Annotated in this window: 110 protein-coding genes, 1 other RNA gene and 3 riboswitches; of the genes, 89 read left to right on the top strand and 22 right to left on the bottom strand. The window is 58.4% G+C overall.

All coding sequences use genetic code 11. From position 1 onward, the window contains the following. The first annotated feature begins 330 nt into the window (after positions 1 to 330). The 9 genes from dnaA (at position 331) to ETHHA_RS15360 (ending at position 10,151) form a co-directional block, all read left to right on the top strand. Positions 331 to 1,674, top strand: coding sequence for a chromosomal replication initiator protein DnaA (gene dnaA, locus ETHHA_RS00015; RefSeq protein WP_013483973.1), 1,344 nt, complete (start codon positions 331 to 333; stop codon positions 1,672 to 1,674). A 306-nt stretch (positions 1,675 to 1,980) separates the two neighbouring features. Further along, positions 1,981 to 3,090: a DNA polymerase III subunit beta gene (gene dnaN / locus ETHHA_RS00020; RefSeq protein WP_013483974.1), complete on the top strand. Its 1,110-nt coding sequence runs from the start codon at positions 1,981 to 1,983 to the stop codon at positions 3,088 to 3,090. Next, complete coding sequence (locus ETHHA_RS00025; RefSeq protein WP_013483975.1) at positions 3,083 to 3,298, top strand: RNA-binding S4 domain-containing protein; 216 nt, start codon at positions 3,083 to 3,085, stop codon at positions 3,296 to 3,298. Before dnaN ends, ETHHA_RS00025 begins: the two co-directional genes overlap by 8 nt. Then, complete coding sequence (gene recF / locus ETHHA_RS00030; protein WP_013483976.1) at positions 3,295 to 4,422, top strand: DNA replication/repair protein RecF; 1,128 nt, start codon at positions 3,295 to 3,297, stop codon at positions 4,420 to 4,422. Before ETHHA_RS00025 ends, recF begins: the two co-directional genes overlap by 4 nt. Before the next feature lie 56 nt (positions 4,423 to 4,478). Beyond that, positions 4,479 to 4,763: an extracellular matrix regulator RemB gene (remB, locus tag ETHHA_RS00035; RefSeq protein ID WP_013483977.1), complete on the top strand. Its 285-nt coding sequence runs from the start codon at positions 4,479 to 4,481 to the stop codon at positions 4,761 to 4,763. Positions 4,764 to 4,876: 113 nt separating this feature from the next. After that, the gene (gyrB, locus tag ETHHA_RS00040) at positions 4,877 to 6,805 is read left to right on the top strand and encodes a DNA topoisomerase (ATP-hydrolyzing) subunit B (RefSeq protein ID WP_013483978.1); all 1,929 of its coding nucleotides are present in this window, start codon (positions 4,877 to 4,879) and stop codon (positions 6,803 to 6,805) included. A 254-nt stretch (positions 6,806 to 7,059) separates the two neighbouring features. Beyond that, positions 7,060 to 9,600 carry a DNA gyrase subunit A gene (gene gyrA / locus ETHHA_RS00045; RefSeq protein WP_013483979.1) on the top strand — a complete coding sequence of 847 codons (2,541 nt, stop codon included), beginning with the start codon at positions 7,060 to 7,062 and terminating at the stop codon, positions 9,598 to 9,600. A 105-nt stretch (positions 9,601 to 9,705) separates the two neighbouring features. Beyond that, positions 9,706 to 9,882, top strand: coding sequence for a lmo0937 family membrane protein (locus ETHHA_RS15355; RefSeq protein ID WP_013483980.1), 177 nt, complete (start codon positions 9,706 to 9,708; stop codon positions 9,880 to 9,882). Positions 9,883 to 10,001: 119 nt separating this feature from the next. Then, positions 10,002 to 10,151, top strand: a complete 150-nt coding sequence (locus ETHHA_RS15360; RefSeq protein WP_013483981.1) for a lmo0937 family membrane protein — start codon at positions 10,002 to 10,004, stop codon at positions 10,149 to 10,151. A gap of 66 nt (positions 10,152 to 10,217) precedes the next feature. Here the strand turns inward: ETHHA_RS15360 and ETHHA_RS00050 are convergent, their stop codons facing one another. Further along, the gene (locus ETHHA_RS00050; RefSeq protein ID WP_013483982.1) at positions 10,218 to 10,955 is read right to left on the bottom strand and encodes a GH25 family lysozyme; all 738 of its coding nucleotides are present in this window, start codon (positions 10,953 to 10,955) and stop codon (positions 10,218 to 10,220) included. Between the two features lie 245 nt (positions 10,956 to 11,200). Here ETHHA_RS00050 and ETHHA_RS00060 point away from each other — a divergent pair, with 245 nt between their 5' ends. The 14 genes from ETHHA_RS00060 (at position 11,201) to ETHHA_RS00130 (ending at position 27,445) form a co-directional block, all read left to right on the top strand. After that, positions 11,201 to 11,656 (top strand): MarR family winged helix-turn-helix transcriptional regulator, encoded by a 456-nt coding sequence (locus tag ETHHA_RS00060; RefSeq protein ID WP_013483983.1) that lies wholly within the window; start codon positions 11,201 to 11,203, stop codon positions 11,654 to 11,656. Positions 11,657 to 11,697: 41 nt separating this feature from the next. Continuing rightward, complete coding sequence (locus tag ETHHA_RS00065; protein WP_013483984.1) at positions 11,698 to 13,104, top strand: MFS transporter; 1,407 nt, start codon at positions 11,698 to 11,700, stop codon at positions 13,102 to 13,104. A gap of 295 nt (positions 13,105 to 13,399) precedes the next feature. Further along, a complete protein-coding gene (pyrR, locus tag ETHHA_RS00070; RefSeq protein WP_013483985.1) occupies positions 13,400 to 13,954 on the top strand; it encodes a bifunctional pyr operon transcriptional regulator/uracil phosphoribosyltransferase PyrR in 555 nt (184 codons plus the stop codon). Continuing rightward, positions 13,951 to 15,237 (top strand): dihydroorotase, encoded by a 1,287-nt coding sequence (locus tag ETHHA_RS00075; protein WP_013483986.1) that lies wholly within the window; start codon positions 13,951 to 13,953, stop codon positions 15,235 to 15,237. The genes pyrR and ETHHA_RS00075 overlap by 4 nt, the downstream gene beginning before the upstream one ends. A 174-nt stretch (positions 15,238 to 15,411) precedes the next feature. Next, complete coding sequence (gene pyrF, locus ETHHA_RS00080; protein WP_013483987.1) at positions 15,412 to 16,344, top strand: orotidine-5'-phosphate decarboxylase; 933 nt, start codon at positions 15,412 to 15,414, stop codon at positions 16,342 to 16,344. Between the two features lie 54 nt (positions 16,345 to 16,398). Then, complete coding sequence (locus tag ETHHA_RS00085; RefSeq protein ID WP_013483988.1) at positions 16,399 to 17,487, top strand: carbamoyl phosphate synthase small subunit; 1,089 nt, start codon at positions 16,399 to 16,401, stop codon at positions 17,485 to 17,487. Then, on the top strand, positions 17,480 to 20,683 hold the full coding sequence (gene carB / locus ETHHA_RS00090; RefSeq protein ID WP_013483989.1) for a carbamoyl-phosphate synthase large subunit: 3,204 nt from the start codon (positions 17,480 to 17,482) through the stop codon (positions 20,681 to 20,683). Before ETHHA_RS00085 ends, carB begins: the two co-directional genes overlap by 8 nt. Positions 20,684 to 20,723: 40 nt before the next feature. Next, a complete protein-coding gene (locus ETHHA_RS00095) occupies positions 20,724 to 21,491 on the top strand; it encodes a dihydroorotate dehydrogenase electron transfer subunit (RefSeq protein WP_013483990.1) in 768 nt (255 codons plus the stop codon). 5 nt (positions 21,492 to 21,496) lie between these two features. After that, the gene (locus tag ETHHA_RS00100) at positions 21,497 to 22,432 is read left to right on the top strand and encodes a dihydroorotate dehydrogenase (RefSeq protein WP_242822079.1); all 936 of its coding nucleotides are present in this window, start codon (positions 21,497 to 21,499) and stop codon (positions 22,430 to 22,432) included. A gap of 354 nt (positions 22,433 to 22,786) precedes the next feature. Then, positions 22,787 to 23,452: a histidine phosphatase family protein gene (locus ETHHA_RS00110; protein WP_013483992.1), complete on the top strand. Its 666-nt coding sequence runs from the start codon at positions 22,787 to 22,789 to the stop codon at positions 23,450 to 23,452. Beyond that, positions 23,449 to 23,880 (top strand): Holliday junction resolvase RuvX, encoded by a 432-nt coding sequence (gene ruvX, locus ETHHA_RS00115; protein ID WP_013483993.1) that lies wholly within the window; start codon positions 23,449 to 23,451, stop codon positions 23,878 to 23,880. Before ETHHA_RS00110 ends, ruvX begins: the two co-directional genes overlap by 4 nt. Beyond that, the gene (locus tag ETHHA_RS00120) at positions 23,867 to 25,282 is read left to right on the top strand and encodes an RsmB/NOP family class I SAM-dependent RNA methyltransferase (protein WP_013483994.1); all 1,416 of its coding nucleotides are present in this window, start codon (positions 23,867 to 23,869) and stop codon (positions 25,280 to 25,282) included. Before ruvX ends, ETHHA_RS00120 begins: the two co-directional genes overlap by 14 nt. Before the next feature lie 92 nt (positions 25,283 to 25,374). After that, positions 25,375 to 26,592, top strand: a complete 1,218-nt coding sequence (locus ETHHA_RS00125; RefSeq protein ID WP_013483995.1) for an EAL and HDOD domain-containing protein — start codon at positions 25,375 to 25,377, stop codon at positions 26,590 to 26,592. Positions 26,593 to 26,716: 124 nt separating this feature from the next. After that, the gene (locus tag ETHHA_RS00130) at positions 26,717 to 27,445 is read left to right on the top strand and encodes a YebC/PmpR family DNA-binding transcriptional regulator (RefSeq protein WP_013483996.1); all 729 of its coding nucleotides are present in this window, start codon (positions 26,717 to 26,719) and stop codon (positions 27,443 to 27,445) included. Positions 27,446 to 27,541: 96 nt separating this feature from the next. On the opposite strand, the gene ETHHA_RS00135 is transcribed toward ETHHA_RS00130, so the two are convergent. From ETHHA_RS00135 to thiD, 4 genes are all read right to left on the bottom strand, one after another. Then, a complete protein-coding gene (locus ETHHA_RS00135) occupies positions 27,542 to 28,165 on the bottom strand; it encodes a DUF47 domain-containing protein (RefSeq protein ID WP_013483997.1) in 624 nt (207 codons plus the stop codon). Between the two features lie 20 nt (positions 28,166 to 28,185). Further along, positions 28,186 to 29,226: an inorganic phosphate transporter gene (locus tag ETHHA_RS00140; RefSeq protein ID WP_013483998.1), complete on the bottom strand. Its 1,041-nt coding sequence runs from the start codon at positions 29,224 to 29,226 to the stop codon at positions 28,186 to 28,188. A 397-nt stretch (positions 29,227 to 29,623) separates the two neighbouring features. Next, complete coding sequence (locus tag ETHHA_RS00145) at positions 29,624 to 30,268, bottom strand: epoxyqueuosine reductase QueH (protein WP_013483999.1); 645 nt, start codon at positions 30,266 to 30,268, stop codon at positions 29,624 to 29,626. 12 nt (positions 30,269 to 30,280) lie between these two features. Further along, a complete protein-coding gene (thiD, locus tag ETHHA_RS00150) occupies positions 30,281 to 31,084 on the bottom strand; it encodes a bifunctional hydroxymethylpyrimidine kinase/phosphomethylpyrimidine kinase (protein ID WP_013484000.1) in 804 nt (267 codons plus the stop codon). Between the two features lie 226 nt (positions 31,085 to 31,310). Here thiD and ETHHA_RS14160 point away from each other — a divergent pair, with 226 nt between their 5' ends. Beyond that, positions 31,311 to 31,940 (top strand): TetR/AcrR family transcriptional regulator, encoded by a 630-nt coding sequence (locus ETHHA_RS14160; protein WP_013484001.1) that lies wholly within the window; start codon positions 31,311 to 31,313, stop codon positions 31,938 to 31,940. Between the two features lie 28 nt (positions 31,941 to 31,968). Here ETHHA_RS14160 and ETHHA_RS14165 read toward each other — a convergent pair whose 3' ends face one another. Beyond that, positions 31,969 to 32,649: a M48 family metallopeptidase gene (locus ETHHA_RS14165; RefSeq protein ID WP_013484002.1), complete on the bottom strand. Its 681-nt coding sequence runs from the start codon at positions 32,647 to 32,649 to the stop codon at positions 31,969 to 31,971. Positions 32,650 to 32,824: 175 nt separating this feature from the next. Between ETHHA_RS14165 and ETHHA_RS00165 the strand changes: the two genes are divergently transcribed. The 3 genes from ETHHA_RS00165 to ETHHA_RS00175 all read left to right on the top strand — a co-directional run bounded on the left by ETHHA_RS00165 (position 32,825) and on the right by ETHHA_RS00175 (position 36,933). After that, positions 32,825 to 34,078: a [Fe-Fe] hydrogenase large subunit C-terminal domain-containing protein gene (locus ETHHA_RS00165; RefSeq protein ID WP_013484003.1), complete on the top strand. Its 1,254-nt coding sequence runs from the start codon at positions 32,825 to 32,827 to the stop codon at positions 34,076 to 34,078. Between the two features lie 576 nt (positions 34,079 to 34,654). Next, entirely contained in the window at positions 34,655 to 35,740 is a 1,086-nt protein-coding gene (gene serC / locus ETHHA_RS00170) for a 3-phosphoserine/phosphohydroxythreonine transaminase (protein WP_013484004.1), read from the top strand. A gap of 29 nt (positions 35,741 to 35,769) precedes the next feature. Then, complete coding sequence (locus tag ETHHA_RS00175; protein WP_013484005.1) at positions 35,770 to 36,933, top strand: phosphoglycerate dehydrogenase; 1,164 nt, start codon at positions 35,770 to 35,772, stop codon at positions 36,931 to 36,933. Positions 36,934 to 37,036: 103 nt separating this feature from the next. Here the strand turns inward: ETHHA_RS00175 and ETHHA_RS00180 are convergent, their stop codons facing one another. Both ETHHA_RS00180 and ETHHA_RS00185 read right to left on the bottom strand, forming a co-directional pair. Next, entirely contained in the window at positions 37,037 to 37,225 is a 189-nt protein-coding gene (locus ETHHA_RS00180; RefSeq protein WP_013484006.1) for a hypothetical protein, read from the bottom strand. Positions 37,226 to 37,450: 225 nt separating this feature from the next. After that, entirely contained in the window at positions 37,451 to 38,680 is a 1,230-nt protein-coding gene (locus ETHHA_RS00185) for a putative glycoside hydrolase (protein ID WP_159033339.1), read from the bottom strand. 424 nt (positions 38,681 to 39,104) lie between these two features. Between ETHHA_RS00185 and ETHHA_RS00190 the strand changes: the two genes are divergently transcribed. After that, positions 39,105 to 39,713: an adaptor protein MecA gene (locus tag ETHHA_RS00190; protein WP_013484008.1), complete on the top strand. Its 609-nt coding sequence runs from the start codon at positions 39,105 to 39,107 to the stop codon at positions 39,711 to 39,713. Positions 39,714 to 39,770: 57 nt separating this feature from the next. Here ETHHA_RS00190 and rpe read toward each other — a convergent pair whose 3' ends face one another. Both rpe and ETHHA_RS00200 read right to left on the bottom strand, forming a co-directional pair. Beyond that, positions 39,771 to 40,415 (bottom strand): ribulose-phosphate 3-epimerase, encoded by a 645-nt coding sequence (rpe, locus tag ETHHA_RS00195; protein ID WP_013484009.1) that lies wholly within the window; start codon positions 40,413 to 40,415, stop codon positions 39,771 to 39,773. A gap of 384 nt (positions 40,416 to 40,799) precedes the next feature. After that, positions 40,800 to 41,912, bottom strand: coding sequence for an aldo/keto reductase (locus ETHHA_RS00200; protein ID WP_013484010.1), 1,113 nt, complete (start codon positions 41,910 to 41,912; stop codon positions 40,800 to 40,802). Between the two features lie 242 nt (positions 41,913 to 42,154). Between ETHHA_RS00200 and ETHHA_RS00205 the strand changes: the two genes are divergently transcribed. From ETHHA_RS00205 to ETHHA_RS14170, 3 genes are all read left to right on the top strand, one after another. After that, positions 42,155 to 43,606 (top strand): L-aspartate oxidase, encoded by a 1,452-nt coding sequence (locus tag ETHHA_RS00205; RefSeq protein ID WP_013484011.1) that lies wholly within the window; start codon positions 42,155 to 42,157, stop codon positions 43,604 to 43,606. After that, complete coding sequence (gene nadC / locus ETHHA_RS00210) at positions 43,603 to 44,439, top strand: carboxylating nicotinate-nucleotide diphosphorylase (RefSeq protein WP_013484012.1); 837 nt, start codon at positions 43,603 to 43,605, stop codon at positions 44,437 to 44,439. Before ETHHA_RS00205 ends, nadC begins: the two co-directional genes overlap by 4 nt. Before the next feature lie 130 nt (positions 44,440 to 44,569). Continuing rightward, positions 44,570 to 44,660, top strand: a riboswitch (cyclic di-GMP riboswitch). Between the two features lie 156 nt (positions 44,661 to 44,816). Next, on the top strand, positions 44,817 to 47,363 hold the full coding sequence (locus ETHHA_RS14170) for a lectin like domain-containing protein (RefSeq protein ID WP_013484013.1): 2,547 nt from the start codon (positions 44,817 to 44,819) through the stop codon (positions 47,361 to 47,363). A gap of 81 nt (positions 47,364 to 47,444) precedes the next feature. On the opposite strand, the gene ETHHA_RS14175 is transcribed toward ETHHA_RS14170, so the two are convergent. Next, positions 47,445 to 48,044: a DUF4364 family protein gene (locus ETHHA_RS14175; RefSeq protein ID WP_013484014.1), complete on the bottom strand. Its 600-nt coding sequence runs from the start codon at positions 48,042 to 48,044 to the stop codon at positions 47,445 to 47,447. A 344-nt stretch (positions 48,045 to 48,388) separates the two neighbouring features. Here ETHHA_RS14175 and ETHHA_RS00225 point away from each other — a divergent pair, with 344 nt between their 5' ends. From ETHHA_RS00225 to ETHHA_RS00235, 3 genes are all read left to right on the top strand, one after another. Further along, positions 48,389 to 49,996: a GGDEF domain-containing protein gene (locus tag ETHHA_RS00225; RefSeq protein WP_013484015.1), complete on the top strand. Its 1,608-nt coding sequence runs from the start codon at positions 48,389 to 48,391 to the stop codon at positions 49,994 to 49,996. Between the two features lie 184 nt (positions 49,997 to 50,180). After that, positions 50,181 to 50,314, top strand: a riboswitch (FMN riboswitch). A gap of 86 nt (positions 50,315 to 50,400) precedes the next feature. Continuing rightward, complete coding sequence (locus ETHHA_RS14180) at positions 50,401 to 50,979, top strand: ECF transporter S component (protein ID WP_013484016.1); 579 nt, start codon at positions 50,401 to 50,403, stop codon at positions 50,977 to 50,979. Positions 50,980 to 51,181: 202 nt separating this feature from the next. Continuing rightward, positions 51,182 to 51,961: a nucleotidyltransferase domain-containing protein gene (locus ETHHA_RS00235; protein ID WP_159033340.1), complete on the top strand. Its 780-nt coding sequence runs from the start codon at positions 51,182 to 51,184 to the stop codon at positions 51,959 to 51,961. 65 nt (positions 51,962 to 52,026) lie between these two features. Here ETHHA_RS00235 and hydF read toward each other — a convergent pair whose 3' ends face one another. From hydF to hydE, 4 genes are read right to left on the bottom strand one after another with little or no spacing between them, the layout of a single operon-like run. Continuing rightward, a complete protein-coding gene (hydF, locus tag ETHHA_RS00240) occupies positions 52,027 to 53,271 on the bottom strand; it encodes a [FeFe] hydrogenase H-cluster maturation GTPase HydF (protein WP_013484018.1) in 1,245 nt (414 codons plus the stop codon). Between the two features lie 34 nt (positions 53,272 to 53,305). Continuing rightward, a complete protein-coding gene (locus tag ETHHA_RS00245; protein WP_013484019.1) occupies positions 53,306 to 53,782 on the bottom strand; it encodes a cupin domain-containing protein in 477 nt (158 codons plus the stop codon). Positions 53,783 to 53,812: 30 nt separating this feature from the next. Beyond that, positions 53,813 to 55,195, bottom strand: coding sequence for an aspartate ammonia-lyase (locus ETHHA_RS00250; protein ID WP_013484020.1), 1,383 nt, complete (start codon positions 55,193 to 55,195; stop codon positions 53,813 to 53,815). Beyond that, positions 55,192 to 56,262: a [FeFe] hydrogenase H-cluster radical SAM maturase HydE gene (gene hydE, locus ETHHA_RS00255; RefSeq protein ID WP_013484021.1), complete on the bottom strand. Its 1,071-nt coding sequence runs from the start codon at positions 56,260 to 56,262 to the stop codon at positions 55,192 to 55,194. Before hydE ends, ETHHA_RS00250 begins: the two co-directional genes overlap by 4 nt. Before the next feature lie 246 nt (positions 56,263 to 56,508). Here hydE and ETHHA_RS00260 point away from each other — a divergent pair, with 246 nt between their 5' ends. From ETHHA_RS00260 to ETHHA_RS14850, 6 genes are all read left to right on the top strand, one after another. Beyond that, positions 56,509 to 57,843 (top strand): putative manganese-dependent inorganic diphosphatase, encoded by a 1,335-nt coding sequence (locus tag ETHHA_RS00260; RefSeq protein WP_013484022.1) that lies wholly within the window; start codon positions 56,509 to 56,511, stop codon positions 57,841 to 57,843. Positions 57,844 to 58,089: 246 nt separating this feature from the next. Next, positions 58,090 to 58,174, bottom strand: a riboswitch (cyclic di-GMP riboswitch). Positions 58,175 to 58,570: 396 nt separating this feature from the next. Then, a complete protein-coding gene (locus ETHHA_RS00270) occupies positions 58,571 to 59,740 on the top strand; it encodes an iron-containing alcohol dehydrogenase (RefSeq protein WP_013484023.1) in 1,170 nt (389 codons plus the stop codon). A gap of 404 nt (positions 59,741 to 60,144) precedes the next feature. Continuing rightward, positions 60,145 to 61,866: a [Fe-Fe] hydrogenase large subunit C-terminal domain-containing protein gene (locus ETHHA_RS00275; RefSeq protein ID WP_013484024.1), complete on the top strand. Its 1,722-nt coding sequence runs from the start codon at positions 60,145 to 60,147 to the stop codon at positions 61,864 to 61,866. Then, positions 61,850 to 62,515, top strand: coding sequence for a hypothetical protein (locus ETHHA_RS00280; RefSeq protein ID WP_013484025.1), 666 nt, complete (start codon positions 61,850 to 61,852; stop codon positions 62,513 to 62,515). The genes ETHHA_RS00275 and ETHHA_RS00280 overlap by 17 nt, the downstream gene beginning before the upstream one ends. A gap of 2 nt (positions 62,516 to 62,517) precedes the next feature. After that, on the top strand, positions 62,518 to 64,056 hold the full coding sequence (locus ETHHA_RS00285) for a transposase (RefSeq protein ID WP_013484026.1): 1,539 nt from the start codon (positions 62,518 to 62,520) through the stop codon (positions 64,054 to 64,056). A gap of 552 nt (positions 64,057 to 64,608) precedes the next feature. Beyond that, positions 64,609 to 64,827: a helix-turn-helix domain-containing protein gene (locus ETHHA_RS14850; RefSeq protein ID WP_013484027.1), complete on the top strand. Its 219-nt coding sequence runs from the start codon at positions 64,609 to 64,611 to the stop codon at positions 64,825 to 64,827. A 377-nt stretch (positions 64,828 to 65,204) separates the two neighbouring features. On the opposite strand, the gene ETHHA_RS00295 is transcribed toward ETHHA_RS14850, so the two are convergent. From ETHHA_RS00295 to ETHHA_RS00305, 3 genes are read right to left on the bottom strand one after another with little or no spacing between them, the layout of a single operon-like run. Further along, positions 65,205 to 66,371: an ABC transporter permease gene (locus ETHHA_RS00295; protein WP_013484028.1), complete on the bottom strand. Its 1,167-nt coding sequence runs from the start codon at positions 66,369 to 66,371 to the stop codon at positions 65,205 to 65,207. Further along, positions 66,368 to 67,054 carry an ABC transporter ATP-binding protein gene (locus ETHHA_RS00300; protein ID WP_013484029.1) on the bottom strand — a complete coding sequence of 229 codons (687 nt, stop codon included), beginning with the start codon at positions 67,052 to 67,054 and terminating at the stop codon, positions 66,368 to 66,370. The genes ETHHA_RS00295 and ETHHA_RS00300 overlap by 4 nt, the downstream gene beginning before the upstream one ends. Then, positions 67,051 to 68,019 carry an efflux RND transporter periplasmic adaptor subunit gene (locus ETHHA_RS00305; protein WP_013484030.1) on the bottom strand — a complete coding sequence of 323 codons (969 nt, stop codon included), beginning with the start codon at positions 68,017 to 68,019 and terminating at the stop codon, positions 67,051 to 67,053. Before ETHHA_RS00305 ends, ETHHA_RS00300 begins: the two co-directional genes overlap by 4 nt. A 356-nt stretch (positions 68,020 to 68,375) precedes the next feature. Here ETHHA_RS00305 and ETHHA_RS00310 point away from each other — a divergent pair, with 356 nt between their 5' ends. Then, a complete protein-coding gene (locus ETHHA_RS00310) occupies positions 68,376 to 68,870 on the top strand; it encodes a substrate-binding domain-containing protein (protein WP_013484031.1) in 495 nt (164 codons plus the stop codon). Here the strand turns inward: ETHHA_RS00310 and ETHHA_RS00315 are convergent. Beyond that, positions 68,860 to 69,834: a diacylglycerol/lipid kinase family protein gene (locus ETHHA_RS00315; RefSeq protein ID WP_013484032.1), complete on the bottom strand. Its 975-nt coding sequence runs from the start codon at positions 69,832 to 69,834 to the stop codon at positions 68,860 to 68,862. The genes ETHHA_RS00310 and ETHHA_RS00315 overlap by 11 nt on opposite strands. A 366-nt stretch (positions 69,835 to 70,200) precedes the next feature. Between ETHHA_RS00315 and ETHHA_RS00320 the strand changes: the two genes are divergently transcribed. After that, complete coding sequence (locus tag ETHHA_RS00320; protein ID WP_013484033.1) at positions 70,201 to 71,709, top strand: B12-binding domain-containing radical SAM protein; 1,509 nt, start codon at positions 70,201 to 70,203, stop codon at positions 71,707 to 71,709. 59 nt (positions 71,710 to 71,768) lie between these two features. Here ETHHA_RS00320 and ETHHA_RS14855 read toward each other — a convergent pair whose 3' ends face one another. Beyond that, complete coding sequence (locus ETHHA_RS14855; RefSeq protein ID WP_083803541.1) at positions 71,769 to 71,954, bottom strand: ATP-dependent Clp protease proteolytic subunit; 186 nt, start codon at positions 71,952 to 71,954, stop codon at positions 71,769 to 71,771. A gap of 136 nt (positions 71,955 to 72,090) precedes the next feature. On the opposite strand from ETHHA_RS14855, the gene ETHHA_RS00325 reads away from it, so the two are divergent. The 7 genes from ETHHA_RS00325 (at position 72,091) to ETHHA_RS00355 (ending at position 82,689) form a co-directional block, all read left to right on the top strand. Beyond that, the gene (locus ETHHA_RS00325; RefSeq protein WP_013484034.1) at positions 72,091 to 72,858 is read left to right on the top strand and encodes an NYN domain-containing protein; all 768 of its coding nucleotides are present in this window, start codon (positions 72,091 to 72,093) and stop codon (positions 72,856 to 72,858) included. Positions 72,859 to 73,222: 364 nt separating this feature from the next. After that, on the top strand, positions 73,223 to 76,324 hold the full coding sequence (locus tag ETHHA_RS00330) for a sensor domain-containing phosphodiesterase (RefSeq protein WP_013484035.1): 3,102 nt from the start codon (positions 73,223 to 73,225) through the stop codon (positions 76,322 to 76,324). Further along, on the top strand, positions 76,321 to 79,395 hold the full coding sequence (locus ETHHA_RS00335; RefSeq protein WP_013484036.1) for a putative bifunctional diguanylate cyclase/phosphodiesterase: 3,075 nt from the start codon (positions 76,321 to 76,323) through the stop codon (positions 79,393 to 79,395). The genes ETHHA_RS00330 and ETHHA_RS00335 overlap by 4 nt, the downstream gene beginning before the upstream one ends. Positions 79,396 to 79,689: 294 nt before the next feature. Next, a complete protein-coding gene (gene panB, locus ETHHA_RS00340) occupies positions 79,690 to 80,523 on the top strand; it encodes a 3-methyl-2-oxobutanoate hydroxymethyltransferase (RefSeq protein ID WP_013484037.1) in 834 nt (277 codons plus the stop codon). Between the two features lie 24 nt (positions 80,524 to 80,547). Further along, complete coding sequence (gene panC, locus ETHHA_RS00345; protein WP_013484038.1) at positions 80,548 to 81,423, top strand: pantoate--beta-alanine ligase; 876 nt, start codon at positions 80,548 to 80,550, stop codon at positions 81,421 to 81,423. Between the two features lie 15 nt (positions 81,424 to 81,438). Further along, complete coding sequence (locus ETHHA_RS00350) at positions 81,439 to 82,014, top strand: hypothetical protein (protein WP_013484039.1); 576 nt, start codon at positions 81,439 to 81,441, stop codon at positions 82,012 to 82,014. Between the two features lie 231 nt (positions 82,015 to 82,245). After that, positions 82,246 to 82,689: a DUF6143 family protein gene (locus ETHHA_RS00355; protein ID WP_083803543.1), complete on the top strand. Its 444-nt coding sequence runs from the start codon at positions 82,246 to 82,248 to the stop codon at positions 82,687 to 82,689. 415 nt (positions 82,690 to 83,104) lie between these two features. Here the strand turns inward: ETHHA_RS00355 and ETHHA_RS14185 are convergent, their stop codons facing one another. Both ETHHA_RS14185 and ETHHA_RS14860 read right to left on the bottom strand, forming a co-directional pair. Further along, positions 83,105 to 83,521 carry an ImmA/IrrE family metallo-endopeptidase gene (locus ETHHA_RS14185; RefSeq protein WP_013484041.1) on the bottom strand — a complete coding sequence of 139 codons (417 nt, stop codon included), beginning with the start codon at positions 83,519 to 83,521 and terminating at the stop codon, positions 83,105 to 83,107. Further along, positions 83,508 to 83,930 (bottom strand): helix-turn-helix domain-containing protein, encoded by a 423-nt coding sequence (locus ETHHA_RS14860; RefSeq protein WP_013484042.1) that lies wholly within the window; start codon positions 83,928 to 83,930, stop codon positions 83,508 to 83,510. Before ETHHA_RS14860 ends, ETHHA_RS14185 begins: the two co-directional genes overlap by 14 nt. Before the next feature lie 153 nt (positions 83,931 to 84,083). Here ETHHA_RS14860 and ETHHA_RS00370 point away from each other — a divergent pair, with 153 nt between their 5' ends. From ETHHA_RS00370 to ETHHA_RS00560, 40 genes are all read left to right on the top strand, one after another. Beyond that, positions 84,084 to 84,263: a hypothetical protein gene (locus ETHHA_RS00370; protein WP_013484043.1), complete on the top strand. Its 180-nt coding sequence runs from the start codon at positions 84,084 to 84,086 to the stop codon at positions 84,261 to 84,263. Positions 84,264 to 84,279: 16 nt separating this feature from the next. Beyond that, entirely contained in the window at positions 84,280 to 84,624 is a 345-nt protein-coding gene (locus ETHHA_RS00375) for a conserved phage C-terminal domain-containing protein (protein WP_013484044.1), read from the top strand. Between the two features lies 1 nt (position 84,625). Further along, on the top strand, positions 84,626 to 85,459 hold the full coding sequence (locus ETHHA_RS00380) for an ATP-binding protein (protein ID WP_013484045.1): 834 nt from the start codon (positions 84,626 to 84,628) through the stop codon (positions 85,457 to 85,459). Between the two features lie 2 nt (positions 85,460 to 85,461). Beyond that, positions 85,462 to 85,528: hammerhead ribozyme type II (locus ETHHA_RS14865), an RNA gene on the top strand. 25 nt (positions 85,529 to 85,553) lie between these two features. Next, positions 85,554 to 87,506: a Mu transposase C-terminal domain-containing protein gene (locus ETHHA_RS00385; RefSeq protein ID WP_013484046.1), complete on the top strand. Its 1,953-nt coding sequence runs from the start codon at positions 85,554 to 85,556 to the stop codon at positions 87,504 to 87,506. A 15-nt stretch (positions 87,507 to 87,521) separates the two neighbouring features. Continuing rightward, positions 87,522 to 88,472: an AAA family ATPase gene (locus ETHHA_RS00390; RefSeq protein WP_013484047.1), complete on the top strand. Its 951-nt coding sequence runs from the start codon at positions 87,522 to 87,524 to the stop codon at positions 88,470 to 88,472. Between the two features lie 10 nt (positions 88,473 to 88,482). After that, entirely contained in the window at positions 88,483 to 88,674 is a 192-nt protein-coding gene (locus tag ETHHA_RS00395) for a hypothetical protein (RefSeq protein WP_013484048.1), read from the top strand. Positions 88,675 to 88,680: 6 nt separating this feature from the next. Further along, positions 88,681 to 89,157, top strand: coding sequence for a hypothetical protein (locus tag ETHHA_RS00400; protein ID WP_013484049.1), 477 nt, complete (start codon positions 88,681 to 88,683; stop codon positions 89,155 to 89,157). Next, positions 89,150 to 89,458, top strand: a complete 309-nt coding sequence (locus tag ETHHA_RS00405) for a hypothetical protein (RefSeq protein ID WP_013484050.1) — start codon at positions 89,150 to 89,152, stop codon at positions 89,456 to 89,458. Before ETHHA_RS00400 ends, ETHHA_RS00405 begins: the two co-directional genes overlap by 8 nt. A gap of 101 nt (positions 89,459 to 89,559) precedes the next feature. Next, positions 89,560 to 90,000, top strand: a complete 441-nt coding sequence (locus ETHHA_RS00410; protein ID WP_013484051.1) for a hypothetical protein — start codon at positions 89,560 to 89,562, stop codon at positions 89,998 to 90,000. Between the two features lies 1 nt (position 90,001). Next, complete coding sequence (locus ETHHA_RS00415; protein WP_013484052.1) at positions 90,002 to 90,274, top strand: AbrB/MazE/SpoVT family DNA-binding domain-containing protein; 273 nt, start codon at positions 90,002 to 90,004, stop codon at positions 90,272 to 90,274. Further along, positions 90,261 to 90,926, top strand: coding sequence for a hypothetical protein (locus ETHHA_RS00420; protein ID WP_013484053.1), 666 nt, complete (start codon positions 90,261 to 90,263; stop codon positions 90,924 to 90,926). The genes ETHHA_RS00415 and ETHHA_RS00420 overlap by 14 nt, the downstream gene beginning before the upstream one ends. 30 nt (positions 90,927 to 90,956) lie before the next feature. Next, a complete protein-coding gene (locus tag ETHHA_RS00425) occupies positions 90,957 to 91,457 on the top strand; it encodes a regulatory protein GemA (RefSeq protein WP_013484054.1) in 501 nt (166 codons plus the stop codon). Beyond that, entirely contained in the window at positions 91,454 to 91,777 is a 324-nt protein-coding gene (locus ETHHA_RS00430) for a Mor transcription activator family protein (protein WP_013484055.1), read from the top strand. Before ETHHA_RS00425 ends, ETHHA_RS00430 begins: the two co-directional genes overlap by 4 nt. 170 nt (positions 91,778 to 91,947) lie before the next feature. After that, positions 91,948 to 92,286, top strand: coding sequence for a hypothetical protein (locus ETHHA_RS00435; protein ID WP_013484056.1), 339 nt, complete (start codon positions 91,948 to 91,950; stop codon positions 92,284 to 92,286). After that, on the top strand, positions 92,279 to 92,605 hold the full coding sequence (locus tag ETHHA_RS00440; protein WP_013484057.1) for a hypothetical protein: 327 nt from the start codon (positions 92,279 to 92,281) through the stop codon (positions 92,603 to 92,605). Before ETHHA_RS00435 ends, ETHHA_RS00440 begins: the two co-directional genes overlap by 8 nt. A 21-nt stretch (positions 92,606 to 92,626) precedes the next feature. Further along, positions 92,627 to 93,199, top strand: a complete 573-nt coding sequence (locus tag ETHHA_RS00445) for a phage protein Gp27 family protein (protein WP_013484058.1) — start codon at positions 92,627 to 92,629, stop codon at positions 93,197 to 93,199. Continuing rightward, positions 93,196 to 93,690, top strand: a complete 495-nt coding sequence (locus ETHHA_RS14190) for a transcription termination/antitermination NusG family protein (protein ID WP_013484059.1) — start codon at positions 93,196 to 93,198, stop codon at positions 93,688 to 93,690. The genes ETHHA_RS00445 and ETHHA_RS14190 overlap by 4 nt, the downstream gene beginning before the upstream one ends. A 231-nt stretch (positions 93,691 to 93,921) precedes the next feature. After that, positions 93,922 to 95,373, top strand: coding sequence for a phage terminase large subunit (gene terL, locus ETHHA_RS00455; protein ID WP_013484060.1), 1,452 nt, complete (start codon positions 93,922 to 93,924; stop codon positions 95,371 to 95,373). A gap of 17 nt (positions 95,374 to 95,390) precedes the next feature. After that, positions 95,391 to 96,818: a phage portal protein gene (locus ETHHA_RS00460; RefSeq protein ID WP_013484061.1), complete on the top strand. Its 1,428-nt coding sequence runs from the start codon at positions 95,391 to 95,393 to the stop codon at positions 96,816 to 96,818. Next, positions 96,805 to 98,472, top strand: coding sequence for a phage minor capsid protein (locus ETHHA_RS00465; protein ID WP_013484062.1), 1,668 nt, complete (start codon positions 96,805 to 96,807; stop codon positions 98,470 to 98,472). Before ETHHA_RS00460 ends, ETHHA_RS00465 begins: the two co-directional genes overlap by 14 nt. Before the next feature lie 12 nt (positions 98,473 to 98,484). Then, entirely contained in the window at positions 98,485 to 98,706 is a 222-nt protein-coding gene (locus tag ETHHA_RS00470; RefSeq protein WP_013484063.1) for a hypothetical protein, read from the top strand. 164 nt (positions 98,707 to 98,870) lie between these two features. Then, on the top strand, positions 98,871 to 99,410 hold the full coding sequence (locus ETHHA_RS00475) for a phage scaffolding protein (protein ID WP_013484064.1): 540 nt from the start codon (positions 98,871 to 98,873) through the stop codon (positions 99,408 to 99,410). Positions 99,411 to 99,422: 12 nt separating this feature from the next. Next, complete coding sequence (locus tag ETHHA_RS00480; RefSeq protein ID WP_013484065.1) at positions 99,423 to 100,598, top strand: phage major capsid protein; 1,176 nt, start codon at positions 99,423 to 99,425, stop codon at positions 100,596 to 100,598. 13 nt (positions 100,599 to 100,611) lie between these two features. Beyond that, positions 100,612 to 100,983 (top strand): head-tail connector protein, encoded by a 372-nt coding sequence (locus ETHHA_RS14195; protein WP_013484066.1) that lies wholly within the window; start codon positions 100,612 to 100,614, stop codon positions 100,981 to 100,983. After that, positions 100,980 to 101,402 (top strand): DUF6751 family protein, encoded by a 423-nt coding sequence (locus ETHHA_RS00490; RefSeq protein ID WP_013484067.1) that lies wholly within the window; start codon positions 100,980 to 100,982, stop codon positions 101,400 to 101,402. Before ETHHA_RS14195 ends, ETHHA_RS00490 begins: the two co-directional genes overlap by 4 nt. 4 nt (positions 101,403 to 101,406) lie before the next feature. Beyond that, complete coding sequence (locus ETHHA_RS00495) at positions 101,407 to 101,820, top strand: minor capsid protein (protein WP_013484068.1); 414 nt, start codon at positions 101,407 to 101,409, stop codon at positions 101,818 to 101,820. Continuing rightward, the gene (locus ETHHA_RS00500; RefSeq protein ID WP_013484069.1) at positions 101,820 to 102,245 is read left to right on the top strand and encodes a hypothetical protein; all 426 of its coding nucleotides are present in this window, start codon (positions 101,820 to 101,822) and stop codon (positions 102,243 to 102,245) included. Before ETHHA_RS00495 ends, ETHHA_RS00500 begins: the two co-directional genes overlap by 1 nt. Then, positions 102,242 to 102,745, top strand: coding sequence for a phage tail tube protein (locus ETHHA_RS00505; RefSeq protein ID WP_013484070.1), 504 nt, complete (start codon positions 102,242 to 102,244; stop codon positions 102,743 to 102,745). Before ETHHA_RS00500 ends, ETHHA_RS00505 begins: the two co-directional genes overlap by 4 nt. A gap of 12 nt (positions 102,746 to 102,757) precedes the next feature. Continuing rightward, a complete protein-coding gene (locus tag ETHHA_RS00510) occupies positions 102,758 to 103,114 on the top strand; it encodes a DUF6673 family protein (protein WP_013484071.1) in 357 nt (118 codons plus the stop codon). Next, positions 103,111 to 103,710: a Gp15 family bacteriophage protein gene (locus ETHHA_RS00515; RefSeq protein ID WP_013484072.1), complete on the top strand. Its 600-nt coding sequence runs from the start codon at positions 103,111 to 103,113 to the stop codon at positions 103,708 to 103,710. Before ETHHA_RS00510 ends, ETHHA_RS00515 begins: the two co-directional genes overlap by 4 nt. Before the next feature lie 298 nt (positions 103,711 to 104,008). Next, positions 104,009 to 106,339 (top strand): tape measure protein, encoded by a 2,331-nt coding sequence (locus tag ETHHA_RS00520; RefSeq protein ID WP_013484073.1) that lies wholly within the window; start codon positions 104,009 to 104,011, stop codon positions 106,337 to 106,339. Between the two features lie 12 nt (positions 106,340 to 106,351). Continuing rightward, positions 106,352 to 106,897 (top strand): hypothetical protein, encoded by a 546-nt coding sequence (locus ETHHA_RS00525; RefSeq protein WP_013484074.1) that lies wholly within the window; start codon positions 106,352 to 106,354, stop codon positions 106,895 to 106,897. Next, positions 106,897 to 107,802: a hypothetical protein gene (locus ETHHA_RS00530; protein WP_013484075.1), complete on the top strand. Its 906-nt coding sequence runs from the start codon at positions 106,897 to 106,899 to the stop codon at positions 107,800 to 107,802. The genes ETHHA_RS00525 and ETHHA_RS00530 overlap by 1 nt, the downstream gene beginning before the upstream one ends. Next, on the top strand, positions 107,802 to 109,079 hold the full coding sequence (locus ETHHA_RS00535) for a phage distal tail protein (protein WP_013484076.1): 1,278 nt from the start codon (positions 107,802 to 107,804) through the stop codon (positions 109,077 to 109,079). Before ETHHA_RS00530 ends, ETHHA_RS00535 begins: the two co-directional genes overlap by 1 nt. Continuing rightward, a complete protein-coding gene (locus ETHHA_RS00540) occupies positions 109,079 to 110,134 on the top strand; it encodes a hypothetical protein (protein ID WP_013484077.1) in 1,056 nt (351 codons plus the stop codon). The genes ETHHA_RS00535 and ETHHA_RS00540 overlap by 1 nt, the downstream gene beginning before the upstream one ends. A 13-nt stretch (positions 110,135 to 110,147) precedes the next feature. Next, positions 110,148 to 110,876, top strand: a complete 729-nt coding sequence (locus tag ETHHA_RS00545; protein WP_013484078.1) for a gp53-like domain-containing protein — start codon at positions 110,148 to 110,150, stop codon at positions 110,874 to 110,876. Between the two features lie 72 nt (positions 110,877 to 110,948). Next, a complete protein-coding gene (locus ETHHA_RS00550) occupies positions 110,949 to 111,866 on the top strand; it encodes a glycoside hydrolase family 25 protein (protein WP_013484079.1) in 918 nt (305 codons plus the stop codon). A 17-nt stretch (positions 111,867 to 111,883) separates the two neighbouring features. Further along, positions 111,884 to 112,231 (top strand): hypothetical protein, encoded by a 348-nt coding sequence (locus tag ETHHA_RS15960; RefSeq protein ID WP_013484080.1) that lies wholly within the window; start codon positions 111,884 to 111,886, stop codon positions 112,229 to 112,231. Then, entirely contained in the window at positions 112,231 to 113,013 is a 783-nt protein-coding gene (locus tag ETHHA_RS00560; RefSeq protein ID WP_013484081.1) for a C1 family peptidase, read from the top strand. The genes ETHHA_RS15960 and ETHHA_RS00560 overlap by 1 nt, the downstream gene beginning before the upstream one ends. The last annotated feature ends 216 nt before the right edge of the window (positions 113,014 to 113,229 follow it).

Genomic DNA, 113,229 nt, shown 5'->3' on the forward strand with positions numbered 1-113,229 from the left:
ATCAAATGCATCACTATATGCGCATCTTTCTCTGCAGATGCAGATTTTTTCAAACATATAGATCCATGGTGAAAACCAGCCTGTTTGCCGCCGTGACGTCACGGCGGCAAACAGCGTCCCCGCATGGTCTGTTTGGGTTATCCCCTGTCCGCCGGTGTCGTGCCAGCGGGCTTTTTCTGCTAATTTCTGCAAAAGAAAGCGGGCAAACCGTTTTTGACGCTGTTTTCACCGCTTTCCCTGCGTTTTCAGGTATCGATTCACATCTTTTCAACTTTTTCAACAGAGTTTTCCACAGCTTTGTGGATATTCGGAGCGGAGGTATGGACACACATGCAGTCCTTTAAAGAAGTCTGGGAAGGGGTTTGCCTCTTCTGCAAAGAAAAAATCAGCGATGTGGCATTTAAAACATGGATTTACTGCATGGAACCCGTGGAACTCCACTCCAATGAAGCGGTCTTTTTTGTCCGTTCCGATTTTCAGCGCAACATCATCTACGACCGCTACAAGCAGCTGTTGAAAGACGGGTTCGAGCATATTCTGGGCTTTCCTGTCGATATCCGCATCGTGACGGAAGACGACAAACCAAACGGCTACCGTTCCCAATACGACTTCGTCGTCACCCAGAACCCGGAAGACATCGAGCAGACCTACGCCAGCGCCGATTATGAATACACGTTCGACACGTTCATCGTCGGTTCTTCCAATAAATTCGCGCATGCGGCCTCGATGGCCGTGGCATCCACGCCAGCCATGGCCTACAATCCCCTGTTCATCTACGGCGGGTCCGGGCTGGGCAAGACCCACCTGCTGCACGCCATCCGCCATGAGATTCTGAAAAACAACCCAAACAGCAAGATTTTATACATCAAAGGCGAAGATTTTACCAATGAACTGGTGGAATCCATCCGACAGAACAGCCAGATCCAATTCCGCAACAAATACCGCCAGACCGACGTGCTGCTGGTGGACGATATCCAATTCGTGGCGGGCAAAGAATCCACCCAGGAGGAATTCTTCCATACGTTCAACTCGCTCTACGAATCCAAAAAACAGATTGTACTCACGTCCGACCGGCCGCCCAAAGAGATCCAGACACTGGAAGACCGCCTGCGCACACGCTTTGAGTGGGGCCTGCTGGCAGACATCCAGCCCCCGGATTTTGAAACGCGTCTCGCCATTATCCGGCGCAAGGCCGAGCTGCTCGGCATCAACATCCCGGATGAAGTGGACGAATACATTGCAAACCGGCTGAAGAACAACATCCGCCAGCTGGAAGGCGCCGTCAAAAAAATCAAAGCCTACAACCTTCTCACGGGTGACCCGCCTTCCATCGCCATCGCACAGAACGCCATCCGCGACATTCTCAACGACAACCAGCCGGTCCCGGTCACCATCGACCGCATCATCGGCGAGGTCTCGCGCACATTCGGCGTGTCCGCGGATGATATCAAGGGCAAGATGCGATCGGGGAACGTATCGACCGCCAGACAGGTCTCCATGTACATCATCCGGGAAATCACACAAATGTCCACATCCGCCATTGGAGAAAAATTTAACGGACGTGACCATTCCACCGTCGTCTATGCGATCCAGAAGGTAGAGGACGACATGAAAAACAAACCGCATCTGAAAGCAACCGTGGAAGACATCATTAAAAACATCCGCGCCAACTGACTTTTCCACCACGGCGGGTTTCCCCTTTTTCCCCCGCTCTCTTTCCAACACAGCGCCCCACACCATTCTTTCCACCAATCCTTCCACTTTTCGCGTCATTTCACTCCACAGCATTCACCCACCGGTGGAAAAAACCAAAAGCTTCCCCAAAAGTTCGACACCCTTCCGCAGCCCACTTCACAACGGTCCTGTGCCGCCAGCCCCGATTCCGACAGGCTTCGCGCCTTTTTTCCACAAATCCACGGCCCCTACTACGTCTTCTCTTAAAATAAGCTATTCTATTCTGTAAAGAAAGGAACACGGATCATGCAATTTCGATGCAATACCAAAAAGCTTGCGGAAGCGCTCGCCGTAGCCGGCCGCGCCGTTTCCTCCAAGACCTCCATGCCTGCTTTGGAAGGCATCCTTATCCGCACAGGCGACCACCAGATCATTCTGCAGGCCTATGACCTCGAGCTCGGCATTTCCACCACCATCGAAGCGGAATGCCGATCGGATGGCGAAATCGTGCTCAACGCGAAAATTTTTGCCGATATGGTCCGCAAACTGCCGGGAGACACCGTCGAAGTCAAAAGCGACGACAAACTGCTGACCATCGTGACAAGCGGCGCCGCCGAATTTACCATCCTGGGTACGCCAGCAGTGGAATTTCCGGAATTGCCCTCCCTTTCGGACGGCGCTTCCATCGAACTGCCTGAAAACCTGCTGAGCAGTATGATCCGGCAGACGATTTTTGCCATCTCCACCGACGAAAGCAACCCCATTCACACCGGCATCCTGTTTGAACTGCAGGAAAAAACCCTGCGCCTGGTGGCGGTGGACGGATTCCGCCTGGCCATTCGCACCGAGCCTGTTACACAGGACGGCAGTTTCGCATTTGTTGTTCCCGGTAAAACACTGGCGGAGATATCCAAGCTGCTGCACTCTGAAAGCGATGAGAAGATCACCGTTACCGTCGGTGAAAAGCACATCCTGTTCGACATCGCCGGGTACACGGTCATCTCCCGCCTGTTGGAAGGGCAGTTTCTGGACTACAAAAGCGTACTCGGCGGCAACACCACCGCGCATGCGCGCGTGAACGCGCGTGCGCTGACGGACAGCATCGACCGTGCCTCCCTGCTCATTACCGACCGCCTGAAATCACCGGTGCGCTGCATCTTCGAATCAGACCGCATCCGCATCAAATGCAGCAGCAGCATTGGCAAGGTTTATGACGAAGTCAGCGCCGCTTTTGAAGGCGAGCCTTGTGAAATGGGTTTTAACAACCGTTACCTGATGGATGCGCTTAAAGCAGCCGACTGCGACGAAGTGCGCATCCAGCTCGGCGGGCCGCTTTCCCCCATGAAGATCTGCCCACCGGACGGCGACGCCTTCATCTTTCTGGTGCTGCCCGTGAGGCTGAACGCCGATGGCTGAACCGATTGAAATTCAGACCCCGTTCATTAAGCTGGAACAGCTTTTAAAACTTGCAGGCGCTTTTCCAACCGGAGGCGGCTGCAAGGAAGCCATCCAAAGCGGACAAGTGCAGGTTAACGGGGCCGTCTGCTTACTGCGGGGTAAAAAGCTCCATCCCGGCGATCAAGTAACATGCGGCGGCCACATTTGGCAGGTCATAACCCCATGATCGTTCACCGCCTGTCTTTACAGGGATTCCGAAACCTGGAACAAACCGTGCTGGAACCCGACCCGTCGGTCAATATCTTCTATGGGCAAAACGCGCAGGGCAAAACCAACCTGTTGGAAGCTATCTGGTTGTTCACCGGCGCGCGCAGCTTCCGCGGCGCGAAAGACAGCGAACTGGTCGGTTTTCAGGCTGAAAAAGCCGATCTCAGCCTTTCGTTCACCGCCGGCGGCCGATTGCAGGAAGCGGTTCTCTCCATCCGGGAGGGACGCCGGTACGCGCGACTCAACGACGTGCCGCTGCAAAGTCCGGCCGGCCTGTCCGGGGAATTTTGCGCCGTTATTTTTTCGCCCGAACACCTTTCACTGGTCAAGGATGGGCCTTCGGTCCGCCGCGCGTTCCTCGATGAGGCCATTTGCCCCCTGCGCCCGCGCCACGCGGCCATCCTTGCCGCTTATCACAAAGCGCTCATTCAACGCAATGCTCTGCTCAAAGACATCCCGCATCATATGGACCTGCTGGATACGCTGGACGTCTGGGATGAACGCGTCGGCAAACTGGGCGCGGCCATTCTTCACGCAAGGCTGCGCTACCTAGCCCGGCTGCTCCCCAAGGCGGAACGCCTGCACCAGTCTATCTCGAACAGCCATGAGCAGGCCGCTTTCCGGTATGAGAGCGCAAAAGGACTGCAAAATGTGCTGGATGATCCCGGCCGCCACGCGTCGGAAATCGAACAGGCATTGCGTGCGGCGATGCGAGAGCGCCGCCGCGCCGATCTGGAAACCGGCGTCACCGGCGTTGGTCCACATCGGGACGATCTGACGATTTCAGTCGCGGAGCGGCCCGCCCGCTCCTTTGCTTCGCAGGGGCAGCAGCGCACGGCGGCGCTGGCGCTGAAACTGGCCGAAGCGGAAGTGCTGACCGACGTGATGGGGGAACCGCCGGTGCTTCTGCTCGACGATGTGTTCAGCGAACTGGACGGTTCCAGGCGGGATTATCTCATGCACCACATCGATGGTGCGCAGGTCTTCATTACCTGTTGCGACCCACAGGAACTCGCGTCCTCCGCGGGCGCGGTCTTTTCCCTCTCAAACGGGCAAATTCGTCGCGGTTTTCATGCGTCTTGACATAAATGGCAGCCTCATTTCCGTATAGTTGCTTTTCCTGATAAAAGGAGGAGACCATGTATCTGCATATCGGACAGGATACCGTTGTGCGCCTGCAGGACATCGTCGGCATCTTTGATATCGATACCACCAGTATTTCGGCCATCACCCGCGAATACCTCAAGCATGCCCAACAGGCGGGGCTGGTCGTCAATGTCACCGAGGAGCTTCCAAAATCCTTTGTGGTCTGTCATGAAAAAAGCAAAAGCGAGGACGGGCCGCATATCAAAGTATATATTTCGCAAATCTCGTCAACAACTCTTTTAAAGAGGAGCGCGGCGCCCGGATTCACCGACGCATGACGATATGGTTTACCGTTTGAGCGGTTAGAATATCACCGGTCATTTCCCGTTCCGCGCGGCGGGAAACCACAGAGGCCGGATTTATCCCGGCGCGCGGAGAAATGGCGGAAAAGATGAACGAGAATCAGTTGGAACCGGAAAATAAAGATTATGGCGCCGACCAGATCCAGGTGCTGGAAGGGCTGGAAGCCGTGCGCAAACGCCCGGGTATGTACATCGGTTCCACCGGCTCGCCCGGTCTGCACCATCTGGTTTATGAGATCGTGGACAACGCGATCGACGAAGCGCTCGCCGGGTACTGCCACAATATCCATGTGGAAATTTTGCCCGAAAACGTTATCCGCGTCACGGACGACGGGCGCGGCATTCCGGTCGGTATCCATCCCAAAATGGGTATCCCGGCGGTCACGGTGGTGTTCACCATGCTGCACGCCGGCGGTAAATTCGGCGGCGGGGGCTACAAGGTATCCGGCGGCCTGCACGGCGTGGGCGCCTCAGTAGTCAATGCCCTTTCGGAATGGCTGGAAGTTGAAGTGGCGCATGAGGGAAAGCTCTACCAACAGCGGTACGAGCGCGGCACGCCCGTTACCAAACTCGAAATCGTCGGGGACACCGACCGCGTGGGCTCCATCATTACGTTCAAGCCCGACTGCGAGATCTTTGAAACCTGTGTCTACGATTATGACATCATCCTTGCCCGTCTGCGCGAACAGGCGTTTCTGAACGCGGGCATCCGTATCGTTCTGGAAGACAAACGTGAGCCGGGCGGCCGTAACGACTCGCTCTGCTACGAGGGCGGCATCCGCGAATTTGTGCAATATGTGCACAAGCGCAAAGGACTCACCGCCCTGCACCCGGATGTGATCTATTTCTCCGCGTCGGCCGAAACGAGCATGGCCGAGGTGGCGCTGCAATACAACGACAGCTACAACGAGGTCATCTATTCCTTCGCCAACGACATCCACACGGTGGAGGGCGGCACGCATGAAACCGGGTTCAAATCGGCGCTCACCCGTGTCTTCAACGACTACGGCCGCAAATACAACATCCTCAAGGATTCCGATTCCAAACTCTCGGGCGAAGATGTTCGAGAAGGGCTGACGGCGGTCATCAGCGTCAAGCTGGAAGAAGCGCTGTTTGAAGGCCAGACCAAAGCCAAGCTGGGCAACACCGAAATGCGCCAGTTGGTGGACGGCATGCTCTACGACAAGCTAATGACCTATTTCGAGGAAAATCCCGCGGTGGCGCGCTCTATTTTTGATAAAGCGCTGGCGGCCAACCGCGCGCGTGAGGCCGCCCGTAAGGCGCGCGACCTTTCCCGCCGCAAATCGGCGCTCGATTCCGCTTCCCTGCCCGGTAAACTGGCCGACTGTTCCGATAAGGACAATACCTACACTGAGATCTACATCGTGGAGGGCGACTCGGCCGGCGGCTCCGCCAAAGAAGGGCGCGACCGAAAATTCCAGGCCATCCTGCCGCTGTGGGGCAAGATGCTCAATGTGGAAAAGGCAAGGCTGGACAGAGTCTATGGCAACGAAAAGCTGATGCCGGTGGTCACGGCGCTGGGCACGGGCATCGGCGAGGATTTCGACATTTCCAAGCTGCGCTATGGCAAGATCATCATCATGGCCGATGCCGACGTGGATGGTTCCCACATTCGCACGCTGCTGCTCACGTTCTTTTTCCGCTTCATGCGTCCGCTCATCGAGGAAGGGCATATCTATATCGCCCAGCCGCCGCTTTTCAAAATTTCCAAAGGCAAAAAATCCGTCTACGCGTTTTCGGATAAGGAGCGTGACACCGCCATCGCCGAAATGGGCGGCAAATGCGATATCCAGCGCTACAAAGGCCTGGGTGAAATGGACCCCATCCAGCTTTGGGAGACCACGATGAACCCGGACGGGCGCACCATCCTGCGGGTGGATATGGAGGATGCCGCTGCGGCTGACGAAATATTCACCATCCTGATGGGCGACAAGGTGGAGCCGCGCCGCGAATTCATCGAGGTCAACGCCGGAAAGGTCCGCGAACTCGACGTCTAGTAGGCAGACTGAGCCTGCACGCAGATTCAGGCAAGCGCCGTTTGAACCGGTCATTTTTAGCCTGAACGGGAAGGCGCCGGGAGACCGTCCGGATATAGTCGAAAAACACAAAAAAGATAAAGGCCCCTCCACCGGGCGAAACCCGGACAACAAGCAAAGAAAAAAGGTTTCGGGCATAAACACGCGCCGCGTGTTGTATCCGCACGGCTCTGATTTGTTTTACGATCGACCCTGAGCCAGGAAAAGAGGATTCGATGAATTTTGATGGACAAAAGCTGATACCGGTCGAGATACGGGAGGAAATGGAAAAATCCTTTTTGGAATATTCCATGTCGGTTATCGTGTCGCGTGCGCTGCCGGATGTCCGCGATGGACTCAAGCCGGTGCACCGCCGCATCCTGTACGCGATGTATGAGGACAACCTGCTGCCGACCAATGCCTACCGCAAATCGGCCACCACGGTCGGTAATGTGCTCGGCCGCTATCATCCGCACGGCGACGCGTCGGTCTACGACGCGCTGGTGCGCATGGCGCAGAGCTTTTCGCTGCGCTATCCGCTGGTAGACGGCCACGGCAACTTTGGTTCGATCGACGGCGACGGCCCGGCGGCCTACCGGTATACCGAGGCGCGCATGTCCCGCATCTCGCTGGAGATGCTGCAGGACATCGAAAAGGAAACGGTGGATTTTCAGCCGAACTTCGACGATGTGCGCAAGGAACCGATCGTCATCCCGTCGCGTTTTCCGAATATTCTGGTCAACGGCTCGTCGGGCATCGCCGTGGGCATGGCGACCAACATTCCGCCGCACAATCTGGGCGAGGTCATCGACGGTATGGCCCTGCTCATCGACAATCCGGACGCCACGCTGGAAGAACTGACGGCGCACATCCAGGGGCCGGATTTCCCCACCGGCGGCATCATCATGGGGCGCGCCGGCATCCGGGAAGCCTATGTCAAGGGCCGCAGCCGCATCACGTTGCGCGCCAAAGCCACCATTGAGGAGGACGACAACGGCCGCAGCCGCATCATCGTCACCGAGATCCCCTATATGGTGAGTAAGGCGCGCATCGTCGAGGGCATCGCGGAGCTGCACAAGGAAAAACGCATTGAGGGCATTTCCGACCTGCGCGATGAATCCGACCGCGAGGGCCTGCGCATCGTGGTCGAACTCAAGCGTGACGCCAATCCGCAGGTGGTGCTCAACCGGCTGTATACCTACAGCCAGTTGCAGGAAACGGTGCCGGTCATCATGCTTGCGCTGGTGAATGGGCACCCCAGAGTGCTGCCCCTGCGCGATATCCTCACCGAATACATCCATTTTCAGGAGCAGGTCGTCACAAGACGCACCCAATACGACCTGCGCAAGGCCGAAGAGCGCGCCCACATCCTCGAAGGCTTGAAGATCGCGCTGGATTTCATCGACGAGGTCATTCGCATTCTGCGCGCGTCCAAGTCCATTCCCGAAGGCAAGGCCGCCTTGATGGAGCGCTTTGAGCTGGACGATATTCAGGCGCAGGCCATTGTGCAGATGCGACTTGGCCAGCTCACCAATCTGGAGCGCGAAAAGATCGAGGAAGAACTGGCCGCGCTGGAAACCAAAATTGCGAATTTTAAAGCTATCCTCGCGGACGAGCAGCGCATTCTGCAGATTGTGAAAGAGGAAGCGCTTGAGGTCAAAGCGAAATTCGGCGACGAGCGCCGTACCCGCATTGAAAACGTTAGCGGTGAGGTAGATGTCGAAGACCTTATCCCTGTCGAAGATGTGGTGCTCACACTTACCAATTTCGGCTATATCAAGCGCCTGCCCGCGGCCGCTTACCATTCTCAGCGGCGCGGAGGGCGCGGGGTTAACGGTCTCACCCGCCGCGAAGAAGACGTGGCCCGGGAACTGTTTGTCTGCTCCACGCATGATTTTGTGCTGTTTTTTACCAGCCACGGGCGGTGCTACCGGCTCAAAGGCTATGAAGTGCCGGAAGGTTCCCGCACGTCCAAGGGGATGAATGTGGCCAACATCCTGCCGGTGGCGCAGGATGAAAACATCACCGCCATGATTAAGGTGCCCAAATTTGAGGAAGACTGCTACCTGGTCATGGTCACGAAAAAAGGCATCGTCAAGCGCACGTCGCTTAAGGAATACGACACCGCGCGCAAGGCGGGCGTGATCGGCATTCTGCTGGAGGAGGATGACGAGTTGGTGGGCGTGTTGCTTACCGACGGCAGCGCCCATATTCTTGTAGGTACCCGAAATGGCGTCGCCATCCGTTTTGTGGAGACCGACGCGCGCCCGATGGGCCGCGCCGCGCATGGTGTGAAAGCCATTTCGCTGGAAGGCGGCGATTATGTGGTGGGTGTGACGGTGCCCAACGGCGCCGGCAGCCTGCTGCTCATCACTGAAAACGGCTATGGCAAACGTGTGCCGTTTGAGGATTTCCGCGTGCAGAACCGCGGCGGCAAGGGGCTGACCAGTTACAACATCAATGAGAAGACCGGCCCGGTCGCCGGTCTGCGTGTGGTGGAAGAAAGCGACGATGCGCTTTTCATCTCGTCGGACGGCGTCGTCATCCGCGTTCCGGTCGCTGAGATCCCCGTTTATTCGCGCTATGCGCAGGGTGTGCGTGTGATGCGCGTGGGCGAAGAGACCAAGGTGGTCACCGTTACCAGCGCCGCGCATGAGGAAGAAAGCGAAGAAGAATCGGAGACCTCCCCGGAAGACGCGGAGCAGCCGGAAACGGAAACCGCTGAAAACAGTGAGAAGCCGGACGGCGGCAGCACAGACAACAAACCCCAGAGTTAAGTAAAAACAAAAAAATTTCCTGTCCGGCCATTTTTAGCAGAACAATCCGCGCAGGAATTTCTGTTTTCCCATTGGATACACTATCTGCGAAAGGAGCGGATAGTGATGTTATGGGTAATCGCGGGCGTCCTTCTGGTTTTGTGGCTGGTCGGCATACTGGCCGCCTATACGCTGGGCGGGCTCGTCCATTTGCTTTTGATTGCCGCGCTGGTGCTGATTATTGTCAAAATCGTGCAAAGCATTCGCCATACGACGGACCAGCATCATGAGCCGATGAAATAGAAGGGTTAAAGCCATCGGGCCCCATAGGGGTCCGATGGCTTTTTTGTGTAATTGTATTTCCTTCCGCCTTATGGTATGCTCATATAGTCGAAATATATGCAAGAAAGAGGAGGAAAGCCATGTTTTGGGCGATTATCGCGGTTTTGTTTATCCTCTGGCTGTTGGGTGTCCTTCTGGCGCATGTGTTCGGCGGGCTGATTCATCTGCTGCTCATCCTGCTGATTGTGCTGGTCATCGTGAAGATCATACGGAACATACGCAGACTATGACGTGCAAAAAAGTTATCCACCGTTTTTTGAAAAACGGTGGATAACTTTTTTGCCATTCTTTATGTATCACAGCGACAGAAAATAAAATGCGAAACGAGAACCATGGTATCGGTCAAGATCCACAGAGCCGTCCACGCCCGGCAGCTTGCCCTTTTCAGAATACTGCCAGAACGTCCAGTCTTTGATATTCGGCTTGGTTTTGTAATTGATGATCCAGAACGGATAATCGGAAAACTGGTCGTATAACAGGTCAAACATCCGGGCAGACACATAAAAGACCGGTTTTTGTCCGTAGTGCGCCTGCACCAGTTTAACATAATCGGCGACCTGCTGTTTAAAATCGCTTTCCTGTGTGACGGAGGACTCGATGTCGATGGCGGGGGGCAATTCGCCGCTTTCTTTCGGCACGGTGGCAATGAAATTTTTTGCCTGGTCTTCTCCGCTGCTGGACGTGGAGAAGAAATGATAGGCGCCCACTTTCAGCCCTGCCGCGGCCGCTCCGCTCCAGTTTTGTTTGAAACGGGCGTCCACATAGGCTTTGCCCTCGGTGGCTTTGAGGTAAACGAAACGCACCCCGCTGTTCTGCCGGATTGCCTTCCAACTGATGGCCCCCTGGTAATGTGAGGCGTCCATCCCCAAGATGGTGGTGGGATAGAACCAGTACCACGCGCCGAACGCGACCAGACCCGCCAACACCACACAACCGGCCGTGATGCTGATGATGCGCGCAATCTTCGGAAGCGCGGAAAATTTGTTCCACAGACTGGAGAAAAACCCTTTGATGGTTTCCAAAACGGTTTTCATAGATGCCCCCCTCGGCAATCATCCGACAAGCCAACAGACAAAACCAGCACAAACTTGTCAAAATCCGTCGCATTTTCTTCCTTTTCAGTATAGCACACCCGAAAACCGCAGGCAAGAAAAGTCCGGCGGCTGGTGTTGACAAACAATGCAAAACCGTATATTATAAGCATACTTATTATAAGTGTACTTATAAATAAATGTGGGTCGTGCCGGTTTGCGGCACGGCCGGGCGGAGGTGAAAACAGATGGATATTTCAGATGGGTTGCCGTTATCGGGCGAATCCAGCGGGTATCTGTTTAGCCAAACCTACAACCGATGGCACACGGAGATCAAGAAGCGGCTGCGAAAAATGGAAATCACGCATCCGCAGTTCAGTGTGTTGGCCTCGTTGGATTGTCTGACACAGCAAAAGGCATTTGCCACACAAGCGGAGATTGCCAAGCGGGCCGGCATGGATGTGATGACGGTCTGCGGGATCATCCATACCCTGGAAGGCAAGCGGTTTTTGAAGCGGACGGCCAACCCAAACGACGCGCGCGCCAGCGCGGTCTATCTGTTGGAAAAAGGGCGGATGAAGCTGGAAGAGGCCTTTCCGGCAGTCCGGCAGATCGACGAGGAATTTTTTGGCCGGCTGGGCGATGCGCGCGCAACGTTCAATGCTCTGCTCGCCGTTATCCTTTCTGAACAGCCGGGTGAATAACGGGATCGGGAAGCAAAAGAGAAAACGGGAGGGTGCCCATTTTGGAATTATCGAAAACAAGAAAAAATCTGATTCTGGCGGTGTCCTGCGTGGAAGCGTTCATGGCCACGCTGGACGGCAGCATCGTCAACATCGCGCTGCCGGATATTTCCAAACAGATGCGTGTGGAAATCAGTGCGGTGCAGTGGGTCAGCACCGCTTATCTGTTGGCCATTGTGCTGCTGTTGCTTTTGTGGGGCAAGCTGGCCGACCTGCGCGGAAAAAAAGGCGTCATCATCACGGGTTTTCTGTTTTTTGCCGCGGGTTCCGCGCTGTGCAGTTTCTCCAAATCACTGGAATTTCTCATCATTGCCCGCATTATCCAGGCGGTGGGCGCGGGCGCCATGATGTCGCTCAGCCAGGGGATCGTCACCAGCACATTTGCGCCGGGCGAACGCGGCAGCGCGCTTGGGCAGGTGGGCATGATGGTGGCGCTGGGCAGTCTGGCCGGCCCGTTTCTGGGCGGCATTCTGGTCAGTGCATTCGGCTGGCCGTCTATTTTCATCATCAACGTGCCTATTGCGGTGGCGTCGGCCGTGCTGGCGTTCTGCGTGCTTCCTTCTCATATGGAGAATCCGGAAAAACAGACATTCGACTGGAGGGGCGCCGTTCTTTTTTCTGCGGGTATCCTGGTGCTGTTTTTGACGTTGCTGTTGGCCCAACAGGGCAGCATCTCGTCCATTTGGCTGCTGCCCGCGGTGGCGGTGGCCGCCGCGGCGCTTTTTGGTTTCATCTATACGGAGCGGCGCGTCCCCGACCCGCTGGTGCATCTGGGGCTTTTCCGGAAGCAGCCGTTCAGTCTGGGATTGCTGCAGGGTTATCTGATCTTCATCGCTCTGAGCGCCACGCTGCTGTTTATCCCATTTTATTTGCAGGACCTGTTGCGGTATGACGCTTTCCACGCCGGATTGATCGTTGCCGTCTACCCTATCGTGCTGGCATTTGTATCCCCGCTCAGCGGGCGGTTGGCGGACCGTATGTCCACCCGGCCGCTCACTGCTTCGGGCACCGGCATTTCGGCTGCCGCCCTGTTCGTTCTCGCGTTCGTCCGGCAGGATACGCCGATGTGGGTCATCATAGTGGCCCTGGCTGCGCTCGGCGTGGGTAACGGGCTGTTCCAGTCGCCCAACAATTCGGATATTTTCAATACGGTGCCGCCTGCCCAGCTCGGCATCGCCGGCGGCATCAACGCGTTGTTTCGCAATCTGGGGTTTGTGTCCGGCACGGCCTTCTCGGTTCTCATTTTTTCATTCACCGCCGGTCTGAATGTCAATTCCATCTCCGGGACAATGGATGCGCATGCCTTCATGCGCGGTTTTTCCCCGGTATTTTTATTCTGCGGGGCCTGTGCGGCCGCGGCACTGGCGCTTTGCTTCGTCCGCATTGCGAAACGCACACGGACGGCGTGAGCAGCCGCAAATGGGAATCTGCCGGAAATCCTCTTTTTTTGCCGCTTTCTCTGGACATTTTAGCCCTCAGGGTGTATACTGATAAAAATACAGGTCAACACAGCAAGAGCGGGCGGCTGCCCGCCAAGTTCGCCTTTTAAACCGGTCCCGTGAGGCTGGAAAGGGTTGGATGATCGAGCACAAGATCCATCATCGGTACATTCAACGGCCCGGGACATGCCTGGACCGTATTTTTATACGATATTTGTGCATAAATATACAAAAATTGCGGATGAGTATCCAAAGAGGGCGCGGTATGCAGAAGATCAAGGCCGAAATTATGGATGAAAAAGGGATGTGCCGCGCCACGGCGCGCATTTCCTATGAAATCGTGGAACGCAACCACGGCACGGCGAATGTTTGCATCATCGGCATTCGCCGGCGGGGCGCAGTGATTGCGGCGCGCATCGCGGAAAAACTGGCCGACATCGAAGGCGCGCCCGTATCCACCGGTTTTCTGGACATCACACTCTACCGTGATGATCTGGACGCGAAGGACGGCCCGGCGCGCGCTCCGCTCGGCTCCGATATTCCGTTCGAGGTGACAGGCCGACGGGTGGTTCTGGTGGATGATGTGCTGTTTACCGGCCGAAGCGTACGCGCCGCCATCGACGCCATTATGGACAGAGGGCGGCCGGAGCGCGTGCAACTGGCGGTGCTGATCGACCGCGGTCACCGGGAACTGCCCATCAGTCCGGATTTTGTGGGGAAAAACGTGCCGACGTCGCAAAACGAAACGGTGGCTGTGCGGGTGACGGAGTTTGACGGGGAAAACCGCGTGGTAATCTGTGAGAACGGAGGAAAAGCATGAACGGGCTGTTGCTGATCAAAGGCGCGACGCTGGTAGACCCGGAGGAGGTCTATGCAGGCGTGGGCGATCTGCTGGTGAAAGACGGCAAAATTGCCGCGGTCGCCGAATCGGGCGGTAACCTGGCGGCTCCTGCGGGCACCACGGTGCTGGATGCGCGCGGGCTCTATCTTTCCCCCGGATTGGTAGACATGCATGTCCATCTGCGCGATCCCGGGCAGACGCACAAGGAGACCATCGAAACCGGCTGCGCGGCTGCGGCCGCCGGGGGCGTCACCGCGCTGGCCGCCATGCCAAACACATCCCCCGCGGCCGACACCCCGGCGGTGCTCGTTTATGAGGCCGCGCAGGCGGAACCTACCGGCGTGCGGGTGTTTCCCATCGCGGCGGTGAGCAAGGCGCAGGCGGGCGATGAACTGACCGATTTTGAGATGCTGTCGGAAGCGGGCGCGGTGGCGTTTTCGGACGACGGCCACCCCGTGCGGGACGCGGCGCAGATGCTGGAAGCCATGCGGCGGGCCCACGCGCTGGGCAAGCGGGTGATCTCCCACTGCGAGGATGAAAGCCTTGCGGACGCGGGCATTGTCAGCGATACGGCGGCAAAGCGACTGGATGTGCCCGGTATCCCGGCCGCGACTGAGGCGGTGCACGCCGCAAGAGAGGCGGTGCTGGCGGAAAGCACCGGCACGCCCGTGCATATCGCGCATGTGAGCAGCCGATTCACCGTCGCGCTGCTGCGCGACGCCAAGCGGCGGGGCGCGCCGGTCACCTGTGAGACCTGCCCGCATTATTTCAGCCTGGACGACAGCCTGCTGGACGCGCGAGATGCGGATTACCGCATGAATCCTCCGCTGCGGGAAAAAGCGGATGTGGCCGCCGTGATCAAAGGGCTGCGGGATGGTACCATCGACGCCATCGTGACCGACCACGCGCCGCATACCGCGGGAGAAAAAGCCGACTTTACCGCGGCGCCCAACGGCGTGGTGGGGCTGGAAACGTCGCTTGCGGCAGGTATCACCTATTTGGTGCGGCCGGGGCACCTTTCCCTGCCCCAACTGATCCGGAAAATGACCACCGTGCCGGCGGACCTGCTGGGAATCCGTGCGGGGCGGCTGAAAATCGGCACGCGCGCGGATATGGTGCTCTTCGACCCCGCCGCGCCGTGGACGGTGCGGCCCGAAGCGCTGCACAGCAAATCGCACAACACACCGTATAAAGGTATGACACTCTATGGCGAGGTGCGTTACACCATTTCGGACGGATGCATCATCTTTTCCAAAACATGAGATGCCGCGCCTGCCTCGTGGATGCGGGCCGTACCCGTTTCAGGCTGTGCGCGTGCTTCATTTAAATAGGAAAGCGGGCCGTGCCCGCTTTCGGTTGAGCGGATGTAGCTCTATGTAATCTTGTTTGAACGGGAACGCGGGTCATGCCCGCTGTGCCCGCCGGAGGAATTGCCGATGGATACATTGCGTAAAAAAATAGCCGCCCGCCAGAACCCCACCGTGGCGGGGCTGGACCCCGATTTTGCCAAGCTGCCCGCGTTCCTGCGCGAGCAGGCGGTGGCGCGCCGCGGCAAAACGCTGGAAGCGGCGGCCGACGCGGTGCTGGCGTTCAACCGGGCAATCATCGACGCGCTCTGCGACGTGGTGCCCGCCGTCAAGCCGCAGGCGGCTTATTATGAGCTGCTGGGCTGGCCGGGTGTGCGAGCACTGGCCGAAACCATCGCCTATGCGCGCGAAAAGGGCCTGTTCGTTATCACCGACGCCAAGCGCGGCGACATCGGCTCCACCATGGCGGCCTACGCTAGGGCGCATCTCGGTACGGTGGAGATCGAGGGCGCGGAAATCACCCCGTTCGGTGCGGATGCGCTTACCGTCAACGCCTATCTGGGCAGCGACGGGGTGCTGCCCGCGCTGGAGGTCTGCAAGGCGCACGGCAAATGCATTTTCGTGCTGGGCAAAACGTCCAACCCCTCCTCGGGGGAGATCCAGGACAAACTGGTGGACGGCGAGCCGGTCTATTCGTTGTTGGGACACCTATGCGCACATTGGAGCGGGATGGCGGCGGGCGGTGAACCGTCCGGGCGTTACGGCACGGTGGGGCTGGTGGCGGGTGCCACCTACCCCGCTCAGCTTGCCGAGCTGCGCCAGAACCTGCCGCATACCTTTTTCCTGGTGCCGGGCTATGGCGCGCAGGGCGGCGGCGCCCGGGACGTGGCGCCCGCATTCGATGAAAACGGCGACGGCGCCATCGTCAACAGCTCCCGCGCCATCCTGTACGCCTGGCGGAAAGAGGGCTGTAACGAGCGCGATTTCGCGGGCGCGGCCCGGCGCGAAGCACTGCGCATGAAGGAAGATCTGAACGCCGTTCTGGCGGATCATTCAAAATAAACTGCAACGGCGCCGCGCCGCACGGCGGGCGCTGAAAAAGAAAAGGAGCTTCACATGACCAAGGCATACCTGTTGTTGGCGGACGGGACGGTGTTCGAGGGCGTGTCCATCGGTGCGCGCGGCACCTCCATCGGCGAGACGGTGTTCAACACCGGCATGACGGGCTATCAGGAAACGCTGACCGACGCCTCCTATTACGGGCAGATCGTTACCCAGACCTATCCGCTGGTGGGTAATTACGGCGTGAACGGCGAGGATGTGGAATCCCGCCGGTCTTGGGTGCGGGGCTATATCGTCCGCGAAAACTGCGAGCAGCCGAGCAATTTCCGCTGCGCCGGTTCGCTGGACACCTTTTTGAAAGAACAGGGCGTGGTGGGCCTTTGCGGCATCGACACCCGCCGCCTCACCCGCTTGCTGCGCGAGCACGGCGTGATGAACGGCGCTATCACGGACAGCCTGGCGGAAAAAGACGCGCTGCTGGAAGCGATTAACGCCTATTCCATATCCGGCGCGGTGGAGGCCGTCACGGTGGAAAAACCGTTCACTGAAGGATCGGAAAACGGCCTGCGCGTCGCGCTGCTCGACTACGGCTATAAAGTCAACATTCTGCGCAGCCTGGTGGCGCGCGGCTGCCGGGTCACCGTCTTTCCGGCAAGCGCTTCCCCGGCGGACGTGCTCGCCTCGCGTCCCGACGGTATCATGCTTTCCAACGGCCCGGGCGATCCCTCGGCCTGCGGCAAACAGATCGAAAACCTGCGCGAGATCTTCCGGAGCGGCGCGCCTATCTTCGGTATCTGCCTGGGCCATCAGCTCATGGCGCTGGCGCAGGGTGGCCGCACCGAAAAGCTCAAATACGGCCACCGCGGCGCCAACCACCCGGTGAAAGACCTTGCGCACGGGCGCACCTACATCACCAGCCAGAACCACGGCTATGCGGTGGTGGACGGCAGCATCGGCGCGGAGGTCGGCGCGGTTAGCCACGTCAATCTCAACGACGGCACCGTGGAGGGCGTGCGCTACAAAAACGCGCCGGTCTTCACCGTGCAGTTCCACCCCGAAGCTTCGCCGGGCCCGCACGATTCGGCCTACCTGTTCGATGAATTTGTCGCGTTGATGAAGGAAAGGAATCTGCAACATGCCTAAGAATCCGGATATCCATAAAGTGCTGGTCATCGGTTCCGGCCCCATCGTCATCGGCCAGGCGGCGGAATTCGATTATGCGGGCACGCAGGCCTGCCGGGCGCTGCGAGAAGAAGGCATCGAGGTGGTGCTGGTCAATTCCAACCCCGCCACCATCATGACCGACAAGCTGATGGCGGATAAGATCTACATCGAGCCGCTCACCCCCGAAGTGGTGGAACGCATCATCGAGATCGAAAAGCCGGACAGTATCCTCCCCACGCTGGGCGGGCAGACCGGCCTGAACCTCGCCATGCAGATCGCGGAGGAAGGCTTTCTTGAAAAAGCGGGCGTGAAATTGCTCGGCACCCGCCCGGAGACCATCCGCAAGGCAGAGGACCGGCAGGCGTTCAAGGACACGATGGAAGCCATCGGGGAGCCGTGCATTGCGTCCGAAGTGGTGGAGTCCATCGAGGGCGCGGTGGCGTTCTCCGAAAAGATCGGCTACCCGGTCATCATCCGCCCGGCCTATACCCTCGGCGGCAGCGGCGGCGGCATCGCGGAGACAAAAGAGGAACTCGTCGATATCGCTACCAACGGCCTGCGCCTTTCCCGCATCCATCAGATTCTGGTGGAAAAGTGCATCGCGGGCTGGAAAGAGATCGAGTATGAGGTCATCCGCGACGCGCTCGGCAACGTCATCACCGTTTGCAACATGGAAAACATCGACCCGGTGGGCATCCATACGGGCGACTCTATCGTGGTGGCCCCGTCGCAGACCCTTTCGGATAAAGATTACCAGATGTTGCGCTCGGCGTCGCTGAATATCATCTCGGCGCTGGGCGTGGAGGGCGGCTGCAACGTGCAGCTGGCCCTGCACCCCGACAGCTATGAGTACGCCGTCATCGAGGTCAACCCGCGCGTGTCGCGCTCCTCGGCGCTGGCCTCCAAGGCCACCGGCTATCCCATTGCCAAGGTCGCGGCCAAGATCGCCATCGGCTACACGCTCGACGAGATCAAAAACGCCGTCACCGGCAAGACCTATGCCTGCTTCGAACCGGCGCTCGACTATTGCGTGGTCAAGTTCCCGAAGTGGCCGTTCGATAAATTCGTTTATGCCCGCCGCACGCTTGGCACCCAGATGATGGCGACCGGCGAGGTGATGGCCATCGGTAACTCGTTCGAGCTGGCCATGATGAAGGCCGTGCGCTCCATCGAACTCAAACTCACCACCCTGTCGAGTCCCAAGCTGGCGGAAAAAACGGATGGAGAGATCCGGGAACTGTTGCACAATCAGGACGACGAACGCATCTTCGTGGTATATGAAGCCATCAAGCGAGGCATTTCGGCGGACGATATTTTCGCCGTCACTAAGATCGACCGCTGGTTCTTAGCCAAATTCGCGCATCTCGCCTCCGTCGAGCAGGGGCTGCAAGACGGTGCGCTCATCGAGGAACGCTATCTGGAAGCGAAAAAATGCGGCTTCCTCGACGGCGACATCGAGCGCCTGTCCGGGCAGAAAATTCCGCAGAAGCGCCACGCGGTCTATAAGATGGTGGACACCTGCGCGGCCGAGTTTGCCGCCGAAACACCCTATTTCTACTCCACCTGGGACGAGGAGAACGAGGCGGCGCAGTATCTGGACGAGCACAAAAACGGCAAAAAGAAGGTGCTGGTGTTCGGCAGCGGGCCCATTCGCATCGGGCAGGGCATCGAGTTCGACTACTGCTCGGTGCACTCGGTCTGGGCGCTGCGCGAGAACGGTTATGAGGCCGTCATCGTCAACAACAACCCCGAAACGGTCTCCACCGACTTCGACACCGGCGACCGCCTCTATTTCGACCCGCTCACGCCGGAAGATGTGGACAACATCATCGCCACCGAACAGCCGTGGGGCGTGGTGGTGCAGTTCGGCGGGCAGACCGCCATCAAGCTGGCCAACCATCTCGCGGCGCGCGGTGTGCGCATCCTCGGCACGAGCGCGGACGGCGTGGACGAAGCGGAAGACCGCGAGCGCTTCGACGCGGTGCTCGAGAAATGCGGCATTCCCCGCCCCGCCGGGCATACAGCCCTCACCGCGGAGGAAGCGCTGGAAGCAGCCCGCGCGCTGGGCTATCCGGTGCTTCTGCGTCCGTCCTACGTGCTGGGCGGGCAGAACATGATTATCGCCTATGCCGACACGGACGTAACCGAATACATGGGCATCATCACCGCGCACGGCATCGACAACCCCGTGCTCATCGATAAATACCTTATGGGAAAAGAGGTGGAAGTGGACGCCATCTGCGATGGCGAGGACATCCTCGTCCCCGGTATCATGGAGCACATCGAGCGCGCGGGCGTGCATTCGGGCGACTCCATCTCGGTCTACCCGGCGCAGACGCTTTCGGCGGCTGTGCGCGCTACGGTGCTCGACTATACCGAAAAACTGGCCAAAGCGCTGAAGGTCATCGGCATGGTCAATATTCAGTTTGTGGTGTATAATGAAACCGTGTACGTCATTGAGGTCAACCCGCGCTCGTCCCGCACCGTGCCGTATATCAGCAAGGTGACCGGCGTGCCGATGATCGACCTCGCCACCCACTGCATGCTGGGCCAAAAGCTGAAAGATCTCGGCTATGGCACCGGCCTGTGGCCGGAGGGCGGCTATGTGGCCGTGAAAGTTCCGGTGTTCAGCTTTGCCAAGCTGCACGGCGTGGACACGCTGCTTGGGCCGGAGATGAAGTCCACCGGCGAGGTGCTGGGCATCGCCAAAACATTCGACGAGGCGCTGCTCAAGGGGCTGACGGCGGCGGGTTACCGCCTGAAAGGCCGCCACGGCAACGTCCTCTTCACAGTGAAGGACAGCGACAAGCAGGAGATCATCCCGCTGGCCGAGAAATTCGCCAGACTGGGTTATACCCTCTATGCCACGGCGGGCACGGCGCTCACGCTCAACAGCAACATGGTGGCGGCCAACACCGTGCGCAAGCTGGGTGAGCCGGAACCGAACATCGGCACGCTGCTCGACAGCGGCAAGATCGACTATGTGATCTCCACGGCCACCACCGGCCGTGCCCCGCAACTTGACGACGTGCGCATCCGCCGTAAGACGGTGGAACGCTCCATCCCCTGCCTCACCTCGCTGGACACGGCAAGCGCGCTGCTTTCCTGCCTGGAGATGGAAAAGAGTATGGCCGATGTCCCGCTGGTGGACATTGCGCATCTGGAGCGCCGCTGAGCGCGTGTTACACATCCGACCGCTTAGAAAGGGGCTTTGTATGACGATATCCGCTCTTCCCTGTCCCGTTTTGTCCAGAGAAAACATTGCGGCGGGCGTGTATGACGTGTGGCTCTCCGCGCCGCAGGCGGAGCAGGCCAAACCCGGGCAGTTCGTGGGCGTGCGATGCGAAGGTTTCACACTGCGCCGCCCCGTCAGCATCTGCGAGATTGACCGCGCGCGCGGCCGCCTGCGGCTGATTTTTGAGGAGCGCGGTGAAGGCACACGATGGATGACGAGCGTGCGCGTTGGCGAAACGATGGACCTGCTCGCTCCGCTTGGCAACGGATTCAATCTGGGTGACGCCGGGCGCGCGGCCGTCTTTGTGGGCGGGGGCATCGGGGTGCCGCCGCTGCTCGAAGCGGCCAAGCCGTTTGCCGGGCATGCCGACGCCATCCTCGGCTTTCGCAGTAAGCCCAATGTGATCTTAAAAGCGGATTTTGAACGTTTCGGCGCGCACGTCACCGTTGTCACGCAGGACGGCACCGAGGGCGAGACCGGTGTGGTTACGCCGCCGCTGGAAAAGCGGCTCGACAGCGCACCCTGCGGCGTGATTTTCGCCTGCGGCCCGCGGCCCATGCTGGCCGCCGTGGCGGGGGTGGCGGAAGCGCGCGGCATTCCCTGCTTTGTCTCGATGGAGGCGCGCATGGCCTGCGGTGTGGGTGCCTGTCTGTCCTGCGCCATCCCGGTGAAAGTGGGCAACGAGGTGCAGAACTGGCATGTCTGCAAGAACGGGCCGGTGTTCGACGCGGCCAGAATCGTGTGGTGAGCAGTATGGAAAATACAATGGACAAGCAGAGTTCCGCCCTCGCCGTCACGGTGGCGGGCGTGACTTTCCGCAACCCGGTGATCGCGGCCAGCGGCACGTTTGGCTTCGGGCGCGAATACGCCAAGGTGTTCGACCTGTCCGGTCTCGGCGGCATCGCCCTCAAGGGCATGACATTAAAATCCCGGTCCGGCAACCCGTCGCCCCGCGTGGCGGAGACGCCTTCGGGCATGCTCAACTGCATCGGCTTGCAGAACCCGGGCGTGGAGTATTTTCTGAAAAACGAACTGCCGTTTTTGCAGAAGCAGGGCACCAGGCTGATTTCCAACATCGCAGGCGACGCGCCGGAGGACTACGCGGCGCTGGCCGCCCGGCTGGACGGCGAGCCGGTTGACATGCTCGAACTGAATATCTCCTGCCCGAACGTGAAAACCGGCGGCATGGCGTTCGGCGTTACCTGTGAGGGTGCGGCGGAGGTTACGCGCGCGGTGCGCGCCGCCACCAAAAAACCGCTTTGTGTCAAGCTTTCACCCAATGTGACCGACATCGCCTCCATTGCGCAGGCGGTGGAGGACGCGGGCGCGGACGCGCTTTCGCTCATCAACACCCTGCTTGGCATGCGCATCGACATTCGCACCCGCCGCCCCATTCTTTCCAACAACGTGGGCGGGCTGTCCGGTCCGGCGGTGTTCCCGGTGGCGCTGCGCTGCGTCTGGCAGGTGGCCAAGGCGGTGCGGATTCCCGTCATCGGCATGGGCGGCATCGCCACCTGGGAGGACGCCGTGCAGATGTTCCTTGCAGGCGCATCCGCCGTCCAGGTGGGCACCGCCACCTTCACCGACCCTTATGCCATGCTGGCCATTCGCGACGGGCTGGCGGATTATCTGGAAACGGAGCATATCGCGCACATCTCTGAGCTGACCGGGCAGATTCGCCCGAACTGACGAACAAGGGGCGTGCGGATGGGCGTTTTAAAAGATATTCTGGTCGCATTGGGTGCACTGCTTGTGTATGTTGCCTGCCTCAATCCGGGCGGGGATCATTTTTGCGCAGATGAACGATTCGTTTTCGCTGATAAATGACTTTTACTTTGCCGTCCTTATTCCCGTTTGTACGGCGGCGGTCATATCGGAAATCCGTAAGCTGAAAAAACAGCAAATGGTTTTCTACCGTTTCCACGCCGCCGGTTGAAAAACCGGCGGCGTGCCGGCTGTCCAGAGAAAAAACATACCTTTTTCTTCAAATTTATGGTATACTGTAGGGACAGGTAAACCACAGGCAGGGGGGCAATACACAAGATGACCCGTATTTATCTCATTCGTCACGCGGAGGCCGAGGGCAACCTTCGCCGCATTTTTCAGGGACATACCGACGCCGATATCAGCACCAACGGCCAGCGACAGCTCGAACGGCTGTCGGAGCGGTTCGAGCCGGTGCATCTGGACGCGCTCTACGCCAGTCCACTCAAGCGCGCGTATAAGACCGCGCAGGCGGTGGACGCCGTCCGGCATCTGCCCATCATTACGCTCGAGGGGCTGATGGAGATCAACGGCGGTTGCTGGGAGGGCAAGCCCTGGGCCAAGCTACCCGCGCTCTACCCGCAGGACAACGACGCGTGGGAAAACCGCCCGTGGGATTTCGCGCCCGCAGGCGGTGAACCCATGCGGCAGGTGTATGCCCGCATGTGGGAAACGCTCGGCGGCATCGCGCGGCGGCACCCGGGCAAAACGGTAGGCGTCGCTTCCCATGGCTGTGCCATCCGCAACTATCTTTGCCAGGCGCACGGTTGGCCCATCGAACGGCTGGGCGAGGTGGGCTGGTGCGACAACACGGCGGTCAGCATCATCGAATACCGGGAGGGCGGTCAGGTCACCATCACGATGGAGAACGACGCGTCCCATCTCGATGACGAGCTTTCCACTGTTGCCAAACAGGACTGGTGGCGGAGGAGTACCCGCGCATGAAAGTGATGGCAGTGGACTACGGCGACGCGCGTACCGGCATCGCGCTGTCCGACCCATCCGGCTTTCTGGCCAGCCCGGTCTGCGTGATCCATGAGACCGATGAGACGCAGATTTTGGCTAAAACGGCGGAGCAGGTCGCGCGCACGGGCGCGGAACGTGTGGTGGTGGGCCTGCCCAAAAACATGAACGGCACGCTCGGCCCGCGCGCCGAAAAGGCGCAGGCGTTTGCAAAAGCGCTGGAAGCTGCCTGCGGCGTGCCGGTGCTGCTGTTCGACGAGCGGCGCACCACGCTTACCGCGCAGGTGTATTTCAACGCCACCAACACACGCGGCAAAAAGCGTAAGAACAGCATCGACGCCGCTGCCGCCACCATCATTCTGCAGGATTATCTCGATTCGGTGAGGAATACACCCAATGGCAAAGCGTAAGGCCAGGCCGCCGGTGCCGCAGGCCGTTCCCCCTGCGGCGTTTCTTGCGCGTATGCGCGGCCTTCTTGGTGAAGCAGACTTTGCGGCGTTTGAAGCGGCGCAGACCGCACCGGTGCGGCGCGGTCTGCGGCTCAATCTCCTCAAGTGCCGGGATGCGTCCGCGTTTGCCCGGATTGCCGGTTTTTCGCTTTCCCCTCTCCCCTTTTCGCCCGAGGGGTTTTCTGTTGAGGGCGGCGATGTGAGCGGGCGGCATCCCTGGCACCACGCGGGCGTGTTTTATCTACAGGAGCCGTCGGCCATGTCGGCGGTGACGGCGCTCGATCCGCGGCCTGGGCAACGCGTGCTTGATCTCTGCGCCGCGCCGGGCGGCAAGTCCACCCAGATCGCCGCCCGGCTGGGTGGGCAGGGGCTGCTTGTTGCCAATGAAATCGTGCCGGGGCGGGCGAAGATCCTGCTTTCCAATCTGGAACGCTTCGGGGTGCGCAACGCCTGTGTGTACAATGAAACGCCCGAACGGCTCTGTGCGGCGTTTCCCGGTTTTTTCGACGCGGTGCTGGTGGACGCGCCCTGTTCCGGCGAGGGTATGTTCCGGCGGGAGCCTGCCGCCGCCGCGGAATGGACGCCGGAGACCCCGGCTGCCTGCGCAAGACGGCAGCGCGCCATTCTGGACTGGGCCAAAACAGCCCTGCGCCCCGGCGGCGTGCTGGTCTATTCCACCTGTACGTTCGCACCGGAGGAAAACGAGTGCGTGGTCGCCGCGTTTTTGAAAGAAAACCCCGATTTCAGCATGGAACCCATTCCATGCGCGTTCGGCCGCCCGGCGCGCCCGGATTGGGGGGGCGGAGAGCCTTCGCTGGAGCTGGCCCGCCGCATCTTTCCACAGGACGGCGGCGAGGGGCATTTTGTGGCCCGCCTGCGCATGGGCGCCGGCGCGGCGGCGGGTACAGCCCGTTTCCATGCTCAAGAGAATGGTGACGGAATGGATGACGCACAGGCGGACGTTCTGCTGCGGGCGTTTTTTGCCGAACAGTTCGGCGAGCCGCCGTATGGGCGGCCGCATGCGGCGGGCGAGGTGCTGTTTTTACTGCCGGAAGAGCTGCCGGCGTTGCCGCAGGGCCTGCGTCTGCTGCGCGCGGGAGTCTGCGCCGGGCGTATCAAAAGCGGGCGGTTCGAACCGACGCACGCGCTCTATCTGGCGGCTGCGCCGGGCGCGTGCCGCAGGGCAGTCGATCTGCCGCTTGGCGATGCGCGTCTGGCGGCGTTTCTGCATGGCGAGCAGATAGAGGCGGACGGAGCTGCCGGGTATATCGCCGTGTTGGCGGCCGGGCATGCCGTGGGGTTTGGCAAGGCGTCCGGCGGGGTGTTGAAAAACCATTATCCCCGTGCGCTTCGTACCCTGTGAGTACGTGGCGCCGTGTGCCCGGCATGTTCCATGTATCGGGTTTTGAAAACATAGATCCATCTAGGTCAGACGGATGAGGCAGGGGGTGCACCATGGACGTTTTTTTGGCGACACAACCTATATTTGACGCAGAAAACCGCGTTTTCGGGTATGAGATCCTTTATCGGGAAAACGAAACAAATACGTTTTCCGAAGAGACCGATGCCGATTTTGCCTCGGGTAACACGCTTGTGCGCTGCTTTATGGATTTTGGCCTTCCCACCCTTACCAACAATACGCGCGCTTTTGTTAATTTTACTACCGAGTTCATCAAAAATGAGGTCGCAACGCTTTTCCCCAAAGACCAGCTTGTGGTCGAAATCCTGGAAACCGTAGAAATCACCGGGGAGATTCTGGACGCCTGCCGAAAACTGAAAGCACACGGCTATCTGCTGGCGATCGACGATTTTGTCTATCAGCCCGGATATGAAAAGCTGCTTCCGCTGGTGGACATCATCAAAGTAGATTTTAAACAGTCCGGACCCGCCGAGCAGGCGGAGATCATCCGGAAATACGGGCGGCCCGGCCTGTCTTTTCTTGCGGAAAAAGTGGAAACACAGGAGGAACACGACCGTGCGCTGAAGCAGGGATACGCATATTTCCAAGGGTACTTTTATGCCAGGCCGTCCATCAACCGCGCCAAGAAGCTGACACCTTACAGTCAGACCCGCATACGGCTGATCAATCTGCTCAACGAACCGGAACCCGATTTCCGGCAGATTGCCGGTTTGGTGGAGACAGACATTGCGTTCTCCTATGAGATCCTGCGTCTGGTCAATTCGGCTTACTACAGCCCGGCCAAACCCATCACATCCATTTCGTTTGCCATTTCGGTGCTGGGCATAGAAGAGCTGCGCAAGTGGCTGTATATCGTTTTCATATCCGGCCTGCAGGAAAACCAGCCGGGCGAATTGGTGCGGACCAGTCTGCTGCGCGGAAAAGTCATGGAAAATCTCGCGGAAGCGGCCGGGCGTCCGCACCAGAAAAGCACCATGATGACCATCGGCATGTTCTCCTTGCTGGATGTACTGCTGGAGCGCCCCATGGCGGAGGCCATTGAGGGCCTTCATTTTCCGGAAGAGATCAAAAACGCCTTGATCGGTTCCGGAGGGGAAGATTTTCTGCATAGCTGCGAGGAGGTTGCCATCTGCTATGAGCACGGCGTTTGGCAGAAGGCCACACAGCAGGCCGGACGGATCGGCATCACGCCCCAGATGCTGCAGACAGCCTACGCCAACGCTGTCAAATGGATGGAGACGTTCTATCTGTAAAATACGCGCCGGGCGGTGCGTGTGGGTTGCGCCGCGGCGCCTGTTTGTGTTAAAATAAAAGCATTGTCCGCCGTGCGGAGAAACCACAAATGTACTCCGTGAGGATAACGGGAGGGATTTTCCAATGTCAGGCCATTCCAAGTGGAAAAATATCATGCACAAAAAGGAGAAGAGCGATGCGCAGCGCGCAAAGATCTTCACCAAGATCGGGCGCGAAATCGCGGTGGTCGTCAAACAGGGCGGCGCGGACCCGAATTCCAACTCCAAGCTGTATGATTTGATCGTGAAGGCAAAAGCCAATAATGTGCCCAACGACAATATAGACCGGATCATCAAAAAAGCGGCCGGCGGCCAGGAAAAGGACGATTATGAAGACATCGTCTATGAGGGCTACGGGCCGTGCGGCGTTGCGGTGGTGGTGCAGACTCTCACCGACAACCGCAACCGCACCGCCGGCGACCTGCGGCACTATTTTGATAAATTCGGCGGCAACCTCGGGCAGACCGGCTGTGTGGGCTGGATGTTCCAGGAAAAAGGCGTAATCGTGCTCGAGAAGGCTTCCGTCAACGAAGACAAACTGATGGAAGACTGCCTGGAAGCCGGCGCGGTGGATTTTAACTCGGACGAGGAAGTGTTCGAGGTGTTCACCGACCCGTCCGAGCTGCCCGGCGTGCGGGGGGCCCTGTCGCAAAAAGGATATGAGTTCCTTTCCGCCCAGGAGGAGCGCATCCCGGCCAACTATGTGCGCATCGACGGCGAGGATGACCGCAAAAAGATGGAAAACCTGCTCGACGCCCTCGAGGACGACGATGATGTCCAGAACGTCTGGCACAACTGGGAAAACGATGAGTAAGGGAACGATTTCACATAGAAAAGCCTCCCGGCGTGCGGTACCGCATACCGGGAGGTTTTTTTGCGGCCGAAACCGCCGGATAAAAGTTTCGGCCGTTCAGGTCAGCCGCACGACGATCCGGTGCAGAACATCCACGGCGTCTTCCAGGTTTGCCGAGGCATCCTTGATGTGGTGATACACCTCCCGCTGCCGGAGAGCGTGCATGGGGTCGTTGCTCTTGAATACGATCGTCATGCCGTCCTGATATAGCTGCTCGATCGCGATATGGGTATCCCGCATTTTGGAAAAATCCTCTTCCGATTTGGAGGGATTCCCCTCCAGATCTTTGGCCGAGCGGTAAAAGATGGCCGTCCCATCCTTCAGTTTTCCGACCATGCGGGTGATGGTATCGTTTGGCTTGACACCGTAAGCCCTCATGGAAAGCAGCGTGGATTTGGTATACTGGATGACTTTGTCCATTGCCGATGAAAGCGAATAGATGTCCACCCGGTCGAACGGCGTGGCAAACGCTTCGATCAGGCTCTTTTCCAGGAGTCTGCGGGCGGTGTCCGATTCTTTCACATGACCGAGCAGGGCGTCGCTGTCGGCCTCGGAACCGCTGTCCAGCCAGCGGGCAAGCGTCTCGACTGCCAGCTCGTTGATATTGGCCTGCCTGTCGATCATTTCATAAAAATGATATTTAACCGGAAACAGCCTGTCCAGGATATTTCGTGCATCCATGTTTTGCGCGCCTCCCTGCATCACTTGAATATGAACGCGAACAACGCATAGATCGACGCGGAGACTGCGGCGGACAGCGGGATGGTAATAACCCAGGCCACGATGATGTCTTTCACGATTGCCCAGTGAACCATCCGGTATTCATCCGCGGCGCCAACGCCCATCACGCTTCCCACCACGACATGTGTGGTGGAAACGGGCGCGCCGAATGCGGTGGCCAGCAGGATGGAGCCCACCGACGCCAGCTGTGAGTTTAGGCTGTGGATGGGGCGGATGTTGTAGATGCCCCGGCCGACCGTTTTCATAATGCTCCAGCCGCCCAGCATGGTGCCGATGAACATGACCGTCCCGCCGCAGATGCGCACCCACAGCGGCGCCGTGCTGATGACCGTTCCGCCGCCTGCGGCCAGCGCCAATGTGAACAGCCCGATGATCTTCTGGGTGTCGTTCGCCCCGTGGCTGAAAGCCAGGCAGGCCGCGATCGCCCATTGTATCCGCCGGATCCGGGTGTTGATGGAGAACCTGGCGTTCCGCAGCAGCAGGTTCATCACTTTTTCAAGAACGAAAGCGAGGGCAAAGCCAAGCAAAGGGGAAAAAAGCAGTGCCGCAACGATCTCTGCAATCCCGGTGAGTTGGTGGCTTGCGCCGGTCAGCTCGTTCCAGCCCCACAGCACATGCCGATAGCCGGAAGAAACAAGGACGGCGCCGATGATGCCGCCGACCAGCGCATGCGTGGAGCTGGAGGGCAGGCCCAGTCTCCAGGTAATCAGGTTCCATGCGGCTGCGCCGAGGATGGCGGCCAGCAGGACGGGCAACAGCGCGGTGTTTGCCGGCAGGTCGATCACCTTGGAGATCGTACTCGCCACCTGGCTTCCCCCGAAAACCGCGCCGAGCAGCCCGAAAGCGGAAGCCAGGCCGATCGCCTGCTTGGGGGTGGCGGCGTCGCAGACGATAAAGGTGGCCACGACGGAGCTCGCGTCGTGGAGGCCGTTGGTCAATGCGAAAACCAGACCGATTGCAAAGACCAGAAACAAAATCAGGGATACATGGACGGCTATCATCCTGCTCACTCCCATATGGATTTTCCGCGCCGGGCATAAGAGATCCGGGCACTTCCCGCGCGTTTTGTATCCTTCAGGCATGCGGGGCATTTTGCCGCATCGGAACCATATGCGGGGTCAGGCGCGTTTTTCGGAACGGGGTCATACAGTCCGGCCCTCATATTCCGCCGCCCTCTGCGTGCCGGCATGAGCAAACATCCGGCACCGTTCTTACTGTCGGGTAGGGTAGGGTTCCTGCCCTGACGGCAGGCGGACACGGGGGCGCAAGGCCGCTTTTCGTTCACATTATATGCCAAATATCGACAGTTGAACAGCTTTTTGGGGGAAACGCGGAAGCCTGTTCGGTCTGCGGATCAAAAGCGGCCTTTCCCCTTGCCCGCGAAAAAGGCGGTTTGGGTCATGCTTTCTGCGGCGGCGCGGCTGCCGTGCCGCTCTGCCGTTTTGAGAAGACACAGCCGCAGAAATTCTGGCGGTAGAGGCCATATGTTTCGGAGAGCCGGATAGAGCGCAGATAACCCCCGCGTTTTTTGAAATCGGCCGCCAGATACGGCACGCCCCAGCGCCGTGCGCACGCTTCCCCGATTTCGGCCAGAGCCTGTGCGTTTTTATGCGGGCTGACCGAAAGTGTGGTGGTGAAATAATCGAATCCGCCGGCTTTGGCGGCTCGAGCGGTTGCTTCAAGCCGCAGGCGGAAACAGACCGCACAACGCGCGCCTCCTTCCGGTTCGTTTTCCAGTCCGCGCGCGGCTTCCAGAAAACGCTCCGGAGCATAGTGGCTTTCCAGAAACCCCACCGGGTGTGGGACGGGCAGAGCGGCGATCAGCCGTTTTTGTTCCGCCAGCCGTTTTTCATATTCTTCTTTGGGGGCGATGTTCGGGTTTTCATAAAAAACGGTGATTTCAAAATGCGAGGCCAGATATTCCAGCACATAGCTGCTGCACGGCGCGCAGCAGCTATGCAGCAGCAGGCGCGGCGTTTGGTGCGCGCGGGCAAGCGCGTCCAGCGTCTGATCCATCTGTTTTTGATAATTGGGCTTTTGCATCAGAGGCTCCCTTCAGAGGAGGTCGGCGGAGCCGAAGGTCGCGGCATAGAAATGATTGACCGGGCCGTGCCCGTGCCCAAGGGTTTCGGCGTGGGCGATCGCCTCGGAAATGTAGGTTTTAGCGACACGCACGGCGTCGGGCAGAGGCTTGCCGTTTGCCAGCGCCGCCGCCACGGCGGAGGAAAATGTGCAGCCGGTGCCGTGCGTGTTCCGGGTGGCAACGCGGGGCTGCGGCAGCAGCAGAAAATCCCGGCCGTCGAAAAAAACATCCACGGCGTCGCCGTCGAGATGCCCGCCCTTCACCACTACGGCCCGAGCACCGAGAGCAATCAGATCAACGGCGGCGGTGCGCATGTCCTCCACGGTGCGGACCTCGCGCCCGGTCAGCACCGTGGTTTCCGGCAGGTTTGGGGTGATCAGCGCGGCCAGCGGCAGCAGTTGCCGGGTGAGCGCGTGCACGGCGGCAGGGTCCAGAAGCGCGTGTCCGCTGGTGGATACCATCACCGGGTCCAGCACCACCGGCACGCCGGGGTGTTTGCGCAGTTCGCCCGCAATAGCGGAGATGACGTCCGCGTCGGCCGTCATGCCGATCTTCACGGCGTCTACCCGGATGTCTTCAAATAAGCAGCCGATCTGGGCGGCCACCAGACCGGGCTTCAGGGCCTGCGCCTCGCGCACGCCGCAGGTGTTCTGCACGGTCGCCGCCGTGATGGCGCTCATGCCGTATACGCCAAATGCCGCAAACGTTTTCAAATCGGCTTGAATGCCGGCGCCGCCGCTCGGGTCCGAGCCGGCGATCGTGAGCGCGTGCCGCAATCCAATCGTCCCTTTCCTTGTCACGGGGCCGCTTTTCCGCCCTGTGTGAAATTGTTTTCAGTATAAAAGCCCGCCTGGCGTTTGTCAAGAACGGGTGGCTTGGCACCTCCCTGTTCATAAAAAATCCATATTACAATGTCAAAAAAGTGCCGGAGGGATGAAAGAGCTTTGTTATAAATTGACAAAACGGAGAGATTTTTGTTTTAATAATAGAAAGGGTGATGGTATGAACAATGGGAAGCCTGTGCGCGTACCGCGCCAGACCCGCAGCTTGGCAACAAAAGGGAAATTGCTGGCCGCGGCTAAGGAACTTTTTTGTGAAGTTGGATATTATAAGACCACCGCGAACGCGATCGCCAGAAAGGCGGGCACGGCGGTGGGTAGCTTTTACGCTTATTTTCCGGATAAAGAAGCCGTTTTTGCGGAACTGATGGAGCGACTTTGCCAGCGCCTGCGCACGGTGCTGGAACAATGCGCGAAGCAGCTGCGCCAGCCCGACTTCGACCCGAAAGTGTGGATAGCGCAAATGGCGAGGCAATCGGTGGAGGTCTACGTGAGCGAGCCGAAATTTTCCCCGCAGATCGCCGTTCTGTATTATAACAGGGAACCGCGTGTGACCGCCATGATGCAGCGCGAGCAGTCGTTCATTCAGCAGATGATCCGCAGCTATTTCGCCCTGGCGGGAGACAGCCTCAGCATTCGGGACCCGGAGGTGTCGGCTGTTGTTGTGCAGAAGATCCTGATCCAGCTTCCCGAAAAGGTTTTATACGATTGGGAAAATATCGGGCAGGAAGAGATCATCAACGCCACGATTGATTTGCTGCAGCGGTATCTCACCAACTACCATAAATCTTAAAGGTTTCCGTTTTGAGACAAGGCCGGGTTTAAAGCGCGCGCAGGTCCACCTGCCGTTCGAACAGGCGCAGGGCGTCCGCGCCTGTTTCCCACTCCGGCCAGACCCGCGCCACCTCGCGCCAGAAAGCCGGGGAATGATCGTGATGACGGATGTGTGCCAGCTCATGCGCCACCACATAGTCCACGGCGGGCGGCGGCGCGCAGAGCAGCCGCCAGGAGAAGCGCAGGCGGTTGTCTTTGCCGCATGAGCCCCAGCGTGAACGCGCGCTGCCCACAGTCAGGCTTGGGTAGGACAGACCCGCCTGTTTAGCAAAAAAGGCCGCGCGGGCGAGCAGCCGTTCTTCAGCCCGCGCGGTGAAAAAGGCGGCCGCGGCCCGCGCGGGGTCCCGGGATGGCAGATAAAACGCATTGCCGTCCCAGACCGGCGGGTCCGGGAGGTCGGCGTCTTCCCGCGCAGCGACGGGATATGGCCTGCCCAGATACCACAGGGTGCCGCCCGGCTCCGCCGCCGCGCAGGCGCGCTGCGCGGCGCGTTCGCGCATGCGTTTGCGTGCGCTCTCGACCCAGCGCTGCTTTTCACACAGGAACGATTCGATGGCGGCGGCAGGCATCCGCTGCGGGGCGCGGACGATGACCTCCCCATCCTGCCTGATCTGGATGGCAACGGTTTTGCGTGTGCTGCGCACCAGTGTGTAGGGTATCTGCGCCATGTTTGAGCCTCCGTCCGCCTGCCCGGCATTTTTATACAGTATACAACGGCACACCTGTTTTGCCAAACGGTCGCGGTTTTGCGTTTTTCGTGGTACAATACGATTGTGTACGGGAATCCGCCGTGCGCGGCCCGTCTGAACGTGCGCGCGGCAAAGGACGAGGGGGGGCTTTATCATGGAAGAATATCAGGAAATGAGCCGCAGGCTCCAGAAAGCTACGGCGGAAGGGCGCCTTCAGGATGAGATCGACGCTATCCGCGCATCCGGCTCTGAGAAGGAGAAACAGCAGTTGGACATGTTGCTCCACCCGGAAAATTATCCGCCGGTGGTGCGGCTGGAGGACTGCATGTGTTCGACGGACCATCAGGCGGCCTGCGAGGTCAGCTGCCTGTTCGAGGCCATCGGCCGCGACCGGGACGGCAAGCTGGTCATCACGGGGGACTGCGTGGGCTGCGGGCAGTGCGTGGAGCGGTGTGAGCAAAAAGCGCTGGCCGGGCGCAAGGACCTCATCCCGCTGCTTAAGCTGCTCCGGGAGCGCAGCACCCCGGTCTATGCTATGATTGCTCCGGCGTTTTCGGGGCAGTTCACCGCCGAGGTCACGTCCGGCCGGCTGCGCACAGCGTTTAAGCGGCTGGGGTTCTACGGCATGATCGAAGTGGCGCTGTTCGCAGATATCCTTACCCTCAAGGAAGCGCTGGAGTTCGACCAGACGATTCAAAGCGATGAAGATTTCATGCTCACCAGCTGTTGCTGCCCCATGTGGGTGGCGCTCATCAAAAAAGGGTTCAGTGAGCTCATTCCCCATGTGCCGCCGTCGGTTTCCCCCATGGTGGCCTGTGGGCGCACCATCAAGAAAATACACCCCGAGGCCAAGACGGTCTTCATCGGCCCGTGCATCGCCAAAAAGGCCGAGGCGCGCCAGCCCGACGTGGCCGATGCCGTGGATTTTGTCCTGACCTTTGACGAGGTGGGCCAGATGTTTGCGGACGCGGAACTCGACCTGCCCAATCTGCCCGAAGACATGAGCGACCACTCCTCCACAGCCGGACGTATCTACGCGCGCACCGGCGGCGTGAGCCAGGCGGTGCAGGCAACGCTCGACCGCCTGCGCCCCGACCATAAGATCCCGCTGCGGGCTATCCAGGCCGACGGCATCGTGGCCTGCAAACAGCTGCTGGCCGATCTCAAGGACGGTAAGATCAAAGCTAATTTCATGGAAGGCATGGGCTGTAAGGGCGGCTGTGTGGGCGGGCCCAAATCGCTGTTGCCAAAAGAAGAGGCGACCGGGCATGTCAACGCCTACGGCGAGCAGGCCGGCTACGCCACACCGGCCGACAACCCCTATGTGCTGGAGATTTTGCGACGACTGGGATTCGATACCATCGAAAGCCTGCTCGAGCGGGACAATACCTTTATCCGCGAGTTTTAACAAAAACCGGTGCGTCGGGATGTTCCCGCCGCGCCGGTTTCGGCATCTGTAGGAGAGAGACAAAACACCATGAAAAACAGAAAATAGCTCCGGGCTCTTCTCATCCTGGCCGCGGCGGTGTGTGTCGCCGCAGGAGCTTTTGCGGCGGGCCTGCTCCATTTGGGGACGGGCGGCGCGTCCTCACGGGGAGCGTCTTCCTCGCAGGCGGCGGGTTCTTCTTCACAACAAGCCTCTTCTTCACAGTCCGCCAGAATATGGGCGACTACACGACCATGATCGGCACCTATCTGGTGGATCAGCACAACGGCATTCTCTATAAACAAAACACCGTAAGCGGACAGTATGAACGGCAGTCGTTCCGTGCGGAGATGTGATGGACGGATTTCCGTAAAAGTTTTCCTGTTTAGCACGGAAAAATGTGTATTGACTAAAATCTCACAAGGGTTATAATGAAAAGAGTGGCGGATTTCCGGCGCGCGCGGTATGGCGCGCGCCGCGCCCAAACCCTCTTTGCGGGCAGCGCGCCCGCCCGACCGAAGCCCGTTTGCCGGGCAAACAAAACTGGAGGTTATACGATTGAACAGCAGGGTTTACAATTTTTCCGCCGGCCCGTCCATGTTGCCGGAGCCGGTGCTCTCACGCGCCGCAAGCGAGATGCTCAACTATCAGGGCTCAGGCCAGTCCGTGATGGAGATGTCACACCGGTCAAAAGTTTTTGATGGCATCATCGTGCGGTGCGAGGAGCTGCTGCGCAAAGTATTGGGCATTCCGTCAAACTACAAAGTCCTGTTTTTGCAGGGCGGCGCTTCCAGTCAGTTCGCCATGATCCCGCTCAACCTGATGAACGGCAGCGGCAAGGCCGATTATATCCTCACCGGCCAGTGGGCCACCAAAGCACAGAAAGAGGCCGCGCGCTATGGCGATGCGCGTGTTGTCGCCTCCTCGAAAGATAAGACGTTCACCTACATTCCCAAAACGACTGCCGCCGACTTCGATCCGGAAGCGGATTACGCCTATATCTGCATGAACAACACCATCTACGGCACCAAATACGCCGAGCTGCCGGACACCGGCAAGGTGCCGCTGGTCGCGGACGTGTCCTCCTGCATCCTCTCCGAGCCGCTGGATGTGTCCAAATTCGGTCTGGTTTTCGCGGGCGCGCAGAAAAACATGGGCCCGGCCGGCCTGACCGTCGTCATCGTCCGCGAGGATCTCATCGGCCACGCGCGTGATATCACCCCCACCATGTTCAACTACCAGACCCATGCCGACAACCGTTCCCTGTTCAACACCCCGCCGTGCTATGCCATCTATATCTGCATGCTGGTGCTGGAGTGGCTGGAGGAACTGGGCGGTCTGGAGGAAATGGCCAAGATCAACCGCAAAAAGGCGGGCATCCTGTATGATTTCCTCGACAATTCCAAGCTGTTCCGCGGCACGGTGGAAAAGGAATACCGTTCGCTGATGAACGTGCCGTTTGTCACCGGCAGCGACGAGCTGGACAAAAAGGCCGTCAAAGAAGCCGAAGCGGAAGGCTTCATCAACATCAAGGGCCACCGCACGGTGGGCGGCCTGCGCGCGAGCATCTACAACGCCATGCCGCTCGAGGGCGTGGAGAAACTGGTGGATTTCCTGGGCCGGTTCGAAAAAGCCAACAGCTGACCGGCTCCCGATAGAGAGGGGTTCTGGCAATGTATCAAATCAAGACCATCAACAAGATTTCCCCGTCGGGCCTCACGCGTTTTGCGCCCGGCGAATTCCAATATGGCGACGAGATCGAAAACCCGGATGCGTTCATCGTGCGTTCCGCTTCGCTGCACGAAGTGGAACTGCCCGCTTCGCTCAAAGCCATCGCGCGCGCCGGCGCCGGCGTGAACAACATCCCGGTGGACAAATGCAGCGAAGAAGGCATCGTGGTATTCAATACGCCGGGCGCCAACGCCAACGGCGTGAAGGAGCTGCTGATTGCCGCGCTTATCCTGTCTTCACGCAATGTGCTTGATGCGGTGGCTTGGGCCAAAACGCTCAAGGGCCAGGGCGCGGATGTGCCCAAGCTGGTTGAAAAAGGCAAGAAACAGTTCGTCGGTCCCGAGATCGCGGGCAAGAAGCTGGGTGTGATCGGTTTGGGCGCCATCGGCGTCAAGGTGGCCAACGCCGCGCACGCGCTGGGCATGGAGGTCTACGGTTACGATCCGTATCTGTCGGTGGAAGCGGCGTGGGGCATCTCCCAGGGCATCCATCACGCGGCCAGCCTGAACGTCATCTACGAGCAGTGCGATTACATCACCATTCACGTGCCGCTCACGCCCGAAACGCGCGGCACCTTCAACGCGGAATCCATCGCCGCCATGAAGAAAGGCGTGCGTCTGTTCAACCTCGCGCGCGGCGAGCTGGCCGTTCCGGCGGACATCGTCGAGGCGCTCAAGTCCGGCCAGGTGGCGTCTTATGTGGTGGATTTCCCGTGCGACGAGCTGCTGGATGTGCCGGGCGTCATCCCCATCCCGCATTTGGGTGCGTCCACGCCGGAATCCGAGGATAACTGCGCAGCTATGGCGGCGGACGAACTCATTGCGCTCCTCAAGACCGGCGCCATCCGCAATTCCATCAATTTCCCGAACGTGGATATGCCGCTTTCTTCGCCTGCACGCGTGACCGTCATCCATAAAAACGTGCCGAACATGCTCTCGCAGATTACGGCTTGCTTCGCCAACGCGGGCATCAATATTGACAACATCATCGACAAGTCCAAAAAAGAGATGGCCTACACCATCATCGATGCGGCGGACAAAAAACTGGATGCCGTGGCCGACGCCCTGCGCGCCGTGGACGGCGTTATCCGCGTACGCGTCATCTAACAGAACCGATCGCTCCGCAGTGGGCAGCCCGCCGCGGCATTGAAAAAACAGCCCTTTTCCGATTACCGGAAAAGGGCTGTTTTTGGCGCGCCAAAAACGCAAATCAACGCATCATATATTGTGCGTTCTGAACCAGTTCGCCCATGGCATGAAGCGCGCGGTTGGCGTTTTTCCGCACGTTGTTGCGCTTACGGCGGTCCATCGGCCAGCCGGCAATCATGCCTACGGCGGCTCCTGCCACTACCCCGGCGATGATGCCCTTGGTTACATTGGACATGGAATGCTGTGTCATGGTGTGTTCCCTTCCCTTTCCGAACCTTGCCGATATTTAAACGGTTGTACGCCTGCGGGAATCGGCCTGTGCAGGGTGCCGACTGAGACTTCAAAGCAAGCCCGGTTGCTTTGAATCGTTAGTAGTTTCCCCCATGTTTGTGAAAACATGATTTCTATTTGCTGGAAGCGCGCGCAACAAAAACGGCGGTGTTCCACGTGGAACACCGCCGTTTCGCCTGCACCTTTATTTTGCCGCCACGCCGGTGAGATTGTACCCGCCGGTGGCATAGAAGACAAAATGGTCGATACCTGCGGCTTTCAGGGCGGAGACCTCGGCGTTGACCGTATCCGCCGTAACGGTGCCGCTGCCGCTCACCGTACCCGCCTGGATAAACGGCACCATGTCGCCATATTTGGACGCATTCAACGTTTTCAGGCCCTGTGCGGCAGCGGAAACAGCCGCGCCGAAATCGCTGATCGGATTTGGAAGAGCGGTGCCGCCCACGGTCAGCCCGTCCAGGGAAACCGGTGTGAGCAGCGGGCTGACCGTATCCGCGCCGTAGCCGAACGGATCTTGATCCTGCCCCAGACTCGCCTGCCCGCTGCCGACCGCCGCGTTTGCCGGCAGCACCAGTGTGACGGTGCCGCCCGTGGTGTGGACTTTTTGCGTGACCGCCGCTACAAAGCTCTGGAGAGCGCTTTCCTTGGACGGCAGGTTGTCGCCGTACCATACGTGGTTCTGTGCGCCGGACGGGAACTGCACATTGTCCAGGTAAATCTGCTTGAAGCCCATGGAGGCTGCCTCGGCCGCCAGGTCGGTAAGATATTGCACTGTGGTGGCGGAATAGGGATTGAGCCAGCGGTTCCCGCTTTCATCCAGCCAGTTGGTGCTGTGGTTGCCGGCGTATTTCACCGCGGCATCCCGCATCACGGTGGGGGCCAGCGGGTCCTTGAAACAGCTGATACGCGCGGCGGGGGTCATCCCGCTTTGGGTGATGGCCTGCGCGATGGCGGCGCCGTCCAGCGCGCCCGAGGCAACGATGCCGTTGTTCTGCACCTCACTGATCTTGGACGCGTAGTGCAGAACACCGTCATCGCTTTTGAGCTCGGCAATGGCTGTGGTGACCCCTGCGCTTTTGGCGGCCTGCAGGGTCTGGCTGATGGTTGCGGTGGTGAGCGTGCCGCCCGGCAGGTAAATGCCACGCATGGCTGTGGCCGCTGCGGAAGAGGTTGAACCCGAGGAGGAGGACGGCTTGGAAGCGGCGTGGGATGCGGAGGATACGTGGGAAGCCGCACTTTCCACGGTCTTTCCCGCATCGCCTTTCAGTACCCGCTGCAGGGGCACATAGATATTCCAGCCGATGAAGACCAGTGCGGCGACCGCCACCACGATCAGAGCAGTCATGAGCGGGTTGCTCCCGCCCCGTTTGTGTCGCCGCCCGCTGGGATCGAATTGATAACGTTTTCTTGCCACTTTTATGCACCTCGTTTTGCACACGCCGATGCTGCGGACCATGTGCGCCTGTCCTGTATATTTTCACCGCGAAAAAGGCCCGTGACGATAGTTTCTCCTTGTTCGGAACGTGTATGCTCTGCCGTCCGCAATTGCGGAGGCAGGGCCGCGTTTTCAGGTATGAAAAAGCCGCCGAAAGGATAGCCTGACCGGGACGTGCACCCTGCGCGCGCGGATGGCTCTCCGGGCTTTTTTCCCATCCTTTATTCACCTCTTGCACACCGCCGCAAATTCAAATTATAATGTAGTAAGGATTTTTACAGAACATTGCGGTATGTGCCGGGGAGCAAGGGCCTGCCGCATTTCCGGCCGTTTGTCATCCCCTGATACAACGGATACGGTTCTTCTTGCCCAAATATGACGCGTGGGAGGCGATTTTGCCTGCATGAATATCGAAAAACTGTCGCCGGACAAACTGCGTGTGACCCTTGAAAGCGCGGAACTCGACCGGTATGACCTTGATTATATCTCCATCAGCAACGAAAGTCCCGGCACACAGCGGATGCTCAAGGATATTCTGCTGGCGGCGTTTTCATCGGTGGGTTTCTCCACCAAAGGGAGCCGCCTGTTCATTGAGGTGCTGCCCGGCAAAAATGAAGGGTGCGTACTTTACCTGACCAAAGTGGAAGAAACTCACAGCGGCGCCGGAGGGGATGCGCCCGCTCCGCGCAGGGCCAAAACCTCCCACGGCGGATATTTGCTTGCCTGCCATACGCTGGAAGACCTCATCGGCGCGGTAGGCCGCTTTACCGAATACCCCGATATCCCGTTGCACCGCAGCGCCCTCTACAGTCTGAACGGCGAATACCATCTGGCGTTTTCACCGGTGCGTTTCGGGTTGGACCATGCCAGGATGCGGGCGTTGTTGGCCGAACTGTCTGAATACGGGCAGGCCGAAGAAGCGACACCCCTGCGCGAAGCCGTTCTGGCCGAGCACGGCAGCACCATCCAGCAGGATCGCGCCGTTGAGCAGTTCATTCGTTATTTCCAGTAAGGCATGAAAAAGCTGTCCGCCGTCCGCTCCCGCGCTTTCCGGCGCGAGGGCGGTTTTTTATGCGCGCAACGTGCGGATAGCCGCAGCCATATCCGCTGCGCCGAAAACGGCACTGCCGGCTACCAGCACGTTTGCGCCGCTCTGCACCGCGTTCACAGCGGTCTGGGCGTTAATGCCGCCGTCCACCTCGATGTCCAACGCAAGGCCGCGGCGCGCGCATTCCTGCCGGATGGCGGCGGCCTTCCGCAGCGTTTCCGGGATGAGTTTCTGCCCGCCGAAACCGGGTTCCACCGTCATCACCAGCACCATGGAAAGCTGGTCGAGAAATGGGAAGACCGTTTCGGCCGGCGTGCCGGGCTTGACGGAAAGCGCCGCGCCCACGCCCGCTTCGTGCAGGCGGTTGAGCAGCGCCTGCGGCTGTTTGCAGGCTTCGATGTGCAGGGTGACGCTGTCCGCCCCCGCGTCCAGAAACGCGCCGAGCAGCGAGCCGGGGTCGTCCATCATCAGGTGCACGTCAAACGGTAGAGGGGTGCAGCCGCGCAGCGCGCGCACCACCGGAGGGCCGAACGTGAGGTTCGGCACAAAATGCCCGTCCATCACGTCAATGTGGACCAGATCGGCCCCGGCCGCCTCGATCTTCTGCAGTTCTTCCCCCAGACATGAAAAGTCTGCGGAGAGGATGGACGGTGCGATTTTTACCATAATAAAAGTCTCATTTCTGTGCGCCTGTTTTCAGCCGGCCGCAGCCGGATGCCCGCCGATTTTTATTCTAAACCACTCATCTGCAAAGGTCAACAGGTTATTGGGCGCGGAAGCCGCCGCTTTCCCGTAAAACCGGGCCGTTTTTGCCTGTTGGGCCGTCTTCCCTTCTCTGCCGGCCGGGTGCCGGGAGGGGGACACGCCGCATAAACTGAACTAAGGAGGGCGGCAAAATCCGTGGGCGGGCCGTTCCGGTGGCGGCGCAGCCGCCTATGCGCGGCCGGAACGGTGCTCCCGCGAGGAGCAGCCTGCCCGCTTTATATAGAACGCCAGAGGCCGTCCGGGTATCCCCCGGGCGGCTTCTGGCGTTTTGAACGGGTAAGGCGCTCAGAGCGCGGCAGCCACCTCCGCCAGCCTTTTCAGTTCCTCCGGGATAGCAAGGTGCTGCGGGCATTTGCTCAGGCAGGCGCCGCAGGCGATGCAGGCGTCGTATTTTTTGTCCAGCATGCCCCAACGGCGCACGCGGCCGGGATTGGGGCCGAATCGCTGGAACCCGTTGTAAAAATCGAAGTTGCCCGGGATGTCCACACCCGCCGGGCAGGGCATGCAGTAGCGGCAGCCGGTGCAGGCGATATGGGGAATGCGTTCCAGCTCCGCCACTGTCTGCGCGAGAGCGGAGCGCTCTCGTTCGTCCAGTGGGTCGAACGGCGAGCAGGTCCGCAGATTGTCGCGTACCTGCTCCGGGTCGGACATGCCGCTGAGAATGACGTTCACGCCCGGTCGGGAGCCGACGAACCGCAGCGCCCAGCTCGCCAGCGAGCGTCCGGGCGTGGTCTGTCTGAGCGGCCCGGCGGCCACTTCCGGCAGCGCGGCCAGGTCGCCGCCGCGCACCGGCTCCATCACCACGGTGAACAACCCGCGCTGCTCCAGCATGTCGCAGAGCTCGCCTGCGCGCTGGCCCTTTTCGTCCAGATAATTATACTGGATCTGGGCGAAATCCCAGTCGTATGCGTCGAGGATCTCGCGGAACAGCTCCGGTGTGTCGTGGAAGGAAAACCCAATGTAGCGGATCTTCCCCTGCGCGCGTTTTTCCTCGGCAAAGCGCAGCATATCCAGCCGCTTGACGGCGGACCAGTTGTTCACGGTCATCGAATGCATCAGATAAAAATCAATATATTCCAGCCCCAGACGTTCCAGTTGTTCATTGAAGATGCGCTCGAGGTCGTCCCGGGTCTTCGGCAGCCAGACGGGCATTTTGTCCGCCACATAAAAGCTTGCGCGCGGGTGCTTTTTCAGGATGGAGCCCATCACGCCCTCAGACTTTCCGCCGTGGTAAACATAGGCCGTGTCGAAATAGTTTACGCCCGCGTCGTATGCGGCGTCGAGCATCCGCTCAGTCTCGGCATAATCGATGGCGCCGTCTTTCTGCGGCAGGCGCATGCAGCCGAATCCGAGCAGTGAAGTTTTGATTCCCGTTTTTTGGGTGGTCCGCATTTCCATAAAAAGCCCTCCGTTTCCATCAAGCCAAACAATTTCCATCGGTATTGTAGCGCAGATTTCGGTAAAAAACAATCGACGGTGCGCATGTGGCAAAGAATCCCGAAAAAAAGGAGGGAAAACGGGTAAAAATATGGTACAATACAACTGTTGCGCGGCAAACGGATCAAAACGGGGAGGAAACACCGGGAAACCGGCGCGCTCTCTGCGCAAAAGGTCGCGCGGAGTTTGGAAAGGAAGCGGAAATGAACCGATCTGTGAAGGAAGTCTATGATGTGCTCATCGTGGGCAGCGGGGCGGCCGGCCTGCACGCCGCGCTCAGCCTGGACGCCGGATTTTCGGTGCTGGTGCTGAGCAAGGATGCGGCCGATGTCTGCAACAGCGCCTATGCGCAGGGTGGTGTAGCCGCAGTGCTCAACCCGCAGGAAGACAACGAGGAGCTGCATTTTCAGGATACGATGATCGCCGGGGGCCATCGCAACGATCCCGCCGCCGTGCGCGTGCTGGTGCATGAGGGCCCCGCCAGTGTGCTGGAGCTGCGCGAGCTGGGTGTGGCGTTCGACACCGGACGGGACGGCGCGCTTGACCTCACGTTGGAGGGCGGGCACTCCCGCCGCCGCATCGCCCATCACGAGGATCAGACCGGCGCGGAGATCGTGCGCGGCCTGCTGGCGGCGCTTGCCGGGCGGCCGAACATCTCCCTTGCGGCCGACACCGTGCTCACCCGGCTGGAAAAGGACGCGGGCGGTTTCCACGCGCTCATCGAGCAGGGTGGCGCGTTCGCTACCGTGAACGCCCGGTTCTGCATCCTGGCCACCGGCGGCATCGGCCGGGTGTTTCGCTATACCACCAACTCCCCCGTCGCCACCGGCGACGGCATCGTGTTCGCGGAAAAACTGGGCGCGCGCATCAAGGGGATGAACCTGGTGCAGTTCCATCCGACGGCGCTCGCGCGCGGACCCGAAGAACGGTTTCTCATCTCCGAGTCGGTGCGGGGCGAGGGGGCAAAACTGCTCAACAGCCGCGGCGAACGCTTCATGCAGCGCTACGACGGCCGCGGCGAGCTTGCCCCGCGGGACGTGGTCTCCCGCTGCATCATGGAGGAGGCCCGCCGGACCGGCAGCAACGAGTTCTATCTCGACATCACGGCCGAGCCGGCCGATTTTGTGCGCGGCCGCTTCCCGGCCATTTACCGCAAATGCATGGAATATGGCATTGACATGACCAAGGACCGTATCCCGGTCTACCCCTGCCAGCACTACCTGATGGGCGGCATCGACGTGGATCTGAACGCCCGCACCACGGTGGACGGGCTGTATGCCGTGGGTGAGTGTTCCCACACCGGAGTGCACGGCGCCAACCGGCTGGCCAGCAATTCGCTGCTGGAGGCGCTGGTGTTTTCGCGACGTGCCGCGGCGGACATTCTTGCCGCTGGCCATGCTCCCGCCGAGGTGCGCCCGTTGACGCCCGCCCAGGGTAAGCCCGCGCCCGTGGAGCTGCGCGAAACCATTCAGGGAATGGTGCAGGAAAGTTTTTTTGTTACGGCCAATTTGGAAAAGGCGCGTGAAAATCTGCCGCGTGTCGAGGCCATCGCGCGGCAGATGGAAGACGGCTACGCCGATTCGCGCGGGCTGACAGAGCTACGCAGCCTGGCCGGTGTGGCGGCCCTGATTCTCAAGGAGGTGCTTTCCGCATGATTCTGCCCATGCATTACGACGAGGTCATTCTGCGCGGACTCAAAGAGGACATCAATTACATTGACGTGACCACCGACAACCTCATCCCGGAGGAGCAGCAGTCGGGCGCCGTGTTTCTGGCGAAGGAGGACGGCGTGCTCTGCGGGCTGGACGTGGCCCTGCGCACGCTGCGCCTGTTGGATGCCGGGGTGACGGCGGAGGTGCTCCGCAAAGACGGCGACATGTTGCAAAAGGGCGAGATCATCGCGCGCGTGCACGGCAACACCCGCGCGCTGCTCAAGGGCGAGCGCACGGCGCTCAATCTGCTTCAGCACCTGTCGGGCATTGCCACCGCCACCGCGCGCGCCGTGCAAACGGTGGAGGGCACCTGCGCCAGCGTCTGCGACACCCGCAAGACCCTGCCGGGCCTGCGCGTGCTCGAAAAATATGCCGTGACGGTGGGCGGCGGAAAAAACCACCGCTTCAACCTGTCGGACGCCGCGCTCATCAAGGACAATCACGTCGATGCGGCGGGCGGCATTGGCAAGGCGGTGGCCACGCTGCGCGCGCGCGTGGGGCACACGGTCAAAATCGAGGTGGAGACCCGGGATCTCAAGGAGCTTGCGGACGCGCTGGCCGCGGGGGCGGACATCATCATGCTCGACAACATGAGCCTGGAGGACATGCGCGAGGCTGTGCGCGTCACGGCGGGGCGTGTGCCGCTGGAGGCTTCCGGCGGCGTCACGCAGGAGACTCTGCGCGGCATTGCGGAAACCGGCGTGAATCTCATTTCCATCGGCGCCCTTACCCACTCGGTGAAAGCGCTGGACATCTCCATGAAGCTGCGGGACTGAACCGCGCGTTTCCCCAAATGAAGACATCGGCCCGTGCGCGGGGGCGTGATTGTAAAATTTCACAAAGTCCATACAAAGTTCTTGAAATTTCGACACGATAGCGTTAATATATAAATATATAAAAAGTGCATATTGTAAATAGCAAACTTGTCGAAAGGCAGGGGCGCAAAGCTACGGGTCTAATGCTTCCGTTCGGAAGCGATGATCGCCGGGTTGCCATTTGTACATAGAATGAGAACAGGTACCGTGGCAATGGGTTTGTCGGGTATCTGTTTTTTATTTGCACAAATTTGGGCGGACAACATGCGCTTCCACTTATTTGCAAACAAAGTGAACGGATCATTTTGCGAAAACAAATACTGGGAGTTGAATGAGTCATGAAAAACAGATTGGTAAAGGTAGTCGGCGTGGTTTGCGCCGTCGGGTTCTTTGCGGTGTTCGACTGCGGGCTGGCGTTGGAAGCGGCGGCGTCCGCCGTTTCCACGGCGAGCCTCTCGTCGGTCGCCATTCAGGAAGACGGCCCGCAGTCCGTGTCCGGCGGCAGTTATGCCGCGTCGCGCTACACCGTTCCCCATGCGGGAGCAAGCGCCGTTCGGCTGTATGGCGCATCGAACATCCCGTCTTCCTACGACCTGCGCGCGCAGAACAAGGTCACGTCCGTAAAAAACCAGGGCAGCGAAGGCGACTGCTGGGCCTATGCCGCGATGGGTTCGTTGGAATCGACTCTCAAGCCCGCGGAAGACGATACGTTTTCCGAAAGCGCGCTGGAAAGCAACTCCGGGTTCGACTTGGGGGTAAACGCCGGCGGCAACGATCAGATGTCCACAGCCTATCTGGCGCGGTGGAGCGGCCCGGTGAACCAGAGCGGGACTTCCGGCGTGCAGAAGCATGTGCAGAATGTGGACTGGCTGCCCGGCAGGTCGGGCTATGGCGACACAACGGCCGATAACGCCATCAAACAGGAGCTCCTGGCCGGTACGGCGGTGACCGCTTCGCTCTATTACGGCAGCGGATATTATACAAGCGGCACCAGCAGCTATTATTATAACGGCAGCTCCGTCCCCAATCATGAAATCGATGTGGTGGGCTGGGACGACAATTATCCCGCCGCCAATTTTGCCGGGAGCTCGGCCGGCACCCCCGCGCACAACGGCGCGTTTCTTTGCCAAAACAGCTGGGGCACCGGCTGGGGCGCAAACGGTTATTTCTATGTGTCGTATGACGACACCGCGTTCGGCCGGGATGGCTGCGCCGCATTCAACGATGCGGAATCCACCGGCAATTACAGTGAGGTCTATCAGTATGACCCGCTGGGGTTCACGGCTTCCACACCGGGCAGCTCCGGTGTGCAGTGGATGGCCAATGTGTTTAAAGCCGAAGACAGCAACAGCCTTACCGCCGTTAGTTTTTACACGCTTTCCCCGTCGATGGGGTATCAGATTTATGTGATCCCACAATACACGAGCTCGCTGAGCAGTGATACGCGCACGTTGGTGGCCTCGGGCACCGAATCGTCGGCCGGATACCACACGGTATCGTTTTCCTCTTCCGTGGCGCTCACACAGGGCAGTTCGTTTGCGGTGGAGGTGCGGTTTACCACCAGCGGCGCCTCGATTCCGCTGGAAATGCCGATCAGCGGCTATTCCAGCAAGGCTACCGCTTCCTCCGGGCAGAGCTATATCTCTTACGACGGAAACGGATGGGCGGATACGACCCAGGCCTTCGGGCTTTCAAACATCAACGTCTGCTTGAAGGCATTTACCAAAGCGCCCGCCTCCGGCAGCAGTTCATCCGGCAGCAGCTCGTCCGGCAGCTCATCCAGCAGCGGTTCGTCCGGCAGCAGCTCGCTGGGCGGCGCTTCCTCTTTGGGATCTTCCGTCAAGCCGAATCCCTCCCTTCCCGCGAAAATCGCGGTGGACAGCCCATCCGATTCCATGCAGTACGGCAATGTGACGGTGTCCGGCTGGGCACTGAGCGGATGGGGCATCACCCGGATCGATATGTACCTTGACCTTGGCACCCCCTGGCAGAAGGGCGGGTACTCCACCAAAGCGGTCAACAGCCGGCCGGATGTGCAGGCTGTCATGGATCCCCAAAACCAGTATCCGAACAGCGCCACCAGCGGCTACAGTCTGACCATCCCCGCGGGCGACCTGACGGTGGGCCGGCACACCGTCTATGTGGCGGCCATCGCAAACGACGGGTCGGTGGACTGGGCCGTGCGCGGTTTCTGGGTCGGCCCGTCGGCTGCCGGCAATCTGGACAGCCCGGCAGATACCGTCAACTGCGGCGATGTGACGGTGTCCGGCTGGGCGCTCAACCACGCGGGGATGAATCGTGTGGATGTCTACGTGGATCTCGGCACGGCGCAGCAGAAATTTTATTCCACGCTGGTGAACATACCCCGCCCCGATGTGAAGACGATCATCGATCCCTACGGGCATTATATCGGCAGTACCACCAGCGGTTACAGTCTGACTATTCCGGCGGAAGACCTGACGGCGGGCCGGCATACGGTGAATGTGGCGGCCATCGGGAATGACGGCACGGTGCAGTGGTTTGTGCGTGGATTTACGGTTGGGCCGGATGCCGCCGGCAATCTGGACAGCCCTTCCAATTCCATGCAGTACGGCAATGTGACGGTATCCGGCTGGGCGCTCAACCACGCGGGCATCCAGCGTGTGGATGTCTATGTGGATCTCTACACGGCGCAGCAGCAGTTTTACAGCACATCGGCCCACCTGTCCCGGCCGGATGTGCGGGCGGTTGTCGATCCCTGCGGGCGGTATATTGGCAGTACCAACAGCGGTTTCAGCCTGACCATTCCGGCGAGCGCTCTGACGGCGGGCCGGCATACGGTGAATGTGGCGGCAATCGGGAACGACGGCACGGTGCAGTGGTTTGTGGGCAGCTTTAACCACTGATTTCCCAATATACAAGACAGGCGGCACAGAAAGAACGTCAAGTCCTTTCTGTGCCGCCTGTTGTTCGGATAAAAGAAAAACTCACTCGACGGGAGGTTTACGCGGCAGCATGCCGCCCACAGCGTCGATATCTCCGGTCATCAGAGCGACCGCGCCCCGGTAGACGGTGGCGGGGTCGTGCAGAAACTGCTGCCGCACCGCTTCCGCCTGTGCGCGGTCGGGCACCAGCAGCGAAATGGAGAGCAGCGTGTCTTCCCCATCCAGCACTGTGCAGCGCACGGCGAACCCGGCGCCGGAGGGCGTGATCTCCACTTTGTTTTCCGCATCGCGCTTCTGGCGCGCCAGAAGCCGCACACCCGCGCGCACCGCTTTTTCCCGCACGGAGAGGGGCAGGCGGCGTTCAAACATATCCGCCGTGCCCGCGCCCAGCCGCGTGGCTTTATATGCCTTTTCGCCGTCCTGTTCCACCTGGTCGACATGGCCGGAGAGCAGCAGAGCGTGAAGCGCGTCCGCCAAAGTGAAGTAATTGACCAGGCCGTCCTGCTGGAGCGCTTCGGCCAGTGTCTGGAGCGGAAGGGGCTGTTTCAGGTTTTTCAGCAGATAGCAGATGAGGATCTTGACGTCGTCCGCATCCCGCAGGCCGCCGGGGTCCACTCCGCCGCCAAACGCACCGTTTTCCACGATCATCCCTCCGTTTTGAAAGCAGCTTTGCCCAAACGCCCCGGAACCAATCCGGCTGCGTCTGTCCTAAATGTAACATAAAAGGGGAAGAATGAAAAGCCCCGACCCGCAGGTTTCTCAACACGCGCATAGATCTCCTTGACTGGTGAAAAAAACCGTTTTATACTGAAAAAAGCAAATAAGCAAAATGTTTTGCACACTTTTTATTGAACGGCTGTGCGCAGTGAAGAAATAAGGGCATCACCCCCCGCGGTTTTCCGCGTGTTTTCGTATGAGATATCATCTCCCTTCTTTATTTCACTCCCTTTCTCATATATACTTTGACATTTTGAGAGTGATATTTTATGAATGTATTATCGCTGATCTCTTTTTTTAATTGCATTGGCTTTTCTTGTTTTGCAATCTGCATAGCAAAGTCCGAAGCGACTGGCGGTGAACGCCGGTCGGGGACGCTGATCAATATCAGTGCGGCCGTGTGGGCGTTCGCGTATACGTTTTTCTATAGCGCCGCCGATCAACATGCGGCGTGGTTCTGGCTGAAAGTCGGCGCTTTGGGCTGGTGCACCCTTCCCTGTTTCTCCACATATTATTATGTGCAGCTCTCCGAGGCGGATAAACATTTGGGAAAAGGCTGGCGGAACCTGCTGTTTTTTCTGTTCCCCGCCGTTTTGACCCTGAGCAATTTGCTTTCGACGAAAACCTCCGTTGCTTACGCTCTGGTGGAAAGCGACAGCGGGTGGGGATGGACTTATGTCAATTCGCCGGACTCGATCCGGCTGTGGGTGTATATTGCCTATCTCCTGTTTTATTTCGGCGTCGGTTTTTATCTGGTTTTCCGTTGGGGAAAGCGGAAGAAGCTGATTTATTTTAAGCGGCAGGCCAACCTGATCGTTTATATATTCGGGCTGATCGTGGTGCTCGGCTTGTTTTCCGATTTGGTTCTGCCGCTGTTTTCTCATTTCTTCCCGCCTCCGGCCGTTCTGTTTCTGATCGTGGTGCTTTATGGAGACTGGGTGATCACGGCCCGGTTGAATTTTCTGGCGGTCTCCGATCAGATCAAATCCCGATTGATGCTGGAGACCATCACGGACGCGGTTCTTGCCGTCAACAGAAGAGGGGGCATCATCAGAGCCAATCGGGCCGCATCCGATCTGTTCGGCATTCCGGCTCAAACGTTGATCGGCCGGTGCATACGCACATTTTTGGCCGACCCCTTGGTGCTTTCAAAAAATCTTCAGAATCTTGTGGATAAGCACACCCGGAAGGACATGGACATCAAGATCAGAAACGTGGATGGGCGCGTCATCCCAACAGTCGTTTCCGCTTCCATTGCAGAAAACAGCGCCCACGGATTTTTAGGGGTTGTGCTGTCTTTCCACGACATTTCCAGGCAAAAAGAAATGGAGAATGCACTGAGAGACGGGCAGGAACGATATAAGTCCCTGGCGTCTGATTACTATCATCTTGCCAATTATGATGTGTTGACCGGCCTTGCAAACAGAAGGCATTTTTTTGAGCAGGTCGGTCGGTTGCAATTCGAAAGTGGCCTGAGCAGTGCGGGGATCGCACTGATTTTTATGGATCTGAACGGTTTCAAAAAAATCAACGACCAATACGGGCACGCAATAGGCGACCAGTTGCTGGTCGAGGCATCAAAAAGGCTCCGTGCCTGCAGGGGAGAAAAAGATATCCTGGCACGGATGGGCGGCGACGAGTTTGTTCTTCTTCTTGTCGACGCGGATATCCATGGGGCCGGAGAAAGAATCGGGCAAATCCGAATGCAGTTTCAAAAACCCATCGTTTTGGGCGCCGTGGAGCACATGGTCGGCATTGCGGCCGGATTTTCCGTATGCCTGAAAAAGCGGCTCGAAAAGGATGATATCAGCTTTCTGCTGCGCGAAGCGGACGAAGCGATGTACAAAGACAAGCAGATGCAGAAGCATTCCGGATGAAGATTCCGGAAGAGGCCGGGTGCCATTTCACCCGATGGTTTTCTTTGCCGGAAAGTTGGCCGGTGCGGCCCGTTTTTTGTCTCCTTTTGCCGGACATATCATGTAGGCCCACACATGCGGGAATGAAAAATTCCGGGTTGCACTTGCCAACCGGGAAAACGTGTGTTATAATTGGGAAAAATCCAAATGTCTTTGGGGCGGGGTGCAATTCCCCACCGGCGGTTATGCGGCCTTTGCGCCGACGAGCCCGCGAGCAGTTTTTGTTGACACGGTGCGATTCCGTGGCCGACGGTACAGTCCGGATGAAAAAAGACGCATGCACTGCGAAATGGCCCCGGGTATTGTTATATCCCGGGGCTTTCTTGGTTTTCTGCGCGTCCCACAACGAGAAGGGGAGCTTTTTCATGTACACACGACAGCAGAAGACCCTGCGAATGATTATATTGGGGTTGCTGGCCGCCATCTCCATCGTCCTGTATTATTACGAGGTGCCGTTTTTTTCAAACTATCTGAAATTGGATTTCAGCGACCTGCCCGCGGCGGTTGCCGCTATTCTGTTCGGCCCGCTGGCCGGGATCGTGGTTGAGTTGATCAAAAACCTCATCTTTTTTCTTACGCGCGATATCGGCGTGACGATGGGTTATGGCTCGCTGATCAATTTCATTGTGGGCACGGCGCTGGTTGTCCCGCTCTCGTTGGTCGTCCGTGCGTGGATACACCGGGGGCATAAATGGCTGACCGCCATCCTTTTGGGAGGGATCGCCGGGCTGGCGTCCATGGTCGCGGTTGGCGTGGTTGCCAATTATCTGATTGCACCGCCCTTTTTCCTGCATGTGCTGCACATTCCGCTGGGTGGCACGGCGCTTTGGGCCGCCATTGGTTCGGCCACGATCCTCAATCTGGTGAAGCCGGTATTGACGGCGGCCGTGCTGATTCCGGTGATGGCTGCGGTGCAGAAAAACACGCATGCCCTGAAGGTGTGAGCGCTGGATGCCGATATCGTTTCTCCAGAAGTTTTCCACTCTTTTGCATGTCTGTGGTTGATTTTTTTGCCGCCTGTGGTATAGTGGTACCAGTACATATACATATGGGATATGCGGGCGAAAGCAGACAAACACAGCGAACCCTGCGGTTGGCGGCGGTCCTGTTTTTCTGATGCCTACGGCAGCCTTGGGGTGTGATACGGTGTTTGAACACCATCAGGCCGCGATCGAAGCGGCCACAAAAGAATTGTCCACGTGGGACGAAGTGCTGGGCGTCATCATCTATGGATCGGTGGCGCATGGCTTTGCACTGGAAAATTCGGATGTTGACATCAAGATCGTTTGCACCGACGATTTTTTCACTGCCAAAGAGCATATGGGCAATGTCAGTTATTTCGACCGGGATGCCACCCCGTATGAGGGCGGCTATGTGGACGGTGAGTTTATCACACCGATGCATATTGAGCGGATCGCCGCGGACGGCAGCGAATCCGCCCGGTTCGACTTTCAGGATGCCATTGTTACCTTCGACCGTCAGGGCGGGCTGGAAGATCTGGTGCGGGGAGCCGCCCGTTACCCGGTGGAGCAGAAGCGCCGGAAAATGGTTCGGTTTTACGCGCAGTTTTCCGCGTGGAAAGCGCATTATTACGAGGCGCTGCGTCGGGATAATCACTATTTGGCGCATCTTTCGGCGCTGCAGTTCGCGCTGTATGCCGGGCGGCTGTTTCTCGCCTATAACGAGACGCTGTTTCCGGGGCACAAGTGGTTTTTGCAGGTGCTTTCGGGCGTGCCGCAGAAGCCCGCGGGGCTGATGCGCTGCCTGAACACGCTGGTTGACCAGAAACGCGCGGAAGATGTGGAACGGTTGTACAACATGGTGTCGGATTTTGCCTGTTGGCCGCACGATTCCAGCCAGGACCGGCAGTTTCTGTGGGATGTCCGTATGGGACGTATCGAAGATTTTCCGTTCGCGGCGGACTGACTGTGCGCGCGGACGTTTGAACAGAATGGAAAAGCAGGCAACCGGATAAACGGCTGCCTGCTTTTTTAGGATGCGGTTTCCGGGTCTTGTTTGGCAAATGCAAGCGCTGCAGCGGGGAACGGCCCCAGCGCCCGCTCCAGAATGCCCTGCACATAGGCGATCAGCATGCCGTAATTGGTCACATCCACGCCGTGGGCCTGCGCATAGTGGATACGGTACTGCATTTCCCGGCGGGTGAGCATGCAGCCGCCGCAGTGTACCACCACGGCATACTGCTCCATGTTGCGCGGAAAATCCAGACCGGATGTCCAGTCGAACTGTACGTCTCCCCCCACCAGTCGGCGGATCCAGCGCGGGATCTTTACCTTGCCGATGTCGTCCGACTGCCGGTGGTGGGTACAGCCCTCCGCGATGAGCACCCGCTCGCCCGGTTTCAGCGAGGCGATGCGTCGCACGCCCTTGGTTAATGCCGCGAGGTCGCCTTTCTGGCGGGCAAACAGGATGGAAAACGAGGTGAGCGGGATGTCCGCCGGTGTGTCCGCCGACACTTTGAGAAACGCCTGCGAGTCGGTGATGACCGCGGCGGGTTTCTGCCGCAGGTTTTCGAGCGTGTAGCGCAGTTCCTGCTCTTTGGTTACCACGGCGATGGCGTCGCGCTCCAGGATGTCGCGGATGGTTTGCTGTTGAGGCAGAATCAGGCGGCCCTTCGGCGCGGCTTTGTCGATGGGCGTCACCAGCACGGCGGTCTGCCCTTCTCCGACCAGCCCGCTGGTCAGGCCAAGCTCCTCCGTGTCCGGCAAGACGGTGCGCGCCAGCAGTTCCCGCAGGGCGGGCACGCCCTCCCCTGTTTTGGCGCTCACCGCGGCGGTGGGAGCTGCGGCAGCCGCTTTCAGCGCGTCCAGTTCGTCCGTACTCACCGCGTGCGTATCACATTTGTTGAGCACCACCACGAACGGTACCCGCCGTTTGCGCAATTCTCCGATGAACGCCGTCTCAAAGTTGCCGACACCGTCCGCCGCGTCCGCCACCAGCACGGCGAGGTCGGTGCGCCGCAGTTCTTCATAGGCTTTTTCCACCCGCAGGCCGCCCAGCTCGCCGGTGTCGTCCAGGCCGGCGGTGTCGGTTAGCAGCACCGGCCCGAGCGGCAGGATCTCCATTGTTTTATGCACGGGGTCGGTGGTGGTGCCGGGCACGTCGGACGTGACGGCGACCGGCTGCCCGGCGATAGCATTGAGCAGTGAGGATTTACCCGCGTTGCGCCGCCCGAAAAAGGCGATGTGCGTGCGGTTGGCGATGGGTGTGGTGTCCATGAAAATCTCCTTGTCTGACGGGCGGACGCGGCGATCAGGCGTCCGGGTCGTTCTGATAATAGTTCACCGCGCCGGAAAGCGGAAAGAATGTGCCCGGCTGTCCCTCAAGGAGCAGCCCGGCTTTGCCGGAATGTGGATAAAACGCCACGTCGGCGGCAGCGGTCGTGTCGCAGTCCAGATACACCAGCGGCTCCGTATCGGAGGTGTTCCATAGCCGGTGCGCGCCGCTTTCCCCGCAGGGAAACACCAGCACGTCCCCCGCCGCCACGGTTTTCTCACCGTCCGGCGTTTCCAGACGCCCGCATCCGGAGATGATGTAAAATACTTCCGTGATGTTCATGTGGTAATGGTAAGGAAAAGCCGCTTTGTGCGGCGGCACTTCCATAATGGCGACGGTGCACCGGTTTTCGGCGCGTTTGGGTACGATGAGGTGCTTGTCAAAGGTATAGGCGCCGTGTTCTTCATGCCGGGCGGGTGTGTGCTCCCGGTTGGCGATCACGATTTTTTCCAAGTTCGACAGCTCCTTTCGGGGCAGCACGTTTTATCCGCGCCCGGAGGTCATGGCAATGGGGTCGAGCAGGCGGTCGATCTCTTCCGGGGTGAAGCGGCCGTCTTCCAGCAGCGCCTGTCTCACGGTCTTGCCGGTGTGCAGGCAGTCTTTGGCAATCCGGGAGGCCGCGTCGTAGCCGATATGGTCGATGAGCGCCGCCGCGAGCGAAGGGCTTTGCTCCGCCAGTGCCGCGCAGCGTGCGCGGTCGGGTTCGATGCCCGCCACGCATTTTTTGGTAAAGATGAAGACGGCCTGCCGCATCAGGTCGAGCATTTCGAGCAAATTTTTGGCGATGAGCGGCAGAAAGGCGTTCAGCTCCAGATTGCCCGCCTGCGCCGCCAGCGTCACAGCCAGATCGTCCGCCATGATCTGATAGGCCGCCTGTGTCACCGCCTCGGGGATAACGGGGTTGACCTTGCCGGGCATGATGGAGGAGCCAGCCTGCATCGCGGGCAGGTGGATCTCTCCGAATCCTGCGCGCGGTCCGGAGGAAAGCAGCCGCAGGTCGCCCGCAATTTTGGCGAGGTTCACCGCCGCGGCCTTTAAAAGGCCGGAGACTTCCGCAAATACGTCGCAGTTCTGCGTGGGGTCGATGGGGTCTTCCGCGCGGGCGAGGCCCAGCCCGGTCAGCTCCCGCAGGTGCTCCGCCGCCGCGAAGACATAGGCGCGCGGGGCGTTTAAACCCGTGCCCACCGCCGTGCCGCCCAGATTGACCTGCCGCAGGCGTTCTTCTACTTTGTACAGCCGCCAGCGGTCGCGTGCAACCGCCTGTGCCCACGCGCCGAATTCCTGCCCCAGTGTGATGGGCACGGCGTCCTGCAATTCGGTGCGGCCGATTTTCAGCACGCAGGAAAATGCTTCTTCTTTTTCCTGCAAGGCGGTTTGCAGACGGGCGAAGCCTTCGCTTACCGGTTTGAGCATGCGGATGGCCGCCACCCGCACCGCCGTGGGGAATACGTCGTTGGTGGATTGCGAGCGGTTGACGTCGTCGATGGGGTGCACCAGCGTATAGTCGCCCTTTTTCCCGCCCAACAGCTCGATGGCCCGGTTGGCGATCACTTCGTTGGCGTTCATGTTGGCGGAGGTGCCCGCCCCGCCTTGCAGCGCGTCGGTGATAAACTGGTCGGAAAACCCGCCCGCGGCGATCTCCGCGCAGGCTTTTTCGATGGCTTCCGCCTTTTCCGGCGGAAGCAGGCCGGCGTCCCGGTTGGCTCGCGCGGCCGCCTGCTTTACCATCGCCAGCGCCTTCACCAGTTCAGGGTGCAGCCGCCGCCCGGAAAGCGGAAAATTCTCCCGCGCTCTGGCGCTGTGGACACCGTAATAGGCGTCGTCGTCTATCTGATAACTTCCCAGCAGATCCCGTTCCGTCCTCATGCGCGCGCCGCCTTTTCCACCCGGTCGGCGTGGTCGCCGCGCCCGAAGTCGGGGATAAAGCCCGCCGAAGCAATGCGCCGCGAGAGGCATTGCAGGCATTCCGCCGCTTCTTCCCCGGTGCAGATTTTGTTGTCGTACAGCATGTAGTCCTTGCGGTGGGTCACGGGCGAGAGGTTGGGCATCACTACGTTTGCCCCGGCCCGCAGGCCCTTTTCACGTCCCAGCGGGTCCACGGTGCCCAGCGCCGTGGTGGCGGGCAGCAGCACCTTCGGCAGCATCAGCCGCAGCAGCGAAAGGAGCACCAGCGTGAAATCCGCCGTGGGGGTGGGCAGACCGGCATAACGCGTGTCGTGGTGCGGCACGAACGGTCCGATGCCCACCATATGCGGCTGCAACTCGCGCAGAAACAGGAAATCTTCTGCGAGGGTCTCGTCGGTCTGTCCCGGTGATTCCACCATGAAGCCCGCCCCCACCTGGTAACCGATGGCCCGCAGGTCATACAGGCACTGCTTGCGGTGTGCGAGCGAGAGCTCCGGCGGGTGCAGCAGCCGGTAATGCGCGTCATTTGCCGTTTCGTGCCGAAGCAGAAAGCGGTCGGCCCCCGCGTCATAATACCGCTTGTAGCTTTCAAAAGATTTTTCCCCGATGGAAAGGGTAACGGCGCAGTCGGCGTGGCGTTCCTTCAGGCCGCTCACGATCTCGCAGATGCGCGCGTCGGTATACCACGGGTCTTCCCCGCCCTGCAAAACGAAGGTGCGGAAGCCGAGCGCATAGCCTTTGGCGGCGCAGGCCCAGATTTCCTCCGCAGTCAGGCGGTAGTGGCGGGCGTTCCGGTTCCCGGCGCGGATACCGCAGTAATAGCAGTCGTTTTTGCAGTAGCTGGTGAACTCGATCAGCCCGCGAAAATAGACGTTTTTCCCATAATATGGCCGTCTGGCTGCATCGGCCGCGTTAAACAGCGCGGCGCGCTCCGTTTCCCCGGCCAGCCGGGCTTTGGCGATGAGCGCCGCCAGCGCCGGTTTATCGCCGTGGCGTACAATGTCCGTGCATTCCGCTGCATGCAGCATATAGGGACCCTCCGTAGAACGCCGCGTAGCGGCATGGTGTGCTGTTTCCCTTGATTATAACATGCCGCCCGCAAAAACAAAAGCCCGGCCTGCGATGCCGGTTTTGCAGAAAATAGCCGCAAAACGCCGCGGCGCTTGAAAAGCGTCCGGTGCGCGTTTATAATGGAACTGTGATAGCAGAGGCTGCGGCATGCCGCCGGGTAACGGCGTGCGCGGCCGAATTCAGTGCAGAGGATGCGAAAATACATGAGCCAGACAGTATATGTGACCGGGCACCGCAACCCGGATACCGATTCCATCTGTTCGTCTCTCAGCTATGCCGCGCTCAAGCGCGCGCTGGGCATGAACGCCGTCGCGGCGAGACTGGGCAAGGTGAACCGCGAGACGGCGTTCATCCTGTCGCATTTTGAGGTGGACCCGCCGGAACTGCTCGCTTCAGTGCGCGGGCAGGTCGAGGATATCACGCTCGAAGAGATCAAGCCGCTCTCGCCGTCCACTGCGCTGCAAACGGCGCTTGAGGCACTCTATGCGGAAAAAAGCGGCCCGCTCCCGGTGGCGGATGCGGATGGGCGGCTGGCCGGCCTTGTGTCGGCCGGGGATATTGCCGCGCTCGCGCTCACTTATCTGAGCGGCGGGGAAGCAGACGGCACCGCGGCCGGACTGCGGCAGAAATTTCAGGGCCTGCCGGTGTCGGATGCGATGCGCACTTCCGGCTATGATGTGCTGCACCCCGCCGATTATATCAGCGACGCCCGCGCCACGCTGGAAGCCGACTCCGCCGGGCGGGTTCCGGTGGTGGACGAAACGGGCAGCTACCTTGGGTTCTGCACGCTGGCGCTGCTGGAAACCTACCGCCGCAAGCAGGTGATCCTGGTGGATCACAGCGAGCGGACGCAGACGGTGGACGGTCTGGATGAGGCCGACCTGCTCGAGATCATCGACCATCACCGCATTGGCGACATCCAGACCCCCGGACCCATCTATTTCCGCAACGAGCCGGTGGGCTGCTCGGCAACCATTGTGACCAAACTCTACGATGAAAACGGTGTCGTGCCCGAGCCGAAGATCGCGGGCTTGCTCTGCTCGGCTATCCTTTCGGATACGGTTAAGTTCAAGTCCCCTACCTGCACGCCGGTGGATAAAGCAACCGCTCTGCGCCTGGCGGACATCGCCGGCATCGACATAGACGGCTACGCCAAACAGATGTTTGAGGCGGGTGCGTCTCTGGAAGGCATGTCGCCGGATGAGATCATTCACAACGACTATAAGGAATATATCATCAGCGGCAAAAAACTGGGCATCTCGCAGGTGACCATGGCCACGCTCTCAAGCTTCGCGGGCTACCGCGAGCCGGTGCTCTTCCGCAGCGCGGAAATGCTCGAGCAGGAAGGCTATGCCGCCGTGATGGTCATTGTGACGGCCATCCTTGATGAGCAGACCGAAGTGCTGTTCAAAGAGACCGAGCCGGGTCTGGTGGCGCTGGCGTTCGGTGACACGAAAGACGACTGCAGCTTCCTGATGGAGGGTGTGGTATCCCGTAAGAAGCAGATCGTACCGCGGCTCACCCGCGCACTTTCGTAAAGTTTCCCCACCCCCTATTCGCGCAAACAGAAAAACACCTCCCCGGCATGAAGGGAGGTGTTTTTCTGTTTCTTTGGCGGCAGTGCAAAGAAACAATGGCAGATTGGGGAGGTAGTTTATAACAAGCCGGCCCCCTTGAGAAAAGGCCGAGTTATAAAGTGGAGGGAGAAGGCGCGGTTTCGCATATACAACGAAACGGACACCCATTTTATAACAAGGTGCCCGTTTTTTCAAACAAGTGAACAAAAAGGCAACCCGGCTATCATCGTGATGAAACATTAGACCCGTGGCTTTGCGTCCCCGCCTTTCGACGGGTTTGCCGATACATTTTGCAATATTTATACAATTCTCACAATTTATTATAGCATGTCAGGCAGAGGATTGCAAGTGTATTTCCGTATCTTTTTCAAGGTGTGGGAAGGGCTAAACCGAACCACCGCCACGTAAAGCGGGAGCGTTATAACGATATGCTTCTGGAAAATAGACCCGCGCAGCCGTGCAAACGCAGGTTTTGGTTCATTTTGTATGGCGCAGTCCTGCGTTTGCCGGAAAAGTGCATGCAGGTCCTGAAAAAACCATATTATATAATAAGCCCACTCTTTTTTTGAAGGAATGCATGCAAAAATAAATTGCTGTAAAATGTGGCGTATGCTATCATCTTTCTGGAAAAAAGCCACCGCTTCTATTCGGCTTCTGAAAATTTTGGTATTTGAAAGGTGATTGCATTATGGCAAGATTCACATTGCCGCGGGACATTTATTTCGGCAACAACGCGATTGAAGAACTGAGCAACCTCAAAGGCCACAAAAAAGCGTTTGTCGTTACCGGCGGTCACTCCATGCAGAAATTCGGGTTTCTCGATAAGCTGGAGGACGTGCTGAAAAAAGCGGGCTTGGAAGTGCAGCTTTTTGCGGGCGTGGAGCCCGACCCGTCTGTTGAGACCGTCTATAAGGGCGCCGAAGCCATGCGCGCTTTCCAGCCGGATGTCATCGTTGCCATCGGCGGCGGTTCTCCCATCGATGCCGCCAAGGCGATGTGGGTCTTCTATGAATATCCCGAGAAGAAATTCGACGATATCAAAGACCCGTTCTCCCTGCCCAAGCTGCGGCAGAAAGCCATCTTCGTGGCCGTGCCCTCCACCAGCGGCACCGCGACCGAAGTGACGGCTTTCTCGGTCATCACCGACTATTCCACCAAAGTCAAATACCCGCTGGCCGACTTCGAAATCACGCCGGACGTTGCGGTGCTCGACTATGCGCTGGCGCAGACCATGCCTCCCAAACTGACCGCCCACACCGGCATGGACGCCCTCACCCACGCCATTGAAGCCTATGTCGCCGTGGCGCGTTCCCCGTTCAGCGACCCACTGGCCATCAAAGCCATCCAGTGGGTCTTCGATAACCTCTCCGATTCCTACAACGGCAACAAAAAAGCGCGTGAGCGCATGCATGTGGCGCAGTGCCTGGCCGGCATGGCGTTTTCCAACGCGCTGCTGGGCATCTGCCACTCGCTGGCCCACAAGATCGGCGCGCAGTTTGATCTGCCGCATGGCCTGTGCAACGCCATCCTGCTGCCTTATGTCATCAAATACAACTCGGTCGTTTCCATGAAGGATTACGCCGACATTGCCCGCTCGCTCGGCCTGCCGGGCGGCACCGACAAGCAGCTCACCCATTCCCTCATCGAAGCGGTGAAAACCCTCAATGCCCGTGTGGGTATTCTCCCCACGCTGCGTGAAAACGGCGTGACCGACGAACTTTTCAACGCGCACATCGACTTCATCGCCGAGCAGGCCCAACTGGATCCCTGCACGGGCGCAAACCCGCGCGGCACCACGCCGGGCGAGCTGAAGAAGGTTCTGGAATGCGCGCTGGACGGCTCGCCGCTGAACTTCTAAGAAATCTCCTTGCCTCATAACCTGTCATAGATTTGTTTTCACTGCATTTTCGGCCGCGGCGTTTGCTGCGGCTGTTTCTTTTGCCCGTTCACGCGTTTCCCTGCGTCTGTCAGGTCGTCTTTCCACAAAAGACCAGGTTTTTGTTCGCCTGAACCGAAGGGGCCGCCCTGCCATGCGGAGCATGCCGGGAATACTGCAAGTATTCCTGCGTTTTTCGCGCGGCAGGGCGTTTTATCTCCCAAAGACCGGTTTGCATTTTGTTTTTAAGCAAGGTATATTTAATATGGTTTTTGGTTGCGGAAAAATGGATTTCATGATATAATGACATCATTGACAAATAATTAACAATATTATGGCAAATGGGACGGCGTGCGGTGGGCCGCCGTGCCGGAGGAATAGCGGGAATGAACACGATCATGGGACTGAGCAGGGCGGATTGCAGGGGATGTTATAAATGCATCCGCGCCTGCCCCGTCAAATCTCTTTCCTGCCTGGATGAGCAGGTGCGGGTGGTGGATGGGGAATGCATCTATTGCGGCCGCTGTCTGCTCATCTGTCCGCAGAACGCCAAATATATCCGCGACGACCTGGAAAAGGTGCGGTCCGCCATCGCTGCGGGGGAAAAGCTGTACGCGTCGGTGGAGCCGTCCTGCCAGGCCGCCTTCCCGGGGGTGGATATGGGCAAAATGGCCTCGGCGCTGAGCGCGTTGGGGTTTGTGCATGCCGAGCCGGTCACAGTGGGCGCGGCGCAGGTCACCCGCGCATATGACGCCGCCTCCGTGTCGTGGAAAGCGCCCAACCTCATCACTACCGCCTGCCCGTCCATCTATCTGCTGGTGCAGCGGCATTATCCCGAGCTGGTGGAGCAGCTGGCGCCCACGGTCAGCTTTGCCGTTGCCCATGCGCGCATTATCCGGCAGATCTACGGGCCGCGTGCGCGGGTGGTTTCCATCGGGCCCTGCATCTCGCAGAAGCATGATGCGCAGGACGGGGAGAGCGGAAATGCCCTGTATGCTTCGCTCACGTTCAGCGAGCTGGCTGCGTGGTTCGCATCCGCCGGGATTGACCCGCGGGAGATGAAACGCAAACCCATGGGCACCGTAGCGTACGACTATTTTGCCCGACCGGGCGGCGTGATCCATCACCTGGCCAAGGAAACGCGCCGCAAGTGGGAATGCGTGGCGGTGGACGGGGTGGATCGCTGCGCCGAAGTGCTGGAATCCGTCCGGAGGGACGGGCTTTCCGGTTATTTTCTGGAACTCACCGCCTGTGCGGGCGGCTGCCTGGGCGGCCCCATTCTGCGGATGATGAATGTTCCCTATCTCACGGCCAAAGATGCGCTGGTGCATGGCCCCAGGCAGGAGACGCCCGGTCCCCGCCTGCTCACACAGGGTGTGGAGGCAGACCTCAGCCGTTCGTTCCGCAAACTGGCGCCCCGCCGCTCCCCCATCCGGGAAGAAGAGATCGCGTCCGTTCTGGCCCGCATGGGCAAAACATCGGTCAAGCAGGAGCTCAACTGCGGCTGCTGTGGATACAGCACCTGCCGCGAAAAGGCCGTGGCGGTCATCCACGGCAAGGCGGATATCAGCATGTGCGTGCCGTATATGCGTGAACTGGCGGAGAGCATGTCCGCGACGGTGGTGGAAAACATCCCCACCGGCGTGCTCATCCTTAACGAGAAACTGCAGGTCGAGCATATCAACCCCGCGGCTGTAGCTCTGCTGCACGTGCGGGGCGAGATCTGCGGCCGGTCGGTGGGCGCGCTGCTGCCGAGCAACGACTTTTATCAGGTGCTGAGCACCGGGGAGAACATCCTGCACCACAAAGTGCGGTATGAGAAACCGGGCATCGTGGTTTCTCAATCGGTGGTGCGCGTACAGAGCGCCCGGACGGTGATCGTGCTGCTTGAAGACATCACCCACAAGGAGCTGGAAAGCGAAAAGCACCGTGTGATGACCGAGGAGACCGCGCAGTTCGCGCGCGAAGTGGTGGAAAAACAGATGCGGGTGGTGCAGCAGATCGCCGGGCTGCTGGGGGAAACGGCGATGGAGACCAAGCTGGCGCTCTCCAAGCTCACCAACACGCTCGTGGAACAGGCGGGTGAGGAGCATGACGCAAGCCATTGACGCCTGTGCGCAAAGCATCGCGCGGTTCGGAGAAAGCCAGATCGGTGATGCGGCCAAGCTGTTTTACGGGCAGGACTGTGTGACGGCGGTGCTGGTGGATGGCGGCGAAACGATGAGCGGCTGTGTGCTCTCCGGCATGGTGACCAGCATGTTCGGTTCGGCGCTGTCCCATCCCGTCGCGGTGGACGAAGCGGTGGCCACGGTGGCGGGCATGCTGCCGGTGAGCGGCGGCCGGGAACCGGTGTTGCTCACCGTGGCGCAGATGCGCGCGGACGGCGCCGCCTACCTTGCGCGGCTGGCCATGCCGCAGGCGGTCTTCCTGCGGCGTGGGCGGGTGCTGCCGCTCGTTTTCACGCCCCGCCGATGCGGCCCCGTTGTGCTGGAAGAGGCGCGCCTGCAACTCAAGTCCCGCGACACGCTGGTCTGCTTCGGGCATGGCGTTGCGCGTGCAGGCGAGGGCGTACCCTATGCCGCGGGTTGGGAAAACGTTTTGCTTCCCGCCTATTTGCAGGCGGCCTATACGCCGTCCGTTCCGGCCGGGAAACTGGTGGAGCTGCTGCTCGGCATTAGCTGCTCGCTCTGTGGTGAAAAGCCGCGCAGCGATCTTTCGGCCGCCGTGCTTCGCTACCGTGCCGTGCGGGAGGGATGACGATGCCCTGCTACAAAACGCTTTCGTTGGAGATCCGTGAGCCTGGGCGGCGGAAACGGGAACTGATGGATACCGCCCTGCTGTCCTATACCCGCGCGTTGGAGCAACTGCTGCGGCAGTGCCGGGAGCCGGTGCAGGCGCTGGCCCGGGGCGGCCGGCGCGTCACGCGTGCGCAGGTGCAGGCGCTGGCGGACAAGGATATGCTGCGTGCACTCAATGTTTACGGTGTGCAGCCCTTCAAGGACTCGCTCAAGCAGGATTTTGCCACTATTTTGCTCAGTTTTGCCGCGCGCTGGCAGAAGTCGGGCGGCCAGGCGGGCTATCCCTGTGTCCGCCTGGAGCCGGAGGAGGCGGATGCGCGGATCCGCGCCCTGACGGACGCTTACGATGCGGGAATGCTTTCGGCCGCAGAGATGCGCGGGCGGCTGGCGGTTGTGCTTGCGCACAGTGGGCGGGTGCATCCGCTCTATTTCGGGCGGTATGCCGCCGCGCGGGACTATTGCCTGCTCTATGATCCCGGTACCGGGCGTTTTTTCGCCAAGCTGCACCTGCTCAATGCCAAAAGCCGTTTGCCGCCGGCGCCTTTCGGGCGCGAACTGCGCGTAGTGGCGCCCGGTCTTCCGTCTGCTCAGGCAACGGACGGCCCCCGGCGGTTCATCGTGGTGCCGCTGTCGTTCGGCAAAGCGCAGCAGGAGGTGCTGCGGCAGGCTCTGGACCATCCGCAGATTCTCCGCACGGCAAGGCTGGTGCGGCACGGCGACGCATACCGTCTGGTGCTGAGCGTGGAGGTATCCTGCAATGCGTGCGTGGTGCCGCAGGCGACGATGGGCGTGGCGCGAGCAGCCGCGGCGCTGGCCTGCACGGTGTGCGGCAGGGATGGCGCCGTGCAGGGAAACGCCATGCTCTCCGCGAGAGGCGGGCAGATGCTGTTCTGCCTGGCGAAGGAGATCACTGCGCGCGCATTGGAGGCACGCGCACAGGTGGTGCTGGAAGCAAACGGCGGTCGGGGCGACGGCTTTCTCCTGCGGGATGGCGGCCGTTTCCAGCCGGAGGTGTTCCCTGCCGGGCAATATATGCGGCTGGAGCATATCCTGCGGTATAAACTCGTGGAAGCGGGGCTGCCTCCGCCTGTATGTGTCAGCGGCAGCGGCTTGAACATCACCTGCCCCCGCTGTGGGGCGGTTACCCGAAAAAACCGTCTTTCCCCGCAGATGTTCGCCTGTGTTGCCTGTGGATACGCAGCGCCCTTTCCGTTCGTGGGCAGCCGCAACCTTGCCGTCCGGCTGCAGAAATACGCGGGCAACAAGGTGCCCGTGTATGTGCGGGAGGAAAACGGCATGCGGCACTATTTCAACGACGCGCTGGGTTTTTCCTGCACGGTGCCCGCCGAGGACGGAGAGACCGTGGTGTTTTACGAGTTGAGCCTGATGGCGAAAGGCCGGCAGGAGGACTGGTGCGAAGGCAAAAAATACGCCATGCTCTGCAAACTGCGCGCGGCGGAGGATATCCGCAATGCGGTGCGCTGGGTGCCGGTGAAATGACCACCGATCAAAATGAATCAGGGTGCTTTGGCTGCCGCATCATGCGGCTGAACACGCGGCGTAGTCCCGTGCCCGGCTGCGATCCCCGCTGAGCGGGCGGGCGTTTCGCCCGAAAAGTGCAGCTATTTATATAAAGGGCCGTCCCCCTTGCGGGGACGGCCCTTTTGTGTGGATGGAGGATGTCGAAACAAGTCTTACGGCTTCGGATAATCTGCCTTCACTTTTTGGCGAATGGTCTACCGAGGGGAAAAGGGGCCGCTTGACCATCAAGCACTATTTTTGCACTATCCTTTTGAGAAGGTTCTTCCTCTTTCATGAAATGCAGTTCCGGTTGGTCGGAAGTCATGTAAAGCTCTTCGGTCTCTTGTTGGGCTTTTTGCAGAATGTCGATTGCTTTGGTAGTTGCTTAAAACAATTTTCGATACATTTCCCGGTAGTCTGCCATATATGAACATCACACCTTCTTTGAGTCTATGAATGTTTTAGCGATATATCCGCTAAAATTCAATAGCGGATATTCCGCTATTTTATAATAACCCCGAGGTGGGCGTGATGTATAAACGAATTAGAGATTTGCGAGAAGACAAAAGCCTTTCACAAACCCGGATGGCGGAAATCCTGCATTGCAGTCAGCGGGTTTACAGCAATTATGAGCGTGGAGAAGTGGACATACCGACCGGCATTTTAATCAGGCTGGCAGATTTCCACCAGACCAGTACGGATTACCTGCTGGGAAGGACAAGCGTTTCAAAACCCTATCCAAAAGGGTGATTCCCTTTATGGGGGCAAGCCATAGATTAAAATCATGCCGATGAATAAAGGAACCGCCACATTTGACAGAAGTCTTAGTAGCGGTTCCTTAGCGTAATATTGTCTATCCGGCTCCCGTTCGGTTTTGTTACTCCGGATACCACACCGCATCCCTTGAGAAATTTGGAACACTTTTCTTGCAAGTCCGCAGTATACGGTGTGCTGTTTTTGTGCCATAATGGGGCAAAGGCAAGCGCAAGGCATCGGTTTTCAGGCTGTGCGGTCGTGTTTTTTAAAAAGCCTTTTTGGACCTAAACGCGGGCCGTGCCCGCCGCCCGTTCAGGCTGAGAAGGCATTTTCCGGCCCGGCTTGCCTGCACTTAAAAAGGGTCCTCGCCCCTATTCGTAGCGGAGGGCGTCGATGGGGCGCATTTTGGAAGCCTTGTTGGCGGGATACAGCCCGAAGATCACGCCGACGGAAACGGCGAACGCCAGCGCGAGAATTGCGACCCCGGGTGTAACGCTCATCGGCACATCCATCACCTTGCCCACGATCGCGGTGCCCACGCCGCCCAGCACCAGCCCGATGACGCCGCCCGTGAGGGAGATGAGCATGGACTCGATGAGGAACTGCACCAAAATGCTGCCGCGGCCCGCGCCGATGGCCTTGCGGATGCCGATCTCGCGCGTGCGCTCGGTCACGGAAACCAGCATGATGTTCATGATGCCGATGCCGCCCACCAGCAGCGAGATGCCGGCCAGTGCCCCCAGCATGGCCGTGAGGGTGCCGGTGATGGTGTTCAGGGTGGAGAGCAGGTCGCTCTGGCTGAAGATGGTGTAGGCGCTGGTGTCCTTGGTTTTGTGGTACATAAAGGTTTCCAGCGTCTGCACGCCCTGCTGCACGCTGTCGCCGTCCTTGGCGGTGGCAAACACCTGCAGGATCTGTGTCTGGTGCAGCATACGCTGCGCGGTGGTCACCGGGATGATGATGCGGTTGTCGTTGGAGCCCATTGCGCTGCTGCCCTTGTGGGTGAGTACCCCCACGATGTCGAACGAGCGTCCCGCCACCTGCACGGTCTGTCCCACCACATTGCGGCCGCCGAAAAGCGTGTCCGCCACGTCGGTGCCGATCACGGCCACGGAGCTGCGGTTGTCCACGTCCGCCTGGATCAGGAAACGCCCGCTCTGCACCGAAAGGTCGCGGATGGCGTCATAGCCCGGCGTGGTGCCCTCGATGGAGGTGTTGATAGTGCGGGTGCCGGATTTGGCCACATACTGGGTGGATACCAGCGGCGCCACCAGCGAAAGCCCGCCGGTGTCCTGCAGGTTTTCCACGTCGTTCAAAGATATGTACACCGGCTTCTGGCCGGTGACGGCGGCTGTGAGCAGGTTTGCGCCCAGCCCCTGTATTTGCCCGGTGATCTGCGCGGTCGCGCCCTGCCCGATGGAGACCAGCATGGTCACGGCCAGCACGCCGATGATGATGCCCAGCATGGTGAGAAACGACCGCATTTTATTGGAAAAGACCGAAAGCCATGCCATGCGCATTGCCTGTGAAAAATTCATGCGGCACCTCCGTTTCGGTCGTCCGAAGTAATCAGCCCGTCGGCGATGCGCACGCGGCGCGTGGCCTCCGCGGCCACCTTGGAATCGTGCGTGATGAGCACGATGGTGTTGCCGCTCTCATGCAGTTGGTGCAGGATGGTCATCACTTCCGCGCCGGATTTGGAGTCGAGGTTGCCGGTCGGCTCGTCGGCCAAAATGATGGAGGGTTTTGCCGCAAACGCGCGGGCGATGGCCACACGCTGCTGCTGCCCGCCGCTAAGCTCCTTGGGTTTGTGGTGGATGCGTTCGCCCAGTCCTACGCGTTCAAGCGATTCCATCGCCCGCCGTCGCCGTTCCTTGGCGGGCACGCCCTGATAGATCATCGGCAGCTCCACATTCTCCAGCGCGGTGAGTTTTTGCAGCAGGTTGAACTGCTGGAAGATGAATCCGATCTTGCGGCTGCGGATGCGGCTGAGGTTCTTTTCGCTCACCTTGGTCATGTCCGTGCCGTCGAGGAAATAGTCGCCCTCGTCGGGGGTGTCCAGGCAGCCGAGGATATTCATCAGCGTGGATTTACCGCTGCCGGAGGGGCCAATGATGGCGGTAAACTCTCCGTCGGCAATGGAGATCGACACGCCGCCCAGCGCGGCCACCTCGTTGTCTCCCATCTTATAGACTTTTTTGACGTTTTTCAGTTCGATCAAGACGCCTTCCCCCCCGAAGCGGTCGAGGACGCGCCGGATGCGGCCGCGCCCGAGGAGGAACTGCTGTCACTGCTGTTTCGGTTAAGCCCGTTGATGCTGGTGCCGTTGGTGGGCGCCAGGCTGGGCAGCACCACGGTGTCTCCTTCGTTCACGCCGGAGGTGATCTCGGCCTGCGTGTCGCTGATGAGTCCCACGGAGACTTTCACCTGTGTGTCTTTGGTCGTTTTGCCGGATGTGGTGCGCACGGTGAGGTAGCGGTCCGCGCCTTTGGTCTGGAGCGCTTCCACCGGCACCAGCAGTGCGTTCTGGTTTTCACCGGTATGGATATCGGCGCTGGCGCTCATGTTGGACATCAATCCGGTGGAATCGTCCATGCTGAGGGTCACGCTGAAGTCGGTGACGCCGTTTGTGGCCACGCCCACCTGCGAAATTTTCTGCACGGTGCCTGAAAAGAGCTTGCCGGAGATCGCGTCCACGCTCACATCGGCTTTCTGGCCGGCTTTCACGCCCGCGATGTCCAGTTCGTCCACGTTGACCACCGCATTGAAGCTGGCCGCGCTCTGCACCTGACAGACCGTCATCCCCGGCTGCACCGGCGTGCCAACCGTAAGCTGGGAAAGCGCCACCACGCCGTCCATGGGGGCGGTGATGTCGGTCGTGGCGCCGGTACCGGTGGCCGTCACCTCCGCGATGTTGTCGCCGTCATTCACGGGGTCGCCATTCTGCTTGAAGATCTGCGTGACCTTGCCGGTGACGGTGCTGCTCACCGCCTGCACCGAGGTGGGCTGGATGGTGCCGGTGCCGTGCACGGTCACGGAGATGGCGCCGCGGGTCACTTTTGCCGTACGCGTCTGGGTGGAGGTGCTGGCCTTGCGGATGCCGCAGCCGCCGAGGGCGGCCGCCATCGCCGCGCAGGCAAGCAGGATCGCGGCGATGCGCAGGCGGTGGATGTTCTGTTTTTTCATGTACAAACTCCTTCGCGTGTCTTTTCATTCGGGGGACGGGTTTCTTTTTTCATCTTTTCCGTGATCTGCCTGCTTTGCGGGGCCGCGCACAAAACCGCCCGCGTTGCCCTGCGCCGCCTGTTATGCTATACTGTCCCAAAGAAGCGCCGGGGGGCATGACGGCGGTTGGCAGATATTATTTAGCCTTACTAATTATACCCCCAAATCCGGCGGGGAAAAAGACGCAATATGGATAATGCTTGTCCGTTTCGTGTGATGAAAATTGTGAATGTGTATTCGCCATGCGGCAGTTTGGAATACGGAAAGCCGCCCGGTGCCCGGAAAAGGCGCGCGGCGCGGAAGGATGGAGGGGTTTGATGAGAACGGCTCGCATAGGACTGCTGTTTGCGCTGCTGGCGGCCTGGATGCTGGCGGCTACGGGGTGCGTATCCATTCACAGGGAAAAACAGGTGACGGTGTTTGCGGATACCTCCCTCAAGCCTGTGCTGGACGCAACGGCGGCCGAGCTGCAAAAAGAGGACGGTCTCACTCTGCACATCCGGTATGACGGCACCGCCGCGCTGCAGGCGGCGGTGGATGCCGGCGCTCGTACCGATCTACTGGCGCTGGGAGGAGTTTCGGCATCGCCGCGCGGCAGCTATACGTTTGGTTCAAATGCGGTGCGCGCCCTGATGAGCGCGCACAAGGTCGATAATTATGTCAACATCGCCGTGGGGGCGGACGGCAGTGCCTATTCGGTCACCAAGCCGCTCTCCAGTAAAAACTACGCCGCCGCCCAGATGGTGGTGGATTTTCTGCTGTCCAAAAAAGGCGTGCATCTGCTCGAGCAGAGCGGATTTGTCATGGAGTGAGATGCGGCGACCGGCTGTGTGAAAACCGGCTGCGCCGCGCGCGTATGCGCTGAGGACGGCCTGAAATGAACGGCAGCGCGCGGTGCAGCGTGCGGATCTCCACCGAGCGGGTGGTTCCGCCGTATTCGCCGTCCACTGTCCAGGAGGTTTCGGTTTCAAACCGGAACGATACCGTCCGCACATGCCGGAAAATAACGAAATGATCGTCCGCTTTGCGGCGGATGAGGTTGTGCGCGATGCGGAAAAATTCCAGTGGATTTTCGGGATGACGGATGAGCATCAACTCGAACAGGCCATCGTCCAGGGAGACATCTTCGGGTTTGAACCGGAAAATACCCGATACGGAGCGGGCGTTGCTCACGCTTCCAAACAGGAAGCGCCCTTTTGCATGCAGGCCGTCATTCGTTTCCATTTCCAGCGCATACGGGTGCATCTCCGGCAGGCACCGCAGCACTTGAAGCAGATAGGCGGGATAGCCCAGCAGGTTTTTCAGCCATTGGGGCGTGGAATACGGGATGCTGGTGAAAGCGCCGAACGACGCGATATAGGAGAAATACTGCGTGCCGTTGAACAGGCCGAGATCCTGCGCGGCGGTATGACCCTGCAGCACCACGCCTGCGGCTTTGCGCACGTCGCCCGGCAGGCGCAGGGTGCGGGCCATGTCGTTGGTGGTGCCGGTGGGCAGATATCCCAGCGGCACCTGTGCAGACGCGCGCAGCATTCCGTTAACGACTTCGTGCAGTGTGCCGTCGCCGCCGCAGCAGACCACCAGATCGTAGGCGGATGCAAGTTGTTCGGCCAGTTCCGCTGCGTCGCCGGGGCGGGTGGTTGTCCGCGCGTCCACGCGGCAGCCGCTTTCTTCAAAAAGTGTGACCAGCTCGTCCGACTTGCGGCCGATATGCTGTTTGCCGGCGTTGGGGTTGAGGATAAACAGAATATTTTTCCCTGTGCGTTCTGATAACATGCGGTTCATCTCTTTTCGGTGAGGCATCCCTTTTAGTTTGACTGAAAAGCACGCGTACATACGGAATAAATAGAAAAAACAGGAAAACTTTGCGTTGCTTTCGCCATTCTTCCCAGTATAGCAGGTTCGCGGAACCGGGACAAGACGAAGCATGAAACGGAAAAGGCGGAGATGAAGAAGTGCCTTCTTGCATTTCCTGCGACATGTGGCTATAATGGACACGATGGGTGATATTGGCCGATTGAGACCGTGCCGCATTTGCGATTGCTGCCCGGCATACAGATGGACGCCGTGTACGGACCGTTGGAATGGCGGGCTTGGGCGTCTGCGTATCCGGAAAGCGGGAACGACCCGCATGGAGGGACTGTGAATATCCTGCTTGTTTATCCGGAATATCCGGTGACGTACTGGGGGTTTCAATATGCGCTGCGGTTTGTGGCCAAAAAAGCGGCATTTCCGCCGCTTGGCCTGCTGACGGTGGCCGCTATGATACCCGACGAAACCTACCACAAAAAATTAGTCGATATGAATGTGCAGCGCCTGCGTGACGCGGATTTGCGCTGGGCGGATCTGGTGCTTATCAGCGCCATGGTGGTACAGCGCACGTCGGTCAAAGAGGTTATTGCCCGTTGCAAACGGCTGGGTGTTAAGACGGCGGCAGGCGGCCCGTTGTTCACGGCGGAAAAAGATGATTATGACGACGTCGATTATCTGATTTTAGGTGAAGGCGAAATCACCATGCCGATGTTTCTGGCGGATTGGGAGGCGGGTCATGCCAAACACCTGTATCTGCCGGACCGGTTTCCCGAACTGTCGGAAACTCCGGTGCCGCAGTGGAACCTCATCCACGTGAAGAAATACGCGTCGATGAACATCCAGTATTCCCGCGGGTGTCCGTTTGACTGCGAATTCTGTGACATCACGTCCCTGTATGGCAGGACTCCGCGCACCAAAAACGCGGAGCAGGTCGTGGCGGAAATGCAGGCACTCTATGAGACCGGGTGGAGCAACGGGGTGTTTTTTGTTGACGACAATTTCATTGGAAACAAGAAGAAATTGAAAGAAGAGATCCTGCCCGCCATCACCGAGTGGATGGATGCACATGGCCGCCCGTTTCAGTTCATTACCGAAACGTCCATCAACATCGTGGATGACGAGCAGTTGATGAACGACATGGTGCGCGCGGGTTTCCATCAGGTATTCATCGGTATTGAGACGCCGGACGAGGCAAGCTTAGCGGAATGCCATAAGAACCAGAACAAAAACCGTGATCTGCTCGCCTGCATTCGGAAGATCCAGCGCTTTGGACTGGAAGTGCAGGCAGGGTTTATCGTCGGTTTCGACAGTGATACCAGTACCATTTTTGACCGCATGGTCAAGTTCATTCAGGCAAGCGGCATCACCACGGCAATGGTGGGGCTGCTGAACGCGCCGAAAGGCACCAAGCTGTACCAGCGGCTGGTGCGCGAGGGGCGGATGACCGAACATTTTTCGGGCAGCAATACCGACTTTTCCTTGAATTTTGTTCCCAAGATGGATAAAAATATGCTGGTGCAAGGGTACCAGAAAATCATTTCCACCATTTATTCGCCGAAATATTATTATGCCCGTGTCAAGGATTTTCTGACCGGATATGCGCCGGGTGGAAAATCCAGCGAAAAAATCTGCTCGGCCAATGTGCGCGCGTTCCTCCGCTCGGTGGTCCGTCTCGGCATTTTCGGGAAAGAGCGCCGGTATTACTGGAACCTTCTGTTCTGGGCGCTGCGCGAGCGGCCGGAGATGTTTCCGTCTGCAGTGCGGCTTTCCATTTATGGGTTTCACTTCCGCAAGGTCTTTCAGCTGTCGCTTGCCAAGCCGCAGATGCAGATTTCCTGATGCATGGCACCAAATAAATCCCCTGGCAGTTCTGTTCAGAAACGCCAGGGGATTTGAGTTTATCGACGGTGTATCACGCCGTCTACCAGGCCGTAGGCCCGAGATTCTTCGGCGGTCATATAATGGTCGCGGTTGGTGTCGGCTTTTATGGTCTGCTGTGTATCTTTGTGATACCAGAAATACGCCGCCGTTGCTTTAGAAAAATCGTGCAATACACGTATCTGCCTGCCGATGCAGTCGTTCAATCACGTTAGGCTGCGTTTTGCAGGGAATCATGTAAATGGGCGGCGTTTGTTGTGGCGGCCGCGGTTTCGTGGTATAATAAGCAGCATGGATTGCGGTCCGGAGAAGAAAAGAGTGGAAAATATGAGGCGGGATGGAATGGAAGTGCAGCAGGATATGCGGCTGGCCGTGCTGATTGACGCGGAAAATGTGCCCTACAGCAATGTGACCGGCATGCTCGAGGAAATCACGCGATATGGCACTCCTACCGTCAAGCGCATCTATGGCGACTGGACGACGCAGAATATGTCCGGCTGGAAAAACGTGCTGGTACCCAACGCTATCGTGCCGGTGCAGCAGTATTGCTACACTTCCGGAAAAAATTCAAGCGATTCCGCCATGATTATCGACGCGATGGATATCCTTTATGCGGGCAAGATCGACGGGTTCTGCCTGGTTTCCAGCGACAGTGACTTCACGCGGCTGGCCACCCGCCTGCGCGAGTCCGGCAAAAAAGTCTATGGATTCGGCGAAAAAAAGACGCCCGACGCGTTTATCGCCGCCTGTGACAAATTCATTTATCTGGAGATCATTGCCTCCGCTGAGCAGGATACGGATACCACGGGCACGCCGGGCGACAACGCCCCCAAGCGCCGTGAGATTTCGAAGGTGGACCGGCAGGTCATCCAGCTCATTGCCAACTCCGTCTCCGATCTGGCCAACGAGGACGGCTGGGCGTTTCTTGGTGAGGTGGGCAGTCTCATCCTCAAGAAAAAGCCTGATTTTGACTCCCGTAACTACGGGTTTTCTAAGCTTTCACTGTTGGTGGAGTCCACCAAACGATTCGAGTTGGATATCCGCGAGCGCGGGCACAAAGGGCACAACGTCTATATCCGCAACCGCGAAAAAAGCAAAGGCGGCAACTGATCGCCGGCCCGGCAACGCGTAGACATACCCAAATCCCCCGCACGCAGGAACATTTCCTGCGTGCGGGGGATTTTAGGTTTCCAATACGGTCCGCTACGGCTTGCTGTTTCAGAGAAGCCTACAGGTACGGCTTGTTGGCCATGGGGGTGGAGGTATGGCCCTGAAGTTTTGGGCGGACCAGGCCGGTGTCGCGGTAAAGTGTCATACAAGCATCATCGTTCATTGAAAAACGGGTTGTCCCGTATATTTTATATGTGCTATAAGAACAGGGGCCTTTATGTCGTTTGATTTTTTACGATATATATTTTATGGTATAATAGAAAAGCTTGGGTAAAATGGCGTTAAGCGGAGAGGACGAAGATGCGTGCAAGGACCGATACTGCTCGGCACAGTGTTTTTGGCAGCCGGAGGCGCTGCGCTTGCCTGTGCATTGTTTACCGTCCAGGGCAACTATAAACCCAAGATCAATCGGGAATTTTTGGCGGAGGCCGGTTCGCTGGTGATCTGGAACTTTGGCCGGGCGCTGTTTGGTGCCGGAGCGGATGTGGGTGTTCGCTCCATAGGCGCACACTTTTCCGCTGTTGGCTATACGTTGAGCTTTTTCTTTTTGCTGCGCTGCCTGCTGCTTTTGACGGGCAGGCAGGATCTTTTTCATAAATCGTATATCCGCGTGCTGCTGTATCTGCCGTTTTTGGTACTGCTGTGCGGATTTGTGGCGTTGCCGCTTTTCCACCCGAGTGGCATAACGTGGTTCTATTCTCGGTGGGGTTGGATCGAGATCTCCAAGCCGGGCCTATGGGACTTTTTTTTCTGTGGCTATTACGGTGTGTTCCTGGCTGTTTCCGGCCGGCTGTTGCTGCGATGGGTCCGAAGCTCCTCTGTGATGCGCAGGCGCGCCGGGTGGCTGATGGGTTCTTTTATTTTTGCGGCGGTGGGTGGCATGACGGATATCCTGCTTCCGCTTTTGCAGGTGCCTTGCCCGCGCATGGCGGCTGTGTGTTGGGTCCTTCCGGTGCTTGTGACGGGACATTCCGTCAGGCGGTTCCATCTGACACAAGACCTGGAAGACGGCGGCATGATCCTGACTGACAAGGCCCGGCATGTGATCTACCGCCTTTTTGCATGTTATCTGATTTCAGGCGGATTGGTGAACGCGCTGCTTCAAAAGATCTTTTGTATAGAAAAAGAGATCGCTCTGGCCTATTTGTTCAGCGCTGTTTTGGTTTTGATCGGTATGATCCTGCTGTTTCTCGGCGGATTCCGCAAAACCCGTATCCCGCAGGAATTTCTGCTTGCGGTTATGGCGGCTTTGCTCATTCCGGTCATTCTACTGTGCTTTTATGCGGATGGGGGCATCACGGTCTGGGCGTTCGTTTTTCCGCTGATAGTCATCGGCCTGCTGTTCAACAAGCGGGTTCTGTTGGTTACAGCGGTCGTCTGCGCGTCTCAGGCGCAGTTGTTTCTGTGGGGCATATGCCCGCATGCAGGCGCAACGGTGAATATGACCGATTATATTACCCGGGTCATCCTCATCGTTGCCACTTCGTCCGTCTGTCTGTCTGCCAACGGAATCTATTTGAACCGCCTCAGGGAAAATGCCATGCATTCCGCCGGGCAGCTGCTGGTGTCGGAGATCTCGCGCAGCTTCCTGGCTGCGAATGAAGAAACAATAGAAGAAAAAATCAGGGACATGCTCCGGAAGACCGGTGCGTTCATCCAGTGTGACCAAGCATATATCGCGCTGTTGAACAAAGCCGACCGGCAGGCTCGCTTTTCCTGTGAATGGCTGGCTGAGGGCGCCGCCCCCGCGCGCAAACAGCTGGATGAAAACATACAGAAACTCTGCCGGGTGATGCAGACGCCGTCCAACAACGGGCATCCGGTCATATTTCTCGATCTGGAAGATATCCTGCCCGAAGCGGAGTGCCTGCGGTATTCACCGGGCGGAACCGGCGCACACCGGCTCGTCTGCCTGCCGATCCAAAAGAAAGAGGAAACCGTTGGGCTGTTGCTTTTTGCGGGAGTCAATTCCGCACAGTTATGGAAAAGCTTTGTGTTTCTCTCCATAATTTCCAATATCGTAGCCGACACCGCCAACAGGCTGGACGGTATGCGGAAGATCCGGATGATGGCATACCACGATCAGCTGACCGGTCTGCCCAACCGCGTGTTGTTCAAAAAGCAACTGAAGCAGGCGATTGCGGACGCCCGCCGCGAGGAAACCATACTGGGCATTGTTTTTATCGATCTGGATTCGTTCAAAGTCATCAACGACACACTGGGGCATGAAGCGGGCGACCGGCTGCTGAAGGCGGTGGCGGGCATTTTTCTCGGGCAGGTTTGGGGCGGCGATATCGTTTGCCGCTTTGGGGGGGACGAATTTGTCTTCCTGTTTGAGCAGGTTCCCCATATCGATGTGCTACTGCGCAGGCTGGAGACGATCCTCGATGCGCTTCGCCGGCCGGTTCGGGTGGATGACCAGGAAATATGCATAATGGGCAGCGCCGGCGTGGCGGTCTTCCCGCGGGATGGAGACACGGCCGGAACGCTGATCAAAAACGCCGATATGGCGATGTACCACGCCAAAGGCATGGGGAAAAACCGGTATGCACTGTGCTCAAGCGAAATGAAAGACGAAATGGCCAGGCAGGGCGAGATGATCAATCTGCTCTACCGTGCGCAGGAAAAAGAGCAGCTGTTTTTATGCTATCAGCCGCAGGTGGACCTGAAAACGCGCCGCGTGGTGGGTGTTGAGGCGCTGATGCGGTGGGATCTGCCGGGCCAGGGCATCATCACCCCGGGCGCCTTCATTCCGCTTGCCGAGCAGACGGGACTGATCCAGCCGATCGGCGAATGGGCGCTGCTTACCGCGTGCAGGCAGGCGGCCAGGTGGCGGGAGATGGAACTGCCGCCTCTGCGGATGGCGGTGAATATTTCCGTGCAGCAGCTTGCCAGCCCGCATTTTTCGCAGCGTGTGGCGGATATTCTCCAAAAAACCGGCCTGCCGCCCCGGTATCTGGAGCTTGAAGTGACGGAGAGCGTCGCATACCGCGACATTGCGGATTTTCCCATGCGCCTGAATCAGTTGAAAAAGCTGGGTGTATCCATTTCAATAGACGATTTCGGTACGGGATATTCTTCTTTTGGCCGGATCAAGCTGCTGCCTGTCGATCGTATCAAACTGGATATCCAGTTCGTGCGCGGCATCGAAATCTCCGCATACGACCGCGCCGTGGCCGACGCCGTCATCGAAATGGCCAAAGGACTGAAGATGAAGGTGATCGCCGAGGGGATGGAGACGACGGCTCAGCTGGAGTTCCTCAGCCGGCGGATGTGTGATGAAGTGCAGGGATATTATTATTTCAAGCCGATGCCGGCGGCGAAGATTGAAAAACTGCTGCGGGAGAACTGCCCAGTGCGCCCTGCCATGCCGGAGCCGCTGAACAATGGGGTGGGGATGGAATGACAGCTGTAGATTGGATCAATGTATGTTTACTGACGGTGTGCGGCTTTGCCTTCGCGGGCGGGTTGTATGCCACCCACGGGGAGTATAGGCCGCTGCTGCACAAGCTGATGATGCTTGCCAGCGCCGCGCTGGTGCTGGGTGCGTTTGGCCTCGTCCTGCTTGCGGCGGCGCATACGGACCAGATCCGCGACAGCGGGTGCCGGCTGGTCTGCATCGGCTGGACATTGACATCCGCCGTCACGTTCCACTGTGTTTTGCTGCTCACGGGCAGGACGGTGCTGTTCCGGAACTGGCGGGGGTATGCGCTGCTCTATCTGCCCGCGGCCGTGGTTGTGGCGGCGGATACATTCCGCGCGTGCGGGATGGCGGCTGGCAGTACAAGGTTTTTGGTCGTTCCGGTGCCCATGCCTGCCGGTACGGTTTGGAGCGTGGTTTCTGCGCTCTATTCTATAAGCGTGGCGGCCATCGGGGCGGCGCTCCTGCTGCAATGGGCGCGGCATCGCACGGGTCAGGGGAAAAGTGCTTCCTTCCGGGCGTTGACAGGCACGGCCGCTGTGGCGGATGCACTGTTTGCGGGGTTCACGGTACGGAGCGCTTTCTGTAATCTGTGTGTGCCGGTGCCGACGGTTTTTTTCGGGCTCCTGCTGGTTTTGGCGCTCAGTGGCCTGACGCACCGCTGCCATGCCGTGCAGATGCGCCGAAAGGGCCATAATGATGTGATCCTGTCGCAGGCGTCCCGTTCGCATATGTATCTCTGTGTGAGCCTGGTGCTCATTGGAGAGGGCTTCCTCACGATCCTTGGCAGAAACTTTTATTACAGACAGGCGCCGGTCGTGTCCGTGGCGATGTGCAGCGCGAATCTGATTCTGCTGGGACTCATCCTAGCGGTGGTGAACCGGCTGCGTCTGAATGAATCTCTGAAAGAAATGCTGATGTCGGTCATTTTTTCGTTCGGGATACCGGCCACGGCGCTTTGGTTCGTTTATTTCCAGTGCTATGCGACGTGGGCGTACATATTCCCGGTGATGATTATCAGCATGTTGTTCAACCGGCGGATCCTGTTGGGCACGGTCATGGTGGAGTCCATTTTGACGCAGCTGCTTCTATGGGTCGCTTTTCCGCAGCTGTCGATGTGGGTCGAAGGCCCGGATTATGTGGTCCGGCTTACCGTCATGGGGCTTTCGGTCATTCTGGTGTTCTATGTCAGCCATGTGTATATCAGCCGGCTGTATAAAAACATCTACGATACGCAGGCACAGGCCCTCATGGCGGAACTGTCACAGGAATTCATTTCCGCAGAGGAATATAATCTCGACCAAAAGCTGTATGCAGCCTTGCAGCGCTGCGGCCGGTTCATCCAGTGCGATCGGGCGTTTCTCGTGCTGGTGGACGCGCGTACACGGACGTTCCGGCATTCCTGCGAATGGATGGAGGAAGGGCACCCTTCTTTGATCCATGGATTTGAAGCGATCTGGAAGGATATTCCCAAAGAAGTTCTGCGGACGTTGGAAGGCGGCATGCATGTGGAGATGGCCGATGTGCCCCGTCTGCCGCAGACGGCGGCCCGGCTTCGCACGACACTGCTGTCATGGGGCGTCCGGTCTTATGCGGTGCTGCCCATCCAGAGAAACAAGCGGCCCATCGGGGCCCTTGCTTTCAGTGCGGGGCGGCCGCTCAGAAGATGGAACCTGCGATCCGGGGCCTTTTTGGAAATTATCGCCGCCGTCCTTTCCGATGCGATTGTCAAGGTGGAACGCGAAAAAGAGGCCGGTTTCCTTGCCTATCACGATCAGCTCACCCGCCTGCCCAACCGTACTTTGTTTAAGAAAAAGCTCGACCGGGCCATCCGGCTGGCCGGCCAGGTGGGCGAGATGGTCGGCATCGTTTTTCTGGATCTGGATTCCTTCAAGGCGGTGAACGATACCATGGGGCACGATCTGGGCGACCGGCTGCTTTCCAAGGTTGCCCGGCAGATTCAGAATGCGGTGCGGGAGGTCGATACGGTTTCCCGGTTTGGTGGAGACGAGTTCGTGCTGCTGCTCGATCACATCTCCGACGTGCAGGACGTATTGCAGATGGCGGAAAACATCCTGAACGACATACAGCAACCTGTGGCGGTGAACCAGCAGGAGCTCTTCGTCACGGCCAGCATGGGCATTGCCCTGTTTCCTCAGGACGGCAGGGAGCCTGAAGCGCTCATCCAGAACGCGGACGACGCGATGTATCATGCCAAAAGCATGGGTAAGAACCGGTGCGTCCTCTGTTCCCAGATGATTAAGGATCATGTCCTGAAAAAGATGGAGCTGACAAATCTGTTATATCATGCGCAGGAAAAGGGCCAGTTGGAGCTGTATTACCAGCCGCAGTTCGATATGGCTGCCCAAGCGATTGTAGGGGTTGAAGCGCTTCTGCGCTGGCGCCTGCCGGAGAAAGGCATGGTGGAACCGGCGCAGTTCATCCCGCTGGCCGAGCAGTCGGGCATGATCTATTCCATCGGCGAGTGGGTGCTTGAAACGGCATGCCAGCAAAACAAGGTCTGGCAGGACAGCGGCCTGCCCAGGATGCGTGTGATGGTCAATCTTTCCGCCAATCAGCTGACCAGCCCGAAACTGGTGCAGTGCGTCGTTCGGGTGCTGAAGAAAACCAGGCTGCCGCCGGAATATCTGGAGCTGGAGATCACGGAAACGGCTGCCAGCACCAATCTGCCGCTGGTTCTGGATACATTGAGGCGGCTGAAGGCTATGGGCGTTTCCCTTGCCATTGACGATTTTGGTAGCGCGCAGTCCTTGCTGAGCCGGCTGAAGATGCTGCCCGTCGACCGCATTAAGATCGATGCGCAGTTTGTGCAGGGAATCGAAAAAAGTGATAAAGATCAAACGGTGCTGAAAGCGATGGTCCGGCTGATCCGGAGCCTGGGCCTGCGGGTGGTGGCGGAAGGTGTGGAGACTCCGCGGCAGTTTGACTTCCTTGCCGGGGTTATGTGCGATGAGGTGCAGGTTTTTTTCTGCTGCCGCCCAATGGAAGCGGCGGCCATACAAGCCGTCCTGTCCGAATATGCAGGGCTGCGGTGAGTCTCGCTCCCCCGCCTGCCACGCCCCTTGTAAAACCGGGCAAAACCGTGTATGATGGAAACGGCGGCATCGCTTGCGAGCCGCACACGGCGATTTCTTTCCCCGCTTGCAAAATCGGCTTTGATCCGTTGCGACAAAGACTTCCATACGCTGTTTTTGATGAGATGTCTTTTCCATCTGCAACAGAACGTGCCCCGGTTTTGCGGGTTGCGGGCGGATGGAGAAGGCTTTTTTGTTTGCCGGGGCAACCTATGGGCGGGAATGATACGGAACCGCGAAAGGAAGTGGACCGGATTGAGCAGAACCGTTACCACGCAATCGTTTTTGGATGCCAAACAAAACCGGCGAAAAATCGCCATGCTGACGGCCTACGATTATGCAATGGCCAAAATCGTGGACGGCAGCGGCATCGACGCCGTTCTGGTCGGAGATTCACTCGGAATGGTCGTGCAGGGGCACGATTCCACGCTGGAAGTCACGATGGACGATATGGCGTACCATTGCGCGTGTGTGGCCAGAGGGCTGCAGCACGCTCTGCTGGTCTGCGACATGCCGTTTCTGTCCTGCCATGTCGGCTTGGAGGAAGCGGTGCGCAACGCCGGTCGGCTGGTGCAGCAGAGCAAGGCGGATGCTGTAAAGCTGGAGGGCGGAATCGGCATGGCCGATACCGTAAAGGCGATCGTGCGCGCGCAGATTCCGGTGATGGGGCACATCGGCTTGACGCCGCAGTCCGTCCGGCTGATAGGCGGGTATAAAGTGCAGGGAAAAGACGAGGCGAAGGCCAGAGGACTGATTGAGGATGCCCTTGCTCTGGAGGACGCGGGCGTTTTCAGCATTGTGCTGGAGGCCGTGCCGGAAGGACTGGCAAAGATCATCACAGAGAAAGTTTCGGTGCCCACCATCGGCATTGGCGCCGGCCGGTATTGCGACGGGCAGGTGCTGGTCGTTCACGACCTGCTGGGCATGTACGATGCGTTTGTTCCCAAATTCGTGAAGCAATATGCACATCTGGGCGGCCTGATCGCAGAGGCCGTCTCCGCCTATGCGCGGGATGTCCGGGAAGGGCGGTTCCCGGAGCAAAAGCACACGTTTTCAGCCGGTGAATCGTTTCTGGAAAAGCTGTATTGACGTGAAAAATAAGGAGGGGCTGGTATGAGCCTGATTGGGACGGCCCGGGAATGGGACGCCTTTTGCACGCGCCACAATCGGAAAAACGAGACGCTGGGGTTCGTCCCCACGCTGGGGTGCCTGCACGAAGGTCATCTTTCTCTGATCCGGAAAGCGAAGGAACAGAATGATCTGGTGGCGGTCAGTGTGTTTGTGAACCCCACGCAGTTTGGACCGGGCGAAGATTATGAGGCTTATCCGCGGGATATCGAGCGCGACCACCGCCTGGCCACGGAGGCAGGCGCGGACGTTGTGTTCCATCCCGCTGCGGAGGAGATCTATCCGCGGGGGGCGTCCACGGAGGTGGAGGTGAAAGGCCCGCTGACCCAAAAGCTCTGCGGGGCGTCACGGCCCATCCATTTCAAAGGGGTGGCCACGGTGGTCAGCATTCTGTTTCATATCATCGGGCCGGACCGTGCGTATTTCGGACAGAAAGACGCCCAGCAGGTCGCCGTTCTCAAAAAGATGGTCCGTGATCTGCATATCCCGGTGGAGCTTGTGGTCTGCCCTATCGTGCGCGAGGCGGATGGTCTTGCCAAAAGTTCCCGTAACCGGTATCTGAGTCCCGCGGAGCGTCAGCAGGCCGCCGCACTCTACCGCGGGCTGCAACAGGCGCGCGGGTATCTGGCATCCGTGGCCGGCGGGTGCGCCGATGCCGCTTGGCTGAAAGAAATGATCCGCGCCGAGATCCAGGCGCAGCCGCTGGCAGAGGTGGAGTACGTGGAGATTCTGGACAGCGACACGCTGGATGATATCCATACGGTCGGACCGGAAAAGAATGCGCTGGCGGCCGTCGCCGTCCGGTTTGGCAAGACTCGTCTGATCGATAACATGATCCTGACGCCGGAGATCGGCAGATAGAGAGGAGAAAAGCAGATGCCGGAGATGAAAAAGAAGCGGAACAGCATTTTCTGGGTGGCGCAGGCGGGGCTGCTCATCGCGCTGCTGGTCGTTGTGCAGTTGCTGACGTTTTTGATGCCGAAATCCGTGCCGCTGATCGGGCAATTGTTCACCGGCACATTGGTAAACCTGGTGCTTATCGTGGGGGCGGGATCGGTTGGGTTTGCCGGCACGGCGGCTGCGGCAGTGCTGTCGCCTGTGCTGGCGTTTGCGTTTGGTCAAATGGTTTTTCCGCCGATGATCCCGGTCGTGGCCATCGGCAATCTGGTGATCGTTGCCGTCACCTGGGCGGTTTTTGTGCATGAGACCCGCCGGCCCCCAAAAAACAGTTCGGTGTTCCGCATGGCCGGCATTGTCTGCGGTGCGGCGGCAAAGACGGCCTTTTTATGGCTGGCTACCGTTTTGCTGGTTGTTCCGGTGCTTTTTGGCGGTAAACCGGCGGTCGCGCAGGTCCTGTCGCTCATGTTTTCCTGGCCGCAGCTCGTCACGGCAATGGTCGGCGGTGCTTTGGCGCTGGTAGTTCTGCGGTTCATACAGGGGTATCAGGAATAAGCACCAGCCCAACCGGCCACGATCCGTTGCGGCACGTTTTCCGGGCTGTTCGGGGCGAATGCATGTCGCCGTTCGTTTTCCTGTGCCATACACTGTATCAAGGAGCGCGTCTTCATATGGAAACAGAAAGCATGGTACAGGATTTTTTCGGCTTTTTCGCATACCGATCGGGAAAGGCGCAAAGCAGTCGATGTGATCGGCGGTGCGGGAGGCCGGAAAGAAGGAGAACGCATGATGGATCCGTGCAGACTGCCGATGCAAACAGCGGCGATGGCCAATTCCCTTTACCATTCCCTGCAAGGTCAATATTTTGTAGGGTATGCGGACAATATGTTTTTTGAAAAAGATAAAAACGCGTGGGCGGCGCTCGTCAACCCCAACAACTCGGGGATCAACCTATTTGTAAACGTATGGACGGTGTCGGACCTTTATGAACCTCCGATCCGGCTTCAGTTCTGGATCAATTCCACATTGCCCGGCGACCCCATCGAATCCAGACTGGTGGCTCCGTCCAACACGGCGCTGTATCCTTTGCCCACCCCCCGCGTCCGTTTGCTGCAGGCATCCAACGTGATCGGTTTCCCGGCAGGCGGCATCAAGGGCTTTGTCAGAAGGACCGTGCCGGGCGAAACGGTGGCGGAGGAAGAAGACGGCAAATTTATTGTTCCTCTGTGAGTTTTCGGGAAGAATGCAAAAAAGGCTGAGTTGATGAAAAAAACCGGAAAAATGCGAAAAACGGCGTAGATAAGCCAAAAAATCGTGAAAATGAGCCGTGAAAAAATAAAAAATTTGCAAATAGTGCGAAAACGGAAACGGGGCGTTTCGGCACGAGACTAAGAGGGCACATGGTGCTCTGCCGCTTTTAAAAAATGAGCTTTTAAAACCTTTTAAAAATTAAAAGAAAGCCTGTAAAACCGCTTTATCGCTGGTTTTACAGGCTTTTTACGATTGCGCCGGCGTGAGAAAAGAGACTGTGTAAAAATTGCATATTTTACAAAATTCACCCGGAACTCGCGGAACTGTTTTTTTATTGTCGCGGAACTGGTTCCGCGACACCTGCGGAAATCTAAATTGCTTATTGCAAAATAAACTATAGCAGCCCTTTCTGCCGGTAAATCTGAATGGCCGTTTCCAACAGATGTTCGGTACAATTGCAGTACTCCGCAATCTCCCAATATTCGCGGCAACCGTCTTTTAGAGCTTTCCGAATGGACGCAACCGGAAGCAATTCTTTCACCATCCAAATATTGGCCTGATGCTCCATTTTGCCACGATTATTGGCGCAATAGGGTGAATCATAATATGTACCCGTAAAGAAATGACCGAGTTCATGTGCCATCGATTCGGCGGCTTCCTGAGATGAGAAAATTCCAGAAGAACTCAGACAAATAGCAGGGTCCATGTCTTTTAAATCCGCAATCATGGACTGGATGTTCTCAAGAGATAATTCATAAACAGAAATTCCATTATCGGCTGCTTTTTGAAGAAAATATTCAAGGGGCGTCACCGCTCTCCCCTTCTTTCTTTTTCGCGTCTGGCCTCTGCGACTTCAAGAAGTTGATGAATTTCAAAACGTCCTTTTTTTCGCCCATGGTGAGGTCGCCGATTGCGTCCCGATCCAGCGAGGAAAGGGCGTATTTTATGCCTGTAATCTGGCTGTCAATTTCGGCCTCTTCAGGGTCACGCGCCGGAGGGGCTTTCGGGGTGTCTTCTCCCGAAAGAAGATAGTCCACTGACACCTTAAAGTAATCGGCGATTTTAAGTAGTTTATCTGCGGATGGCATAGCACTTCGTTTCTCCATATCGTAAATTAAACTCTTTGATATTTTGCAGTCTATAAGTAGCTTGTTTACGGAGATCCCCGTATTTTTAGCCAATAGTTTGATCCTTTTGGCACAATCTGATGCTTTCGACATGTTAAATCCCCTATGTTATTCAGAAATATCCGTAAAACTCATTGACTTACGGATATTTCCGTAATATACTTTACTCATGCAACCATCATAAAGCAAGTGTATCACGCGGGGACATAACATGCAACCGCGTTGCAACCACAAAGGAGGCGCAACATGCAAATTGCGAAGACCCGGGCGCGTGGCACGCCGACGAAGCCCGTTACCGTGCGGTACGAGCTGGGGGTATACGATTCCATCAAAAAATATGCGGATGAGAACAGCATGTCCATCGCGCTGGCGACGGAAAGCCTGGTCATCAAGGGCCTGAAGCGGGCCAGCCGTCAAGCATCGTAATCATCGGGAGGGAGATATGGACAAACAAGAAGAACAGGCCGTGATCGGGCGGGTGATCGCGCACCTGAATGAAAAAACGGGCGCGCATTACCGGGCAGATGCAGCGGCGAACAAGCGCCATGTTCTGGCACGGCTGGCAGACGGTTTTAGCGAGCAGGATTTGCTGGACGTGATCGACGGCATGTCGGCCACATGGGCGGATTCCGACTTTGCGCGCTATCTGCGGCCGGAAACACTTTTCCGCTCACAAGGAAAAACCGAAAGCTATTTGCAAGAAGCGCGCCGCAGGCAAAAGAAAAAAGCCGCTCCGGCGGCATCGCCCGGGCGGTTTCGGAGCGCGGACGATTTGCTGGAGGGCTGATATGGAACAGGCAATGAAGACTGGGCTGGAAAGCTGGTTTCAGCCGCTTCCGGACAAGCAGTGCCCTTTCTGTGGGCATATGCTGCGCCAGCTGACGCACACGGTGGCATCCGGTGAAACGTACCTGCTGGGCATTTATGAAACATGCACCTGCGCGGCGGCACAGTCGGAACAGGCGGCGGCCATGGCCGCAAAGGCCGAAGCCGAGCGGAAGCGGGTGGAGGACACCCGCGCAAGCACCGTGCATGCACTGATGGCCGCCAGCGGCATCCGGGGACGATACGCCAGCCGAACGCTGCAAACCTACGCCGTGCCGCCGGGCGATGAACGGGCTTTAAAGGTTGCTTTAAACTACGTTTTGAAATTTGAAGAGCAGCGGGAAAAAGGCATGGGGCTGTATCTTTACGGTACTTGCGGGGTGGGAAAAACACATTTGGCCTATGGCGTGGCCCACGCGCTGATTGAGCAGCTGCACAGTGTGATCTGCCGATCGGCAACGGACATTTTGCTCGAATTGCGCGGGCAGATGGACGGCACGGCAAACGGAACCGAATACGAAACCATGCTGCGGTATCTGACCTGCGACCTGCTGGTGATCGACGACCTGGGCAAACAGCAGGTGACCGACTGGAGCATGGCGCAACTATCCACCATCTTTGACGGCCGCTGTCAGGACATGTTGCCCGTGATTGTGACCACCAACTATAGCGACGCCGAGCTGATCGAACGCCTGGCGCTGCGGAGCGACAAAAAAACGGCGGCATCTATCGTCAGCCGCCTGCACGAAATGACTTATGACGTGCCGATGAGCGGGCAGGACTACCGCTCACGGTGAGAAGCCGAAACGGGGCTGCGGCCCCGTCCGCTGGGGATGGCCTCCCCGCGCTGATGATGGCAGGCCAACCGAAAAGAGGTGATGCAACACGGAAATGCTGACAGTGGCGCAGGTGGCGCAGGTCAAAGGGTGTACGGAACGTTACGTGCGTACGATGATTGCCAAAGGCAAACTGGAGCATGTGCTGGACGACGACCCGCGCAACCATATGCGACAATATCTAGTGCCGGTGGCCGCGCTTCCGGAAAAACTGCAGGCCAAATACTACGGACGGGTGGCACCCACAAAAACCGCAGCCATTGCCGCGCCACAGGAGCCTCCCAAGCCGCTGGATGCTTACAGCGAGGAGGAGCGCCGGGAGATTGAGCTGTGGATTGGGATCGTGCAGGAATGGAAGACCTACCGCATCGGGCGCGACCGAAAAGCCGCCGACGGGGCCTTTGTGGCACAGATGCGGCAGCGGCACCCGGAACTGTCTATCTCGACGGACGTGCTGTACCGCCGCTGGAAGGCATGGCGCGACCAGCATTATGACGGACTGATCGACCGGCGCGGAAAGTGGCGCAAAGGACGGTACGCGATGGATGAAACGGTGTGGGAATGCTTCCTGTCCTACTGGTTCGACCTGCGCAAGTACCCAATGAAGCAATGCATCCACTACACACAGCTCTGGTGTGAGCAGGAACACCCGGAATTGCTGGCCGGGATCCCATCCTACAGCGCTTTTTACCGGCGCTGGAAGGCCGAGATACCGGAGGCGCTCAATGTGCTGGGTCGCGAGGGCGACAAGGTATTTGACGACCGATGCGGGCCGTATCTACCCCGCATCTACGACGACATGGCATCCAATGATTTCTGGATTGCGGACAACCACACCTTCGACATCATCAGCGAGGGGGAAAACGGGACAAGGCATCGCCTGTACCTCACAGCATTCATGGACGCGCGCTCCGGCATCATCACAGGGTTCCATATCACGGATAACCCATCCAGCGAAGCCACAATTTACGCGCTGCGCGCGGGCATCCTGCAATATGGCATTCCAAAGTATATCTATGTAGATAACGGCCGCGAGTTCCTTACATACGACGTTGGGGGCCTCGGGCACCGCCGGAAAAAGAAAAGCGCGGATACTTTTTCGCCGCCGCCGATTTTCGCCAGGCTTGGCATTACGATGATCAACGCGCAGGTGCGGAATGCGCGGGCGAAGATCATCGAACGCCGGTTCCTTGATTTCAAGAACCAAATCAGCCGACTATTTATGACGTTCACGGGCGGGAACGTGCTTGAAAAGCCCGCAAATCTGAAACATGTGCTGAAAGCCGGGCATGTGCCTGCGGATCACCGGCTGCGCGAGGTTGTGGGGCAACTGCTGGAAGGATACTTCAACGAGCAGCCTTACAACGGCTCCGTCGCGGCGGACAAAGGCAAAAACCGGAAGGACGTTTACTACGACCATCTGGAAGAAAAACGCGTGGCCTCCGCCGACGACTTGACGCTGATGCTGATGCGCAGCACGCGCTTGCAAAAGGTTGGCCGAATGGGCGTGCATCTGACGATTGGCGGGTTCCGCATTGACTACCGGGACGACGCGTTTTGCCTGCGTTACCAAGGCGAGCAGGTTTATGTGCGCTACGACCCGGAAAACATCAGTTCCGTGCGCGTCTACGATGAGCAGGACCGGTTTATCGCCGTCCTTCAGGCGAACAGCAACATCATATCCGGCTATGTTACCAGCAAGGAAGTTGCGAAAGAATCCATCAGCAAAATCAAGTCCGCCAAGAAGCTGGCCCGGCAGGAGATCAAGTCCCGCGTACTGGCCTCTATGGATCAGGTGGACGCGCTGGATCTGGTGCTGGGTGACGCGCAGCGGAATATTGCCGCCCGAATGGAAAATGGGGAACCTGACCGCTCGGTACTGCAGATCCACCGCGTGAGCGAGGAACCGCTGATGCCGCCGCGTGTGGTGAACGGCGCATTGCCGCTGGACACCATGCTGAAAAATGCCGAAAACGCCCAAAGGGCGTCTCAACATAAGGACATCTGACAGGAGGAACAGGAAATGGCACAAACATACGATGTAAAATTACAGGCTCGCGTAGAGGAACTGATCAAGCAGTGCGGTAGCCAAGCCAAAGCATCCCGTATCCTTGGATGGAGCGACGGCGTCATCAGCCAATACCGTCGCAGCGATTATGAGCGCGGACGTGTGGATGAGGTGGAAGCCAGCCTGAGGGAGTATTTCCGGCTGCAGGACGAGGCGGCCGCCCAGGCGCAACGCGCTGAACCATTTCAGCCCGTGCTGGACACCTACATACCGATCAGCGTCAGCGAGGACATCCGCAAGGCAATCCGCTTTGGGCAGTTGAAAAAAGGCATCACCATCCTGCACGGTGACGCGGGCATCGGGAAGACGATGGCGGCCGAAAAATATTTGCGGGACAACCCCAACACCGCCGTGCTGATCACCGTGACCCCTCTCACCGGCACCGTAGGAAACGTGATGAAGCTGATCTGCCGGGCGCTGCATATCCCCGAGGGGCGCAGCAAGCTGGATATGATCATCGACCTGAAGGAACGCCTGTACAATACGGACAAAGTCCTCATCATCGACGAAGCCCAGCATTTGCAGGTGCGGGCGCTGGACGAGATTCGGCCCCTTTCCGAGCCGCACATTGATGGGAAAAAAGGCATCGGCATCGTGCTGATCGGAAACTCCGAAATCTACGACCGGATGGAAGGACGCAGGCAATCGTGCTTTGCGCAGCTCTATTCCCGCAAGCGGCTCACCCGAAAATACACCACCAAACAGGTAACACCGGAAGATATCGCGCTGTTGTTTCCCGCGCTGGAAGGGAAAAAACGAGAGTTGAACTTTTTGCGCGGCATCTGCCAGGGCCGTTACGGAATCCGCGGCGGCGTAAATGTGTACAACAATGCGGTTGACGCGGAAAACATTGGAATCGACATGCTGACGCTGCAGGCCCGGGAAATGGGCATCGGCCTGAACTGAGGAGGATGCATTGCAATTGTGGTATTTTTCGGCGGCGGAGAGCGCCGTCTTTCGGAATAGGCTGCGGCAGGCGGACACCAGAGAACTGCGCATGGCCAAAGAAGCGCTGGAATCCTACCGGACGCAGGGATACCATGTGGCCGACCGGTACCGGGCTGTAAAGAAGGAATTGGACAAACGGATGACATATGGCAGGAGATGAAAAATAATGGATTTTGTGTCCGCAGTGAAGGAAATGTGGAATTGCGGCTCCACTTGTGTGAGCTTGCCGATCGGGAATGAACGAAAAATCGTGATCCGCCCGCGGCCTTTCCCCAAAATGATGGAAAAGGCCGTGTTCGGGCGGGACAAACGCCTTTCAGAGGTATATCAGGGCGCCAGCCTGACATTAAATGAGCTGCTTGCAAACGACTGGGAGGTATTTGACCCGGCGGAATTTGCTCTTGCTGGCGCGGCTCCGGCAAAAATGGACAAATTACTGGAACTGCCGGCGGCGCTGTCCGGGGCAAAAAAAATCACGTCGGTGGAAGCGGCTGTACGGAAACTGAGCGATGAGGAACTGTACACTGCCGCGGATGTATATGAGGAGCGTGTGGCTCAGGGTAAGAGAGAAAAGACGAGGCTGCGGTTTGTGCTGGAGGAAATCCGGCACCGGGAAAGAAAGAGAGGGCAGGCACATGCGTAAAACGGCTTGGCTTTTGGCTGGAATCCTGCTCGGCGGCATGGCCGGAGCGGGCGGCGCGCTGGCGGCATCCGACGCGGGCATGACGATATCCGCCTGGGCGGCGGAACTGGCGGTGCTGGTGCTGGTGCTGGCGCTCGGTATCCTGCTCGGGTACGAATTTGGGCGGCACAAGGCATATGCCCGTGGATACAGACGCGGGTTTGAAGCCGGAAAAAACGCGCCGCCGGATCACCCGAGTTGCAGGCACAGCTTTGCACTGTATTGTGAAGAAAGACCCGGACGGATATCCAACTGGAATTGAACATATGGGGGCGCAAGCCCCGCCTTAATGCGGCCAGAGCCGGTCCCCAGCCCGGAAAACGCAGAGGGAGGCAGCACCAACCAAAACAAAGGAGGATGGATATGGAACTGAAAGACGCGATCAGGCAAGCCATGACCGACGGAAGCGGATGCATCGCGCGCCAGATCGGGGTCATGAAAGCGCGGTATGTCCTGCTGACAGGCGGCAAACTGCTGCGCACGGAATCGTACGGCCCGCTCGGCGGCTTATCACCGCTGGTGCCCTGGGAACCGGACATTGACGATTTTAACGGCACGGACTGGACGCCGGTGCCCGCCGCAAAGGTTGCAGGCGCGCCGCTGGCCCCCGCAAAGCCGGAGGAACGGGGTCCCTGCACCATGCAGGATGCACGTGAATCGGTGTGCAGAGCCATTTGCGAGATGACCGCCCGGGGCGTCGATCTGGAAAGTGACGGGCGCTGCGCATCGTATCTTGCGGATGCGCTGTGCAAGCTGGCGGAAGCGGAAGCGAACCTGAACACAATCCAGAAGGAGGCGGACTGACATGACCGTAAGCAAAAGACTGGGCGGAAAGGGCGGCCTGACGATCCCGCAGGCGGTGCGGCATGCCGCAGGGCTGGCACCCGGCGCGCCGATCGACATCGAAGACGCAGGAGACGGTATCCTCATCCGGAAGCATGTGCCCAGCTGCATCTTCTGTGGAGGCACCACGGAAGTCGTCACCGTGGCTGGCAAAGAAATCTGCCTGGCATGCGCGCGTGAATTGGCCGCGCTGGCGGCGGAAAAGCTGGAGGACTTTGTGCATGATGGAGAATGAACCTCTTTTCTCCACGGAGGAAACGGTGCTGCGGGTGGGCAGACTGGTTGCCCTGAAAGCGCAGGAAAGCAAAATCAAGGCCGAGATCGGCGACCTGCAAGGTTATTTTGAACGCCTGGGCATCGACGCCCTGGAGAACACCAAGGAAAAGACCGTGGCGTGGTGGAGCGCAGCCGGACGCGTGGAGGTGGGCACAAGCGAAAAGGTGGACATTCTTTCGGAAACGGCTCTTAAAACACTTTTACAGGGCGTTTTCGGGGATTTGTTCAAGGAGCAGCCCGTGACCTATCAGCCCACCGCCGCCTGCAAGCAGCTGCTGGCCGCCATCGCCGCGGGAAACTATCTGGAGGGGTCGCTGGACGATATCGTTGCGCGGGTGGCCGATGACGATAAAACGAACAAAACCCTGCGCAAAAAGCTGTGCGGCAACTTCAAACGCGACAAAAAGGCCCTGATTGATGTGGCCGGGCTTTCGAAAACGGACGCCGAGGAATACGCCTACATGGCGGCGGAGATCGTGGCCTATACGCGCTTTCGGCAGCTATTGCAGGCGGCCGGATACACAGGGACATTTGAGGCCGCGCGCGATATCGTGAAAGCAGCCGTGGTCGTCGAGGAAGGCACCAAAGTGACCGTGGAGGCTTCAAAATAGCGGGTAGAAACTGAGAAGGAGGAACCGGCGGTGAACATTACAAAGCAGCAGATCAAATCCATCTATGCCCTGGGCGCGGGGCTGCATATCGTGGGGCGCGGCCACGACGATGAGCTGCACGCGTTGGTGGATGGCCTGACGGGCAAAGAATCCATTACGGCGCTTGATCGGGACGAAGCCCAGCGCGTGATTGCGGAACTGATGCGGCGGATGCGCGGCACACCGCCGGTGCCTCCGGCCCGAAAAAAGCCCAGGCATTACGAAGAAGCGCCCGGCGGTATCACCGCCGACCAGCAGCGCAAGGTGTGGGCGCTGATGTACGAGCTGAAAAAATTCGACGTCAAGCCGGTGGACGCTGCCCTTGGAGACCGGCTGTGCGGGATCATCCGGCGGCAATTCGGCATGGACTGCACCGCAAAAAAGCCGATGCAGTTTCTGGACCAGGCCGCGGGCGGCGAACTGATTGAGTTTCTGAAAAATTACTGCTATAATGCGGAGAAGCGGCACATCCGGGAGGTGGGCGGTGGATGAATCTGGAACGTGTTACACTGGAGGATCTGGACGGCGACCAGCGCGAACTCGCGGAGCTGATCGGCATGGAAGCCTATCGGGCACTGGCCACACACCACGGCGGAACCTATGTGTATGTGCAGGCCCCGAACAGCCTGCTTCGCAAAGACCGCAACGAGCAGATCCGCCGGAAATTCGACGGAAAAAACTATAAAGAGCTGGCGCTGGAGTATCAAATTTCGGAAAGCACCGTTCGCTTGATCGTAGAGGATGACGCCAGACGGATGCGGTATGGCCCCATTTCCGGGCAAATCAACCTGTTTGATAAAAAAATGTTTTAATCCTGTATCTACAATATATATGCCTTGTAAGGTAGACTATCGGTGTGGCCGGTAGCCTGCCTTTTTTGTTTGCCGCCCGCCACAACCTCCATTTCTTGCCTCTTGTTCTTGCCGCCGTGCCCGCACCACGGCGGCGCATTGTAAATCCACGCCGAAGGGGCGGTACATATATGAATGCATCCAACTGGCTGAACGCAATCCCTCCGCTTATACTCTCGGTTCTTGTCGGCATCATCGGTTTTTTTTTGAAACGAACAATCGGTCTGGTCGACCGGCACGAAACCGAAATCAGCGCTATCAAAGACCAATACGTGACGAAAGAAGAAATGGACTGCCTGCAGGACGACCTGAAATCCGGCCTTGGAAAACTGTCGGAAGGCATCGACGCCCTGAAAGACAATTACATGCGCAAGGACGACTTTGTGCGCGCGATTGCCGATGTCAACCGACGGCAGGATCGCATTTTCGACGTGCTGCTGGAAATGAAGGGAGATAAGAACCGTGGATAAAAAAGAACTGGAACGCCGCATCGAGGGCGGTGCGTTTGCAGCCAACAACGGCCGGCTGCTGCGTACCATCAACATCCTGTCCGGGCGGGATATCAAGATGCGCAGCCTACAGTATGCACTGCCGGATGTGTCCAAAGGCGAGCTGGCCGAATCCCTGTATTATCTGCAGGAGGCCGGATATCTGCATGCGCGGCACGCCGCCTACGGCGCGGACGTGGACGTGGCCGAGGCCGATCAGGACGATACCGAGGTGCGGCTGACGGCCAAAGGCATTCAGCTGCTGAAAGGCTATGCGGCCGACCCGGCGGTATCGATCTGAGACAGATGGGAGGGAATCGGAATGGCGAACCGCGCGCATGGCATCATCGACGGGCTGAATCCCGCGCTGCGCAGTACAGTGGAGCAGATGCTGCTCTCTGGTAAAAGTACCTATGCGGACGTCATCGACTATCTGGCACGGCATGATGTAGCCATCAGCGCGGCCAGTGTCTGCCGGTACGCGCAGCGGTATAACGCCAACGCCGCCCTCTTGAATGTGGCGCAGGAAAATTTCAGCCGCATGATGCAGGAAATGGACAAGTATCCGGATCTCGACACGACCGAGGCGATCATCCGGCTGGCCAGCCAAAACGTGTTCGCCGCCCTGGCCAACACGAATGAAGACCAGTGGAACAATCTGGACAAGGACAAATTGCTGGACAGCGCACTGGGGCTGGCGCGCGCGGCATCCTATAAAAAGCGGACGGACGCCGCCGTGCGTGCCGAGGCCGACAACGGACTCGACGCGGTGAAATCCATCGTGTTTCAGGCAATGTCCAAAGAACGGCCGGATCTGTACAAGCAAGTGGCCGCCTTTCTTTCAGAAAAGAAAAAGGACGGCAGCCTGCGGCCCAAAAAGGAGAAAGCGCCATGAGCATGTATGTGTTACAAGTGCTCTCCGGGGCGGAAAAGGATGTATGCGCCGCACTGCTTGACCAGGGCATTCCCGCGTATACTCCGGAAGAAAACCGACAGATCCGTTCCGGCGGTCTCTGGCGGGCGCGCCCATACCTGCTGTTTCGCGGCTATGTGTTTGTGGTGGTGCGCGACGTGCGCGCGTCGTATTACCAGATTCGACGGATACCGGGTGTGCTGCGCTGGCTGGAACTGCACGCAGGTCAGGCCACGGCCCTGACGCCGGGCGAGGAAGACAGAATCCGGCGGATGGGCGGCCAGCTTCTTGAATCACATGTGCTCCAGCTGGCGGACGACCTGTTCGAGCCTGTAGACGGGCCGCTGAAAGAGTACGCCGATGCGGGTGTGCGCATCCTATACAACCGGCATCTGCGCCGTGCCTACGTATTCGAGCCGCTGTCCGTAATGCACAACCGCTGTTTGCGGATGTCGTTCACGCTGATAAAATAATCCGGATGCCCGGGGCGGTTGATTCGTCCCAAACCGGGTGCCGGAGGTGAGATGGACCAAGAGAACCGGGGCTTTTGAAAGCCGCGGGATGGCGAAGCCTGCCTATGCCTTTTAAAAGGTTTTTAACGGCTTTTAATTCGCGCGCGGAGAACTTGCCCGTCACATTTTGCCCCTGTGCCCCAGCGCGGCGCACAGGGGCTTTGAGCGCGTGCTTTGCGGGAGGTGGGGAAGATGGAAAACAAACAGGACAGAAGCATCCGACTGCTGGATGAAATGGTGCGGCTGGGGAAACGAACGCGCCGGAAACGGGGCACTGTAACCACAGCTGAGATTCGGCGGGCGCAGAGGGATTTCTTTACGTTCTGCCGCGTGTGCGCCCCCGAGTTTTACAAACCGGATCGGGCATATCTGGTACGGCTGTGCGCGGAGCTGCAGGACTTTTACAACAGCGACGACGAGCTGCTGGTGATCAACCTGCCGCCTCGACACGGCAAGAGTCGGACGGCTGGACTGTTTGCCCAATGGATTTTTGGCGGACACCCGTCCGAAAAAATCATGACCGGCAGCTACAACGAGCGGCTTTCCACCCAGTTTGCGAAATCCGTACGCAACGGCATCGCCGAACAGAAGACCGACCCGGGGATGCTGGTCTACAGCGACATCTTCCCGGGGGTACGCATCCAGCGCGGCGACGCGGCGGCCAACCTCTGGGCGTTGGAGGGGCAATACGCCAGCTATCTGGCCACCAGCCCCACCGGCACGGCCACCGGATTCGGCTGCGGGCTGCTCATCATCGACGATGTTATCAAAAACGCATATGAGGCCAACAACGCGCCGCTGCTGGATAACCTGTGGCACTGGTTTACCGACACGATGCTTTCCCGCGTAGAGGAAAATGGCAAGATTATTATCATTATGACCAGATGGGCCACAAAAGACCTCGCCGGGCAGGCCGTCAAGACCTTCACAGAGCAGGGCCGCCCGTTCCGTGTGCTGAGCATGAAAGCGTTGCAGGACGACGGCGCCATGCTCTGCCCGGAGGTGTTGAGCCGCCGAAGCTACGAGAACAAGACGCGCACCATGGCGCGCGAGATCGCCGCGGCCAACTACCAACAGGAGCCGATTGATATCAAAGGACGGCTGTACAGTGGGTTTAAGACCTACGCGGAGATTCCCGCTGCCGGCGGCCATCCGCTGTTCGACGGCATTTACAGCTACACCGATACCGCCGATGAGGGCAGCGACTATCTTTGCAGTATCATTTTCGGCGTGTATCGCCACGAGGCGTATGTGCTGGATGTCTATTACACAAAAGAGCCGATGGAGGTGACCGAGCCGGAGGTGGGCCGCCGCCAAAAGGAACACGGCGTGGGCATGGCTCGAATTGAAAGCAACAACGGCGGCAAGGGATTTGCCCGCGCCATCAAGCAGATCCTTGAAAACAAGCTGAACTGGTACAGCACCAGCGTGCGCTGGTTTGCGCAGTCCAAAAACAAGGTGGCGCGGATCCTCACGGCCGCGCCGTGGATCCTCGAGCATGTTTACTACCCCGTGAACTGGCGCGACCGCTGGCCCGCATACTACAACGCGATGGCGGAATACCAGCGCGAGGGCAAGAACGCGCACGACGACGCGCCGGATGCCACGACCGGAATGGCCGAGACCGTGCAGGCCATCCGATGAAGAAAGAAGGTTGAAGCATGTTTGAAAAGCTGCTGCGATGGCTGCGCTCCATGCTCTCGCAGATGTTTGCGCAGGGCGCGGATGCAGACATCGTGCTGTCGGACAAAATGACCTCGGCCATTGCGATGTGGGCGCGCATGTATGAGGACGGAGGCGCGTGGTGCAACCCGAAATCCGGCATCCACAGCCTGCGGCTGGCCGCAGCTATCGCTTCGGAAATCGCGCGCCTGGTGACCATTGAAATGGGCGTGTCGGTGACCGGGAGCGCGCGGGCGGATTTCCTGCAGGCGCAGCTTGCCCCATTTCTGGACGGCCTGCGCCGCCATGTGGAAGTGGGCTGCGCACTGGGCGGCGAAGTGTTCAAGCCGTATGTGGACGACGGGCGCGTCTGCATCGACGCCGTGCAGGGGGATTGCTTCTTTCCCACGACGGTCGACACGTCGGGCCGGATGCTGGGCGCTATCTTCGTTGCGCAGATCAAGCGCCGCGATACAATCTATACCCGCGCGGAGCACCACGAATTCCAGAGCGGCACGCACACCATTGAAAACCGGGCGTTCGCCAGCAAGTCCAGCTATTCTTTTGGCACGCCAATCGACCTGACGGCGGTGCCGGAATGGGCCGACATCCAGCCGCAGGTGACCATTGAGCATGTCGACCGGCCGCTGTTCGCGTACTTTCGGATTCCGCGCGCCAACAAGCAAGACCGGCAATCGCCGCTCGGCGTGTCCGTCTACGCGGACGCGATGGAGACCATCCGGGACGCGGACGAGCAGTACGGCCGGATGCTGTGGGAGTATGAGGGCGGGCAGCTGGCCGTGGAGATGGAGGAAAGCCTGCTGAAGCACGGCCCGAATGGCAGCGTGTCATCCCCACGGCTGGAGGAGCGCTTGTATCGCAGGCGCGCGGGAGACATTGACGCGGGAAACAACTTTTATCAGATCTTCGCTCCTACGCTTCGAGACGATGCGTATGCGCGGGGGCTGAACACCATCCTGAAAAAAATCGAGTATCAGTCCGGGCTGGCGTACGGTACCCTGTCCGACCCTATTGAAACGGACAAAACGGCCACGGAAATCAACGCCAGCAAACAGCGCAGCTATAGCACCGTCCGCGACATCCAGAAAGCCCTGCAAAGCGCGCTGGACGACCTGCTGTATTCCATGGATGCGCTGGCCACCCTCTATAATCTGGCTCCCGCCGGAAGCTACACGGCGGCCTACGACTGGGACGACAGCATCGTAAACGACCCGAGCCAGCGAAAAAGCATGTTCTGGAGCTATGTGATGGCCGGGAAGTATCCGATGTGGCGCTATCTGGTGGAGTTCGAGGGATACACCGAGGACGAGGCCAGGGAAATCGCGGACGAGACGCAGGCCGACTTCAACAACCCGTTTGGCTTTACCCAGCCGGCGGCAGGCGGTGGCGGAAATGCTGACGCCTGAATGGTTCGACGGCGCGGCGGACGACATTCTGGAGCTGTACGGACAGTTGGATGAATCCATCCTGCAGGACTTTGTGCGGCGCATCATCAAATCCGGCGGCATTCTCACACAGACGGCCCGCTGGCAGGCGCAAAGCCTGCAGGACGGCGGCATGCTGTATGAAGACATCATCCGCGCGGTGGCGTCCATGACGAGCGCCAGCACAGCACAAGTGCGCACACTGTTTGAAGACGGCGGCGTGGAGGCGTTGAAATATGACTTTTCTATCTATGAGGCCGCCGGTCTTTCGCCGCTGCCGCTCAAGCAATCGCCCGTTGCCGCGCAGGTGCTGCGGGCCGGGATGCAAAAGACCGCCGGACATCTGCGCAACCTGACCATGACGACGGCGGCCGGCACAGAGCAGGCGTACAAGAATGCCGCCCGGCTGGCGGAAATGCAGGTGGAATCCGGTGCATTTGATTACATATCCGCTATCCGAAACGCCGTGCGGACGGCCGCACAGTCAGGCACAACCGTACTGTATCCATCCGGGCACACGGACGATTTAGACGTGGCCGTGCGGCGGGCGGTCCTGACCGGTATGAGCCAGACAGCGGCTCAGGTATCTCTGCGGTATGCTGACGATATGGGCTGCGACCTCGTGGAGACCACCGCGCATCCGGGCGCGCGGTGGTCGCATGCCATCTGGCAGGGGCGGGTATTTTGCCGCAATGGAAAACGCGGCAAATATCCCGATTTTGTATCGTCCACCGGGTATGGCTCGGGCGACGGCCTGTGCGGCTGGAACTGCCGACACAGCTTTTTTCCTTACTTCGAGGGGTTGAGCACGCCAGCCTATCCCCACACCAAGCTGGCCGAATACGCCCAAAAAACCGTGACGTACAACGGCGACACGATGACCTATTACGCCGCCACACAGAAGCAGCGCGCCATGGAGCGCGCCATCCGCGCGACCAAACGGGAGCTGGCCGGATATTACACCGGCCTGCAGGCCGAGGACGAAGGCATCCGGAACGCGATGCGTGAAGAATATACCAAAACGTCCGTAAAATTGAAAGGGCAGGAAGCCCGGCTGGCGGATTTCACCGACAAGGCGGGGGTGGATCGCCAGCGGGAACGCGAACAGTCGCTTGGCTTTGGGCGCGGACCGGCGCAGCAGGCGCGCCAATCTGCCGAAAAGCATTACCGAAAATGGGCACAAGGAATCGGCGCGGACGACGCCGCACCGAAAACGCTTGCAAAATACTACCAGGAGAAGTATAATAACTCTCCTGCCCACGAGCTGCTGGCGGGTTACAATAAGGCAGTGAAGCGAGGAGATGTCTCCCCGCTGGTGGGATTTGAACAATACACCAGGACGGCAAAGGACGCCGATGCCCAGATTGTCGGCGTCACCACGGCCAACGGCGTTAAGATCGAATCGTATACCACGCATTTCATTGACCGGCTGATCGGGCAGACCTCCACGCCGCACACCGGCATGCGCACGGGCGTGTCCATTGCGGACGCGAAAGATGCGCTGGTGCGCCCGATGCAGATAAGCAACCCGTATGCGGCCGAGGACGGCGACCTGCGACAGCAATTCTTTGGAGAAAATGCTTCGGTGGTCATCAGCCTGCGGGATAAAAAGGTGATCCAGACCAATCCGCTGTAAGGAGGGAACGGCATGCTGAATTACACAGAAAATGACAGGCAGTTTATTGAGAAGAATTTTGAAAACGCCGCCCAACTGCTGGCGTCCTCCTCCAGACGGGAGGTGCTGCTTACCATTGAGAACCTGATCGAGCAAAAAGGCTTTGCGCCGCCGCACTATTACGACTACAATGATTTTGGCCGAAAGGCTCAGACCGTGTACGACAGCATTTACCAAAACAACGAAAAAAGCTGAATCGCGCTTTACGCACATGCGCCCTCTTTTTAGAGGGTGCATTTTTGTGCGTTTTTTTTCCGCTCGACCGGCCCGAAGTCGTAAAACTACGGGGCCGCAGCCGATGCAACCGGCGTAAAAAAGCGTAGCGGTGAACGCACACACCGCAGCCGAAAGGAGCCTGTATGAAACGCGAGGACATCACCGCGCTCGGTATCAGCGACGAGGCAGCCGTGAACAAAATCATGGAGCTGCACGGGGCGGATATCGAGAAGCAGAAAAACACCATCGCCACCCTGACCACCGAGCGCGACGGGTTGAAAACGCAGCTCGGCGAGGCCAACGGCAAACTGGCCGGGTATGACCCTGAATGGAAAGCCAAATCGGACGCAGCCCAGGAGGCAGCCGACGGCAAGGTGGCCGCTTTGCAGTATGAATTTGCAGCCAACACCGCCGTGAACGGGATGAAATTTACCAGCGAGAGCGCGAAAAAAGCGTTTTTGTCCGATTTGGTCGCCAAAAAGCTGCCCCTTCAGGACGGCAAACTGCTGGGCTATGACGATTTTACAAAATCGTATAAAGAAATGGATCCCGGCGCGTTCGCGTCCGATGCGGCCGCCCCGAAGTTCAGCGCGTCTACGCCCGGCCCTGCCGGAGGCGCATTGACCGGGAACGACAAGGCAAACGCCGCCCTGCGTGAAGCATTCGGCAGGGTCAGCCAGTAAAGGAGAACAACTATGCCGATCGACAGACAGGCCGCAGAGGCCCTTATTCAGGATCAGATCGTAAACACCATTTTCGAGGACGTGCCCAAGCAGTCCGCCGTCCTTTCCCTGATGCGCAAGCTGCCCAACATGACCAGCAAGCAGACGCGTATCCCCGTGCTGGATGCATTGCCCCTTGCCTACTGGGTGAACGGGGACACCGGATTCAAGCAGACCACCCGGCAGGCATGGGACAACGTGTGGCTGGTTGCGGCCGAACTGGCCACCATCGTGCCGATCCCCGAAGCTGTGCTGGATGACTCCAGTTATGACATCATGGGCGAAGTGACGCCGCGTGTGAACGAGGCGATGGGGGCCGTCATCGACGGTGCAATCGTTTTCGGCGTCAACAGGCCGTCCGAGTGGCAGAACGATATCGTCACGCTGGCCAGACAGGCCGGAAACAACGTGGCTGCCAGTGGCGGCATTACCTATGACAATATCATGGGACAGGACGGACTGATCTCCAAAGTGGAGGAGTCCGGCTATATGGTGGACGGTATCCTCGCCTCCATTAAAACCCGCGCGGGCCTGCGCGGCATCAAGGACAGCAACAACCGCCCAATTTTTGTGCCGGAAATGCAGAGCGGCACCACCTATACGCTGGACGGCACGCCGATCACGTTCCAGCAGAACGGGGCGTTCAATGCGACCGTAGCGCAGATGATCGCGGGCGCATGGTCGCAGGCCGTGTATGCCATGAGGCAGGACGTGACCGTGAAGATCCTCGACCAGGGCGTTATTCAGGACCCGAACTCCAAAGAAATCATCTACAACCTTGCGCAGCAGGACATGATTGCCCTGCGCGTGGTGATGCGGCTGGGCTGGGCGCTGCCGAACCCGGCTACCGCCGTGAACAGCGACCGCACAAATGTGCCGTTTGCGTACATTGAGGCCGCGACGCCGTATACCGACTACTCCGTGACCTTTACCGTCAAAGACAATGACACGGATCCGATCGCGGGCGTGCGTGTCAATGTAAACGGCGCGAACAAGAAAACGGCGGCGGACGGCACGGCGGTGTTCAACCTGCGCGCCGGGACGTATCCTGTCACCATCAAGGCGGATGACTATGCGACGCAGTCCGCCACCGTGACCGTGACCAACGCGCCGGTGCCGGTGGCCATCACGCTGCAGGCCGCGCAGTAAACGGAGGACATCTATGTATGCGGATTATGCCTTTTACAGCGGCACCTATGCGGGAACTGCCGTCTCGGAGAGCGATTTTCCCGCCCTAGCGCGGGACGCTTCCAACTTCATTGATCGGATCACCTTCGGCCGCCTGAAGACTGGAACGCCGGTTACGGAGGATGTACAGTTGGCCACCTGCGCGGTAATCGACCGCATGCATGCCGCCAGACAATCCGGCGCGCTGGAGGTAAATGTCGCCGTGAAGACCGAAAACAACGACGGGTTCAGCCAGACGTTTGCCGCGCCGGGCGATGTTCGCGCGGAGCTACAGGCGGACTATACCGACGCCGCGGCCGCTTATCTGCTCTACACCGGGCTGATGGACAGGAGCGTGAGCACATGACCACGAACGCCGACATCACCCTGTACAACCAGTGGTACAACCGCGTGACGCGGCTGATCGAGTGGAAGCGCGTGCAGATTCCCGGTGTGAGCTGGCACGGCGGAATCGTCACCGACGTGACCGGCAATGGCCTGCAGGCGGCGAATGCCTATATCGTGCGGATCCCTTTGGATGCGGCTCCTGCCGGGCGCACATTTGCGTGTCCGGAGGATTGGGCGGCCACTGAAAGCGACGACCTGGGCGCATTGTGGACGATACAGCCGGGAGATATCCTGATAAACGGGCTTTTGGCCGACGACATCGCAAAGGCATCGGATCTGACCGCAAAGTATGGCAGCCGGTGCTGCACGGTGATTGGCTGGAAGGACAACCGACGGGGATCCGCTGCTCTGCAACACTGGCGGATAGACGGGAAGTGATGCCGTGTCCGGGCAAAACAAAAAGCTGATCGTTAAAACGCCGCGCGGCGAGGTCGTGCAGGTGACGACCAAAAGCGGCAAGGTGACCGCCAAGCTGACGTGGAATCCCGATTTTGGTGACCGCAAGACCGGCGACTTTTCCAGGGCGCAGAAGTTCCTTGATTCGGAGGTGCTGCGCACTACGACGCCGTTTGTGCCGATCAAGACCGGCGCGCTCATCAAGTCCGGCCAACTCGGCACTGTGATCGGCAGCGGACAGGTGACGTGGCATGCACCATACGCCCGTTATCAATATTACAGCACATCGCTATCGCGCACCTATGATGCCCAGCGCGGCGGGAAATGGTTTGAGCGCAGCAAGGCAACCAACAAGCCTGCGTGGATCGCCGGGGTGAAAAAGATTGCGGGAGGCAGGTAATGAGTATTATAAACAGCCTTTACGAGTATTTTAAAAGCTGCCCGCTGCTCGGGGATGAAAAAATCAATGTGGACTATCTGCCGGAGACCGCGCGGGAATATACCATTGATACCATTACGGGTGATCCCATCATCAAACGCTATGCGCGCGGGGCAACACTCCGGCAATATCTGTTTGCGTTCGGCAGCCGGGATTTTTACGGGCCGGATGTGCTCCAAAACCTTTCCAACAGCGGATTCTATGAGGATTTTGCGGCGTGGCTGGACGAGCAGAACAAGGCCAAGAACTTTCCTGTGCTGCCGCCCAATTGTGTACCGCAAAAAGTTGAAGTTCAGACCAGTGGTTACCTGTTTGGAGCCGATGCCGAAACAGCACGGTATCAGATACAATGCCGCGTCGTCTATTACCAGGAGGGAATTATATGAAACTGTCCGATCTTATGCAGGGCAAAACGCCCAGCCCAACATACGCAGGTTTTGCCACCAACGATGATTTTGTTCTGGCAGTCGATACCGGCACCGGGAGCACCCAGACCGCCGACGGGGACTATGCCATCGTAGAGGCAGGTATCACCAAGAGCGAGGCGTCCGCCGATGCCGAAACCAAAGATAACCAGTACATCCGCACCGGCAAAAAAACAACCAAGACCGGCACACAGCGCAAGTTTTCCATTGAGGGCGACCGCTGCGATGGTGATGCTTTTCAGGATTTTTGCCTGTCCAATGCTATTGTGTTCGGCGTTGGGGCGGCTGTGGAACGCAAGTATATCTATTTCAACATGCTGACAGGTGTCGGCGAGCGCGGAACCGTGACCATCGTGGTGAGCGACACGCAGACCGGCAATGCTGGCGACAACGCCACCTTTAAGGTGGATATGACGTCCACCGCGACCCCGACCGATTATACCTATTCCAGCGAATCGTAAGGAGGAATGACCATGGAGATCAATGGCGTAACGCTTGATCTGGATCTGGATGATATGGACAAAGCCGAACAGGTGCAAAAGGTCATCGAGGGAATGCAGTCCAAAATTGAACAGGTCAAGGAAACGGACGACTATGTTACCGGCGGACGCAAAGTCTGCCGAATCGTCAATGATTGTTTCAATCAAATTTTTGGCACAGGGACTTCCGAAAAAATCTTTGAGGGTATGAAGCTTACACCACACATCGACGCTTTTGTGGCACTCGGCGACGCGATCAAGGAGCAAAAGGAACAGCAAAACGCCCATATGCAGAGCGTCTGTCATAAATACAGCCCGAATCGGACAGAGCGCCGGGCACGAAAGAAATGAACATATTACTGGACATCCTGCCGGAGGAAATTGACGGCATCCCAATCCGCAGTGATTTCCGCATTATGGTTCAGTTTGAGCTGATGATGACAGACCTGACAGTGCCGCAGGATGCCCGTATTCCGCTGGCAATCAATCTGTTATACCAACAGCCCGTCCACGACTTGAAACAGGCAATAGACGGGCTGCTGCGGTTTTATCGTTGTGGCGCACCGTTAAAGCAGGGCGGCGCGGGTGGTGGCGGGAAACATGAACGGGCTTACGACTTTGAACAGGACGCGCCGGACATTTACGCCGCTTTTATGCAGACATATGGGATTGACTTAAACGATGTGGACATGCACTGGTGGAAATTCCACGCGCTGATGTTTGCGTTGCCAGAAGACTGCAAATTCAGCCGCATCATGAGATACCGCACGATGGATCTGTCCGATTTTAAAGGAAAAGAGCGCAAATTTTACGCCGATAAGCAGGTGCAATATCGCTTGCGCCCGTTGGGTACGGAAAAGCTCACAGCGGCAGCGGCGGAGCAGGTGGCAAAGGAACGCGTGGCAAAGCGGTTTGCAGAAGCAGAGAGGTGGGCGAAATCACACTGACCATTTATGCCCGCAGTTTTGGCAAAGAGCAACTTTCTGGTTGGAAAATTTTGTGTTTGAAGTTCCTCGATGTTTCCCCACCAATAGCCATAAACCACATGTAATGAGGATCAGAAACAGCCTCCCGATTCCCCACAAGCACCCGTTCCCTCGGGTGGATGTTTTTGCTCGTGTTTGTTCAAGCACGATATTTACGCTTTGGCTGCCGCATTTTGGGCATGTCATGTGGAACTCTCCTCTGCTGTTTTTATTTGATTTTACCATAAATTACTTTTTTGGGAAAGGAGGTTTTAAAAAAATGGGTTTTGATGGATCTATCAATATTGACTCCAGCATTGACGGCACAGGGTTTTCCAAAGGGATAGAAAAACTCGGAGGTGTCGCAAAAGCCTCTCTTGGAGCTATCACCGGGTTAATCAGTGGCGCGGCCACCGCACTCGGCGGGGCCGCAGCAGAGGGTATAAAGTACAACAACCAAATGGAGCAGTACCAGACCTCTTTTGCAGTTATGTTAGGAAGTGCCGCTAAAGCGCAGGAGATGATAAATAATCTTCAAAATTTCTCCATGAAAACTCCGTTTCAGATGGCGAATCTTGCGGATGCCACCAAAACGCTGATGGGATACGGAATATCCGTGCAGGACATCATGCCCGATTTGGAAATGCTGGGGGATGTCAGTCAGGGCAATTCGCAAAAATTACAAAATCTCGCTCTGGTGTTCGGGCAGGTCCAGGCAGCCGGTAAACTGCAAGGGCAGGATTTGCTTCAACTGATAGACAACGGATTTAATCCACTACAGACCATCTCCCAGCAAACGGGCAAAAGCATGGCTGAACTGCGCACGGAAATGGAAAACGGGCAAATCAGTGCACAGGATGTGACAAATGCCTTTAAATCAGCCACCAGCGCGGGCGGTCTTTTCTACAACGATTTGGAAGAACAGTCCAAAACATTTAACGGACAACTCTCAACTTTAAAAGACCACGTGCTGATATTTTTAGGAAGCATCACCGGGGCGCTGACAAACAGCCTGAAAGACACCGCCCTGCCCATGGTAAACGGCTGGTTGGAGCAGTTGCAGTCCGCATTTAACGCAGGAGGTGTAAACGGCGTTGTCGGCGCTTTTGGGAATGTGCTATCCCAAGCAGTCAATGCCGTTGCCGCACAAGCGCCGCAGTTGATATCCCTTGCAGTCATGCTCACTACAACATTGCTAAATGGATTAAACGCAAACGCCGGACAGTTGGCTTCATCCGGGGCGAGTGTGGTTACTGGTCTGGCAAAAGGGATTATATCTGTAGCGCAAAGTTTGGGTGCCGTTGGGATCAATCTGATTCAAAATATCATAGAGGGTATCACATCGTCCTTACCATCGATTGCCGTTAGCGCTGTTCAAGTAGCCACTCGAATTGTTGAGGCTCTGTTAAATGCGTTGCCATCTGTAGTAACCGCTGCCTGGGCATTAACTGCCGGAGTAGCGCAGGGGCTTACTTCCGCTCTGCCTACGCTTATAATGACCATCGTGCAAATCATCCCACAGATCATAAACGCAATAGCGGTACAAATGCCTGCACTTATGGCTGCTCTTACAGCAATGATCCCGCAAGTTATCAACGCTCTGTCTACCGCGCTGGTCACTGGCATACCTCTCATTTTGCAGGCGGCTATTCAGTTGCTGATGGCGATTGTACAGGCTATACCGCAGATCATTGTTGCTGTGGTTACTGCGCTGCCCACACTCATACAGTCTATCGTCACGACGTTGGTACAGGCGCTCCCAATTTTGATAACTGGCGCTGTCCAGCTACTGATGGCGATTGTACAGGCTATCCCGCAAATTCTTCCGCCACTGATTGCCGCTATTCCTCAAATCATTACAACGCTTATCACTGGGCTTGTGCAGGCACTCCCTGAACTGATAAATGGGGCTGTCCAGCTTCTCATGGCTATTATTGATGCAATCCCTATCATCATTCAAACGCTTATACCCATGATTCCGGAGATTGTTCACGCAATTGTAGATGCCCTAATTCGAGCAATGCCTGTCCTTATTGAGGGGTCCATCGAACTGTTCTTCGCGATCCTTAAAGCAATCCCTATGATTGTTGTGGAACTCATAAAGGACATGCCGCAAATTATTCAAGCTATTTTACAGGGACTCGCGGCGGGTGGCGGAGAATTGAAGAACGCTGGAGGGGACTTGATTCGCGGACTTTGGCAAGGCATACAGGATGTGTCCGGCTGGCTTTGGAATAAAGTCAGCGGGTTCTTCGGAACGTTGACGGATAAAATCAAGAATTTTTTCGGTATCCACTCCCCGTCCCGCCTGATGCGCGATGAAATCGGCAAGATGTTGCCGCCCGGCATCGCCCTCGGTTTTGAGGCGTCTATGCCCGATGCCATATCGGACATGCAGGCGGAGATGGATGCCATGACGGCCAAGATGCAAGCCAGTGTGGCAGCGCAACAGAGCGCGGTATTCGTGGGGACATCCGGCACGGGCGCGCAGACCATTGACAACTCCGTAACCAAATCACCGATTATCAACATCAACGGGCCGGTCAACGTGACCGATCAGGGCAACCAGCGGCAGACACTACAGCAGCTGCAATTTTTAGCGGCCATCTAAGGAGGCGATAGCATGATCTCACCGATCAGCTTCAACGGCGTGGCGCTCAACGACGGATTTTTCTCCAGCGACCTGCGCGGCGTATTTGACAGCGACAAGGTGCTTACCCTCAACGATATCCTCGGCGACGGGCAGGTGTTTGGGCGCTCCAAAGCCGCCGAGCGCAAGCTGGTGCTCAACATTACGGCGGCAGCGCAGGATCTGTCGCGCATCGCTGCCCTCAACCAGATGATGGCGGGCAACGCGCTTAAAATGCTTATCATCGCCACGGACATCGGGCGGTTGTATGGGTACGGCGAGGTGACTACTTTTGCGTGGGCGAGCGACACACCGCTGATGCAATCGGTGCAAATCACCATGCCAGACCCCCACTGGCAGGCCTTGCAGCCGGACACGCTGTCGCTGGAGCCGTCCATCGCAAACGGGGTGATATTTGGCGACCCGGTACGCATCGCATTGGACGCGGGCGGCTCGGACAACGCTGCACGCACCATACTGGATGCCGACAACTCAGACAGCGCCGCACGCACGCAACTGGATGCAGGAGGGAGCAACTGATGGCCGCTTTATACGATTTACTTAACCGGCGCGACACATGGGCAAACTGGCAGAACAACAACATCATTTTGCCGGACGGCGTGCTGGGTGTCATCACCGACAGCCCGGCTGATGAGCTGTGGCTGCTGATGGGCGATGGCACCACGCACGTCAAGGACTTAAAAATCTGGAAACTGTATCAGGTCGATATGTCTTCGCTGGCGCAGTCGGTGATTACCTTGCAACAGACCGTGGCGGCTTTGCAGCAGGTCGTATCCACGGATGGAACGGCCACGCTCTCCCAGCTGACGCTAAAGTCAGATGGGGTGCATGATCCGCTGACAGTGGAGGGAGTAGATGGCGTATCCGTAGGAAGCATTGACAAGGATGGGTACACCTATATAGGTAAGGCGTCAACCATCATGGCAGAAGATGATGATCATATGATATTATCTAATGTCGGATATCTCGGGGGGGCTCAAGCCCAAGGTGGCGTAAATTTAGATAATGTTTCCGGACTGTTTGGAATGGTTGATGAAAATGGAAACGGAATAAATGTCACCGGGATTACAATGCTTGAATTTAACGGGGCGGCAAACATGAATCTTCCTTCTACGGGGCTGAATGTAAACGGAGGCCCTCTGACTTCTAATGAAAAATTCACGTCAAATGGCGGTGCCCAAATTAACGGAAATACAACCATCAACGGAGACACTTCCGTGTATGGAGAAGTGGCGTCAGTCGCGCCATCATCCCTAGCAACAATGAGCGGCCCCACCTCCTCCCGCCCAACGCAAATCATGGATAACGTGCCTGTCATACCAGGCTATCAGTATTTTGATACCACCCTTGGCAAGCCCATTTGGGTAAAATCCAACGTCAACGGCACTGTAACCTGGGTGGATAGCACGGGGGCGGTGGTCTGATGCTGCATGACGTCATCTTCGGAGCCCCCAAAAACCTGCTCAGGCTGCTTTCCAGCGCGCAGTCCGCAAACGGCGTCACCGCACAGGTGGATGCAAACGGGCTGGTCACGCTTTCCGGAACCGCCACGGCGGACACCACCTTCACCCTGCCCGCAAACGCCGTCACACTCGGCACGGGTGCCTACACCGCTTCGCTTACCGTCAAAAACGGCTATGCGACCGGAACGGTGACGGCGGCCATAACGCAGACGGCGCAAGCTACACAGGTCATAACCAATGGTAATTTCGCCACGTCAAGCAATAATCTGGCGACGGGATTTGCAGTAGGACATGGGGTAGCAGTATCTTGCACAAATAACACGCAGACATTTAGAGCGACTGCACAGAGTGGCCAGCTTGATATGTACAATTATCCATATTTATCAGGTCATAAATATTTCATACGCTGTTATGTGCAGGCTACATCTACGGGCGTAGTCCTATACGCCCAAAATGGTACTGCCGTTACTCATCCAGGTGACGGAAAGTATGAGCCATTGTCATGCATAGTAACAGCAACGGTTTCAAATTTTTATGCGGCTATTGTCGACAGAAGAACATCCGGATGGGACAACATCTCCGTCCAATCCTTCATGGCTATTGACATGGGAACCGATGCATCCAACCCGCTTTACAATCTCACCTCCGCCCAGATGGCGGCATTGTTTCCATCGTATTTCGATGGCGCCAAAACCGTTACACTACCCAATCCATTCGCGACCGTATCCGTCGGTAGCCCCGCCACGTTCACCGCACAATCCGGGCAGTCCATTCCGTCCGTGCAGATTTCTATTCCGGCCGGCGCAGCCTGCTCGCAATATGCGGTGGGTCTGCAGGTCGAATCCGGAAGCACGGCGACCGGATGGGTGTCCCCCGGTACACAGGGCGTCATTTTCTACCCCGCCGAGGGTGAAACCGGCACCATCACCAACACCGGAAATGTGGACGCCTATCCGGTCATCACCATCACCGGCGCGTGCGCCAACCCATCCGTGACCAATGACACGACCGGGGAGAGCATCTCCGTCAACCTCGCCCTTGGCAGCACGGACACGCTCGTCATCGACTGCCGCCCCGCCACGCGCGGCTGTTACCTCAACGGCACGCTGGCGTTCGGCATCAAGCAGGAACTTGGGTGGATACACTGCCCGCCGGGTGACAATGTGCTGACGTTCGCCCGCAACGGCTACGACACCAAGCGCCACTGCACCGTCAGCCTGCAAGGGAGGTATCTGTAATGTACGTCAAGCTCTTTGACCGCAGCCACATACAGCTCGACGAGCTGTACCAGTTCAGCCCGCCGAAATACGGCTGGACGCTCAACGACATCGACACCCTCACGCTGGACATCGCGCTGGCCGATCCCAAATGCACACCCGCCAACACGCGGCTTGGCAACCATATCGAGTATGCGGCGGACGATGGCACAACGATTTGGGGCGGATACATTGCCGGGCACAGTTTCAACGACGCAAAGCTCACTCTCAACTGCGTGGACTACAACGCCCTGCTGAAATACCGCCGCCTGCGCGCCAAGCAGTACGGCACGATGGATTACGGCAGCCTTGTACGGCAGATGATTGCGGACTGTCAGGCGGCGCGGTCGGATGATCCCATCGGGCTGACCGGGTACGACATCGCGCCGGGCGCGATCCAGACGACGCGCGAGGTCAAGGCGACGGACATGCTGCTGGCCAAGATCAAAGACTTTTGCGCCGATGCCAACTACGACTACTGGGTGGATGCCGCCCGCGTGTTCCATTTCGCCCTACGGCGCGGCGCGGACAAGCCCCAGTATGTGCTCGAATACGGCGGCGAGGCGGACAACATCACCGCCGCGCCCACACTGGCGCGCGACATCCTGAACCTCGCCAACGACGTCTACGCCGAAAGCACCGTGACCGACGATAGCAACAACAGCACGACCATCACCAGCGAACAGCAGGACGCATCCAGCCAGTCCACCTACGGCCTGTATGAGGGCACGTTCAGCCCCAATGACGGCGTAACCGATCAATCCACGCTGGATACGCAGACGCAGGCGGCGCTTGCATTGGACAGCGCTCCGGCGGACAGCATCACCCTCACCTGCACCGACGGCACGCTCTGCCCGTTTGACGATCTCGCCATCGGCGACCGCGTGACTCTGCATCTCGCGCCCTACTTCGACTACACCGCCAGCGTGCGGGTGCTGCGCATGGTGCAGGATGACGACAAACAGACGCGCGAGATCACCGTGGGCAGCGTGGTATATAAGCCGCAAGGCCCGCAGCGCCGCGCTTACGCCGGATAAGGAGGACTATTTCATGGCAAACCACACCCAATTTTTCAGCGACGGTACGACCGTCTACGGCGCGTCGGACTTCATCGCGCCAATGAACGCGCTCACCACCAGCGGCATTATCGGCGGCTATCAGGTTACGGCCCCGTCATCCGGCATGACAGTCAACGTCGCGGCGGGCAGCGCCATCCTGAATGGTGTGCTGACGACCGACGACACCACGCAGGCCGTTCCCGTTCCCACCAACACCGGCGGAAACGCACGCACCGACGCCATCGTGCTGCAAATCGACGCCACCGCCATGACCACGACCGTCGTCGATGTTCCCGGCGCCACCACGGAGGCAGCCAACCAGATTCTGCTGGCGGTCGTCACGGTGCCCGCCGGGGCAAGCAGCATCGTGGCCGGAAACATCGACGGCAGCGGGCGCGTTTACGCCGGGCTGGACAACCCCTTCGCGGCGGTAGCATCCGCTTCGCTGGGGTCCAACGGCTATGTGCTGCTGGGGAACGGTCTGGCACTGCAATGGGGCACACTCTCGCTTGGCGCTTTCCCCGCTTACACGGATGTATCTTTCCCGCAGGCATTTAGCGCCGTGCCGTTTACCATCGTGGCCACCATGGAGGACAGCGCACCGTATGCCGTATCCACCGCCGTGTGGACGGCAACCAAATTTACGGCAATCCAGGCGGATAGCGTGGCGCACCTTATGCACTGGTTCGCCGTTGGGCCGATGGCCGTCGTTAGGACGTGATTACATATGTACACAGGCAGACCGCCGCCCGCTTGGGCGGTATTTTTACGCGTAAAAAGGAAGGATGATTTCATGCACAAAATTATCAGATGCGCCGCCGTGTGGCTGCTCACGGCGGCATTGCTGTGCGCCACCGTTGTCCCGGCGATGGCCGTAACGCCGCCGGGCGGCGCGGTATCCTATCATGGTGTGGACATCTACCATGGAACAAGCGACAACGGACAGATCAATTGGAACAGACTGGCGCAAACACAGAATTTTGTCTACATAAAAACCGACGAAGGCATATCGTATGTGGACAGAATGTGGACGATCAACCGCACCGCAGCAGCCGCTCACGGCATGGCATGGGGTCCGTATCACTTTCTGCGCCTCAACAGCGACCCCGTGAAACAGGCAGACAGTTTCTGGGCGCGCATCCGGGGCACTGGATATTCTCTTGTTCCTGCCGTAGATGTAGAGAGCTACGACGGACAACAGAGTGCCGCCTCCATGCGGCAGATCATCCGGGCATTCATCACGGAGCTTCAGCGCGTTTCCGGCATCACACCAGTGCTCTACACCTACACGGCCTACGCCAATGACATCCTGCGCGGGCAGTTTACAGATTGTCCGCTGTGGCTGGCGGATTACCGGGGATATGCCGGAGATGTGGTCGGCTGGGGGGCATGGGATGCCTGGCAATATTCAGAGCACGGACAGATTGAGGCCATCTCCAACAATGAGGTCGATCTGGACTATGCCACTGCGGGAATCTATGTAGGTGGAGCGCATACTCCCGCAAATCCATATCCGTACATTATCTCTGTCCAGCGCGGGAACTATCAGCGCCGCACTGTACGCACGTCCGCGTCTTGGTCTGCCCGCGTAATCGGCCATATATCCGTCGGGGACAACTACGAGATCATGGGGCCGACCAACTCCGAGGGATGGGTGCAGATCGGCCTGTGTGGGCACGCCATTGGGTACGTTCCGGCGTACTGCTTTTAACAATAGGAGGATTTATCATGTCTAATCTCAAGAAACTGCTTTCGGACAAGTCGTTTTGGGCGGCCGTGATCGCCCTTTCCACATCCATACTGATCTCCTTCAATGTGCCGCAGGGCAGTGTGGAGCAAATCACGGCCATCATCGCGGCAGGGGGTACGTTCATCGCCTACATCGTATCCACCGGCATTCAGTCGGCGGCGCAGATCAAAGCCGACGCACAGATCAAAACGGCACAGATCGCCGTGCAGGCCCGGACATCGGAGCAGGCGCTGACGGTGCTTAATGTGCAAAACCGGGCAGCGGATGACAGCCAAGGCGTGCCCACTCCGCTTCGTGCGGGAGACGGCACAAAGGAGGACAAATAATGCGACACAAATATCTGCTCCGCCCGGATGCGCCGGATGCGCGCGACTATCGTTTTTCCGCGCTGGCCCCGGTGCCCGTTTTGCACGACACCGACTACACCGCCAAATTTCCTCCCGTTTGGGATCAGGGACAGCTCAGCAGCTGCCAGAGCCATGCCATCGACGCCATCGACGCGTATGTCAAGGGATATGCGTTCACGCCGTCCCACCTGTTTGAATACTACAACGTGCGCGCGCTGATGGGCACCGTGAGCGAGGACTCCGGCGGCGACCTGCGCACCACCTGTCAGGCATTATCCAACAACGGCGTGTGCGACGCGGCTGTCTGGCCGTATAACATCTCCCGATTTGCCGACAAACCCCCGCAGGTCGCTTATGACAACGCCAATCTGGACAACGACAAAATCTATACCTACTACCGCGTATCCGGCATCGATCAGATCCGGCAGGCGCTTTCCGCCGGGCACACGCCGCTCATCGGCATCCGAATATACGAAAACTTTGAATCCCAGACCACACTGCAAAGCGGCATCATCCCCGCGCCGGGCGGCGCGCTGCTGGGCGGACACGCGCTGGTGATTGTCGCCCATCATGACGAGCCGTCCACAGGTTGCAAGGCCAAGGATTTTATGGGCCATGTGGTTCTGCGCCACAGCGCCGGATTTTTCAAAATTCGCAACAGCTGGGGTACCGGCATCGGCTTGAACGGTTCCGGCTATTTCACGGCCACCTATGAGGTGCTGGAAAAGCTGCTGATGGATACGTGGGTAATCGTACAGTAGGATTTTTCACCTGAAACATTAAAAATAGCCTTCATGCAATGCAGCATGAGGGCTGATTTTAGTGCTTCAATATTTTCGGTTGACAAAAGGGCGCGGTTTTCTTAAAAACATACCATAGGCTGCGTTGTATCATCCCAATAAACGACCGTTTAATGGGATGATTTTTAAAAGGCTGGTAAAAACAGTTTAAAGCCATTTTTAAAGTCCCATAAAATA

It is taken from the genome of Ethanoligenens harbinense YUAN-3, from assembly GCF_000178115.2.
GTDB classification, from domain to species: domain Bacteria; phylum Bacillota; class Clostridia; order Oscillospirales; family Ethanoligenentaceae; genus Ethanoligenens; species Ethanoligenens harbinense.

What these genes read in the sequence shown, in the direction of transcription:
- ETHHA_RS00135 (WP_013483997.1), bottom strand. Translation starts at nt 28,165, where the DNA reads ATGGATGCACGAAATATCCTGGACAGGCTGTTTCCGGTTAAATATCAT.
- ETHHA_RS00560 (WP_013484081.1), top strand. Translation starts at nt 112,231, where the DNA reads ATGCGACACAAATATCTGCTCCGCCCGGATGCGCCGGATGCGCGCGAC.
- ETHHA_RS00390 (WP_013484047.1), top strand. Translation starts at nt 87,522, where the DNA reads ATGGCACAAACATACGATGTAAAATTACAGGCTCGCGTAGAGGAACTG.
- ETHHA_RS00200 (WP_013484010.1), bottom strand. Translation starts at nt 41,912, where the DNA reads ATGGAAATGCGGACCACCCAAAAAACGGGAATCAAAACTTCACTGCTC.
- dnaN (WP_013483974.1), top strand. Translation starts at nt 1,981, where the DNA reads ATGCAATTTCGATGCAATACCAAAAAGCTTGCGGAAGCGCTCGCCGTA.
- ETHHA_RS00225 (WP_013484015.1), top strand. Translation starts at nt 48,389, where the DNA reads ATGAATGTATTATCGCTGATCTCTTTTTTTAATTGCATTGGCTTTTCT.
- ETHHA_RS14165 (WP_013484002.1), bottom strand. Translation starts at nt 32,649, where the DNA reads ATGGCGCAGATACCCTACACACTGGTGCGCAGCACACGCAAAACCGTT.
- ETHHA_RS14195 (WP_013484066.1), top strand. Translation starts at nt 100,612, where the DNA reads ATGTATGCGGATTATGCCTTTTACAGCGGCACCTATGCGGGAACTGCC.
- remB (WP_013483977.1), top strand. Translation starts at nt 4,479, where the DNA reads ATGTATCTGCATATCGGACAGGATACCGTTGTGCGCCTGCAGGACATC.
- ETHHA_RS15355 (WP_013483980.1), top strand. Translation starts at nt 9,706, where the DNA reads ATGTTATGGGTAATCGCGGGCGTCCTTCTGGTTTTGTGGCTGGTCGGC.
- ETHHA_RS00305 (WP_013484030.1), bottom strand. Translation starts at nt 68,019, where the DNA reads ATGAAAAAACAGAACATCCACCGCCTGCGCATCGCCGCGATCCTGCTT.
- ETHHA_RS00545 (WP_013484078.1), top strand. Translation starts at nt 110,148, where the DNA reads ATGGCAAACCACACCCAATTTTTCAGCGACGGTACGACCGTCTACGGC.
- panC (WP_013484038.1), top strand. Translation starts at nt 80,548, where the DNA reads ATGAGCCTGATTGGGACGGCCCGGGAATGGGACGCCTTTTGCACGCGC.
- ETHHA_RS00180 (WP_013484006.1), bottom strand. Translation starts at nt 37,225, where the DNA reads ATGACACAGCATTCCATGTCCAATGTAACCAAGGGCATCATCGCCGGG.
- ETHHA_RS14850 (WP_013484027.1), top strand. Translation starts at nt 64,609, where the DNA reads ATGTATAAACGAATTAGAGATTTGCGAGAAGACAAAAGCCTTTCACAA.
- ETHHA_RS00130 (WP_013483996.1), top strand. Translation starts at nt 26,717, where the DNA reads ATGTCAGGCCATTCCAAGTGGAAAAATATCATGCACAAAAAGGAGAAG.
- ETHHA_RS00385 (WP_013484046.1), top strand. Translation starts at nt 85,554, where the DNA reads ATGCTGACAGTGGCGCAGGTGGCGCAGGTCAAAGGGTGTACGGAACGT.
- ETHHA_RS00465 (WP_013484062.1), top strand. Translation starts at nt 96,805, where the DNA reads ATGCTGACGCCTGAATGGTTCGACGGCGCGGCGGACGACATTCTGGAG.
- ETHHA_RS00025 (WP_013483975.1), top strand. Translation starts at nt 3,083, where the DNA reads ATGGCTGAACCGATTGAAATTCAGACCCCGTTCATTAAGCTGGAACAG.
- ETHHA_RS00335 (WP_013484036.1), top strand. Translation starts at nt 76,321, where the DNA reads ATGACAGCTGTAGATTGGATCAATGTATGTTTACTGACGGTGTGCGGC.
- ETHHA_RS00475 (WP_013484064.1), top strand. Translation starts at nt 98,871, where the DNA reads ATGAAACGCGAGGACATCACCGCGCTCGGTATCAGCGACGAGGCAGCC.
- ETHHA_RS00280 (WP_013484025.1), top strand. Translation starts at nt 61,850, where the DNA reads ATGACGCAAGCCATTGACGCCTGTGCGCAAAGCATCGCGCGGTTCGGA.
- ETHHA_RS00095 (WP_013483990.1), top strand. Translation starts at nt 20,724, where the DNA reads ATGACGATATCCGCTCTTCCCTGTCCCGTTTTGTCCAGAGAAAACATT.
- rpe (WP_013484009.1), bottom strand. Translation starts at nt 40,415, where the DNA reads ATGGTAAAAATCGCACCGTCCATCCTCTCCGCAGACTTTTCATGTCTG.
- nadC (WP_013484012.1), top strand. Translation starts at nt 43,603, where the DNA reads ATGATTCTGCCCATGCATTACGACGAGGTCATTCTGCGCGGACTCAAA.
- ETHHA_RS00415 (WP_013484052.1), top strand. Translation starts at nt 90,002, where the DNA reads ATGACCGTAAGCAAAAGACTGGGCGGAAAGGGCGGCCTGACGATCCCG.
- ETHHA_RS14180 (WP_013484016.1), top strand. Translation starts at nt 50,401, where the DNA reads ATGTACACACGACAGCAGAAGACCCTGCGAATGATTATATTGGGGTTG.
- carB (WP_013483989.1), top strand. Translation starts at nt 17,480, where the DNA reads ATGCCTAAGAATCCGGATATCCATAAAGTGCTGGTCATCGGTTCCGGC.
- ETHHA_RS00480 (WP_013484065.1), top strand. Translation starts at nt 99,423, where the DNA reads ATGCCGATCGACAGACAGGCCGCAGAGGCCCTTATTCAGGATCAGATC.
- ETHHA_RS00500 (WP_013484069.1), top strand. Translation starts at nt 101,820, where the DNA reads ATGAGTATTATAAACAGCCTTTACGAGTATTTTAAAAGCTGCCCGCTG.
- ETHHA_RS00535 (WP_013484076.1), top strand. Translation starts at nt 107,802, where the DNA reads ATGCTGCATGACGTCATCTTCGGAGCCCCCAAAAACCTGCTCAGGCTG.
- ETHHA_RS00145 (WP_013483999.1), bottom strand. Translation starts at nt 30,268, where the DNA reads ATGCAAAAGCCCAATTATCAAAAACAGATGGATCAGACGCTGGACGCG.
- ETHHA_RS00140 (WP_013483998.1), bottom strand. Translation starts at nt 29,226, where the DNA reads ATGATAGCCGTCCATGTATCCCTGATTTTGTTTCTGGTCTTTGCAATC.
- ETHHA_RS00540 (WP_013484077.1), top strand. Translation starts at nt 109,079, where the DNA reads ATGTACGTCAAGCTCTTTGACCGCAGCCACATACAGCTCGACGAGCTG.
- ETHHA_RS00060 (WP_013483983.1), top strand. Translation starts at nt 11,201, where the DNA reads ATGGATATTTCAGATGGGTTGCCGTTATCGGGCGAATCCAGCGGGTAT.
- ETHHA_RS00520 (WP_013484073.1), top strand. Translation starts at nt 104,009, where the DNA reads ATGGGTTTTGATGGATCTATCAATATTGACTCCAGCATTGACGGCACA.
- ETHHA_RS00460 (WP_013484061.1), top strand. Translation starts at nt 95,391, where the DNA reads ATGTTTGAAAAGCTGCTGCGATGGCTGCGCTCCATGCTCTCGCAGATG.
- ETHHA_RS00410 (WP_013484051.1), top strand. Translation starts at nt 89,560, where the DNA reads ATGGAACTGAAAGACGCGATCAGGCAAGCCATGACCGACGGAAGCGGA.
- ETHHA_RS00100 (WP_242822079.1), top strand. Translation starts at nt 21,497, where the DNA reads ATGGAAAATACAATGGACAAGCAGAGTTCCGCCCTCGCCGTCACGGTG.
- ETHHA_RS00470 (WP_013484063.1), top strand. Translation starts at nt 98,485, where the DNA reads ATGCTGAATTACACAGAAAATGACAGGCAGTTTATTGAGAAGAATTTT.
- ETHHA_RS00445 (WP_013484058.1), top strand. Translation starts at nt 92,627, where the DNA reads ATGGCGAACCGCGCGCATGGCATCATCGACGGGCTGAATCCCGCGCTG.
- ETHHA_RS00315 (WP_013484032.1), bottom strand. Translation starts at nt 69,834, where the DNA reads ATGTTATCAGAACGCACAGGGAAAAATATTCTGTTTATCCTCAACCCC.
- ETHHA_RS00295 (WP_013484028.1), bottom strand. Translation starts at nt 66,371, where the DNA reads ATGAATTTTTCACAGGCAATGCGCATGGCATGGCTTTCGGTCTTTTCC.
- ETHHA_RS00165 (WP_013484003.1), top strand. Translation starts at nt 32,825, where the DNA reads ATGGAAGAATATCAGGAAATGAGCCGCAGGCTCCAGAAAGCTACGGCG.
- gyrB (WP_013483978.1), top strand. Translation starts at nt 4,877, where the DNA reads ATGAACGAGAATCAGTTGGAACCGGAAAATAAAGATTATGGCGCCGAC.
- ETHHA_RS00530 (WP_013484075.1), top strand. Translation starts at nt 106,897, where the DNA reads ATGGCCGCTTTATACGATTTACTTAACCGGCGCGACACATGGGCAAAC.
- ETHHA_RS00550 (WP_013484079.1), top strand. Translation starts at nt 110,949, where the DNA reads ATGCACAAAATTATCAGATGCGCCGCCGTGTGGCTGCTCACGGCGGCA.
- ETHHA_RS14170 (WP_013484013.1), top strand. Translation starts at nt 44,817, where the DNA reads ATGAAAAACAGATTGGTAAAGGTAGTCGGCGTGGTTTGCGCCGTCGGG.
- ETHHA_RS00270 (WP_013484023.1), top strand. Translation starts at nt 58,571, where the DNA reads ATGGCAAGATTCACATTGCCGCGGGACATTTATTTCGGCAACAACGCG.
- ETHHA_RS00375 (WP_013484044.1), top strand. Translation starts at nt 84,280, where the DNA reads ATGGACAAACAAGAAGAACAGGCCGTGATCGGGCGGGTGATCGCGCAC.
- ETHHA_RS14160 (WP_013484001.1), top strand. Translation starts at nt 31,311, where the DNA reads ATGAACAATGGGAAGCCTGTGCGCGTACCGCGCCAGACCCGCAGCTTG.
- dnaA (WP_013483973.1), top strand. Translation starts at nt 331, where the DNA reads ATGCAGTCCTTTAAAGAAGTCTGGGAAGGGGTTTGCCTCTTCTGCAAA.
- ETHHA_RS00110 (WP_013483992.1), top strand. Translation starts at nt 22,787, where the DNA reads ATGACCCGTATTTATCTCATTCGTCACGCGGAGGCCGAGGGCAACCTT.
- ETHHA_RS00075 (WP_013483986.1), top strand. Translation starts at nt 13,951, where the DNA reads ATGAACGGGCTGTTGCTGATCAAAGGCGCGACGCTGGTAGACCCGGAG.
- ETHHA_RS00190 (WP_013484008.1), top strand. Translation starts at nt 39,105, where the DNA reads ATGAATATCGAAAAACTGTCGCCGGACAAACTGCGTGTGACCCTTGAA.
- ETHHA_RS00505 (WP_013484070.1), top strand. Translation starts at nt 102,242, where the DNA reads ATGAAACTGTCCGATCTTATGCAGGGCAAAACGCCCAGCCCAACATAC.
- pyrF (WP_013483987.1), top strand. Translation starts at nt 15,412, where the DNA reads ATGGATACATTGCGTAAAAAAATAGCCGCCCGCCAGAACCCCACCGTG.
- ETHHA_RS00205 (WP_013484011.1), top strand. Translation starts at nt 42,155, where the DNA reads ATGAACCGATCTGTGAAGGAAGTCTATGATGTGCTCATCGTGGGCAGC.
- ETHHA_RS00405 (WP_013484050.1), top strand. Translation starts at nt 89,150, where the DNA reads ATGCGTAAAACGGCTTGGCTTTTGGCTGGAATCCTGCTCGGCGGCATG.
- ETHHA_RS00420 (WP_013484053.1), top strand. Translation starts at nt 90,261, where the DNA reads ATGATGGAGAATGAACCTCTTTTCTCCACGGAGGAAACGGTGCTGCGG.
- ETHHA_RS14190 (WP_013484059.1), top strand. Translation starts at nt 93,196, where the DNA reads ATGAGCATGTATGTGTTACAAGTGCTCTCCGGGGCGGAAAAGGATGTA.
- ETHHA_RS00525 (WP_013484074.1), top strand. Translation starts at nt 106,352, where the DNA reads ATGATCTCACCGATCAGCTTCAACGGCGTGGCGCTCAACGACGGATTT.
- hydE (WP_013484021.1), bottom strand. Translation starts at nt 56,262, where the DNA reads ATGCTGCATGCAGCGGAATGCACGGACATTGTACGCCACGGCGATAAA.
- terL (WP_013484060.1), top strand. Translation starts at nt 93,922, where the DNA reads ATGGAAAACAAACAGGACAGAAGCATCCGACTGCTGGATGAAATGGTG.
- ETHHA_RS14860 (WP_013484042.1), bottom strand. Translation starts at nt 83,930, where the DNA reads ATGTCGAAAGCATCAGATTGTGCCAAAAGGATCAAACTATTGGCTAAA.
- ETHHA_RS00250 (WP_013484020.1), bottom strand. Translation starts at nt 55,195, where the DNA reads ATGAGGACGGAACGGGATCTGCTGGGAAGTTATCAGATAGACGACGAC.
- ETHHA_RS00085 (WP_013483988.1), top strand. Translation starts at nt 16,399, where the DNA reads ATGACCAAGGCATACCTGTTGTTGGCGGACGGGACGGTGTTCGAGGGC.
- ETHHA_RS00400 (WP_013484049.1), top strand. Translation starts at nt 88,681, where the DNA reads ATGGATTTTGTGTCCGCAGTGAAGGAAATGTGGAATTGCGGCTCCACT.
- ETHHA_RS00310 (WP_013484031.1), top strand. Translation starts at nt 68,376, where the DNA reads ATGAGAACGGCTCGCATAGGACTGCTGTTTGCGCTGCTGGCGGCCTGG.
- ETHHA_RS00275 (WP_013484024.1), top strand. Translation starts at nt 60,145, where the DNA reads ATGAACACGATCATGGGACTGAGCAGGGCGGATTGCAGGGGATGTTAT.
- hydF (WP_013484018.1), bottom strand. Translation starts at nt 53,271, where the DNA reads ATGGACACCACACCCATCGCCAACCGCACGCACATCGCCTTTTTCGGG.
- ETHHA_RS00435 (WP_013484056.1), top strand. Translation starts at nt 91,948, where the DNA reads ATGAATGCATCCAACTGGCTGAACGCAATCCCTCCGCTTATACTCTCG.
- ruvX (WP_013483993.1), top strand. Translation starts at nt 23,449, where the DNA reads ATGAAAGTGATGGCAGTGGACTACGGCGACGCGCGTACCGGCATCGCG.
- ETHHA_RS15960 (WP_013484080.1), top strand. Translation starts at nt 111,884, where the DNA reads ATGTCTAATCTCAAGAAACTGCTTTCGGACAAGTCGTTTTGGGCGGCC.
- ETHHA_RS00125 (WP_013483995.1), top strand. Translation starts at nt 25,375, where the DNA reads ATGGACGTTTTTTTGGCGACACAACCTATATTTGACGCAGAAAACCGC.
- pyrR (WP_013483985.1), top strand. Translation starts at nt 13,400, where the DNA reads ATGCAGAAGATCAAGGCCGAAATTATGGATGAAAAAGGGATGTGCCGC.
- gyrA (WP_013483979.1), top strand. Translation starts at nt 7,060, where the DNA reads ATGAATTTTGATGGACAAAAGCTGATACCGGTCGAGATACGGGAGGAA.
- ETHHA_RS00175 (WP_013484005.1), top strand. Translation starts at nt 35,770, where the DNA reads ATGTATCAAATCAAGACCATCAACAAGATTTCCCCGTCGGGCCTCACG.
- ETHHA_RS00510 (WP_013484071.1), top strand. Translation starts at nt 102,758, where the DNA reads ATGGAGATCAATGGCGTAACGCTTGATCTGGATCTGGATGATATGGAC.
- ETHHA_RS00050 (WP_013483982.1), bottom strand. Translation starts at nt 10,955, where the DNA reads ATGAAAACCGTTTTGGAAACCATCAAAGGGTTTTTCTCCAGTCTGTGG.
- ETHHA_RS15360 (WP_013483981.1), top strand. Translation starts at nt 10,002, where the DNA reads ATGTTTTGGGCGATTATCGCGGTTTTGTTTATCCTCTGGCTGTTGGGT.
- ETHHA_RS00515 (WP_013484072.1), top strand. Translation starts at nt 103,111, where the DNA reads ATGAACATATTACTGGACATCCTGCCGGAGGAAATTGACGGCATCCCA.
- recF (WP_013483976.1), top strand. Translation starts at nt 3,295, where the DNA reads ATGATCGTTCACCGCCTGTCTTTACAGGGATTCCGAAACCTGGAACAA.
- ETHHA_RS00350 (WP_013484039.1), top strand. Translation starts at nt 81,439, where the DNA reads ATGCCGGAGATGAAAAAGAAGCGGAACAGCATTTTCTGGGTGGCGCAG.
- ETHHA_RS00380 (WP_013484045.1), top strand. Translation starts at nt 84,626, where the DNA reads ATGGAACAGGCAATGAAGACTGGGCTGGAAAGCTGGTTTCAGCCGCTT.
- ETHHA_RS00430 (WP_013484055.1), top strand. Translation starts at nt 91,454, where the DNA reads ATGAATCTGGAACGTGTTACACTGGAGGATCTGGACGGCGACCAGCGC.
- ETHHA_RS00260 (WP_013484022.1), top strand. Translation starts at nt 56,509, where the DNA reads ATGAGCCAGACAGTATATGTGACCGGGCACCGCAACCCGGATACCGAT.
- ETHHA_RS00285 (WP_013484026.1), top strand. Translation starts at nt 62,518, where the DNA reads ATGCCCTGCTACAAAACGCTTTCGTTGGAGATCCGTGAGCCTGGGCGG.
- ETHHA_RS00325 (WP_013484034.1), top strand. Translation starts at nt 72,091, where the DNA reads ATGGAAGTGCAGCAGGATATGCGGCTGGCCGTGCTGATTGACGCGGAA.
- ETHHA_RS00120 (WP_013483994.1), top strand. Translation starts at nt 23,867, where the DNA reads ATGGCAAAGCGTAAGGCCAGGCCGCCGGTGCCGCAGGCCGTTCCCCCT.
- ETHHA_RS00355 (WP_083803543.1), top strand. Translation starts at nt 82,246, where the DNA reads ATGATGGATCCGTGCAGACTGCCGATGCAAACAGCGGCGATGGCCAAT.
- ETHHA_RS00490 (WP_013484067.1), top strand. Translation starts at nt 100,980, where the DNA reads ATGACCACGAACGCCGACATCACCCTGTACAACCAGTGGTACAACCGC.
- ETHHA_RS00370 (WP_013484043.1), top strand. Translation starts at nt 84,084, where the DNA reads ATGCAAATTGCGAAGACCCGGGCGCGTGGCACGCCGACGAAGCCCGTT.